The organism is Runella salmonicolor (assembly GCF_024158025.1).
In the GTDB taxonomy this organism is placed as follows: domain Bacteria; phylum Bacteroidota; class Bacteroidia; order Cytophagales; family Spirosomataceae; genus Runella; species Runella salmonicolor.
Genome location: NZ_JAMZEL010000002.1, coordinates 634,384 through 749,726, shown reverse-complemented (window position 1 = coordinate 749,726; position 115,343 = coordinate 634,384). Strand labels below are relative to the sequence as shown.

The 115,343-nt window shown below is 44.8% G+C and carries 102 protein-coding genes (2 of these 102 only partly in view); 66 read left to right on the top strand and 36 right to left on the bottom strand.

The genetic code is table 11. The features are described 5' to 3' along the window. Positions 1-723, top strand: the 3' end of a protein-coding gene (pgi, locus tag NCI00_RS09025; RefSeq protein WP_253526814.1) for a glucose-6-phosphate isomerase. The gene continues 927 nt to the left of window position 1, outside the view; only the last 723 of its 1,650 coding nucleotides appear in the window; its start codon lies beyond the left edge, outside the window; it ends in the stop codon at positions 721-723. A gap of 140 nt (positions 724-863) precedes the next feature. Further along, entirely contained in the window at positions 864-2,021 is a 1,158-nt protein-coding gene (locus tag NCI00_RS09020; protein WP_253526813.1) for a helix-turn-helix transcriptional regulator, read from the top strand. Here the strand turns inward: NCI00_RS09020 and NCI00_RS09015 are convergent. Beyond that, positions 2,018-2,752, bottom strand: a complete 735-nt coding sequence (locus NCI00_RS09015; RefSeq protein WP_253526812.1) for a GNAT family N-acetyltransferase — start codon at positions 2,750-2,752, stop codon at positions 2,018-2,020. The two genes, NCI00_RS09020 and NCI00_RS09015, sit on opposite strands and share 4 nt — an antisense overlap. A gap of 132 nt (positions 2,753-2,884) precedes the next feature. Between NCI00_RS09015 and NCI00_RS09010 the strand changes: the two genes are divergently transcribed. From NCI00_RS09010 to NCI00_RS09000, 3 genes are all read left to right on the top strand, one after another. Then, positions 2,885-4,060: an acyltransferase family protein gene (locus NCI00_RS09010; RefSeq protein ID WP_253526811.1), complete on the top strand. Its 1,176-nt coding sequence runs from the start codon at positions 2,885-2,887 to the stop codon at positions 4,058-4,060. 11 nt (positions 4,061-4,071) lie between these two features. After that, positions 4,072-4,797: a hypothetical protein gene (locus NCI00_RS09005; protein ID WP_253526810.1), complete on the top strand. Its 726-nt coding sequence runs from the start codon at positions 4,072-4,074 to the stop codon at positions 4,795-4,797. A gap of 159 nt (positions 4,798-4,956) precedes the next feature. Then, positions 4,957-5,670 carry a glucosamine-6-phosphate deaminase gene (locus NCI00_RS09000; protein WP_253526809.1) on the top strand — a complete coding sequence of 238 codons (714 nt, stop codon included), beginning with the start codon at positions 4,957-4,959 and terminating at the stop codon, positions 5,668-5,670. Here the strand turns inward: NCI00_RS09000 and NCI00_RS08995 are convergent. From NCI00_RS08995 to NCI00_RS08985, 3 genes are all read right to left on the bottom strand, one after another. Next, the gene (locus tag NCI00_RS08995; RefSeq protein ID WP_253526807.1) at positions 5,667-6,824 is read right to left on the bottom strand and encodes a lycopene cyclase family protein; all 1,158 of its coding nucleotides are present in this window, start codon (positions 6,822-6,824) and stop codon (positions 5,667-5,669) included. The genes NCI00_RS09000 and NCI00_RS08995 overlap by 4 nt on opposite strands. An 81-nt stretch (positions 6,825-6,905) precedes the next feature. Next, on the bottom strand, positions 6,906-7,784 hold the full coding sequence (gene lipA, locus NCI00_RS08990) for a lipoyl synthase (RefSeq protein ID WP_166557789.1): 879 nt from the start codon (positions 7,782-7,784) through the stop codon (positions 6,906-6,908). An 82-nt stretch (positions 7,785-7,866) separates the two neighbouring features. After that, positions 7,867-8,625: a hypothetical protein gene (locus tag NCI00_RS08985; RefSeq protein ID WP_166557788.1), complete on the bottom strand. Its 759-nt coding sequence runs from the start codon at positions 8,623-8,625 to the stop codon at positions 7,867-7,869. Between the two features lie 278 nt (positions 8,626-8,903). Here NCI00_RS08985 and NCI00_RS08980 point away from each other — a divergent pair, with 278 nt between their 5' ends. Next, positions 8,904-9,716: an N-acetylmuramoyl-L-alanine amidase-like domain-containing protein gene (locus NCI00_RS08980; RefSeq protein WP_253526806.1), complete on the top strand. Its 813-nt coding sequence runs from the start codon at positions 8,904-8,906 to the stop codon at positions 9,714-9,716. A gap of 4 nt (positions 9,717-9,720) precedes the next feature. Here the strand turns inward: NCI00_RS08980 and NCI00_RS08975 are convergent, their stop codons facing one another. Further along, positions 9,721-10,767 carry a DNA/RNA non-specific endonuclease gene (locus NCI00_RS08975; protein ID WP_253526805.1) on the bottom strand — a complete coding sequence of 349 codons (1,047 nt, stop codon included), beginning with the start codon at positions 10,765-10,767 and terminating at the stop codon, positions 9,721-9,723. 114 nt (positions 10,768-10,881) lie between these two features. Between NCI00_RS08975 and NCI00_RS08970 the strand changes: the two genes are divergently transcribed. From NCI00_RS08970 to NCI00_RS08960, 3 genes are all read left to right on the top strand, one after another. Beyond that, on the top strand, positions 10,882-12,117 hold the full coding sequence (locus NCI00_RS08970) for a BaiN/RdsA family NAD(P)/FAD-dependent oxidoreductase (protein WP_253526804.1): 1,236 nt from the start codon (positions 10,882-10,884) through the stop codon (positions 12,115-12,117). A 139-nt stretch (positions 12,118-12,256) separates the two neighbouring features. Then, positions 12,257-13,471, top strand: a complete 1,215-nt coding sequence (locus NCI00_RS08965; protein ID WP_253526803.1) for a tetratricopeptide repeat protein — start codon at positions 12,257-12,259, stop codon at positions 13,469-13,471. A 24-nt stretch (positions 13,472-13,495) separates the two neighbouring features. Next, positions 13,496-14,290, top strand: a complete 795-nt coding sequence (locus NCI00_RS08960; RefSeq protein ID WP_253526802.1) for a formylglycine-generating enzyme family protein — start codon at positions 13,496-13,498, stop codon at positions 14,288-14,290. A gap of 5 nt (positions 14,291-14,295) precedes the next feature. Here NCI00_RS08960 and NCI00_RS08955 read toward each other — a convergent pair whose 3' ends face one another. Beyond that, entirely contained in the window at positions 14,296-14,814 is a 519-nt protein-coding gene (locus tag NCI00_RS08955; RefSeq protein ID WP_253526801.1) for a C40 family peptidase, read from the bottom strand. A 277-nt stretch (positions 14,815-15,091) separates the two neighbouring features. Here NCI00_RS08955 and NCI00_RS08950 point away from each other — a divergent pair, with 277 nt between their 5' ends. From NCI00_RS08950 to NCI00_RS08920, 7 genes are all read left to right on the top strand, one after another. Next, entirely contained in the window at positions 15,092-15,589 is a 498-nt protein-coding gene (locus NCI00_RS08950) for a GNAT family N-acetyltransferase (protein WP_253526800.1), read from the top strand. Positions 15,590-15,657: 68 nt separating this feature from the next. Next, positions 15,658-15,879 carry a hypothetical protein gene (locus NCI00_RS08945; RefSeq protein ID WP_253526799.1) on the top strand — a complete coding sequence of 74 codons (222 nt, stop codon included), beginning with the start codon at positions 15,658-15,660 and terminating at the stop codon, positions 15,877-15,879. A 432-nt stretch (positions 15,880-16,311) separates the two neighbouring features. Beyond that, the gene (locus NCI00_RS08940) at positions 16,312-18,354 is read left to right on the top strand and encodes a thioredoxin domain-containing protein (protein WP_253526797.1); all 2,043 of its coding nucleotides are present in this window, start codon (positions 16,312-16,314) and stop codon (positions 18,352-18,354) included. Positions 18,355-18,379: 25 nt separating this feature from the next. Continuing rightward, positions 18,380-19,177, top strand: a complete 798-nt coding sequence (locus NCI00_RS08935; RefSeq protein WP_253526795.1) for a queuosine precursor transporter — start codon at positions 18,380-18,382, stop codon at positions 19,175-19,177. Between the two features lie 89 nt (positions 19,178-19,266). After that, entirely contained in the window at positions 19,267-20,052 is a 786-nt protein-coding gene (locus NCI00_RS08930) for a helix-turn-helix domain-containing protein (RefSeq protein ID WP_253526794.1), read from the top strand. Positions 20,053-20,129: 77 nt separating this feature from the next. Beyond that, positions 20,130-20,735 (top strand): hypothetical protein, encoded by a 606-nt coding sequence (locus tag NCI00_RS08925; protein WP_253526793.1) that lies wholly within the window; start codon positions 20,130-20,132, stop codon positions 20,733-20,735. A 38-nt stretch (positions 20,736-20,773) separates the two neighbouring features. Further along, positions 20,774-21,712: a hypothetical protein gene (locus tag NCI00_RS08920; RefSeq protein WP_253526792.1), complete on the top strand. Its 939-nt coding sequence runs from the start codon at positions 20,774-20,776 to the stop codon at positions 21,710-21,712. Between the two features lie 197 nt (positions 21,713-21,909). Here the strand turns inward: NCI00_RS08920 and rlmF are convergent, their stop codons facing one another. Both rlmF and NCI00_RS08910 read right to left on the bottom strand, forming a co-directional pair. Then, entirely contained in the window at positions 21,910-22,878 is a 969-nt protein-coding gene (gene rlmF, locus NCI00_RS08915; protein ID WP_253526791.1) for a 23S rRNA (adenine(1618)-N(6))-methyltransferase RlmF, read from the bottom strand. Between the two features lie 445 nt (positions 22,879-23,323). Continuing rightward, on the bottom strand, positions 23,324-25,696 hold the full coding sequence (locus tag NCI00_RS08910; protein ID WP_253526790.1) for a right-handed parallel beta-helix repeat-containing protein: 2,373 nt from the start codon (positions 25,694-25,696) through the stop codon (positions 23,324-23,326). Positions 25,697-25,893: 197 nt separating this feature from the next. Here NCI00_RS08910 and NCI00_RS08905 point away from each other — a divergent pair, with 197 nt between their 5' ends. The 14 genes from NCI00_RS08905 (at position 25,894) to NCI00_RS08840 (ending at position 44,004) form a co-directional block, all read left to right on the top strand. Further along, entirely contained in the window at positions 25,894-27,321 is a 1,428-nt protein-coding gene (locus NCI00_RS08905) for an alanine/glycine:cation symporter family protein (RefSeq protein ID WP_253526789.1), read from the top strand. 93 nt (positions 27,322-27,414) lie between these two features. Next, positions 27,415-27,963 carry a cupin domain-containing protein gene (locus tag NCI00_RS08900; protein WP_253526788.1) on the top strand — a complete coding sequence of 183 codons (549 nt, stop codon included), beginning with the start codon at positions 27,415-27,417 and terminating at the stop codon, positions 27,961-27,963. A 15-nt stretch (positions 27,964-27,978) separates the two neighbouring features. Beyond that, positions 27,979-28,821, top strand: coding sequence for a helix-turn-helix domain-containing protein (locus NCI00_RS08895; protein WP_253526787.1), 843 nt, complete (start codon positions 27,979-27,981; stop codon positions 28,819-28,821). 553 nt (positions 28,822-29,374) lie between these two features. Next, entirely contained in the window at positions 29,375-30,658 is a 1,284-nt protein-coding gene (locus tag NCI00_RS08890; RefSeq protein WP_253526786.1) for a Gfo/Idh/MocA family protein, read from the top strand. 114 nt (positions 30,659-30,772) lie between these two features. Continuing rightward, complete coding sequence (locus tag NCI00_RS08885) at positions 30,773-31,672, top strand: sugar phosphate isomerase/epimerase family protein (protein ID WP_253526785.1); 900 nt, start codon at positions 30,773-30,775, stop codon at positions 31,670-31,672. A 147-nt stretch (positions 31,673-31,819) separates the two neighbouring features. Beyond that, positions 31,820-32,620, top strand: coding sequence for an alpha/beta fold hydrolase (locus tag NCI00_RS08880; protein WP_253526784.1), 801 nt, complete (start codon positions 31,820-31,822; stop codon positions 32,618-32,620). 59 nt (positions 32,621-32,679) lie between these two features. Continuing rightward, positions 32,680-33,501 carry a helix-turn-helix domain-containing protein gene (locus NCI00_RS08875; RefSeq protein ID WP_253526782.1) on the top strand — a complete coding sequence of 274 codons (822 nt, stop codon included), beginning with the start codon at positions 32,680-32,682 and terminating at the stop codon, positions 33,499-33,501. A gap of 75 nt (positions 33,502-33,576) precedes the next feature. Continuing rightward, complete coding sequence (locus NCI00_RS08870) at positions 33,577-34,899, top strand: DEAD/DEAH box helicase (RefSeq protein ID WP_253526780.1); 1,323 nt, start codon at positions 33,577-33,579, stop codon at positions 34,897-34,899. A gap of 207 nt (positions 34,900-35,106) precedes the next feature. After that, positions 35,107-36,321 (top strand): serine hydrolase, encoded by a 1,215-nt coding sequence (locus NCI00_RS08865; RefSeq protein ID WP_310586769.1) that lies wholly within the window; start codon positions 35,107-35,109, stop codon positions 36,319-36,321. 84 nt (positions 36,322-36,405) lie between these two features. Further along, positions 36,406-39,495 carry a sensor histidine kinase gene (locus NCI00_RS08860; protein WP_253526776.1) on the top strand — a complete coding sequence of 1,030 codons (3,090 nt, stop codon included), beginning with the start codon at positions 36,406-36,408 and terminating at the stop codon, positions 39,493-39,495. Further along, positions 39,473-40,204 carry a LytR/AlgR family response regulator transcription factor gene (locus NCI00_RS08855; RefSeq protein ID WP_253526774.1) on the top strand — a complete coding sequence of 244 codons (732 nt, stop codon included), beginning with the start codon at positions 39,473-39,475 and terminating at the stop codon, positions 40,202-40,204. The genes NCI00_RS08860 and NCI00_RS08855 overlap by 23 nt, the downstream gene beginning before the upstream one ends. A gap of 208 nt (positions 40,205-40,412) precedes the next feature. Continuing rightward, positions 40,413-41,891, top strand: a complete 1,479-nt coding sequence (locus NCI00_RS08850) for a glycoside hydrolase family 5 protein (protein ID WP_253526772.1) — start codon at positions 40,413-40,415, stop codon at positions 41,889-41,891. A 186-nt stretch (positions 41,892-42,077) separates the two neighbouring features. Next, positions 42,078-42,470 (top strand): hypothetical protein, encoded by a 393-nt coding sequence (locus tag NCI00_RS08845; RefSeq protein WP_253526770.1) that lies wholly within the window; start codon positions 42,078-42,080, stop codon positions 42,468-42,470. Between the two features lie 325 nt (positions 42,471-42,795). Then, entirely contained in the window at positions 42,796-44,004 is a 1,209-nt protein-coding gene (locus NCI00_RS08840; protein ID WP_253526768.1) for an acyltransferase family protein, read from the top strand. 75 nt (positions 44,005-44,079) lie between these two features. Here the strand turns inward: NCI00_RS08840 and NCI00_RS08835 are convergent, their stop codons facing one another. Then, the gene (locus tag NCI00_RS08835) at positions 44,080-44,922 is read right to left on the bottom strand and encodes a ChbG/HpnK family deacetylase (RefSeq protein WP_253526767.1); all 843 of its coding nucleotides are present in this window, start codon (positions 44,920-44,922) and stop codon (positions 44,080-44,082) included. Positions 44,923-45,222: 300 nt separating this feature from the next. Between NCI00_RS08835 and NCI00_RS08830 the strand changes: the two genes are divergently transcribed. After that, positions 45,223-45,873, top strand: coding sequence for a response regulator (locus NCI00_RS08830; RefSeq protein WP_253526766.1), 651 nt, complete (start codon positions 45,223-45,225; stop codon positions 45,871-45,873). Here NCI00_RS08830 and NCI00_RS08825 read toward each other — a convergent pair. Both NCI00_RS08825 and NCI00_RS08820 read right to left on the bottom strand, forming a co-directional pair. Then, positions 45,854-47,437 carry a tetratricopeptide repeat-containing sensor histidine kinase gene (locus NCI00_RS08825; protein ID WP_253526765.1) on the bottom strand — a complete coding sequence of 528 codons (1,584 nt, stop codon included), beginning with the start codon at positions 47,435-47,437 and terminating at the stop codon, positions 45,854-45,856. The genes NCI00_RS08830 and NCI00_RS08825 overlap by 20 nt on opposite strands. Beyond that, positions 47,438-47,896 carry a hypothetical protein gene (locus NCI00_RS08820; protein WP_253526764.1) on the bottom strand — a complete coding sequence of 153 codons (459 nt, stop codon included), beginning with the start codon at positions 47,894-47,896 and terminating at the stop codon, positions 47,438-47,440. It abuts the gene before it with no gap. A gap of 172 nt (positions 47,897-48,068) precedes the next feature. On the opposite strand from NCI00_RS08820, the gene NCI00_RS08815 reads away from it, so the two are divergent. Further along, positions 48,069-48,860 carry a nuclear transport factor 2 family protein gene (locus NCI00_RS08815; RefSeq protein ID WP_253526763.1) on the top strand — a complete coding sequence of 264 codons (792 nt, stop codon included), beginning with the start codon at positions 48,069-48,071 and terminating at the stop codon, positions 48,858-48,860. Positions 48,861-48,893: 33 nt separating this feature from the next. Beyond that, positions 48,894-49,373 carry a DUF3237 domain-containing protein gene (locus NCI00_RS08810; protein ID WP_253526762.1) on the top strand — a complete coding sequence of 160 codons (480 nt, stop codon included), beginning with the start codon at positions 48,894-48,896 and terminating at the stop codon, positions 49,371-49,373. A gap of 192 nt (positions 49,374-49,565) precedes the next feature. Here NCI00_RS08810 and NCI00_RS08805 read toward each other — a convergent pair whose 3' ends face one another. Next, positions 49,566-49,889: a ChbG/HpnK family deacetylase gene (locus NCI00_RS08805; RefSeq protein ID WP_253526761.1), complete on the bottom strand. Its 324-nt coding sequence runs from the start codon at positions 49,887-49,889 to the stop codon at positions 49,566-49,568. A 597-nt stretch (positions 49,890-50,486) separates the two neighbouring features. Next, positions 50,487-51,242 carry a TrmH family RNA methyltransferase gene (locus tag NCI00_RS08800; RefSeq protein WP_253526760.1) on the bottom strand — a complete coding sequence of 252 codons (756 nt, stop codon included), beginning with the start codon at positions 51,240-51,242 and terminating at the stop codon, positions 50,487-50,489. A gap of 92 nt (positions 51,243-51,334) precedes the next feature. Between NCI00_RS08800 and tamL the strand changes: the two genes are divergently transcribed. Then, positions 51,335-54,013 (top strand): translocation and assembly module lipoprotein TamL, encoded by a 2,679-nt coding sequence (tamL, locus tag NCI00_RS08795; protein WP_253526759.1) that lies wholly within the window; start codon positions 51,335-51,337, stop codon positions 54,011-54,013. A gap of 82 nt (positions 54,014-54,095) precedes the next feature. On the opposite strand, the gene NCI00_RS08790 is transcribed toward tamL, so the two are convergent. From NCI00_RS08790 to NCI00_RS08780, 3 genes are read right to left on the bottom strand one after another with little or no spacing between them, the layout of a single operon-like run. Then, a complete protein-coding gene (locus tag NCI00_RS08790) occupies positions 54,096-55,502 on the bottom strand; it encodes a TolC family protein (protein ID WP_253526758.1) in 1,407 nt (468 codons plus the stop codon). Positions 55,503-55,535: 33 nt separating this feature from the next. Further along, on the bottom strand, positions 55,536-56,903 hold the full coding sequence (locus NCI00_RS08785; protein WP_253526757.1) for an HlyD family secretion protein: 1,368 nt from the start codon (positions 56,901-56,903) through the stop codon (positions 55,536-55,538). A 26-nt stretch (positions 56,904-56,929) separates the two neighbouring features. Then, positions 56,930-59,116: a peptidase domain-containing ABC transporter gene (locus tag NCI00_RS08780; RefSeq protein WP_253526756.1), complete on the bottom strand. Its 2,187-nt coding sequence runs from the start codon at positions 59,114-59,116 to the stop codon at positions 56,930-56,932. Between the two features lie 176 nt (positions 59,117-59,292). On the opposite strand from NCI00_RS08780, the gene NCI00_RS08775 reads away from it, so the two are divergent. The 6 genes from NCI00_RS08775 to trmD all read left to right on the top strand — a co-directional run bounded on the left by NCI00_RS08775 (position 59,293) and on the right by trmD (position 64,477). Beyond that, positions 59,293-60,036: a hypothetical protein gene (locus NCI00_RS08775; RefSeq protein WP_253526755.1), complete on the top strand. Its 744-nt coding sequence runs from the start codon at positions 59,293-59,295 to the stop codon at positions 60,034-60,036. 67 nt (positions 60,037-60,103) lie between these two features. Then, positions 60,104-61,804 (top strand): S8 family serine peptidase, encoded by a 1,701-nt coding sequence (locus NCI00_RS08770; RefSeq protein WP_253526754.1) that lies wholly within the window; start codon positions 60,104-60,106, stop codon positions 61,802-61,804. A 16-nt stretch (positions 61,805-61,820) separates the two neighbouring features. Further along, positions 61,821-62,522 (top strand): DsbA family oxidoreductase, encoded by a 702-nt coding sequence (locus NCI00_RS08765; protein WP_253526753.1) that lies wholly within the window; start codon positions 61,821-61,823, stop codon positions 62,520-62,522. 113 nt (positions 62,523-62,635) lie between these two features. Continuing rightward, entirely contained in the window at positions 62,636-63,160 is a 525-nt protein-coding gene (locus NCI00_RS08760) for a 30S ribosomal protein S16 (protein WP_114461141.1), read from the top strand. Positions 63,161-63,230: 70 nt separating this feature from the next. Beyond that, positions 63,231-63,800, top strand: a complete 570-nt coding sequence (gene rimM, locus NCI00_RS08755; RefSeq protein ID WP_253526752.1) for a ribosome maturation factor RimM — start codon at positions 63,231-63,233, stop codon at positions 63,798-63,800. 2 nt (positions 63,801-63,802) lie between these two features. Then, positions 63,803-64,477 carry a tRNA (guanosine(37)-N1)-methyltransferase TrmD gene (trmD, locus tag NCI00_RS08750; protein WP_114065334.1) on the top strand — a complete coding sequence of 225 codons (675 nt, stop codon included), beginning with the start codon at positions 63,803-63,805 and terminating at the stop codon, positions 64,475-64,477. 33 nt (positions 64,478-64,510) lie between these two features. On the opposite strand, the gene NCI00_RS08745 is transcribed toward trmD, so the two are convergent. From NCI00_RS08745 to NCI00_RS08735, 3 genes are all read right to left on the bottom strand, one after another. Next, positions 64,511-65,995: an NAD(P)H-hydrate dehydratase gene (locus tag NCI00_RS08745; protein WP_253526751.1), complete on the bottom strand. Its 1,485-nt coding sequence runs from the start codon at positions 65,993-65,995 to the stop codon at positions 64,511-64,513. A gap of 10 nt (positions 65,996-66,005) precedes the next feature. Next, positions 66,006-67,943, bottom strand: coding sequence for a polysaccharide biosynthesis protein (locus NCI00_RS08740; protein ID WP_253526749.1), 1,938 nt, complete (start codon positions 67,941-67,943; stop codon positions 66,006-66,008). Positions 67,944-68,038: 95 nt separating this feature from the next. Further along, positions 68,039-68,953 (bottom strand): TIGR01777 family oxidoreductase, encoded by a 915-nt coding sequence (locus NCI00_RS08735; protein WP_253526747.1) that lies wholly within the window; start codon positions 68,951-68,953, stop codon positions 68,039-68,041. Between the two features lie 462 nt (positions 68,954-69,415). Between NCI00_RS08735 and uvrB the strand changes: the two genes are divergently transcribed. Further along, positions 69,416-71,434, top strand: a complete 2,019-nt coding sequence (uvrB, locus tag NCI00_RS08730; RefSeq protein ID WP_253526745.1) for an excinuclease ABC subunit UvrB — start codon at positions 69,416-69,418, stop codon at positions 71,432-71,434. A gap of 23 nt (positions 71,435-71,457) precedes the next feature. Then, positions 71,458-71,859: an acyl-CoA thioesterase gene (locus NCI00_RS08725; RefSeq protein WP_253526744.1), complete on the top strand. Its 402-nt coding sequence runs from the start codon at positions 71,458-71,460 to the stop codon at positions 71,857-71,859. A 1-nt stretch (position 71,860) separates the two neighbouring features. Here the strand turns inward: NCI00_RS08725 and NCI00_RS08720 are convergent, their stop codons facing one another. Both NCI00_RS08720 and NCI00_RS08715 read right to left on the bottom strand, forming a co-directional pair. Further along, a complete protein-coding gene (locus NCI00_RS08720) occupies positions 71,861-72,115 on the bottom strand; it encodes a Txe/YoeB family addiction module toxin (RefSeq protein WP_253526743.1) in 255 nt (84 codons plus the stop codon). Between the two features lie 3 nt (positions 72,116-72,118). Continuing rightward, positions 72,119-72,373, bottom strand: coding sequence for a type II toxin-antitoxin system Phd/YefM family antitoxin (locus tag NCI00_RS08715; RefSeq protein ID WP_166557749.1), 255 nt, complete (start codon positions 72,371-72,373; stop codon positions 72,119-72,121). 126 nt (positions 72,374-72,499) lie between these two features. On the opposite strand from NCI00_RS08715, the gene arfB reads away from it, so the two are divergent. From arfB to nadC, 3 genes are all read left to right on the top strand, one after another. Next, complete coding sequence (arfB, locus tag NCI00_RS08710; RefSeq protein WP_253526742.1) at positions 72,500-72,901, top strand: alternative ribosome rescue aminoacyl-tRNA hydrolase ArfB; 402 nt, start codon at positions 72,500-72,502, stop codon at positions 72,899-72,901. Positions 72,902-72,904: 3 nt separating this feature from the next. Then, positions 72,905-73,444: a GNAT family N-acetyltransferase gene (locus tag NCI00_RS08705; RefSeq protein WP_253526741.1), complete on the top strand. Its 540-nt coding sequence runs from the start codon at positions 72,905-72,907 to the stop codon at positions 73,442-73,444. Between the two features lie 169 nt (positions 73,445-73,613). After that, on the top strand, positions 73,614-74,447 hold the full coding sequence (nadC, locus tag NCI00_RS08700; protein WP_253526740.1) for a carboxylating nicotinate-nucleotide diphosphorylase: 834 nt from the start codon (positions 73,614-73,616) through the stop codon (positions 74,445-74,447). Positions 74,448-74,607: 160 nt separating this feature from the next. On the opposite strand, the gene NCI00_RS08695 is transcribed toward nadC, so the two are convergent. After that, positions 74,608-75,357, bottom strand: coding sequence for a hypothetical protein (locus tag NCI00_RS08695; RefSeq protein ID WP_253526739.1), 750 nt, complete (start codon positions 75,355-75,357; stop codon positions 74,608-74,610). A 355-nt stretch (positions 75,358-75,712) separates the two neighbouring features. Between NCI00_RS08695 and NCI00_RS08690 the strand changes: the two genes are divergently transcribed. The 4 genes from NCI00_RS08690 to NCI00_RS08675 all read left to right on the top strand — a co-directional run bounded on the left by NCI00_RS08690 (position 75,713) and on the right by NCI00_RS08675 (position 78,492). Continuing rightward, on the top strand, positions 75,713-76,117 hold the full coding sequence (locus tag NCI00_RS08690) for a hypothetical protein (RefSeq protein WP_253526738.1): 405 nt from the start codon (positions 75,713-75,715) through the stop codon (positions 76,115-76,117). Positions 76,118-76,123: 6 nt separating this feature from the next. After that, the gene (locus tag NCI00_RS08685) at positions 76,124-76,780 is read left to right on the top strand and encodes a hypothetical protein (protein ID WP_253526737.1); all 657 of its coding nucleotides are present in this window, start codon (positions 76,124-76,126) and stop codon (positions 76,778-76,780) included. 192 nt (positions 76,781-76,972) lie between these two features. Beyond that, entirely contained in the window at positions 76,973-77,803 is an 831-nt protein-coding gene (locus NCI00_RS08680; protein ID WP_253526736.1) for a sensor histidine kinase, read from the top strand. 38 nt (positions 77,804-77,841) lie between these two features. After that, entirely contained in the window at positions 77,842-78,492 is a 651-nt protein-coding gene (locus NCI00_RS08675) for a response regulator transcription factor (RefSeq protein WP_114065349.1), read from the top strand. 14 nt (positions 78,493-78,506) lie between these two features. Here NCI00_RS08675 and NCI00_RS08670 read toward each other — a convergent pair whose 3' ends face one another. Further along, positions 78,507-79,622: a fatty acid desaturase family protein gene (locus NCI00_RS08670; protein WP_253526734.1), complete on the bottom strand. Its 1,116-nt coding sequence runs from the start codon at positions 79,620-79,622 to the stop codon at positions 78,507-78,509. Positions 79,623-79,819: 197 nt separating this feature from the next. On the opposite strand from NCI00_RS08670, the gene NCI00_RS08665 reads away from it, so the two are divergent. Then, positions 79,820-80,464: a hypothetical protein gene (locus tag NCI00_RS08665; protein ID WP_253526733.1), complete on the top strand. Its 645-nt coding sequence runs from the start codon at positions 79,820-79,822 to the stop codon at positions 80,462-80,464. A gap of 8 nt (positions 80,465-80,472) precedes the next feature. Here the strand turns inward: NCI00_RS08665 and NCI00_RS08660 are convergent, their stop codons facing one another. The 5 genes from NCI00_RS08660 to NCI00_RS08640 form a co-directional block, all read right to left on the bottom strand. Continuing rightward, a complete protein-coding gene (locus NCI00_RS08660) occupies positions 80,473-82,971 on the bottom strand; it encodes a bifunctional UDP-N-acetylmuramoyl-tripeptide:D-alanyl-D-alanine ligase/alanine racemase (protein ID WP_253526732.1) in 2,499 nt (832 codons plus the stop codon). Positions 82,972-83,069: 98 nt separating this feature from the next. Next, on the bottom strand, positions 83,070-83,462 hold the full coding sequence (locus NCI00_RS08655; protein WP_253526731.1) for a VOC family protein: 393 nt from the start codon (positions 83,460-83,462) through the stop codon (positions 83,070-83,072). Between the two features lie 105 nt (positions 83,463-83,567). Further along, complete coding sequence (gene yiaA / locus NCI00_RS08650) at positions 83,568-83,966, bottom strand: inner membrane protein YiaA (protein ID WP_166557737.1); 399 nt, start codon at positions 83,964-83,966, stop codon at positions 83,568-83,570. 187 nt (positions 83,967-84,153) lie between these two features. Beyond that, positions 84,154-84,885 carry a hypothetical protein gene (locus NCI00_RS08645; protein ID WP_253526730.1) on the bottom strand — a complete coding sequence of 244 codons (732 nt, stop codon included), beginning with the start codon at positions 84,883-84,885 and terminating at the stop codon, positions 84,154-84,156. Positions 84,886-85,054: 169 nt separating this feature from the next. Further along, on the bottom strand, positions 85,055-87,775 hold the full coding sequence (locus NCI00_RS08640) for a T9SS type B sorting domain-containing protein (protein ID WP_253526729.1): 2,721 nt from the start codon (positions 87,773-87,775) through the stop codon (positions 85,055-85,057). 408 nt (positions 87,776-88,183) lie between these two features. Here NCI00_RS08640 and NCI00_RS08635 point away from each other — a divergent pair, with 408 nt between their 5' ends. The 7 genes from NCI00_RS08635 (at position 88,184) to NCI00_RS08605 (ending at position 98,685) form a co-directional block, all read left to right on the top strand. Next, the gene (locus NCI00_RS08635; protein WP_253526728.1) at positions 88,184-90,916 is read left to right on the top strand and encodes a TonB-dependent receptor; all 2,733 of its coding nucleotides are present in this window, start codon (positions 88,184-88,186) and stop codon (positions 90,914-90,916) included. Positions 90,917-91,133: 217 nt separating this feature from the next. Further along, positions 91,134-91,928, top strand: a complete 795-nt coding sequence (locus NCI00_RS08630) for a hypothetical protein (RefSeq protein WP_253526727.1) — start codon at positions 91,134-91,136, stop codon at positions 91,926-91,928. Between the two features lie 236 nt (positions 91,929-92,164). Next, complete coding sequence (locus tag NCI00_RS08625; protein WP_253526726.1) at positions 92,165-93,826, top strand: 7TM diverse intracellular signaling domain-containing protein; 1,662 nt, start codon at positions 92,165-92,167, stop codon at positions 93,824-93,826. A 133-nt stretch (positions 93,827-93,959) separates the two neighbouring features. Further along, the gene (locus NCI00_RS08620; protein ID WP_253526724.1) at positions 93,960-94,310 is read left to right on the top strand and encodes a hypothetical protein; all 351 of its coding nucleotides are present in this window, start codon (positions 93,960-93,962) and stop codon (positions 94,308-94,310) included. A gap of 28 nt (positions 94,311-94,338) precedes the next feature. Then, the gene (locus NCI00_RS08615) at positions 94,339-95,574 is read left to right on the top strand and encodes a sterol desaturase family protein (RefSeq protein ID WP_253526722.1); all 1,236 of its coding nucleotides are present in this window, start codon (positions 94,339-94,341) and stop codon (positions 95,572-95,574) included. Between the two features lie 33 nt (positions 95,575-95,607). Beyond that, positions 95,608-96,039 carry a hypothetical protein gene (locus NCI00_RS08610; RefSeq protein ID WP_253526720.1) on the top strand — a complete coding sequence of 144 codons (432 nt, stop codon included), beginning with the start codon at positions 95,608-95,610 and terminating at the stop codon, positions 96,037-96,039. 216 nt (positions 96,040-96,255) lie between these two features. Beyond that, positions 96,256-98,685 carry a TonB-dependent receptor gene (locus NCI00_RS08605; protein ID WP_253526719.1) on the top strand — a complete coding sequence of 810 codons (2,430 nt, stop codon included), beginning with the start codon at positions 96,256-96,258 and terminating at the stop codon, positions 98,683-98,685. Between the two features lie 93 nt (positions 98,686-98,778). Here NCI00_RS08605 and NCI00_RS08600 read toward each other — a convergent pair whose 3' ends face one another. Beyond that, positions 98,779-99,606 carry a TerC family protein gene (locus tag NCI00_RS08600; protein WP_253526718.1) on the bottom strand — a complete coding sequence of 276 codons (828 nt, stop codon included), beginning with the start codon at positions 99,604-99,606 and terminating at the stop codon, positions 98,779-98,781. A 155-nt stretch (positions 99,607-99,761) separates the two neighbouring features. Between NCI00_RS08600 and NCI00_RS08595 the strand changes: the two genes are divergently transcribed. Further along, positions 99,762-100,907: a methionine aminotransferase gene (locus NCI00_RS08595; RefSeq protein WP_253526717.1), complete on the top strand. Its 1,146-nt coding sequence runs from the start codon at positions 99,762-99,764 to the stop codon at positions 100,905-100,907. 104 nt (positions 100,908-101,011) lie between these two features. Here NCI00_RS08595 and NCI00_RS08590 read toward each other — a convergent pair whose 3' ends face one another. Continuing rightward, positions 101,012-101,503, bottom strand: a complete 492-nt coding sequence (locus NCI00_RS08590; RefSeq protein ID WP_253526716.1) for a C40 family peptidase — start codon at positions 101,501-101,503, stop codon at positions 101,012-101,014. Positions 101,504-101,739: 236 nt separating this feature from the next. Here NCI00_RS08590 and NCI00_RS08585 point away from each other — a divergent pair, with 236 nt between their 5' ends. Further along, positions 101,740-102,066, top strand: a complete 327-nt coding sequence (locus NCI00_RS08585) for an ArsR/SmtB family transcription factor (RefSeq protein WP_253526715.1) — start codon at positions 101,740-101,742, stop codon at positions 102,064-102,066. Positions 102,067-102,117: 51 nt separating this feature from the next. Further along, positions 102,118-103,470 carry an arsenic resistance N-acetyltransferase ArsN2 gene (arsN2, locus tag NCI00_RS29570; RefSeq protein ID WP_374758835.1) on the top strand — a complete coding sequence of 451 codons (1,353 nt, stop codon included), beginning with the start codon at positions 102,118-102,120 and terminating at the stop codon, positions 103,468-103,470. Positions 103,471-103,571: 101 nt separating this feature from the next. Here arsN2 and NCI00_RS08570 read toward each other — a convergent pair whose 3' ends face one another. Continuing rightward, a complete protein-coding gene (locus NCI00_RS08570) occupies positions 103,572-104,447 on the bottom strand; it encodes an AraC family transcriptional regulator (RefSeq protein WP_253526714.1) in 876 nt (291 codons plus the stop codon). A gap of 171 nt (positions 104,448-104,618) precedes the next feature. Between NCI00_RS08570 and NCI00_RS08565 the strand changes: the two genes are divergently transcribed. Continuing rightward, positions 104,619-105,446 (top strand): phytanoyl-CoA dioxygenase family protein, encoded by an 828-nt coding sequence (locus NCI00_RS08565; RefSeq protein WP_253526713.1) that lies wholly within the window; start codon positions 104,619-104,621, stop codon positions 105,444-105,446. A 31-nt stretch (positions 105,447-105,477) separates the two neighbouring features. Continuing rightward, on the top strand, positions 105,478-106,185 hold the full coding sequence (locus NCI00_RS08560; RefSeq protein ID WP_253526712.1) for a ComF family protein: 708 nt from the start codon (positions 105,478-105,480) through the stop codon (positions 106,183-106,185). 74 nt (positions 106,186-106,259) lie between these two features. On the opposite strand, the gene NCI00_RS08555 is transcribed toward NCI00_RS08560, so the two are convergent. Continuing rightward, positions 106,260-107,567 (bottom strand): SUMF1/EgtB/PvdO family nonheme iron enzyme, encoded by a 1,308-nt coding sequence (locus NCI00_RS08555; protein WP_253526710.1) that lies wholly within the window; start codon positions 107,565-107,567, stop codon positions 106,260-106,262. A gap of 397 nt (positions 107,568-107,964) precedes the next feature. On the opposite strand from NCI00_RS08555, the gene NCI00_RS08550 reads away from it, so the two are divergent. Further along, positions 107,965-109,380 (top strand): hypothetical protein, encoded by a 1,416-nt coding sequence (locus NCI00_RS08550; protein ID WP_253526708.1) that lies wholly within the window; start codon positions 107,965-107,967, stop codon positions 109,378-109,380. Here NCI00_RS08550 and NCI00_RS08545 read toward each other — a convergent pair. Both NCI00_RS08545 and ruvC read right to left on the bottom strand, forming a co-directional pair. After that, positions 109,364-110,374: a WD40/YVTN/BNR-like repeat-containing protein gene (locus NCI00_RS08545; RefSeq protein WP_253526706.1), complete on the bottom strand. Its 1,011-nt coding sequence runs from the start codon at positions 110,372-110,374 to the stop codon at positions 109,364-109,366. The genes NCI00_RS08550 and NCI00_RS08545 overlap by 17 nt on opposite strands. A 156-nt stretch (positions 110,375-110,530) precedes the next feature. Continuing rightward, a complete protein-coding gene (ruvC, locus tag NCI00_RS08540; protein ID WP_114065373.1) occupies positions 110,531-111,121 on the bottom strand; it encodes a crossover junction endodeoxyribonuclease RuvC in 591 nt (196 codons plus the stop codon). Between ruvC and NCI00_RS08535 the strand changes: the two genes are divergently transcribed. From NCI00_RS08535 to NCI00_RS08525, 3 genes are read left to right on the top strand one after another with little or no spacing between them, the layout of a single operon-like run. After that, positions 111,120-112,121, top strand: a complete 1,002-nt coding sequence (locus tag NCI00_RS08535) for a lysylphosphatidylglycerol synthase domain-containing protein (protein ID WP_253526704.1) — start codon at positions 111,120-111,122, stop codon at positions 112,119-112,121. The genes ruvC and NCI00_RS08535 overlap by 2 nt on opposite strands. 47 nt (positions 112,122-112,168) lie before the next feature. Then, entirely contained in the window at positions 112,169-113,299 is a 1,131-nt protein-coding gene (locus NCI00_RS08530; RefSeq protein WP_253526702.1) for a glycosyltransferase, read from the top strand. Positions 113,300-113,338: 39 nt separating this feature from the next. Continuing rightward, positions 113,339-114,013, top strand: coding sequence for a polysaccharide deacetylase family protein (locus NCI00_RS08525; protein WP_253526700.1), 675 nt, complete (start codon positions 113,339-113,341; stop codon positions 114,011-114,013). A gap of 79 nt (positions 114,014-114,092) precedes the next feature. On the opposite strand, the gene NCI00_RS08520 is transcribed toward NCI00_RS08525, so the two are convergent. Further along, positions 114,093-114,758, bottom strand: a complete 666-nt coding sequence (locus NCI00_RS08520; RefSeq protein ID WP_253526699.1) for a DUF3267 domain-containing protein — start codon at positions 114,756-114,758, stop codon at positions 114,093-114,095. A 39-nt stretch (positions 114,759-114,797) separates the two neighbouring features. After that, positions 114,798-115,343 carry the 3' end of a GMC oxidoreductase gene (locus NCI00_RS08515; RefSeq protein ID WP_253526698.1) on the bottom strand. The gene runs 1,179 nt beyond the window's last position, so the window shows 546 of its 1,725 coding nt (coding positions 1,180-1,725); the start codon falls outside the window, past its right edge; it ends in the stop codon at positions 114,798-114,800.

Below are 115,343 nucleotides of genomic sequence, written 5' to 3'. Positions count from 1 at the left end.
TTTGAAAAAAATATCCCAGTTGTGTTGGCTTTGTTAGGGATTTGGTACAACAATTTCTTTGATGCTGATACCCAAGCGATTTTGCCTTACGACCAATATCTACATCGTTTTGCGGCCTACTTCCAACAGGGAGATATGGAGTCAAACGGTAAAAATGTGACGCGGGGCGGCGAGAAAGTGAACTATCAGACGGGGCCCATCATTTGGGGAGAACCAGGCACCAACGGCCAACATGCTTTCTATCAATTGATTCACCAAGGAACCAAGCTGATTCCTGCTGATTTTATTGCACCCGCGTTGAGCCACAATCCCATCGGTGAGCACCACAAAATGTTGCTTTCCAACTTCTTTGCCCAAACCGAAGCTCTGATGAACGGCAAGACCTACGAAGAAGCCGCTGAAGAACTCCGTAATGCAGGAAAATCGGAAGACGAAATTGCGTTTCTGGCTCCCTTCAAAGTCTTTGAAGGAAACCGTCCGACCAATTCAATCTTGGCCAAGAAAATTACACCGCGCGTATTGGGAAGCCTAATTGCGATGTATGAGCATAAGATATTTGTGCAGGGTGTCATCTGGAATATCTTTAGTTTTGACCAATGGGGGGTAGAATTGGGCAAACAACTTGCCAACCAAATTTATCCAGAACTCCAAAATGACTGGCCCATTGATGCCCACGATAGCAGTACCAATGGCTTGATAAACCAGTATAAACGCTGGAGATAGCGTTGATGAACTACTTAACAGAAAAACCGAAAAATGGTAAATGTAAAATGATAAAGTCACACTCTGTGTGTATCACTTTTTCGGTTTAATATTTTACATTTTTCTGTTTTTCTGTTTCTTTTCTTAATTCCTCTGCACCTATGCCTGTGCCTATTCGCATTGATTTTTTTGCCATTGTGATTTTATTAGGCGTTGTACAGGGCGTCTTGCTGGGAGGGCTTTTTCTGACCGGAACCCGCGCCAAGACCGTCTCAAACAGAATGATGGGCTGGACAATGTTGGCTTTTTCGGCGGCGATTCTTGAAGTATTTTTGTGCTATTCCAATTATCAATTTCAATTTCTCTGGGCGGATAATTTTGCCGAGCCAACCAACTTCCTATTGGCGCTTTTGCCTTACTTTTTCGGGTATACCCGCCTGCACGGCCACTTGCCCAAAGGCTGGCATTGGCACTTGATTCCCTTTGTGTTTTGGTGCGTTTATTCGGTGTTTTGGCAGTTTCAGTCGTTTGATTATAAATATAATTCTTACATCAGCGCGTGGCACCCCGAGTTGCCTTTCCGCACGTTTACATTTTGGCTTCCCGAAGATCCCCTTTATTTGCGCGACCACGTCAATGATTTGACATTGGTGAGTATGGCCGTTTATATGACACTGTCGTTAAAAGAAATTTACGGGGCTTTTAAAAAAAACGACATTCCTTTTTTTACCCTTCACCGAGTCGTGCCTTTGACCCAACTACGGAACTTTAACCTGCTTATTTTCTTGTTCCCGATTGTTTTTGTGGTGGTAAAACTCAACTTTAAACAAGATTTAGGGGATTATATTCTGGGGAGTTTAACCACTTTTTACATTTACCTGACGAGTTATTTATTGATCAATCATTCGGTGCTGTTCAAGGTAGAATCTGCGGGCGCTGAAATCAAAAAAAAGTACGAAAAGTCCTCTCTTTCTGATGATTATGGGGAAACAATTCTGCAAAAACTGCAAGCCTACTTAAGGGAAGAAAAACCCTACCTCGAAAATGACATCACCCTTCCTAAACTGGCCCAACGCCTCTCGGTTTCGCAGCATCATCTCTCGCAGGTGCTCAACGACCGGCTTAATCAATCCTTTTTTGATTTGATGGCTACTTACCGTGTTGAGGAGGCCAAAATGCTATTGGCCGACAAAGCACTTTCTCACCTCAAAATCGACGAGATTGCCGAGCGCGTCGGGTACAATTCTACGTCGGCGTTTCATACGGCTTTTAAGCGCATTACGGGCAAAACACCCGCGCAGTTTCGGGCAAATAATTAATTTTTGACGGTTCCTAAAAGCATAAATCCCGCTACTTTAAAACCCGCTTTAAGCAGCGCCGCTTTTGACGCCTTGTTGGCAAGGGCGCAACGAGCCGCTGGAACTCTTCCCTGTTGATAACACTCTCTTTTCAATTCTTGAATCAGATAGCTTCCCAGCCCTTTTTCTCGCTGATTTTCTGAGACTTCCATAAATACATCGGCAAAAGGAACATTATAGTGGAGCATGATTCCACCCGTAGCTACCACTTTTTGTTGAGACTCCAACACGTATGTTCCCGAACATTCTACGTGCGGGTCGTCATCCCTGCGAAGGCGAAACTGCACTTCTGGAGGTTGGATGTCGGTCACAAAATGGTCTTCAAAAAGGATGGCTTGTGCATTAATATCCCGCGCAAACTCGTATGCCATTGAGCTAAGTAGGGCATCATTGCTCTGATATTCTAGGTAAAGAGCCTTCGAAACTTTTATCAATTCTTCCAAAAATGCGGCGGCGTATTTACGATAGGCGGGGATGAGGTAAAACTCAAAAATAGTGTCTCTATCTGGAATCTCTTGGCCTTTGAGAGAGCCGTAGCCAACGGTGTGCTGCCCGAGCGTAAGTCGGTACGAATCAGTCCATCCCCGTTCGTGACAGGCGTTGTATCTGATTTGAAAATTGTTTTCTTGAAGAAATAAAGAACGAAACGGCTTAATGGTGGCAAGGGTGGTTTTTTGTACTTTTAATTTCATAATAGGCGTTGAGTAATAAAGCCTAAAGATAGCTATTTTGTGCTTGCCGATAAGCACGAACTTCGAGTTTGTCGGCAAATAGGGCTTAATTCCCAGCAAGGTTGTTGTTTTGCATCAAATAAAACAACAACCATGAACAACGCACATACAGCCTCCTCTCCAGCGTCATCTATCTCCGCCACTCGTCGCTATGACCTCGACTGGTTGCGGGTGATTTGCATCGTTATTTTGCTCTATTATCACGTCGGAATGATTTATGTGCCTTGGGATTGGCACATCAAAAGCACCGAAAAAAGTGAAGCCATGCGGTGGATTATGATTTGGCTGCATTATTGGCGTATGCCGCTTCTGTTTTTCATTTCAGGGGCAGGAACGTACTTTGCGCTCAAAAAACGAAGTTATAACGGCTATGCCCGTGAGCGTATTACGCGGTTATTTGTGCCGCTGGTGTTCGGGATGTTTGTCATCGTGCCCCCCCAGATTTATTACGAACGCCTCTTTAATGGTGTTCAATTCAACGGTTACGGTGATTTTTATCGAACGGTTTTTGATTTTATCCCTTACCCAAAAGGCAGTTTTAGTTGGCATCACTTGTGGTTTGTGGCGTATCTATTTTTGTTTTCGCTGGTTAGCATTCCCGTATTTCGCTGGCTGAAAGCAGGCCGAGGTTTAAGGTTCATGGATTGGACAGAACGCTTGGTGGCCCGCAAAGGCGGAGCACTTTGGTATGCTTTGGTGATTTGTATTAGCCAAGTGATTTTACAACATTTTTATCCCGATGAGACCCACGCGCTCATCGACGATTGGGCCTATTTTGCCTTCAATCTCCTGTTGTTTTGGGGAGGGTATATACTGGTAAGCCGTCCCGTATTTTGGCAAATGATGCTTAATCAACGCCGTATTTATGCTTGGGCTACGCTGATTACCACCGTTATTATGTACAGCTTATACATCGCGATTCGGTTTTATCGTCCAGCGTGGGACGATGTTTGGTGGTGTGATTTGCTTTGGGATATAAATTCGTTTTGCCTGACGTGGTTTTCGGTCTTGGCTTCCATTGCATACGGGCATCACTACCTCAACCGCCCGCATCCTATTCTGCCAAAACTCAATGAAGGAGTTTATCCATTTTATATTTTGCACCAGACCGTTATCGTCGCCGTGGGCTATTACTTACTCAAACTTAATTTAGGCGTTTGGGGCGGTTTTTGGGTGATTAGCACGGTGTCATTGGTGTTAAGTGTGGGCTTATATTGGTTGATTATTAAACGAGTAAAAATCCTACGTTTGGTCTTTGGGTTAAAATAACCCTATAATAAATGGCATATAAAAAGTACGAAAATTCTGAAATATTTGATGATAAAAGCACTATTGATGTGATATTTGAAGGTGAAGAAGTGCTTCTTATTAAACAAAAAAAGTGGACAACAAAAGAACTTGAGGACCAAGTAGCCAATTTGCACTATTCTGGCGAAAACCTACCCAAAGACCCTGCGGTAGAAAAAGCCCGACTACCGCCCTTTGCCCTGTCTTTTTATAAATTCGTTTTTTTTAAATCACGTCTGCCTGATGAAACGGAGTTGTGGAATTACTACCTAAAACAACATTTTCCCCCTGTCGATGGTAACTGTATTCAGGTGTACATCAGGGGTGTTGAAAAAACGTTTGCGGCTGATTCGGTAAAAGCCCGAATGTTGCGGAGTTATCCATCATTGGTGCGGGATTTTCACTTTTATGTGCTCTGTCTGACTTCAGACCGATTTGAACACGTACGTTATTCGTTGCACAAAGATTATTTTGACGGCATTGATTTGTGCGTGGTGTATGCGGGTGTGGAGTTTCAGGTGTCTATTCTTCTCAACTCTCCAAGGGCGCAAATGTACAAAACTCAAAAATATAAACGCCACGGAGAACGTCCTCAAAATGAAGTGATTATGTTGTTTGATTTGACCCGTTATTCTCACGAGAAAGGAAAAATAAAGTTGTTTTCTGAGAAGCACGTGCAAGAATTGCTCGAAGAATTGAAGTTGCGAATTGCAACCTGATTATTTATGGTTGGCCAAGAATGCTTCGTTAGGGTTTGAGAATCCGAAACGCATATAAACGCACCCGAACGCACATTAACGTACAGATTTTTAGGCAAAAATGAGTAGAAAGTGCAGATTTTCTTCTAATTATTGAAAAAGCAAACAACCAATTTTCTGATGAATTATCACGTTTTTCCTACCTACGAAGCACTTTCTACCCACGCGTCTCAATTTATCTTGGACTATGTCCGTCAAAACCCTACTGCCACTATCTGTGTTGCTTCGGGTGAGACTCCCTTATTGACCTTTCAAAAAATTGTAGCCAATGCACAGCCTGGTGATTTTGACCAAGTTACGTTTGTTGCGTTGGATGAGTGGGTAGGCATTGCCCCCGATAATGCCGGAAGCTGCCGCTCTTACATTGATGCACCGCTGATTAAACCTTTGGGAATCAGCCCCGACCGAGTTTCGTTTTTTGATGGATTAGCGCCTGATTTAGAAGCAGAATGTCAACGTGTCAATGACTTTATTGCGAGCAAAGGAGGGCTGGACATCATCATGGTCGGCATTGGTTTGAACGGGCATTTGGGTTTGAACGAACCGGGAAGTTCTTTTGATTCCTATGCACACGTGTCGGAGTTGGAAGAGGTAACGGCTTCTGTGGGGCAAAAATACTTCCAGTCAGAAACACCGCTTACCCAAGGCATAACGGTAGGTTTAAAGCATTTTTTGGAAGCCAAAACCGCCATTGTTTTGGCAAATGGCCCTCGAAAAAAAGATATTATTAAACGGGTATTGGAAGAGCCCATCAGCGAAAGCCTGCCTGCAACGGCCCTGAAACTGCATTCCAATGGGTATTTGTGGGTTGATGTGGCGGCTGATGCCAGCTAGAATCTTTTTCGTAAAGCATCAAAAACCCCTTTAGTAAAAGCCCACAGCGGTACGGTTGACATAATTTTGAGGTCTTCTAAGAGGGTGGTGTCTTCGTCCAAAAAAGCGAAGAGGCGGGGCGTGGGATTTTTTTTGTAAAGAGCCGTGAATACATCTTTTCCTGAAGCACGGTTTTTGAGCAATACATTCAGCAAAGTGCTGTCGAGCAGTTCTTTAAATCGCTGTCGAAACTTCTTGGGTTCGTGCAGCGGCTTGCCCACCGTAACTAGATTACGCACCAACTCCTGCGTAAAGCGTTGGGTACGTTGGAAAGCATACCCAGTTGACGCCTTCACGTACCCGCCTGCCGTCCCGATGAGAACCACGTGTTGACCAATGTGTTGAGGCGTTGGCTCGTCAGTCATGGGAATCACGCCGAATTCTTCGTGTTCAATGCTGAAATTTTCAATTTTGAGAAAATCCCGAATGTATTGGTGAAGCTCAAAATCGTATTCGGTGGGAGAGAGGAGGCTGTCCGAAAAAACCGTGTATTCAATCATGGCCCGCGTGGGGCTTTCTGGCAATACATACATAAATCGTACCCCGATGCCTTTTTGTTCTACCCGATAGTCCATCATCGTTGGGCATTCGGGGTCAAACACGGGCTTGTCGGTGATGATTTCCCAACCTTTGAAGTGTTGAAGCATGTTATGGCAATCGTCCAAATCCAGTCGCAGGGGTTTGATACTGTCAAAAACGTACTCGCCCAAATATTGGTCTTTGTCGGTAATGATAAAGCCACCGTCGGGTGTGTCTTTAAGGCGTTCGATGCGCTCATTAACGAACTTAATGTTTGGATTGCCAGCCAAGTCTACTTTGACAAAGTCATAGAAGTCAATTCCCCGCAGCCATTTGTAGGAGTAATCGCCTAAGTCGAGCGATGAAGAGAAATTAGTGCCGTGAAAAAACACCTTTTGCCATTTGCGGTGCACTATTTTATCAAATGGACTTTGATTACCTTTTTCCCAAAAACACCAAGTCCGATCATTTTTGGTCTTGGTGTCTTGGTCAATAATAAGAATGGATTTTTCGCGCAATACGGTTTGGTTCATGTAATAAGCCAAACTCAGTCCTGCCAATCCGCCGCCTGCAATGATGAAGTCGTATTTCTCCATGGAAAACTTATTCGTAATGACCTTCTAAGGCCAGTATACGGATGGGCGTTATCAGAAACCTTATGAGCAGTTTAAATGATATTAAATCGGCACATTTACGTGGCGCTCTGAGTGGTAGCTAGACCGGACCAATGGGCCTGATTCGACGTACTTGAGGCCGCGCTTCAGTCCTTCTTCGCGGTACATGGCAAAGGTTTCAGGATGAATCCACTCAATCACCTCGTGGTGCATTTTGGTGGGTTGTAGGTATTGGCCCAAGGTCAAAATATCAAGTCCGTGTGCCACCAAATCGTCCATGGCCTGAAACATTTCGTCTTGGGTTTCGCCCAAGCCGAGCATAATGCCGGATTTAGTACGTTTGCCAAAGTCTTTGGTCCGACGTATTTGCTCCAAACTGCGTTCGTATTTGGCTTGCGGCCGTACGGCGCGGTAAAGTCTGGCCACGGTTTCTACGTTGTGAGAAACCACTTCCTGGCCCGCAGAAATCATTCGTTCGAGGGCGGCCCAGTTGCTTTTTGTATCAGGAATCAAGGTTTCAATCGTGGTGGAGGGGCTCAATTCTTTGGTCAAAACCACCGTTTGGTGCCAAATCTCGGCCCCACGGTCTTTGAGCTCGTCTCGGTTTACGGATGTAATGACGGCGTGTTTAACCCCCATGGTTTTGATGGCTTCGGCCACGCGGCGCGGCTCATCGACGTCGTATTCGTTGGGACGGCCAGTGGCTACGGCGCAGAAACTGCAACTACGGGTGCAGACATTGCCCAATATCATAAACGTTGCGGTTCCTTCTCCCCAGCATTCGCCCATGTTTGGGCAGTTACCGCTTTCACAAATCGTGTGGAGTTTGTTGGTATCTACGATGGTCCTGACTTTTTTGTATTCAGGCCCGACGGGCAATTTTACTCTTAACCAATCTGGGCGTTTTTTGCGCTCTGAAGTTATAACGGGAAGTTCTATCATTTCTGAAGTTAATTGTTGCCAGCTAACAGTTATTTGTAAAAAAATCTTTCTGCGATTACAAATAACAAACCGTTAGCGACGGCTATTTCTTATTACCGAAAAACAAAGTTACGTAACCCGAAGTGAACAAACTACGATTTTCGGCAAAAGGTATAATCACGGGGGCTTTGCTGAACAACTCGGTCAGGAAGCCAATCTCCAAACCAGTGAGGTTGCTCCGAAAGGCACTCAACTCAAAACTGAACGCGATTTTGGCATTGACGCCTGGCACGATTTTCGATTGTCCGATACCTTGCATAATGTTTCCTGCGCCCAAAATATTGCCCAAATCGGTGTGTTTAACTGGGTCATAAGCTTCGGTACGAACCACACCGGGGCGTACTTGGTACTGTATAAAATACGGTTTCAATATCCCCAAAGAAGCGCCGACGGCCAATATCCCGTTGATTGAAATCCCTTCCTCATTGTTGCGGTTGGAAAGGATAATTTCACGGCCATATTGCGGACGCAACGCAAAGAGATAATTTTGTTTGCCGGGCGTAAATCGTGCGCCCGTGTTGCTTGATTGGGCGAGTTCTTTTGGGTGCCGCACGTTGACCAATTCAAGGGCTAAATAACGGTACTGGGCTCTTCCAAACAGGTCTTTGTCCATTCGGGTTGAATGTCGAACCACCAATCCACCCAACAGGCCAGAGTTGGTGTTGGTCGTAACTCCGTAGGTTGTTATGGTAGAATATTCTTCCTCCTCGTCTTCAAGGTTTGTTTTAGCACGACGCTGCTGACCCCATGCCACTTCGGAAAGGAGCAAAAAAGCCAGAATTACGGTTGAGATAGATTTCATCAGACTTAACAAAAATTTTACTTAAACATAACAAAAATACCTAATAAAGTCAAGTCACTATACGTTAAAAATCGCTTTATGGTTGCCGATTCTTTCACTATTTTAAACTATTTTCAAGGGTGTAAGGTTCAGGATATTTTTTCAAATCTTAAATTGATGTTTGTTAGAACGAGTGAATTTTGTACTTTTTTTATTTTAGTCAGGCATACCCTCTTGGCTATTCAAACTAGTTCGAGATGCCGCTTACTTTTAAGTTATTTGCTTGACAGAACCCGATTATGACAAAGACCCCTGCATTTATTTTTTTACTTATTAGCCTTTTTGCAAAGTCGCTTTATGCCCAAACTGAAGCGGTGTTTGCCGAAAAAATGCGCATTCCTCCAAAATCGACCCAGGCCCAAACCGCTTTGTACATCGCAGAAAGTTTCTTGGGAAAACCCTATGTGGCGCATACCCTTGAAAAAACACCTGAAGCCCTCGTGTGTGATTTGCAAACCTTTGATTGTTACACTTTTGTGGAATCAGTGCTGGCCCTGACGCTGACCCAAAAGGCGTCGGGTAGGTATGATGAGTACCAAAGTTTCCTCCAAAAATTACGCTATCGAAAGGGAAAAATTACGGGATATGGCTCACGGCTGCATTATTTTCTGGAATGGAAACATCAGGCCGTGGCCCAAGGATGGCTTGTGGACGTTACGGAGTCATTGGATGGGCAGAAAATACAGCCCACAATTCAGTTTATGACCACCCATCGAGGGTTTTATCCCGCCTTGAATGATGAAAAAACGGTGGCTGAAATTCAAAATGCCGAAAAGCAATTGTCCCAAATCCCGTGGTTTTATATTCCTAAAAACAAGGTCGCGGCAATAGAGCCAAAATTACGGGATGGGGATATTATTGGTATAACCTCTACCATTGCGGGATTGGATTTTAACCATGAAGGTTTTGTGGTACGAAAAGGAGCGCGGGCGTATCTGCTGCACGCTTCTTCTGACTTAAAAAAAGTAACTTTATCGGCCGAGCCATTGGCCGATTACCTCGCTAAAATCAAAAAACACAGCGGTTTGGTGGTGCTACGAATCAATGATTAGAGGATTAGTTGCGGGCCGAGAACCATCCTTTGGTGGTATTGGCACTTTCCAATTTCTTCTCCAGCGTGTCGGGTAGGCGTGGAAAAAAGTCAATCCCCGTCATGCGTTCAATTTCATCCACACTGACTACAAACGTTTTGAGGTTTTCGCTCGAAAACTCATTTTTGAGTATAAAACCAATCATCCGAGGTTGGTCGTCGGTGAGGCACAGGGCAATTTTATAGTACATTTCGGGCACGGCAATCTCATTTCTATTTCCAATGGTGGGCAGACCTGGTTTAAGTACGGGACCCGTTACGATGTATAATTCGCCGTCGCGCTGGGCCCATTGACGAAACTTTTGTTCCAAATCGTTCCATATACCACGGTTAAAGTCAGGCACTTGTGGGCTGATATTGCTCATATAAAAGGTTTCCTGCTTGTCAGAAGGGTTGATGTTGAAATCACCAGCAGGGGCCAAGTGGCCGCGATCATAACCCGTACGGGTATAATCTGTCGTGATGGCCGAACCCGTAGAAACAAGCGGGTCTGGAACGAATTTGTTGCCGTCGCGGGAGAGGTAGGCGCTTGCTTCGTCGTTGGTCAATTTATAAGCGACCCAGTCGGCCTGTTCGTATTGCTCCCGATAACGCAGCGTAATCTTATGATGGCGAATGATTTGGTCATTGGAGCCGATGGCAGGTAAGTTGAAATCCTTCACCTTCGCGTAGTCGGCCGTGGTGTTTGAAGAGGTACTTTCCTCTTCGGTTTCTTCCTCGTTGGTAGTGTTTGAAGATTTGTCAATCCCCTCTTTTTCCAACAACGTACGGTCGTCGGAAGCTACATCGTCGGCGGTGCGGTCATCGACGGCCACATCGCTCGATTCGGGGACCTTATACGGGTTCTTGCCGCGTTCTGGTGGATTTTTGTCGTAAACAAATACGCTCTTTACATCATTCCAAAAGGCCACGAGCGGCTTGGTCCGACCGCGATAGTGCAGTACAAGACCGATAACAATAAAAAAGAATAGTAAGAAAAGGGTATTCCCCAAGCGTAATCCTTTGCGGTGCATTCCGATGTCAGCGTTTTTGATAATTATTGCAAAGAACGGGATAAAACCTCGCGTTTAGCATCTGGATGCGCAAAGATTTTTGGACATTTGCAGCTAAATACCAAATTTTTGAACGTGCAACAACTTCAACTCATTGTCATTGGCGGCGGAGCGGCGGGTTTTATGGGCGCCATTACGGCGGCAGAAACTTTCAAAGACGCCAACGTTATTCTTCTGGAAAAAAACAGAACATTACTCAATAAGGTACGCATCTCGGGGGGCGGCCGCTGCAACGTGACCAATGCCGTAGCGACCTTGCCTGAGTTATTAAAAGGCTACCCGCGCGGGGCTAAATTTCTGCGTTCTTTGTTTGAAACCTTCAACAACCAACATACTATCAAGTGGTTTGAAGAGCGCGGTGTGCCGCTCAAAACCGAGCCAGACGGACGGATGTTTCCCGCCACCAATACCTCCGACACGATTGTGGACTGTTTGATGAAAGCGGCCCATCATGCGGGGGTAAAAATTAGGACGGGGGCGGGAGTGACTCAGCTGAAGCCTGTTCCGACGGGCATTGAGGTGGTGCTACTATCGGGCGAGGTACTCCACGCCGACCGCGTGCTGGTTACGTCGGGTGGGCACCCGCAGTTGAGTGGCTATGATTGGCTAAGTGAGTTGGGGGTTGAAATTGTGACTCCTGTGCCTTCGTTGTTTACCTTTAATGTTCCTTCTATTCCTTTCAAAGACCTGATGGGTGTTTCGGTCGGAGGTGTGGGCGTGAAATTGGCGGGTAGCAAATTGGCAGAGACGGGGCCGTTGCTTTTTACGCACTGGGGCGTGAGCGGCCCCGCCGTGCTACGGCTGTCGGCGTGGGGGGCGCGTGAGTTGTCGGACAAAAACTATCATTTTGTGTCGTTGGTCAATTTTACCAATAAAAAGCCGAACGAAATTTTGCAGCAACTAACAGATTTTCAGCGAGATTCGGGTTGGCGGGCCAAGTTTGTGTCTACGCAAGCGCCTTTTGGATTGCCCCAACGGCTTTGGAAGCAGTTGGTTGAACTGGCCAATATCCCCGATACTATGCGGTGGGCGGATTTGCCCGCCAAGAATATGAACCGATTGGTGGAACATTTAACCAATTTTCAACTGGATGTGCGCGGCAAAACTACTTTCAAAGAAGAATTTGTCACCTGCGGCGGAGTGGCGTTGTCGGACGTAAACCCCAAAACGCTCGAAAGCCGCAAGGTGCGGGGGCTGTTTTTTGCGGGAGAAATATTGGACATTGACGGTATTACGGGTGGGTATAATTTTCAGGCGGCTTGGACAACGGGGTATATTGCTGGTAAACAATTGGGGCAGTTGATAGAGTAGCCTTGTTAGGCACGTAGGTGTTTACCGTTAAGTAAATCACCGTTGTGGGTGAGGAGAATAAGCGTTAAATTGGCGTAACAATGAGCGGCAGTAACTCCCTTCGTTGTGGAAAACTCTCATTTAGCTCCTCCGAATGCCCATGAAATCACTCCTTCTGTTTCTGACGCTTTTACTGCTTTCAGGAGCGTCTTTTGCCCAAAAAGTCACCTTTGATGACTATAAAAAGCGAGGAGATGCCTGTTTTGTAAAACAGGATTATCAATGCGCAAAGGATAATTACGAGCGCGCCCTCCGGATTCGGGACAATGATGCCTACTGCAAAAGCCAACTCAAAAAGGTAAATGATGCGCTGAAAAAAGCAAGCACCCAAACGCCCCCCAAAAAAACACCACCGAAGGTAGAAAAAGAGTCAGAAAACGTTAGAATCGCTGAATTAAACAGAAAAGAGGGCGATGATTTGTTTAAAAGAGGAGACTACGAAGCGGCCCAGAAGAAATACGAGGCCTGTCTCAACGTGCCTTCTTTTGGGAGCGATGCGTACGTAAAAGAGCAAATCAAATTTAGCCGTTTGGCGGCGGCATTTTTGACCGATGCCAAAAATGCATTGGCGCGCGGCAACGACTTGGAAGGGCTGGCGTATCTGAAAAAAATTCTGGAAATAAACAGCGGTGACCCCATTACGCGGCGACTAATCACCGAGCATCTTCAGCAACGAGGCAATCAACAATTTGCTAAAAATCAATTCATTGAGGCAAAGAAAAGTTATGAAGAAGCTCTGCCTTACGCCGATATCCAAACCAAAGCAGTATTGGCAAATCTTATCAACACGACCGAAAAAGAGCTGAAAGCCGACACTGAAAAAAAAGCAGAGGCCGCAAAAGTAGCGAAGCAGGAGCCCAAAACCGCATCTAAAGAACCAGTAGCTGAAACTAAGAAAACCGCAGAAAATAAGCCAATTGAGCCTACTGCTAAGCAGGAGGTAGTTAAAAAAGAAGACGCTAAATTGCCAAAAAGCCCGTCGAAGCCCTCGGTGGTGCCCAAGATTATTACGGCGGGGGTGGGAGTAGGAGCCCTTGCTTACGCGTTTGTTCTGAACAATCAATACCAAGCTAAGCTGGATAATTTTACGGCGCTCAGTCGCTCGGCTGAGTACCGTCAATGGCGAGTGGCGTACGATGATGTCAAGGCCGCCCGGAGCAAAAACGGATTGATGAATGTCTGCCTTGGCGTGGCGGTGGGGGCGGTGATTGTTGAAAGTGTGTTGTTGTTTAAAAAGCCCAAAGAAAAACGAGCCGCTTTGAAGTTAAATTCGGCCTCTCAACAGTGGGGCTTGGCTTTACAGTATCAATTCTAAGCATCATAATTGCACATATACGCCATGAAAAAAATCAGTTTTTACCTTCTGTTGTTCACGCTGACCAGTTGTAAGTGGGAGGAGCCTTCATTCAATACCCTTTTTGATATGGTTTTAATCGACGGAGGGAGTTTTGATATGGGACGCCGGGCCAATGATAATATTTTGGATACTCAAAAGAGAGACGATGAAGTCCCCGTTCATTCCGTGACGCTGGGCAGTTTTTACCTCAGCAAATACGAAGTAACCGTGAAGCAATACCGTGATTTTTGTGCCGTAACGGGCCGAACCGCCCCTGCCAACCAAAAAGAGGAGAATCCTGTGGTAGGTGTCACATGGAACGACGCCGTGGCGTATTGTAATTGGTTAAGTCAAGAAACGGGCCAAGCGTATCGTTTGCCCACCGAAGCAGAATGGGAATTTGCCGCCCGAGGAGGTAACAAAAGTCAAGGCTTTATTTTTGCGGGGAACAATTCCCTGGCGGAGGTGGGCTGGTACGATGCTAATAGTGGTCGCTCAATTCGTCCCGGAGGGCAAAAACAAGCAAATGAACTGGGGCTTTATGATATGAGCGGAAACGTGTGGGAATGGTGCAGCGACTGGTATGGGCCGTATTCAAAAGAGCCTGCGACCAATCCCAAAGGGCCGAGTACGCCCACTCAGGGAGCGGTACATGTGCATCGTGGTGGATCGTATTTGTATGGCAGTATTTATTGTAGAATTACATTCAGAGGCGGTCCTATTTTTGGCAGTACGCCCAACGTCGAGACTTTTACCAACAACACGATTGGTTTTCGATTGGCCGCCGATGCAAAATAAACCGATTAAAAAGGTCGTATTGCCTTCACAAAGCGGTTTTTGAAGTATTTGGAATAGAGATTATCTTCCCGAACGCCCTTGGAAGACGAGGCGTGGATGAACAGGATTTCGTTTTTGCCCCTTACTTCCGTCACAATGCCCACGTGCGATACGTAGCCCGCTTTACCCGCATCTGGGACGTAAAAAATCCAGTCGCCTGCTTTGATGTCGTGTACTTCTTCGACTTCGGTGCCAAATTCGGCCTGTTGCCACGAGATACGGGGTACTTTAAGTCCTACTTCGCTATAAACACTAGCAACCAACCCTGAGCAGTCTATGCCGCGACGGTCGTTGCCGCCGCTGCGGTAGGGCGTTCCGGTGAAGGTACGGGCCGTGTTTACTACATCGCGAACGTAATTGGCATAAGCGCCTTTGGGCTTGGCCGCCAACGGACGTTTGGACGCGGGGGCTTTTGCGGCAGGCCGTGTATTGTTACTTCTCGAAGGTGCTTCCGAAGTTCTGAAAACCGCACATGAAGTCATCATTAAAGCAATAAAAAGACCACAAGCATGAAGTGTTAAATGTTGTTTGGGTAGGGACTGGAAAAATAGACGAAAGCGCATAGCGTTAGGGATAACCGGTCAAGGAAAACTATTTACTGCGTACCTCAAGGGCGGATTCTGCAAAAATAACGAACGAATAAGAAAATTAGCGTGGATATTTTTCAATTTTCGCGTTGTTTGCAAGGTAGAAAAGTCTCTCATCTTTTTGGGGAACTTTGAAAACCAAAAACTGTTTTAGAAAAAAGCCCAACCACCAAGAATGATTAAACTGATTACCGCTTCCCAAGCGCATTTGCCCGAAATCAAGCGCATTGCTTACGAAACTTGGCCTGCTACTTTTGGGGCTATTCTTTCCGAAATACAAATCGCTTATATGCTCGACTGGATGTACAGCATTCCGTCGCTGACGAGCCAGATTGAGGAGAAAGGGCACGTATTTATTTTGGCCCAAGAAGACAACGAATACCTCGGATATGTTTCTTATGAGTTGAATTATAATGGGTTACCTAAAACAAAGATTCATAAGATTTACCTATTGCCCGCTAGTCAGGGAAAAGGAGTGGGGGCGTTGCTCATTGAGCGCGTTGGAAAAATTGCCGCCCAAAACGAGAATAAAGCCCTGTTGCTTAACGTAAATCGTTACAACAAAGCCGTTGGTTTTTACGAAAAAATGGGTTTTAACATTGTGGGAAATGAAAACATTGACATCGGCGACGGCTTTCTGATGGAAGATTTTATCATGGAAAAACTGTTGTGATTTTTGAAGTTAATGTATCAAACAGCTTTACGATAAAAAAGCTAAATTTGGAAAAATAAAGCAGAATCATGGGTATTATCACTTTTCATCCTGCCAATGAAGCCGATTATCAGTTGCTGATTGAATTGGCGAAGCGCCTTAATGTAGCCTTTACGGCTACAGAAACAGAGCCGACTATTTCTCAGGAAGAGTTTCTTTCAGGGCTGGAACGCAGTGTGGAAGAAATTAAGAATCATCAAAAAGGAGTGACCAAACTGCGCAGCGCTTACGACCTTCTAAATGAACTTTGAAATAATTGTCACAAGTGATTTTGAGCGTGAATTAAAACGTTTGCGTAAAAAATACCGCTCGTTAGGCAGTGATTTTGCTGATTTTTTGGAAAGTATTCAAAGAAACCCTGCCTAGGGACGCGCCATAGGAAAAGATTGCTACAAGGTCCGAATGGCGATTACAAGCAAAAATCAAGGGAAAAGTGGTGGCGTAAGGATTTTAACTTGTGTAAAAATTATTGATGGTATTATATTCCTTTTGGGATTTACGACAAAAGCGAAATGGAAACGTTGCCCGAAAAAGAGATTAAACGCCGTGTTATGGAACTATGATTCTGGTATACTCTTCTCCGATAACATTCTAAACGCCAGTTCATCTACCCAGAAATCGACCAGAATTGTCGTTTAGAGCAAATTATTTAATTTTTTATTCATCTATTTTATAAATCAGCCATGCCAAATCGTCTCATAAACGAAACCTCGCCGTATTTGCTTCAACACGCCCACAATCCTGTAGATTGGTATCCGTGGGGAGAAGAAGCACTGACCAAGGCCCGTAACGAAAATAAGCCCATTATCGTAAGTATTGGGTATTCGGCTTGCCATTGGTGCCATGTAATGGAGCGTGAAAGCTTTGAAAAAGAGCAGGTTGCGGGTGTGATGAACGCCGATTTTGTGTGTATTAAAGTAGACCGCGAAGAGCGCCCCGATGTTGATGCCATTTACATGGACGCCATTCATGCCATGGGTGCGCGGGGTGGTTGGCCGCTTAACGTTTTTTTGCTGCCCGACGCCAAGCCCTTTTACGGGGTTACGTATTTGCCCGCCCAAAATTGGGTGCAATTGTTGGGCAGTGTTAAAAATGCGTTTGTGAATCATCACGAAGATTTGGTAAAATCGGCGGCTGGGTTCACAGACAATATGCTGGTCAAAGAATCTGAAAAATATAACCTCCACGTAGACACTCAGATAGGAGAAGGGCTCGCTTCGGAGCAACCTTTTTCCTCCGTCCAAATGCGGAACGACTTGGACGAGATGTTTGAGAAAATAAAGGGCCATTTTGATACCGAAAAAGGTGGCATGGACCGGGCACCCAAATTCCCCATGCCTTCTATTTATAAATTTTTGTTGCGATACTATGCCGTTTCCCACAATCCCGAAGCGCTAAGGCATATTGAATTGTCGCTCAACCGCATTGCGTTGGGGGGGATTTATGACCACATAGGCGGTGGTTGGGCGCGGTATTCGGTGGATGATGAGTGGTTCATTCCGCACTTTGAAAAAATGCTTTACGATAATGGCCAGTTGGTGAGCATTTTTTCGGAAGCATATACCCTGACCAAGAGTGACTTGTACAAAAGTCGCGTGTACGAAACCATTGATTGGCTGGCCCGCGAAATGACTAGTATGGAGGGTGGTTTTTATTCAGCGCTTGATGCCGACAGCGAAGGAATTGAGGGGAAATTTTACATCTGGACGCAGGCCGAACTGAAAGAAATCTTAGGAGAAGATTTTGGATGGTTTTCTAAATTGTATAACATCAGAGCTTCGGGAAACTGGGAACATGGCTACAATCATTTGCATCTAGTCACTCCTTTTCCACAGAAAGAAGCCGAAGGGGTAGCGTACCAAAACGCCCTTCAAAAACTCTTCAAAGCGCGGGAAAGCAGAATCCGCCCTGGGTTGGATGATAAAATTCTTGCTTCGTGGAATGGCTTGATGCTGAAAGGGTTGACCGATGCTTATCGGGCATTTGGCGAAGAAAAATTTAAAGAATTAGCCTTAAAAAATGCGCACTTTTTGAAAGAAATAATGACCGCGCCGAACCATCAACTGTGGCATAGCTACAAAAATGGCAAAGCGAGTATTGTCGGTTTTTTGGAAGATTATGCGGCGGTCATTGATGGCTATTTGGGTCTGTATCAAGCCACTTTTGAAGAAGAATGGCTCGACGAAGCGTTGCATTTAATGGCCTACGCGGTCGAAAATCTGTACGATCCCGAAGATGAACTTTTTTATTTTACTGATGGCAATGCCGAAGAATTGATTGCGCGGAAAAAAGAGGTTTTTGACAACGTGATGCCCGCCTCCAATTCGCTCATGGCCCATAATCTGTTTGCTTTAGGAACATTGTTTGACTACGCCGACTACGTAAAGTTAGCGGATTGGATGTTGGCAAAAATGCGGAATGCCCTCCTGACCGACGTGCAATGGGGCACCAATTGGGCGGCATTGTACGCATTAAGGGCGCAACCTACGGCCGAGATTGCCATCGTCGGGGAAGAAATGGAACGTTTTCGTCAACAATTAGAAGAGCGTTTTGTGCCAAACAAAATACTGGTCGGTACCAAAACGGCTTCTGATTTACCTCTTTTGCAGGAGCGGATTGCCAAACAGGAGCAGACAACGGTGTACGTTTGCTTTAACAAAACTTGTCAATTACCGGTTAATACGATGGAAGAAGTTTGGAAACAACTGAATTATATCAACGAATAAAACCCATATAGCATCCCGCCTACCCATGCCCAACTCTACACCTTTTGAACAGAAAAAGCAGTTTCTGTTCCTCGCTTTGTGTGGTCTTTTTTTGACCAATGCGCTGATTGCGGAGATTATCGGCGTCAAAATATTTTCCGTTGAAGCCCTACTTGGCACCTCACCTGCTCAGTTGCCTTTGTTTGGTACTAAGCTGGATTTTAACATGTCGGCGGGGGTGGTCAACTGGCCGATTGTGTTTATTACTTCCGACATTATCAACGAGTATTTTGGGAAAAAAGGCGTTCGTCGTATTTCGTACCTGACGGCCATTTTTATCGCTTACATGTACATCGTCATTTATGCTACTACATCATTGCCTCCCGCCCAGTTTTGGTTGGAGGTCAACAGTAAGGACAGCCACGGCAACGCCATGAACATCGACGGGGCTTTCAATGCGATTTTTCGGCAAGGGCTCGGTATTATGCTTGGCTCGATTGTCGCTTTTTTGATCGGGCAAGTGTTGGATGTAACCGTTTTTTCGTGGTTGCGCCGGCGTACGGGCAGCAAATACATTTGGTTGAGAGCTACGGGCTCAACGCTGTTTTCGCAATTGGTAGATAGCTTCGTCGTGATTTTTATTGCCTTTTACCTTTTCGGCAACTGGTCGGTAACGCAGATTTTACAGGTGGGTAGCATCAATTACATTTACAAAGGTTGCATTGCGTTGTTGACAACGCCTGTTTTGTACGTAGCACATTATTTAATTGATAAATATTTAGGCAAAGAAAATGCCCGTCAATTGGCCGATGAAGCCGCAGGTATGAGTTTTACGGCAGTGTAGTTTTCATTGCCGTTTAATAACTTCTTCTTGTTTTTCTTTGAATATCAGGGACTTTGGGTTTATTTTAATAAAATAGACCCTGCCTTGTTATGCTTCAAATTTTACCGCCACATCCAGCCCTGCGGCCTTTTGTTAAAGCCTATTGGTACTTGCACGTTCGGCACACCATGCCTTTAGTAAGTCTGCCGATTGCTCCCATCCCTGAAACGGCTCTTTATTTTTACCCAAAAGACAAATTATCCGTAAACTATTTGGATAACTCAACCCACAAAATTCCCGATAATATTATTATAGGGCAGAGTACTTTTCGTCATAATTTACTGATTCCCAGTAATTATATAATGTTTAAAGTTCTGCTGCAACCGTCGGGATTTTTTCGATTGTTTGGTATTCCGATGACATTATTTGCGGGTAGTTATGAAGAAATCAATCTGGTATTGGGAAACGAAATCAAGGAAATAAGAGAAAGGATTGAAAACGCGGCCACGTTTGGAGAAATGGTGAACATCACAGAAGGGTTTTTACTTCGAAAAATTGTGGATTACAAGGTAGAAAAACATGCCATTGATGCGGTGTTGGAGCAATCCAATTTTTACCATTTTTCTTTGGATCAATTGGCGCAAGATGCTTGTTTGAGCAGACGTCAATTTGAACGGAAATTTCTGGAGCGGACGGGTGTATCGCCCAAATTTTATAGCCGTATTTTGCGCTTCAATCAGGCCATGAAACTGAAGCAAAAGGCTCCTCAGTTGAGTTGGATGCACATTGCGTACGACTGTGGATACTTTGATCACAATCACTTACTGCGTGATTTTAAGCAATTTACGGGTGCAGTTCCGAGTGGGTTTGATTTTGAGAAGGCCGTGATTTATTGATAGAATGTCGTTTTTTTACTAAGTCTCATCTCAAGTGTTTAGATAGATTTGCAGAAAACCATAAACTCTAATTTTTCATGATTCCTGAAACACACATTCCCCTTCTTCGCCGAGCTGCTATTTGTTTTATTATCACCGGTATAACCTACTTGGCTTTTAGCTTTCCTTTCTGGTTTTTAGGAGCTGTTGATGAAGGCGGAAAAGGTAAGCTCATCTTGCCTTTTCTATTTTTATTGGATGACCTGATTCCGCAAAACTTACAATCTTGGGTTGGCGTTATAGGTACTGCTTCTATGCTTATAGGGATAGTTTCTCTTTGGCAAACAGGCGAGCCGACGGGTATAGGCAAACGGCGCAATTTCTTTTATGTGTCAATTGCTGGGGCTGTTTCCTATATTTTGGGGCAATGGATGCCGTTACCATTTGCTCCATTGGGTGCGTTCTTAACTGGGTTGGGAATGATATTGATAGGTGTGGCGAGCATTAAAGAAAAAGTGTGGACTGATTGGAAACGTTATGTTCCTTTGGTAGTTGGCTGTTTTCCGTTCTTATGTATGTTTCCTCTACTAATCATCACTGGCCAAAGGCCTGCTGCCATCATTGGCTTTTGGGGCATTCCCTGGATAGTGTTGGGAATAGTGGCATGGCAACGGTGTTCAGAAGTGAAACATAGCTTTAGTTAAAAGTGCCATTTTCAAATTCGAAGAAAAGCAACTTTCCCATGCCTGTCAACTACAATACCACTGCCACAAAATGGGCTTTGCTCATTTATAGCATTCTTACCCTACGCCACTTTGGCATCGCGATGATGTTACAATTCATTGTGAATCCTCAGTTTGCGAATGTGCATGAAAACTTTATGCTTTATACAAAAACCTACCACAGCTTGATGATTTGGGTTGGGTACGTACCCGCCGTTTTAATGCTGTTATCGGCGATTTCAATGATTTGGCTGGCGCCTACTATCTTTCCCAAATGGGCCATTTATGTCAGTGTTGTGTTAGGCATGATTTCCGTGGTAACTACCTTATGGGTGATGATGCCTATCTATACTCAATGGGCTATCACGGGCTATGATTCGGCGCAAAACCAATACCTGCTGTCCCAAACGCTTTATTTTCAAATTATCCCTTCTGCCCTGCAAGTAGTTATTCTTATATCATTCCTCCATACGTATCTTCAAGAAGCTAAACCCGTAGCCAAATGGATATTCCTCCTTGTCGTTGTGTTGAACTTCTACAATATGGGTACAACGAGCATCGAAGGTAGCTTGGCGTATCCTCTATGGGAAACTGTGGGGGCAAAGGATTGGCTGGCTTATCGGCAAACCCCTCCCAACTTATTGTTTGGCATTATGTTCGTTTTTGCGGCTTTCTGCCCTATTTTTCTGTTGATTGCCATGTTTTGGCGCAGACCGAAAGAAATTCCAAGATACTTGGTGACAAGCTATTTGTTATTTGTGTTTTACCTTTTTGTAATTACGTTGCTCTACTTTGTGCCTGATTTTCAAGTCCCACTAAACAGCGCTTATGCGCTGTCATTAATTAAGAAATTGGGGACAGACGATTTGATCTACAGAGCGCCTGCGGGTCTGGCCTTACAGGTCATTGTAGCTTGGATGTTTCTGAAAATAAAGCCGTCGATTTTGAATGGTGATTAGTTTGTGTTGTTTTTTTAAGCGCTGTTAAATTCAACGATTTTTTACCACCAAAACGATTACCAGCATTTAGTCAAAGATTTTAAACGTTTTGCGGGAGTCACGCCCCATATGTTGATTCAGGAAAGTAATCTTAACCCCGAACGGCGATTGAAGCTAAGTGCTGAATTTGTAGGGTTATAAAAATAGCTGCTTTTGTTTTACCGCCATCTTTCCTGCCGCCACATTTTTTGTTGGTGAGTTCCGAGGAAAGTCCACGCTACCATTCGGCTGACTTTTTGCCCTTGAGCCATTTCAATCGTCTGTATCTCAAAGGCTTTTGCCTTTTTTAGGGCTTTGTATAAAAAGGGCAATGTCGTTTTTTTAGAAACCAATGAAGTAAACCAAAAACACTGGTTGCCGATTTGGGCACTTTGCTCAATCATTTTGGTAACAAATGCTTTTTCGCCTCCTTCACACCATAATTCCGCGTTTTGTCCGCCAAAATTCAGGGTTTCTTTTTGGGAGGCACTTGTCCGTCCCAAGTTTTGCCATTTGCGCTGTGTCCCTGCGGTGGCTTCTGCCAATGAAGCATGAAAAGGAGGGTTGCACATTGTAAAATCAAATTTTTCGTTGGCTTGCATAATGCCCTTAAAAATGGCGGTGGGATTTGTTTGCAGACGACATTCAACGAAGGGTGTAAGCACAGGATTGGCCGTCACAATTCGTTTGGCATTCTGAATCGCTTTGGGGTCAATATCCGACCCCACAAAACGCCAACCGTAACTTTGGTGCCCAATAATGGGATAGACACAATTGGCTCCTATGCCGACGTCAAGCCCCGTAATTTTCTTGCCGATTGGGATAACGTTATCATTGACCGAACCCAACAAATCGGCCAAATAATGAATATAATCGGCCCGCCCGGGAATAGGAGGCCGAAGATAATTGGCGGGGATGTCCCAGTGTTGAATACCATAAAAATGAATAAGAATGGCCTTGTTGAGCATTTTGACCGCCTCGGGATTGGCAAAATCAACCGACTCATCTTGGTATTTGTTGCGCACAACAAAAGGAGCCAATGCGGGGCAACTTTTAATGAGTGCGGGAAAATCGTATCGGAAACGGTGGGGATTTCGGGGATGAAGGCTTTGTTTTTCGGTAGAATTCGAATCAGCTATTGACGTCATTGGAAGTTGTACATTTTTGGGAAAACGTAAGTTACCAAAAAATCATCCAATGAATCGTCGAATTAAAGAATGATTTTTTTGGGTTAAGTACCGCGCGCTAACCGAAAAACTAGGTTGCCAATTTTAACTTCTTGAATTTTAATCCAAATTTAATTCCATTCTGAAACAAAAAATTGGGCATTGTACTAATTTTATTTCGCCGTAAATAGTTTGATATTCTTAATCTAAACATACATATATTCCTCTGGTCTATGTCTCTGAGAAAGTGGTTCATTCATTTAACTAGACAATAAAAGGTTGTCGGGAAGTGGTCGAAGGAGGCTCCTAAAAAATGGCAGAACGTTTTCACAGATAACACCAAACGGAAGATGTTTTCCGTGAGTGACCCAAATAGATTTAGTTTGTATTGATCGAAACTGCCATCCTCACTTGTCGATGGCAGTTTTTATTTTAGAAGCAATACCAACTTCATAGGTTGCTGATTTCGAATAATTTCGATGTTTATTTTGCCGTGCCAATTGACTTCTTGGTAAATATCCAAAAACGCACGGATGTTCTTAACGGCTTTACCATCTGCGGTTCGTATTACGTCTTTTTCTAATAAACCAGACTGGGTCAAAAGACTTTTTGGTCCAGTTGAGGTTACGAGAATGCCCGTTTCGTCGGGCAATCCGTAGGCCGATCGGTCGCCTAATCCTTCAATGTTTTTGAGTGTACCTCCTAAAAATGAGATGGTTGAGGTCTTGTCGTCAAGCGATTGCGCATTGATAAGCGCTGGAATAACTGGTTGTAAAGAAATTTTCTTTAACTCAGGTTTTTGTACCCCAAAGTCAGCCATAGAAAAATTCTTAAAGCCGATGAGCAGGGCAGGAGAGGAGGCGCTTACCCGATAATCTCCCACTGAAGCGTTGATAAATTCGGGGTTGCCTGCGGTACTTTTGGCATCCGTGTTGTTTTTACGGGCCAATGCCAGCGATGCCGAATCTGGGAATAAATTTTGGTCAATGTTCATGCCCCAATCCTTCACCTGAATGGGAAAGTATTTTTTCATGACAATGTTATACCTGAACTCATCGCCGCTGTTTTTAAACCACACATGCGGATGAAAGGAGTTGTTGACCATGATATTGTTTTCTACTTTGCGGTAAAAACCCTCCCGAAGTTTGAGCCCACCGTTGAGACAAACGTTATTGTAAATGTGATAATTTGAGGAACCGTCGTCCAAATCAATGTCCCAGCCGTGGTCGCACCGAAAACGATTGTGACGGATAATGGTCTGTTTTTGAGCATCTAACAAAATCAGTTCGGGGTGCACCGCCACGAGGCTGTCCATGTACCTGCGATTGGCGTACCAGAATCGGTCACGCCCCCAAGAATTAAAAGCGCCGTGGTCGCCCGTTTCCAAGACCGTGTTAAATACGTCGTTATACTCCAAAATATGCCCGCCCCAAGCTCCGTCGCCGATGTTGATACCCGCGCGTGGGGTGTTGTAAATGCTATTATGGCTGACTGTAATGGTGGATGAAAGTTCAATTTGGACCCCTGTGGCCTGTTTTTCTAGTTGACCCATGTCATGAATCAGGTTATCCGTGACCGTACATTCCTGCGGAAAATTGTTGGTTTGTGGGCCGGGCGTTTTGTCTAATTTTTCGTACGGAATCGAAAGCTCGTACCTAAACGACGGCGAACGTGCCGCTTTTGGGTCACCCACAAAGGCCACCGCGCTCGCACCGATGTGGTGAATGTGGCAGCCGCTGATGGCGGTGTATTTGTTGTAATTGCTTACCACAATGGCATTCCCGCCCAGCCCAGAGAATGTACAATCTGTGATTTTACAGTTTTCGGTGCCGTCAAAAAGTACAGCTCCGCCCCGATAAAAAGTCCAATCGCTGCGCACCAGCGGCTCTTTGGTTTCCATAAAACTGCGCTCAGTATGCACAAAGTGCAGGTTTTTGAGCTGCACATTACGGACGGGCTTGTTGGCCATACCCCTCAGTTCGAGGAGATTTTTGAGTGTGGACACTTCCACCAAAGCGGTGCCAAGATTGACGTTTTGGGGAGGGTAGAAATAAAGAATACGGCTTGTTTTATCAAAAAACCATTCTCCGGGCGCATCCAGTTCTTCCCTGATATTTTCGACGAAACGGTACTGTTTGTGCATTGGAGCGGGGCGGTTGTTTTGCCAACCTCCCTCCAGTTTCAATTCTCCTTTTTCGTCTTTTCCCGTAATAATATAGTGAAACCCGCCCCATTCGCCCGAGTGCAGGGCGTGAACATACCCACCAGTCGGATTTTTCCAAGTTTTGACGCGTTCGGGTGAAATTGCATCGGCAGCGGTCCCGTGAAAAACCCGAGCATTGGCATCGTAGTTAGGATAACGGGCCAACTGCTGCTGCTGACCGTCGATAAAAAGTTGTTCAAATGCAATATTTGGCGCTACAACCGCCTGATAAATGCCGTTTTGGGAAGGTTTCCAAGCAAGTTGTAAGGGTTGCCCACCATCAATAAAAACGGGCTCATTTTTATAACCTGTTATCTCCAGTGATTCAAATAAGGCATCGACGGCGTTAATTACCAGTGTTTTATCTAAATAGTAAGTGCCTTTTCTCAATTGAATAATAGCTTTCTGTCCTTTTGCCCGTTGGGCCGCCAATAGTGCTTTGGTGAGCGTTTTGAACGGTTTTTGAAGCATACCGTTGTTGGCATCGCTGCCGTTGGGAGCCACATAAAAAGTGACTTGGGCGGTTGCTGATTGCGTCGAAAAGACCACAAAAAAGAGAAAAACGAAGCGTACAAACGTTGGGGTAAATACCGGCATAATCAAAAACGGGATTCTCAGAATGTGTAGTACATAAAATAGGTGAAATACAACTTTTCTACTGTAATCAATCTTTTTTTGGACAGATTACCACGCTTTTCATTTAATATCCTTTTCTTTGAATACAAGATTCACTCCATACCTTAAATTTTTCTTCTGTACAAACTAAACCTAACAACTAATCTCACAGGAATTTCATGGAAAAAATTATTACCGCTGTCAATGACATTATTTGGAGCAATGCCCTGATTTTACTTTGCCTCGGGGCGGGCATTTACTTCTCGATTGCCACCCGTTTTTTACAGGTACGTTACGTAAAAGAAATGGTGACTTTGTTGTTTGGAGGCAAAGCATCAGCCAAAGGTGTTTCGTCGTTTCAGGCGTTTGCCATTGCGATTTCGGGTAGGATTGGCACCGGAAACATCGCTGGGGTGGCTACGGCCATCGCCATGGGAGGGCCAGGGGCTGTTTTTTGGATGTGGGCCATTGCATTCTTAGGCGCATCCTCGGCTTTTATCGAGGCCACGCTCGGACAAATTTACAAGCAGGTCAAAGACGGACAATACCGTGGAGGGCCGGCATTTTACATCGAAAAAGGATTAGGGATTCAATGGTATGCTACCCTTTTTGCGGTGGCCACGATTCTGAGTACGGCTTTATTTTTGCCGGGTGTGCAGAGCAACAGCATTGCGTTGAGTGCCAAAATCGCTTTTGATGTTCCAGTAGAAATAACGGGTGGTATCATAACCATTTTGCTGGGACTCATCATTTTTGGCGGTGTGAAGCGCATCGGACAAGTGGCCGAAATCGTGGTGCCGTTTATGGCGGGAGGTTATATTTTGATGGCTTTAATCATCATTGGCCTCAATATCACCAAAGTACCCGCGATGTTCAGCCTGATTTTGCGCTCTGCTTTTGACATGGAGCCCGCCTTGGCGGGTATTTTTGGCATGGCTGTAGCGTGGGGGGTAAAAAGAGGAATTTATTCCAACGAAGCAGGGCAGGGTACGGCACCTCATGCGGCAGCAGCGGCTGAAATTAGCCATCCTGCCAAGCAGGGGTTGGTGCAGGCGTTTTCGGTTTATGTGGATACGATTTTTGTGTGTACCGCCACGGCGCTCATGATTTTGTTCACTGGCAAATACAACGTTGTAAATCCTGCGGGTGGTTTTTTAGTAGAAAATGTACCGGGCTTAGCCATTGGCTCAGAATATACGCAGGCAGCGGTCAATACCCATTTTCCAGCGTTGGGTGGGGGATTTGTGGCGATTTCGCTGTTGTTTTTTGCTTTTACGACCATCATGGCGTATTACTATATTGCCGAAACCAATTTAAGCTATTTGTCTTCCAAAGGGGATAATAAATGGTTGGTAAACGGGCTCCGAGTGATGATTATGGCCGCCACTTTTTATGGTTCTATCAAAACCGCCGCACTGGCCTGGACCTTGGGTGATATTGGCGTAGGAATGATGGCGTGGCTCAATATTATTGCCATTTTGTTGCTCAGAAAACCTGCTTTCAAAGCCTTTAAAGATTATGAACAACAGCGAAAAGCAGGTTTGGATCCTGTATTCAGCCCCAAGAAGTTGGGGATTAAAAATACGGATGAATGGGATAAAGAATAGTGAGTGTTTGTGGGAAAATGTCCATTTTTTCCCACCAATTTCTGCGTTTGATTGGGGAGTTTTGCATCATAAACAACCTAAAATCAAACAAATATGAAACGCAGAAACTTCTTGGCCGTTGCCGTGGCTGGCGTAACAACTCCTTCTCTTTTAGCCCAGAAAACGGTCAGAACGAACACACCTCCGTTTGTGGTCAAAGCAGGTGACGCCCGCTTTGGTGTTCATACACCTTACAAAGGTATTAACCCAAACGACCTTAAAATTTCGGGTAAAGATACAAATGGACAATTAGCTGTTTTTGAGTATATTGGCAACGATAAAGTGGGTCCTTCTTTGCACGTACATCACGAACAAGACGAGATTTTTTCTATTATCGAAGGAGATTTTTTGTTTCAGGTAGGCGATAAGCAGTTTACGGCGAAAGCAGGAGATACCGTTTTTGCCCCGCGCAAGGTTCCTCATACGTGGATACAACTCTCTGAAAAAAGCAAAATCATTTATTACGTTCAACCTGCGGGTAAAATGGAGGAGTTTTTTCTCACAATGAATGAGTTGAAAGCCCCACCGACGAAAGAGCAAGCAGAAGAGATTCATAAAGCACACGGAATGACTATTTTAGGCCCGGGATTAACGATAAAATAAACCCAAATTGCTCAGATGATGGTGGCCATCTACGATTACCGACTTCCAAGCCCTGCCTTGTGTGAATACGTGAGACAGTTTCAGATTGTAGGCTGTGAATTTCCGCGCTCGATGGCGGTTTTACCCGTAAAATCGTATTGGCCTCGTGCCGAAAATTGCTTGTCTTTTTTTCCGAAAGACCCCGAAAAAGTGGAGTATGGCTTTGATGGCAAATTGGTGCAGAGTACCCGGTCGCGCTTGTATGGGCAACATTCTATCGTTACAAATCGCCACGTAGGGCGGGATTTTATGGTATTTCAAGTACAATTTCAGCCTGGAGCCTTGTTTCGTCTTACGGGCATTCCTGCCAATGAATTGACCAACACGTTTTTAGATGCAGAGCAGGTGTTTTCTACCGAAATACGCTTAGTCAATGAGCGGTTGAGTTACGCGGTTCATTACACCGAAATGATTGAAATAGTAGAATGTTTCTTATTGAATTTAATCAAAAAAGTAAAAAAGAATGAACGGCCGATTGATAAAGTGAGCCGTTATATTCTACAAAACCCTTCGACTGCTTCTTTGGATTGGCTTGCCGATCAAGCCTGCTTGTGTCAGCGGCAGTTTTATCGTCAATTTGTTCAAAGTGAGGGAGTTAGTCCCAAGTTGTATGCCCGAATTGCCCGTTTTGAGAATGCCATGAAACTTAAAAACGCCCAACCTTCCAAGGATTGGTTGAGTGTTGCCATCGACTTAGGGTATTACGACTACCAGCATTTGGTGCGAGACTTTAAAGAATTTACCAATTTAACGCCCAACGCTTTTTTTCTACAGGACGGTCAATCGCCCGAACGCACCTTTGGCGTGGTGGAGACGTAGGGAGTTAGCTTTAAATATTACAACAAAATCCCAAATTCAGGTTGTATTTTTTCGGGCAAATTATCTTCACCCAGTACCCTGAGCGTAGCCCCAAACGCCCGACTTGAATTGGTAATTGCCTCCCAAATGATACGCCTTCTCAGTTGCGGCCGTGGGCTTGGTTGTTTTTGAAACCCACATAAAAAGCAGTAGCTGTACCAATCAATGACATGACAAAATTGAGATAGCGCTTTACGTACAAGAGTGTCGGGTTTTTTGACCAAAAATAAGAAGTGATTTCAGTTTTGCAATAGCCCGTTCTTGGTTTCAACGATTGATATTTAGAGATTCATTGACATTTTTCAATGAAGGCCAAAAAATCCAATTCTCAACAAAATGGAGGATTTGACGTCATTATTTAAAATAATTTACTATTTAATTACTATTTATTAAAAAAAATGTAGCATTTTTGAATCAGCGTACAAACCTTGAAATAATACGTAAGGCGGATATCGTCGGTAAATCATTGTTTTGTATATTTACTATTTTCTAAACCATTTAAACACACACTTATATGAACACCTCACGTCGCGATGTGTTAAAATTAGCAGGAGCGGCCCTTGCAAGCACCGCATTTCCATCCATTATTGTTCCAAATCGTGCTTTTGCGGGCATCAACAGTGACACCCTCAAAGTGGGTCTTATCGGTTGCGGCGGCCGTGGCTCTGGCGCAGCGATGCAAGCCCTCAAAGCAGACTCCAACGTAGTTTTACACGCCCTCGGCGATATATTCCCCGAGCGTTTTGATACGTGTTTGGAAGGATTGCGCAAAGTACACGGAGATAAAGTAAAGGTGGACAACGAGCGTAAATTCGTGGGGTTTGATGCTTACCAAAAAGTGATTGATTCGGGCGTTGACGTGGTTTTATTGGCAACTCCTCCGTTCTTCCGTCCGTTGCACCTTGAAGCGGCCATCAACGCCGGCAAACATATTTTTTGCGAAAAACCAGTAGCCGTTGACGCGCCCGGTATTCGTAAAGTTATTGAGTTGGCAAAGGTCGCCAAAGAGAAAAACCTCTCGCTTGTGTCGGGCTTCTGCTGGCGTTTCCACGAGCCAAAACGTGCCGTATTCGGCAAAATTAACGATGGTTCGATTGGCGAAGTAATGAGCATTTACAATACCTATTATACAGGTGGTGCCTGGAATTTTCCGCGCCAAACGGGTTGGTCAGACATGGAGTTTCAGTTGCGTAACTGGATGTATTATACATGGTTAGCAGGTGACCATATCGTAGAGCAGGCCGTGCACAGCATCGACATGATGTCGTGGGCCATGGGTGATGTTTTGCCCGTGAGCGCCGTCGGAACGGGTGGTCGTCAGGTGCGAGTTGACCCGCTGTTTGGTCATATTTTTGACCACTTTGCCATCACTTACGATTATCCCAACGGGGCCAAAGGTTTCCACTTCTCGCGTCAGCAAGAAAATACGGAGCGTAGCTATTTAGTGGAGACCTTCGGAACCAAAGGCCGGGCGATGGCCAATTGCTCGCGCCCGATGCACAAAATTGAGGGACAGAATCCGTGGGAATATTCGGGCGTGCAAAATGATATGTACCAAACCGAGCACAACGAATTGTTTGCGTCTATCCGTAATAGCAAGCCCATTAACAACGGTGAGTGGATGGCCAACAGTACCATGATTGCCATCATGGGCCGCATGGCAGCGTATACTGGCAAGAAAATTACGTGGGAAGATGCGATGAAATCAACCGAAAAACTCGGCCCTGATTCGGTTAGCTTCGACACAGCCGTTCCAAAAATTGAAGTGGCTCGTCCTGGCTTTACGCCTTTCATATAAATTTAAAATGACTGTCCGTTAGTTGTTATCTGTAAAAACTTATCCTTATTGGATGAAGGATTACTGCTAACAATTAACGGATATTTTATTTTCGGATAAACCAAAACCTCTCTCATGCAAAGAAGAACATTTATCAAAAATACTGCCGTTGCAGCCTCGGCGGCGGTAATAGGCGTAGATACGTTTGTGCAGGCTTCTCCCGTGGCACCACCGCTGATTAAGAAGAGCCTGAAATACGGAATGGTGACCGAAAAGCTTTCCGTGCTCGACAAATTTAAACTCCTGAAAGACCTTGGTTTTGACGGTGTTGAGCTGGATTCCCCCAACGATATTGACCCCAAAGAAATATTGGAAGCTCGCGACAAAACTGGTCTAGAACTGCCAGGAGTAGTCAACTCTGCGCACTGGAAATCGCCGTTGTCGAGTGCCGACCCTAAAGTGCGGGAGGTGTGCTCGAAGGCAATGGAAAAATCCCTTTATGATTGCAAAATGTACGGCGGTACTACGGTACTGTTGGTGCCTGGTGTGGTCAATGAAGGTACAAGCTACAAAGATGCCTACGAGCGTTCGCAGGCTGAGATTCGTAAATTGATTCCGATTGCCGAAAAAACGGGCATCAAAATTGCGCTCGAAAACGTTTGGAACAACTTCCTGATTAGTCCCCTTGAAGCGGCGCGTTACGTAGACGAAATCAATCACCCGCTAGTAGGCTGGTACTTTGACGTGGGCAATATCCTTCGTTACGGCTGGCCTGAGCATTGGATTGAAGCACTCGGCAAACGCATCATGAAGATTGACATCAAGGAGTTTAGCCGTAAAAAACAACAGGACGAAGGCCTCTGGAAAGGTTTTAACGTGGAGTTGTTGGAAGGAGATTGCAATTGGCCCGTGGTCAACCAAGCCCTCGCCAAAATTGGTTATTCAGGCTGGGCTTCGGCAGAAGTGCCCGGCGGCGACCGAAAGCGACTGGAAGTCATCAGTCAAAAAATGGACGGCATCTTTAAAGCAGTATAAATCAAAAAAGGCAAGTCGGAAGGCTTGCTTTTTTTTTGTTCATTGGCCAGATGATGTGAGGGGATATTGGTAAAAGATGTCGTTTTTTTACTTGTCGCTTTTTGAGTCGGGAGGGTACTTTTGCCTAAAACATCCCCCTCCGAAACGATGAAAAAGCTTTTGTTTTTATTGGTACTTGCCTGTCTAAACCCTTTTTGTTTCGCGCAAAAACAGCCTTCTCAAACGTATTTGTTGGTACATGGCGCATGGCACGGCGCTTGGTGCTGGAACAAAGTAGTTCCGTTACTGACCACCCAAGGGCACAAAGTGGTCGCCATTGACCTACCGGGTCATGGCACCGATACCACGCCTCCCGACGATATTACGCTCGACCGCTACGTGTCTAAAGTGATAGATGTAGCCAATCAAGCGGGAGGAAAGGTGGTTTTGGTGGGTCATTCGATGGGAGGAGTGGTGATTGCGCAAGCTGCCGAACAATTGGGGTTACAAAAAGTAAGTAAACTGGTATTTTTGGATGCTTTTTTACCCAAAAACGGTGATTCAGTAAGCTCATTGGCCCAGCTGATTGAAGCAACGCTTCCCAAAGATACGAGCCGTATAACCGTCGGAAAAGCGTTAATTGTGGCTCCAAATCGCAAAACAAGTACTTTCAAGCCTGAGCTTGCTGATATTCTTTTTTACCATGATTGCACCGATGAAGACCGTCAGTTTGCCCATCAAAACCTATCCAGGCAATCTTTTGCCCCGTTGGGTACGCCCGTTAGGCTAACGGATGCGGTGTATGGGGACATTCCAAAATATTACATTCTGTGTACTGAAAGTAAAGATTTGGATAAAACACTGCTACCAACCCGGGTCAAGTGTGAGCGTGTGTATAGATTGAAGTCGAGTCATTCGCCCTTTTTCTCCATGCCCGTCGAGTTGGCGGCCCTACTGCTACAAATCTGAGAACGATTGTGGGGTATTCGCTGGAATGTGATTAATTTTGTCTTATATCGACTAAGTTTATGATATTCAGGGAGATACTGCCCAGCATCGCACTGCGGCCTTTTGTCCAAAATTATCTATTGGTCAATCTCAATTCGACCATAGGTTATCATATTAAACCTTATCCGACAAGAATTGAGCAAGCCTTGGCGTTTTTTGGGCGCGGTGGAATTTATTCACATGATTTAACGGCGGGCAACAGTTATAAAGTAGCCCGAAGTGCTGTTTTTGGGCAACAGGTAAGCCGGCTCAATTTTCAAAATTACTATGGCCCTGATTTTTTGATGCTGATGGTTATCTTTCAGCCAGGGGCCATGTATCGTTTGTTGGGCATTCCGAATTACGAATTGACCGCAACTTACCATGATGCTTCGGCCCTGATTCACCCCGAATTGCTGAAGGTCAGCGACCAAATTGCCGACGCCGATAGCTACGACGAAATGATTGAGCGAGCGGAAGAGTTTCTGATTGGCAAAATTAGAAACGTCAAAAAGGAAAGTTCTCCGATTGACAAAATTGGGCTGCTGCTGCAGAGAAACCCCACACAGTTTTCGTTGGATTGGTTGGCAAGTCAAGCCTGCTTGAGCCCGCGACAGTTTGAACGTAAATTCAATGAGCGTATGGGGATTGGTCCTAAGCTGTATAGCCGCATCAGCCGTTTTTATCAGGCTTTTCAGTACAAAGTAATGCATCCTCATTTGGATTGGCTAAGCGTAGCGGTTCATTTTGGGTATAGCGACTACGACCATTTAGCCAAAGACTTCAAGCAATTTGCCAACGTTACACCTAATCTCCTCTTAAAAGAGAATGCCCAACGGCCCGAAATCATCGTGGATTTGTAAGTTGAATGAGAAGAGAATCCTCGACAAGCCCGATTCATATTCTCAAATCCCGTCAGAAGGCCGTACCTTTGCGGCATGAACAACAATCAATCCATTTCAACGATACTTTCTAATGTAGGTGTTGAAGCATTAAATCCGATGCAACAGGCGGCTCAAAAAGCCATTTTGACCAATAATAACACGTTATTGATATCTCCAACTGGCTCTGGCAAAACCTTAGCTTTTCTATTGCCACTGGTACAATTATTACAACCCGAAAAACAGACGGTACAGTGTTTGATTCTTACTCCCTCGCGTGAGTTGGCGATGCAAATTGAGCAGGTCTGGAAAAAAATGGCCACGGGTTTTAAAGTAAATGTGTGTTATGGAGGGCACGCGATGGCGACCGAAATACAGAATTTCAGTGAGCCTCCAGCGGTCTTGATTGGTACCCCTGGCCGCATTGCCGACCACCTGACCCGCAACTCGTTTTCACTGGACGATATTCAGACGCTGATTTTGGATGAGTTTGATAAGTCTCTGGAAATGGGGTTTCAGGAGCAAATGGCTTTTATCATGGATGGATTACGCAATCTCACCAAACGGGTGCTGGTATCGGCCACGGCGGGTATCAAAATCCCTGGCTTTGTGGGATTGGTTACGCCCAACATTGTCAATTTTACCCCCGAAGAAGAAGGCCCGCAAGCTTTGGTGATGAAGGCCGTGATTTCGGAAGATAAAGACAAAGCCGATACGTTGTTTCGGCTGATTTGTTCGCTACATTCCGAGTCGGCGTTGATTTTCTGCAATCACCGCGATGCCGTGGAGCGAACCTGCGAATTGTTGAAGGAACGGGGCGTTCAGGCGGCTTTTTATCACGGTGGTATGGATCAAGATGCCCGCGAACGCGCCTTGATTCAATTCAGAAACGGTAGCGTTAATTATTTAGTAACCACCGATTTGGCGGCGCGTGGGCTGGATATTCCCGAAATGAAGCACGTCATCCATTATCATTTGCCCATCCATGAGCACGAGTTCATTCACCGCAATGGCCGAACGGCCCGAATGCACGCCACGGGCAATTCTTACTTGATTTTCCAAAAGGATGAAGTGCGCCCACAATACGTGGAAAACAATATGATTGAAATTCAGCTTTTAGACACTTACCCGTTGCCCAATCCCCCCGAATTTGTGACGATTTATGTCAGCGGCGGCAAGAAAAACAAGCTAAACAAAGTGGATATTGTGGGCTTTTTCTCCCAAAAAGGCGAACTCGAAAAAGGAGATTTGGGGCTAATTGAAGTGAAAGATTATATCTCCTTCGCCGCCGTAAAACGTACGAAATACAAAGCGCTGTTGGAGAAAATCAAGGAAGAGAAAATGAAAGGCAAAAAGTATAAGATTGAAGTAGCGCGGTAGTTTTTTGTGTCGTGGCGTGTGTCTTTTAGCCGTAACTAACTGCTCGTCGGTGTGAAATTATTCCTGCAATTTTGGAATTTAATTCCAAAATTGCAGGAATAATTTTTCTTGATAGTTATGCGCAAATTCTCTCTTAACAGCATCGTATCATTATTCATTTTTTTGTCAATTTCAGTTGCTCATTCGCAGCCCAAAACCCACGTTTTGATGGCGCAACTGATGACCGAAAACCCACATGCTGTTTTTCAAGAGGTGGTCAGGCATCCCGAAAAATACCGCCTTCAGATTATCTATACGCAGATTGACCGCGACAAAAACAACAAACCATCTTTTAAAAATTTCTATTTTAACCTCGACAGTACGTTTTACTTCAATCCTGCTTCCATCGTCAAATTGCCATTGGCGTTGTTGTCGTTGGAAAAGATTAACAAATTGGAAGTCAATGGATTGGATAAGTTTACGTCGATGCAGTTTGATTCGGCGTTTAGCGGGCAAACCAAGGAGTGGAAAGATGAAACATCGCCTAACGGGTTTCCGTCGATTGGCCATTTTATCAAAAAAGCCTTTTTAGTCAGCGATAACGACGCCTACAATCGGATGTATGAGTTTGTGGGACAGCAGGCCATCAACCGCGCATTGCACGCCAAAGGGTACCCAGATACGCGCATCACACACCGCTTTGTGCGCATGACTCCCGAAGAAAATCGTCATACCAATCCTGTGAGGTTTATCCGCGAAGATGGCTCGCTTTTGTACGCCCAACCTGCGACGTATAATCCCGACCCGTTTGATTTTAGCCGAATCGCAAAAGTAGGGGAGGGTTACATGAACGCAAAAGATAGTCTCATCAACGAGCCGATTGATTTCACAATGAGAAATAAATTACCGCTTGAGGCTTTTCAACAAATGCTACAATCGGTGATGTTTCCGCTTTCGGTGCCTGCCAAACAGCGTTTTGATTTGACCCAAGAGGATTACAAGTTTCTGTATCAATACCTTTCTCAGTTTCCGGGCGAGACCAATTATCCCAAATATGACGGAACTCAATACTACGATAGTTACGTCAAATTCTTCTTTCAGGATAGCACCCATCACCAATTGCCGGAGGGTGTGCGGGTGTTTAACAAAGTGGGCTGGGCGTATGGCTTTCTGACGGACGCCTCGTACGTGGCAGATTTTAAAAACAAGGTGGAATACATGCTTTCGGCCACGGTGTACGTGAATAGTGATGGAATTTTGAACGACAATAAATATGAGTACGAAAGCATGGGACATCCGTTTCTGTACCAGTTAGGACAAACGATTTATCAGTATGAATTGGCGCGTAAAAGAGCTTATCGGCCAAATCTGAGTAAGTTCAACATCAGGTACGAGAAACGCATGAACGACAATCGGCCCGTCGTCAAAGACGTGGACAATTAAAATCTCCGTTAGCGCATACCGTTTACTAAATTGATTGCTTAAAGTGCGGTTTTTTGGTTTATTTTGGGATAAACCTCTACTTCCATGCCCAAGTATTTACTTTTCCTTTTGGTTGGTAATATGGGTGTTTTTGGACAAGCCCCCCTCCAATTGTCGTTTCATCACCTGACGCGTGAAGAAGGACTTTCCAACAACAATGTTTTTTTTATGCACCGCGATTCGCGCGGGTTTTTATGGCTTGGTACGCACAACGGCCTCAATCGATTTGACGGTACGAAGTGCAGAGTATATAAGCCCTCCAATTCAAATCTGAGGGGAGTTGATATTAATAATATCGTTGAGGATTCCAAGGGTAATTTATGGGTAGGCTCAAACGAAGGACTGAATTTCTATCACCGCCAAACCGACCAGTTTAAATTTATTGAATTGCCTTTTGGTAAGGGCACAACAATGGCTTTTCCTTACCATATCGACCATCTGGGGAGGGTTTGGATGGGCCTGTCGGGAATTAAAAACACAGGGTTGTATGTGTATGAGCCTGACTCCGAAAAGTTTACGTTTGTTACCAATGAAGTCAGTATCACGCTTCCCCGCTCGTATACCCCCCCATTCGAGGAGTTGAAGACCTTTTATAGTGGCGGTAAAAACAACGTTGGGATTACAAAAGTCTCTTTAAAAAATACGAAAGTTACCAAAGTTGAATATTTTTTTGACGGCACAAAACAGCCTGCCAAAACCAATGTTGGGGAATACATCATTGTCGAGAATGACTCAATTCTTTGGCAAACGGGTGATTACAACGCACTGACCCGCCTAAATATCCAAAGTGGTACAACTGAAAATTTCAAAACCTATGAACGGCAGCCCGTGTCGTACCTGACGCGAGGAGTACGTTACAAAAATCGTTTGCTGTTTGGGTCGAATGTCGGTTTGTATGTGTTTGACCTAGCTCAAAAAAAGTTTGTACAACGACTTCAGCATTCGGCTTCCAAACCCGACGGCTTGGCGGCTAACATGGCCGAAAGCATCTATCTGGATAATGAAGGTAATCTTTTTGTGGCGCAGGCGGGGTTTGGTGTGGATTATACAAACCTCAACCGTATTCAGTCGGCGCACTGGCTTACAGCCGACCAAATTACGACCTTGGGTTTGCCCGACAATCATGTGGCGAGTCTAGTGCGTTGGCGCGACCATTCGTACCTCAACCTGCAAAGCGGCGGGGCCGTTGAATTGGACGCGCAAGGACGGTTTATAAATTACTACAAAGGAAAATTTACGTTGCTGGCCGATACAAAAGAACGGATTTGGTTTTTAAATGGGAACGGAGTAGAAGTTTTTGACCCAGCTGGCAAAAAATCACTTCAATTGCCTTTCAATGATCATAAGGCTATGATTGGGGGCGCAGGCTTCATGGTAGAAACGTTGCCCGGGCATTATCTGTTTTCAGGCAATGGTTTGTGGGAAATTGTTGAAACAAAAGGGGCATTTTCCATCAATTCTGTCGCTGCTATTGCCAATGAGAAATTTGTCGGTTGCCATCCGATGTACTATGATGCATCTACGAAGCAAGTGTTTTTGTCGGTCAATTGGTGGTCGGGGATAGTAGTATTGTCCAGACAGTCAGATACTTGGAAGGTTGTTCATCGACGTTTAGATTTTCCCTTTAGGGTTCATTGGTTTGCGGCGGCTATGCCGTCTGACAGTTTGTGGTTTTGCACCAATCGAGGGTTAGCACTGGTCAATAAACGCACCTTAGGTTATCAATTGTTGACCGAAAAAGACGGCCTGCCCGACAATGCCGTCACCAATCTAGTTCCTGAGCCCAACGGGAATCATTGGTTGGTTACCAATCGGGGAATTGCCCACTTTGACCGTATCAAAAATGAGTATTTGAACTTTACCTCTCGCGAAGGGGCCAATTCTAAAGAGTACGACTGGTACGGCAACTTTCTGTTGCCTGACGGGCGGGCCGTGTTTGGCGGCAACAACGGTGTGACGGTCATTGACCCACAGGCCAATGATACCTACAATGTGAGGCCGAAGGTGCAAATTACGGGACTGTACGCCCACGAAAAACCGCTGGTTACCCATACCTACATTGGTGAAACACCCGAAATAGAGTTACAACCAGACCAAAATTCATTTGCCCTTGATTTGTCGGGAATCGAATATGGATTTCCGCAAAAAGTAAAACTGCGCTATCAGTTGGAAGGAGTGGATGGGGAATGGATTACAACCCCCAATCCAACAACGGTACGGTATGCCGACCTGCGTGAGGGCAAGTATCGGTTTGCAGTCAGGGCTACCGATGAGGCTGGGAAAATAAGCTCGGAGATGCGCACGTTGAATGTGGTGATTCACGCCCCTTTTTGGCGTTCCCCTTGGTTCAGGGCTTTGCTGGTATTTACACTTATGGGGGTGGGGTATGTGTTCTATCGCCTTAGAATCAGTCAAATACGGGCAGAGGTGAAGTACAAAGAAGAAATCAAACGCGTGAAAGCCGAAGCCGAAATCATGGCGTTGCGGTCGCAGATGAATCCCCACTTTATATTTAACTGCATGAATACGATTGACTCCTACATCATGCTCAATAAAACGAGTCAAGCCAGTGATTTTTTGCAAAAATTTTCACGACTGATTAGGATGATTTTAGAAAATTCAAGGCAAGAGTTCATCCCTATCGCGCAGGAATTGGAAGCATTAGAGTTGTATATTCAATTGGAGCAGGAGCGGAGTAATGGTAAATTTAACTATGAAATTTCCCTCGACCCTCGGCTCAATCAGCGGCAATACCTTATTCCATCTACGCTGTTTCAGCCCTTGGTCGAAAATGCCATTCTGCACGGACTGCGCCACAAAAAGGGAGAATCAGCGGAATTGTACATCCATCTGAAAATGGGGGATGAGCAACTTATTAGTAACATCATTGATAACGGCATTGGCCGCAAGGCATCGTCCAAAGTTAACGCTTTCAAAAAATACCAGACTCAGTCGTTGGGAACGGCGCTTACGGAAGAGCGTATTCGAAAGCTGAATGACCTCTACCCCGACAAAACATCGTTGAAAATCAAAGATATTCAGTTTGAGAATGATACTGGCACCATCGTAGAATTGCGTTTACCCTTACTTACCCTTCAAACTTTGAAACAACATGATAACGGCAGTCTTGATTGATGATGAAATTGTCAGCCTTGAAGCACTTCAACTCAAAATTCAGAGGGCGTCTGATGAGATAAAAGTGATTCATACCTTTGATTCGGCCCCAGAAGCGGCCAAGCACATAGAAAAGCTGGCCCCTGATGTGATTTTTTTGGACGTCGAAATGCCCGAAATGGATGGTTTTGACTTCTTGTCGGCTTTTCCTGACCGCTCCTTTGAGGTCGTCATTACTACGGCTCACAGCGAATACGCCATTCAGGCGGTTCGACAAAGTGCGGTGGATTTTTTGCTGAAACCTTTTGGAGTCAAGGAGTTAATGGAGACTGTTGAGCGTTTGGTACAGAAAATAAAAAGCAAACAAAAAACGGAACGCTCGGCCTTTTCAAAACTCAATGCCCAATTTGACAAGATTCCTGTTCCTTCTCTACGGGGTATTTCTTTTTTGCCCATTAAAGAGATTCTGTACTTGGTGTCTGAGGGTAACTACACCACGATTTACCTCGACAACAAACAGAAAATTGTCTCGTCGCGCAATTTGGGCGATTATGAGGCTTTGTTGGAAAATCTGCAATTTTTTAGGATTCACCACTCCACACTGATCAATTTGGCGCACATTCGGGAGTATTTACGGGGCGAAGGCGGCAGTGTATTGCTCACCGACGGCACCGAGCTGGACGTGTCGAAGCGCAAAAAGAAAGAATTCTTGGAAGTGATTGGTTTTTAACCCAGTTATACAATCAAGTGCCCCAGTTATACAGTTATGCCTAAGTCAGGGCAGAAAATTAGCAACATTAGGATTGTCAAAACGCTGATTATTAAGAAACAACCTCTCTTGCCCAATCGCCGAGAACGGTTCCATAGTTGGTTACTTTTTGTGTTGATGGCCCTTGCAGGGGCGGACTGATTTTGTTAATAACCCTAAACTTACTCCAATGAAACTTGGCAAAGGAATCAATTATTCGCGCTATTGCTGGCAATGGCGCGGTACATTTGACAACCCCGTTATCAATCATAACGGCACCGACTATATGGATGCGGGTGTGCCTGGGCGTGACCAAATTTCAGCATCCCGGATTGCTGAAGCAACCGCTCATGTGGCCCTTATTAAAAAATTGGGCTTTGACACCGTCCGCTTGCCCATTACGTTTCATTGCTGGGCAGAACTCAATAACCATCTTATTGACCCCAATCACCGCTACTGGATTGTATTGGAAAATATGATTGCGGCTTGTCAACAGCATAACCTGAAGCTGGTCATCTGTTATCACCATGCCCCTACCATTAATGTAGTACGGGTTTTGTCGATGTGGCAACAAATTGCCCAACGCCCTGCGGTACTCGGGGCCTCTGATGAGGTGCTTTTTGAAATCTTCAATGAACCAAATGACACCATTGACAACACAACTTTACATCAACATTATCTTACCATTATCAACGCCATTCGGACCATCCCGCAGCACGCTAATCGCTGGATAGTGGTGGGTGGAAATGAATGGAATGACATTGGATATGACGATAAAGGCCTGACGGGATTTGAGCCCTTGGGCTTACCCAATATACTATATACGTTTCACTCGTATGAGCCGAAAGCTTTTACAAATCAGGGTTTGGTGAGTGAGCCGTGCTTTCAGACGACAGGACTCTCTTTCCCTTTCCAACACCCTATGCCTACTTTTGTGGCCTCCGTCAACTGCCCAACCAGCCCCAGTGGTTTCAATGAAGGTAGATTTAAATATGATAACTACGACCAAGACGAGGGCAATGGTACTCATTTTGGTATGGCCACGGTAGAGTTTATTGAGCGACGAATCCAAGACGCCAAAGGCTGGTCGATACGCAACGGCGATTTGCCGATTTGGTGCGGAGAGTGGGGTTTACACCGCCATATTCCGACCATTCCCGACGATGGTAGCATAGAAAGATTTATGAGCGCCATGTTAGACTCGTTTAAAACCCAAGCCATTGACTGGTGTTGGTGGGATTTTGAAGGACCGTTTACCATTTTTGACCCTGTGCCTGACATTGTGCATTTGCCAGATTCATTTGGGGTAGTGGTCAGTACCGAAGCTAATGTATCTCCGTTGGTTAAAACGTTAATGGTGCTGAATGAACGGATAGATTTTCAGGTCACTCATACTGGGACTGGGGGGCCGTGGACCAACACCTCCAAAATTACATTTAAGTGTATTGACAGTGAGATGAATATTAAAGAATATATCCTGACGGTTACGGGCAGAGTAAGGTTAGGGCAGCCGCTTTTCTTTAAGCAAACGATAAAGAAGTTTAAGCCAATCTATCCGAAAAAGTTGTTCAATTTCAAAGGGTATGTTTCGAATGAGACTGCAATGCAAAGCGCCGTGTTAACGGTTGTTCATAATGACGGGTCCTCGTTTAGCGTAGCTATCCAATGATAAGCGAGTGACAATCACAAATGGATTTTATCTTTTGTATATCCTCATTTATTGGCAATTAGGCCACATATACACTCGCGCCGCCCGGTTGTACATGGCCTTTAAAAGGGAGCAAATTGAGAGGTAATTTTAGCCACTGTTAGAGACAAAAACAATTTTTCAACAGAATGCTAAAACAAAAAAAACATGAAAACCTCGCTTTTGCTTTTGCTGCTCTTGTCGGGCAGAGTAGTTGGAGAGAATCTCCTAGTCCAGTCTAATGTTGAAACAGCAACATTTATGGCGGCCTTGTTCCCTGTGTCTAATGCCATGAAAATCAGGGTATTGGTGAGTAAAAAAACGGAGGGTAAATTTTTCATTCGTTTAAAAGATGAAAAGGGAAGTCTTATTTATGCCGATAAGTTGCCCAAACATATCTATCAGCACCGTTACGATTTTGATTTAACGCAATTGGAGTGCGGAAAATATATCATTGAAATGGTCGGCAATGATGGGTCGTATGTGGTCAAACATATTCAGAAAGAACAGGCAATTCTGGCGATTCCCGTGGTGTCTAACAAGATTATTTGTCTGGATTGACCGCAAAGTTTATTCTATTTTTTTAGGGAACGGCATCTTTTAAAAAATCATCTGAGGCATAAAAAGATGTCGTTTTTTTACCATTAACTCCCTTGTGATATTAACTAATTTTCGGCATCGATGGCCGAATCATGGTTTGTGATTATTGATGTTAGTATCACTTTTTCTGTTGCTATTGGTGGAGTTACATCTTGTTTGGAACTATCAGATGTTGGGTTGGTGGCAGGCTCTTCGGGGGTGGTTTGCAAGTGCTTTTTTTAGAAAAAAATTAATTCTCCCGCTCATAAAACGTTGAATTGTTATCAAAAAAACCAGATTTTACTCAATGAAAACCACTACGCCCTACCTCTCCAATCTTACACCCTTGCGCGGTATTGCCGCATTGCTAACGGTCATGTTTCACGTTGATTTAATGCTTGGTAACGGAGGGAATCTGCTCGTGAAATTTGAAGATTCGCTGTTATTTACCCGCCTGTATCTGATGGTGGACTTCTTTTTTGTACTGAGCGGATTTGTCATGTATCATGTTTATGGAAAATGGTTCAATGAGTCGGTTCAAAAAGTTGATTTTAAGTGGTTTACCATTGCTCGTTTTGCACGAGTATACCCTCTGCATTTTTTTACGCTTTTGTATTGCATCGGGCTTAAGCTGATTTTTTTTGCAGCGGGGGGGATTGATACCAATCCCATGGATGCCGTCAGCAACAATTGGGCGGCAATACCTAGCCATTTACTACTGTTGCACAGCATGAACGTCAACGAATGGTTTACTTGGAACAATGCCTCATGGTCTATCAGCACCGAATGGTGGATGTATATGCTGTTTCCGTTTTTGGTCAAGCCTTTTAGGGGCCTCAACTCCGTGGGGAGGATTTTAGTGGTGGTTGCCTGCTTTGTGGGGTATTTGGCCATTACATTTTTGATAGTACCAATTGTCACCGTTCCCGCTTCTATTCCATTCGTGGCCGTCAATCCCGCTGATTTAAGCATCAATGTATCCTATCAATATGGATTTTTGCGGTGTTTGTTTGGGTTTGTATTAGGGATGATGGTTTATCAATTTTATACTGAGGGAGCTGCTAAGCGGTTGATGGCCAATGGTTATACCTTAATTTCGCTGACATTGGGATTGGGGGTATGTATGCATTTTGCCGTGCCGGATGTGTTTTCGGTGGCCTTTTTTCCACTCATTTTACTTTCGGCGGCTTACGGTAGTCAAAACATGGATGCATTTTTTGGGACAAAACCCATGCAACGAATCGGAGATTGGTCGTTTTCAATTTATCTGGTGCATCAGCCTTTGATGTACACGATTGGCAGCGTAATGACGTATTTGAACCCGCCAAGCCCAAACGCACCTGCTGGGCCGCCGCCCCAAATGGATATGCTAACGGGCTGGATAATATGCGTGATATTTATTGCCTTTACGTTGCTGGTTTCGTACCTCACGTACCGCTTCGTGGAAGTACCCGCTCGGAATTGGATCAACGGAAGATATGGTAAAAACGCAGTGCCAGCGGTCAACCGGGTATAATTCAAATTTAAAATAAGCTTGTATTTAGTTCTGCCCCAGACAAATGAGTTTTGTTTGAGGCAGAACTAAATATGCTTATTCCAATGCTTCTTTGATACTTATGAGTTTGATGTTGCGCTCCGCAATTACCTTTTTGACGGCAGTGCTGGTGAACGCCCGCGTAACGCCCTCGCGGTCGTATGCTACGTTTTCGTAGCCCGTATGGCCCACGCCTTTCATGTCGCCGTTGTCGTAGCCTGGATGCTCAACCAAAAAATGAGTGCCTGGTGTAAGTGCTTTCAAAATGGCCACTAAATCTTGCTCTTTTTGCTCCGGCGATTTGGCCGCTCCGCCGAATCCTTTGATGGGTAGCGTACCCTGTGGCATCTGAATCGGTAATTTATACTCGGCCGAAAGCCGTTCGGTGAGTGCTTTCACCTCGGCGGTGGCGTTTGTGCAACCCATGTGGGCGGAGAGGTGACTGACCCACGGGAGGTATTTTTTGACCAGCTCAATTTGCGCCCGAAATTCACGCTCTACTTCATTGATGTTGATGGGTTTTTGGAGTAGGTAAGCGCTGTTTTTCAGGGTTTTGTTTTCCCAAATAAACTGGGGGAAATAACCGTCGGCGTCGGTGAGGCTTGGGGCATGGGTGAGGGGCCGCCATTTGAGGTTTTCCCATTCACTGGTGAGGCAAAGGTGTACGCCTACGTCGTAGCTGGGTTGGGTTTTGAGCATTTTGACGGCTTCCATAAACCACGGAGCCGTAGCCAGAATTTCTACCGAACGGCTGATACCGTCGGTGTACACTTTCATGCAGGCTTCGTTGGCCGTGTGGCAAAAGCCAATATCGTCAGAACGGATAATGAGCCGAATTTCGTGGGAGGTTTGAGCCATCGAAATCTGAATAAAAAGGCTGAAAAAGAGGAAGTATTTCATGGGTTTACGAAGTAAATGAGGAAAACAGGATTGATTTTGGTAAAACAAAACGGATTACTCTGAAAAGAAGAATTGGTCGGAAATATAAGCCTTCACGTTTGCAAACTGCGACCGCGTTTTTGTAAAACCATGGTTTCCCATAAGGCAATATCATGGGAAACCATGAGGGATTCTTTGCAGGAAGTTGCTGACCTTTGCAATACAGTGCTGTACCCATTGGGTATTATTCCTTTGGAAAATAGCAATGGGCCTCATAATACTGTAAATTTATAAAAAGAGAGACACCCTTTGGGCCACTAAATGAACAAACAATCCATTAAACTCATTTTGGTTGATGACCATCAAATTATTTTGGATGGACTGCGTTTTTTGTTTTCATCCATTGAAAAAGTCGAAGTGGTGGCTACGTTTACCGATAGCCGTCAAGTGATGCCTTTTTTACAAACCAATGAGGTGGATATTCTGGTAGCGGATTTGCACATGCCGTATTTGACCGGCATTGATTTGACCCTACAAGCACGTCAGTTGTTTCCCGAGTTGAAAGTATTGCTGCTCACCATGGCCGAAGATGCGGGGCATATTCGCGAGGCAGTCAAAGCGGGAGTTCATGGGTACGTATTGAAAAAAACCAACAAGAGTGATTTGGAAAAAGCCATTAAACACCTGATAATGGGAAAACGCTATTACAGTGAAGATGTGATTGATGAATTGGCCCATGCTCCTACCGACGACCTTAACAATACTGCTCCTGCCACCATTCAACACCTGACGGGAAGGGAAGTGGAAATTTTAAAACTTATTGCGGACGAATATTCAACCGCCGAAATTGCCAACCAACTTTGTATCAGTGTGCCTACGGTTGAAACGCACCGGCGGAGCCTGATGATAAAACTCAATGCCAAAAACGTGGCAGGATTGGTCAAATACGCAGTTAAGCATGGGTTGGTTTAGTTGACTTTTCCAACGGTAGGATAATGACGTTTTTTGTACCGGGCAGTTCGTCGGATATTTTCTCCCATTTGCCTTTTAAAGATTCCACCCGTTCGGCGATGTTTCGGAGTCCTTTGCCCGCTGTGGTATTCTCCGAAATTCCTTTGCCATTGTCCGTTACGGTCAATTGTAAATTTTCATTTTTCACTTCCACCTTTACGTTTGCTTCGGTGGCTTGGGCGTGTTTGAGAATATTAGTGATGAGTTCAAGACAGATACTGTACAGTTCAAATTCCGTTTTAGCGTTTAATCGGGGTTGATTTTCAGGGATTTGAAGGGTAAATGTGACGGGCGTATTTCGGTTGAGTTTACGCACGAGTCCTTCAAGCGTTTTCCAAAGTCCCTGCTTTCCCAGTTCTTCGGGCAGCAGATTGTGAGAAAGCAATCGCACTTGGTCATACGCCTGTTCCAGGCTGTTTTGGACGTGCTGATAGACCTCCTGTTCCTGCGCATTGAGTTTGTTTTTGTCAATGGCACCCATACTCCAGCGAAGCGACGAAAGCGTACTGCCGAGGGCGTCGTGGAGGTCGGCGGCTACGCGTTTTCGCTCGGTAGTTTGGCCTTCGAGCAGGGCGGTTTGGAGCGCAGCGTTTTGTTGGGTCAGCATTCGGTTGCGGTAAAAAATGAACGATAAAATCACGAACAGCGCAATGATGGCCGAAATACTTATCAGTTTTCTTTGTTGCTGCGCCTTCTCTTCAGCTTCTTCTTTGGCTCTTTCCTGCCGACGCTGTTCCACTTCCAGTATCTCAATGCGTTGGGCTTTGTCTTGTTTGAACAGACTATCCTTGGTAGTAATCATGAGTTCCTGGTACTTCAACGCACTGTCCAATTGATGGTGCATCTTATAGACTTTAGCCAGTGTTCCCCCAGCTTCCCCAAGTCCTTTCAAGTAACCGGACTCGCGGGCGTAATAAATAGCCTGCCGGGCGAAGTGTCCTGCAGAATCAACGTTGCCCAATTGATGGTAGAGCTTGGCAATTTCAGAATAGGCAAAGCTCAACGTTTTTCTGTTGTTTTGTTTCAGACAGGTAGCAATTCCGTATCGATACCAGTTTAAAGCCTGAGGGTAATTGTTCAATCGCTCCAACGCTTTAGCGTAGGTAACAAAGATATAACCCAATTCATGGGTTATTTGATAATGAAGGGCTTCGTGTATAGCGGCTTTGGCATAATACAGTGCCGAATCCAGTTGACTGAGCCCTTCGTAGGCATTGCTCAAATGGGCCAGTTCATAATAGGTGCCTCGATGAATGGCTTCTTTGAATTTTTTTGCTTGAAAAAGGTAGGGTTTTGCTTTTTGAAAGTCTCCCAGTGTAACGTACAAATAGCCAATGGCCCGGTGGCAGTCTTCGTCAAGGAGGTCTTTGAGTTGGTATTTGTTTTTAAGTTCCAATGATTTGAAATAGTAATCCAGCGCTTTGGCATAGTCGCCCGCATTGAGGTAACTGTTTCCGATATCCAGCGTGATTTTTGCTTCAAGACGATGCGTTTTAAACCAGGAGGTTAATGGCAATAATTTCATTCAATAATAAAGACTACTGTCAACTTGAAATCCGTCGTATAGGCCGGCCAGCCCTTGGAGAATTTTTAGCTGTAAGTTGGATTGAGTGTAAGGTTCTTTTCCGAAATACCCAAGCTGTTCACAAATCTTTTGCGCCTTTTGGTAATTGGCGACGGAGAGGTAATGATTGTTCTGAATTTTATACCCTTGCCCCAATACATACAGGGCTTCTGCTTCTCCCGTCTTTGATCGGTATTTCTTAGCCAATTTCAACGCTTGTTCCGCAAATAAAAAACAGGAGTCTGCCTGCTTCTTTTGAGCAAATTTCTCTGCTAAAAGACTCATTAAAAGTATTTTTTGGTCTTCTCGGTTGGTGAAAGTCAGCACTTTTTTGAGACTGTCAATGTAGAATTGTTGACTCACACACACGATAACGGAAACAAAAAAAAGCAGGGTAGAGAGAAAGCAGGTTCGGGGCATGGTTCAGACCGACTTAGAGTTGTTTAAATTTCTTTTGTTTTTGTCGGATTTCAAAGGCGTACCCGAAAAATCATGGTTTACCATGAGGCGAAACCATGGTTTACCCTGAATTTTTTTTCCATCCCTACCTCTGACCTTTGCATTAGTCATTCACTAAACTTTTCTACCTCCGATGAAACCACTTTTGATTACTGCCGTTCTCCTGTTAATTAACCTTACCGTTTTTGCTCAAAGTTTGGAGCAATCTTTTGCCAAACTGATGGACGAATACAAGAAAAGCCCCAACGAGTATTCGCAAAATTATTACTCCAATGATTACCGTTTTTTGGGTTATCGCGGTGGAAAAATTGTGGGTAAAAAAGAGATGAATTTGGCCTTAGCCAGCTTGAAAGTAACAGAGCTAAACTATTCGGATCTTAAATTTTATGAGTCGGGGAATTTGGGTATAGTAAACGGTATTATCACCATCAAATACGGCGTCAATACCTACAAAGATGCTTTTACCTACACGTTTCAGAAGCAGAAAGACCAATGGAAAAACGTAGCGGGGCATCATACGCAGGTGGAATATGACCAACCCAACAAAAACGCGGACAATCTTGCCAAATTCAAAACTTATTTTGAAGAATCCAGACTACGGTTTATTGAGAATCCCGTTAAATTTTTTAATGATGAATGTACGGCCGATTTTCAATACGTTACTTCCAAAGGCGGTGTAACAGGATTAAAGCCTTTAAAGGAAATATTTGCTCCTAAAAAAGTGCTGCAACGCGAGATGACTGACTTGGTTTTTCGTCCGTATGGTGATGAAATAATGGTGGTAACGGGCAAAATGACGCACAAATACCAAAATATAGATACCAAAGCGCTGATAGATTATGGCACGGAGACCATTACCTATACGTACGCCAAAGATAAAACTGGCTGGAAACTGGCATCGGCGCACCACAGCAAGGCAAACTAAAAAAAACTGTAACTTCTAAACCAACTTTTTCGCATGGAAACCGCTCCAATTACGCCTGTTCGTGCTCTTTCTACCGAATTTTTGATGGAAATGCGATGCGAACTTACGATGCAAATCATCGGCGATACCCCCAACGGGCATCGTCGTATTTACCACATCACGGGCGGAACCGTGAAAGGCCCCAGAATAGTAGGAGAAGTGCTTGCTGGTGGAAGTGACTCTTTTCTTGTCCGTCCCGATGGAACGGGGTTATTGGATGTTCGAGTGACGGTTAAAACCGACGATGATTCCCTGATTTACGTGGCCTATCGGGGTGTTTTACATCATACACCCACCTTGGAAGGACGCTTGATGGCGGGAGAAACCGTGCGGTGGGATGAATACTATTTTCGTACTGTCTCTTTCTTTGAAACCGCCACCGAAAAATACGATTATCTCAATCACACCATGGCAATCGGTGTAGGCGAAGCTGATTTTGCCGGTGTTTCATATAGTGTTTATCGTGTATTATGATTGAGCGGATTTTATCAACTCAAAATAATTTGATTCACTGTTCCTTTTCCATTGGTTGATGTTACTTTCCAACTCCCTTTCAGGGATTTGACGCGCTCGTCAATATTGCGCATTCCTTGTCCTGAAACGGAAGGGTCTGAAATCCCTTTTCAATTGTCCATCACTGTCAATTGTAACTTTTGGTTTTCCACGTTAAACTTTATACTCGCCTCGGTTGCTAGGGGCATGGGTGAGGGGCCGCCATTTGAGGTTTTCCCATTCACTGGTGAGGCAAAGGTGTACGCCTACGTCGTAGTTGGGTTGGGTTTTGAGCATTTTGACGGCTTCCATAAACCACGGTGCCGTAGCCAGAATTTCTACCGAACGGCTGATACCGTCGGTGTACACTTTCATGCAGGCTTCGTTGGCCGTGTGGCAAAAGCCAATATCGTCAGAACGGATAATGAGCCGAATTTCGTGGGAGGTTTGAGCCATCGAAATCTGAATAAAAAGGCTGAAAAAAAGGATGTATTTCATGCGGTTGGCGGGCAATATTTGTTCAATATGTTGAAGGATTTCAACATTGAAATATACTGACTCTTCAAGGCGAGACGCTCAATAGGGGAGCTTATTTTCCCCTTTCTTAAATAATTGAAAGTGCTTTTTAAATGAAAAATATCGGTGCACGGCTAAGAAGGAATTACAACTTACGTGTTTCGAGGTTTTCCTTCTTTTGTTGTTGAGAAAGCTTGTAGGTAAGGTATGTTTTTTTTGCGAAGTGGTATCCTTTAATTAAAAAATAAGGTATAAATAGCGGGGATATAACCAGCAAGCAAAGACCCAGAATGATCCCGAGAAGAACCCTGACTATTTTTTCAATAAGCTTCATTGTAGGGGTATAATAGTAACAAAACGTAATTGTTACGCAATATACGCTAAGATTACACTTCCTGAAAAATAACTTTTGGGTATATTTATTTTTAAGTGTTAAAAATTTGAGAACGAAGGAATACTACTCTAAAGATGAGGTTAAGTTAAAGCGAAATTGTTATCAAAAGGTATATTTATTTGCGGCTTTAAAATGGTAAATTTTGAGCCAATATCAGGATGTAGCTTTTGCCCCTAAACAATGGCTTAAACTCTTCGTAAATTATCCAGCACTACCGCTGCGGCAATGCCGACATTCAACGATTCTGCGCCGCCAAAGCGCGGAATCGTAATTTTGTGGGTAACGAATTGTTCGACCGTCGGCCCGATGCCATTAGACTCATTGCCCATCACGATGTAGCCTGTATTGCCGAACGAGGTTTGGTGGATGTTTTTCCCTTCCAAAAATGTACCGTAAATCCCTATTCCGTGTTCCATATTCCCTACCTTCTCCAAATACGCAGTTAACTCCGCATAATACCCTCGCACACGAGTGAATGAACCTTTGCTTGCGGCAATGACTTTGGGATTGTACCAGTCGGTGGTGGTTTGTGAACAGATAATTTTGGTGATGCCGTACCAATCGGCAATGCGGATGATGGTGCCCAGGTTGCCGGGGTCCCGGATGTCGTCGAGGACCAATACGTATTCTCCTTTTTCGGCATACAAAAAATCATTGTCTTTCGTTTTTACAACGGCCAAGGCCGCATCGTTGGTTTGCAGCGTACCCGCCCGGGCGAGTTCGTCGGCGGTGGCGATTTCGAGGCGAAAAGGTTGTTTCTCTAATTTTTGCGTATTTTCTTTGTAAAATTGCTCCGTAGCCACAACCAATTCGGTCTGAAAATCAGCGGTTAAGAGTTCCAATACACTTTTGGCGCCTTCTACCAAAAAAGCGTTGTGTTCCAGTCGGAATTTCTTTAATTGCAGTGAGTGAAGGTATTTTGTGAGATTTTTGGATAACATTTGCGTGATATATCAATTTTCAAAAGGGATTCTGAATGCGTCATAAAGCCATTTTTACAGTTCTGAAAAGATTTTACCCTTCTGCGGGACGTATGGCCGAATTTTCAAGCTGCAAAGATACGATTCAGTATCACAAACCGAGGCGAGTTGTTGGTTCGTTCCCTGTATTTAACGGAGTTTTTTTGGTCGGTTTATGTTTCTTTTTGGCGGCTTGCTCCAACAAAAGTACCCCTAAAAAAGACGAATATCTCTTGGGTAATCAACTTTTTAAAGGCAACTCGGTGGTGAAAACAGAAGCCTTGGAGCCACTTTTGCCGCAACGTCCCAACAAAAGATTTCTCGGAATTCCGGGTGCGACAGTCTCCCTTTGGATTTATCAGGCGTTGGACAAACGATACGACCGCGATACGCAACGTATTAAATTTGATACCCTGAGTCGCTACTATGAACGGCAGTTTACCCGCTACGCCGACGACTCCCGCAAACTGTCATCGCTGCGTCGAAAATACAATCGCGTAGTGAATAAATACCGCCTTCGGATTGAAGAGGGGAACTGGGCAATGCGCACCTTTGGGGAGGCCCCTGTTTATTTTTCCGAAAAAAATGCCCGCAACAATACCGTTAAAATTAAAGGATATTTGGTCAATGAAGGCTACCGTGATGCCAACGTTGAGTTTATAACCGACACCCTTTTCGGTCGGATTCGTACTACTTACAACATTTTCGAAGGAGTGCCTCATGTGTTGAGAGATGTAGATATTTTGACGCACAAAGATGCTGAAATTGACAGTTTATTGTCGGCTACCAAAACGGCCTCTTACCTTAAATCTGGTAATAATTTTAGGTATAGCGACGTGGTAAGTGAAATCACTCGGGTGGAGCAATTGATGCGGAACAACGGTTATTTTGGATTTGACCGTAACTACCTGCGGCCCGTACAAAGTGCCACTGGCAAACGCAATGGTGGTTTTTTGGTGGATACGACGGGCCATAATCCCGCCACCGACTCGCTTTTTCACATCGTAGACGTGAAGGGATTGCAGATAAATTATCCTCGTAATCACGACAAACATACGCGCTACACTTTCAATCCCGTGGGGTTTAGGGTGGAGAGCCTACCCGGAGAGCCGCCTTTTGTGAGGCGCGACACAGCGGTTTATCGGGGTATTCAGTATTCGTTTACGCCCAAACATTACTATTCTCCCCGGGTACTCAACGAAAAGATACTGATTCGGCCGGGCAATATTTACCGACAAAACGATTGGGATGAAACCTCGCGCCAATTGAGTGTTTTGGATCAGTTTCTGTTTATAAATATTGACACAGATACCACCAACGGCAATATAAAAACGCTGATTCGGGTGATTCCGCACGATAAATACCAGGTAACTGGGGAAGGGGGGGTGAATGTAGTGCAGAATTTGCCGGGGCCGTTTTTGAACGGAACGTTTCGCGTACGTAACATTTTTGGACGGCTCGAAAACTTTGAAGTGTCGTTGCGGGGAGCATTGGATGCCAATTTTGGCTTAAAAAATGCCAATTTGGTACGTACGCTAGAAATGGGGGTCAATACGGCGCTGATTTTTCCCCGATTTTTATTCCCTGGCAAAATAGCCGCAGGCTTTAACCGCAAAACTCCGCGTACCATCGTCAGTCTGGGATATAATTATACAAACCGCGATTTTCTTGGGTCTGATCCTGATTTTATCCGGAGCGGTTTTCAGGCGAGTTTGCGGTATAACTGGAAAAAAAGCGAATTTGAATACCTGAGCCTGACGGCAGTGGATTTGAGTATTTTGCAGAGTAAGCAAAGTCAAAAATTTGGAGAACTACTTGATTCACTGTACCAATACGGCGGCAACCCGCTCAAATTTAGTTTTCAGTCGGCCGTGATTTCGAGTATCAATTTATCGTATGTTTTTAACAATAACATCATTGGGCAAAACCGCCGAGCGCATTATTTGAGGTTGTTTGCCGAGTCGGGAGGTACTGCTTTAAGTCTCTTAGAGCCGCAAAAAGTATCGTTGGGATTGGATGGATTTGAATTGTACAAGTTCTTGAAAACCAACGTAGAATACCGAAGGTATAAGCCACTAGGCCCCAAAAGTACGTTGGTGTACCGCGTCAATACAGGGCTGATTTTCAACTATAATGACCGTCGGGTGGCTCCTTACGAAAAATCGCTGACGGGCGGTGGGAGCAACAGCCTGCGCGCGTGGCCTCCCCGGCGCTTGGGGCTGGGTTCGGCCTATCCAAATGTTGACTTACAAACGGGTAGCCCTATTTTTCGGAATGGAGAAACGACCACGCTTCAGCCCGGCGTGACGCAGTACAGTGGCTATGAGTACCGCTTTGAACAACTCGGGGACGTACTCATGGAGGCAAATGTAGAACTGCGGGGTCACTTATTTCGGTTTGTGGGCGATGTAAACTATGCGCTGTTTTTGGATGCGGGAAATGTGTGGCGTATGCGGCTCGATAAGGGCACAAGCCCCAACCAAAATACCCTGAACGGGGTGTTTCAATTCAATCGTTTTTACAAAGAGTTTGCCGTCGGAACGGGCATTGGGCTGCGGTACGACCTTTCGTATTTTATCTTTCGTCTCGACATGGGTATCAAGGTCTATGACCCCAGTCGGCGGTTTGTGGTGACCAATGCCCTTGGGCAAACCACCACTATCGATGAGCGCTACCTGCTTCCCAAGTTTTCGTTTCGTCGTTCCAGCCCCAACTATCCCGTATTTAACATCGGAATTGGGTACCCTTTTTAAGGGACGGATAACCGAAAAATGGATAGAAGTCCAAATATTAAAAATAAAAACCCCTTTTACCCTTACACTTTTCTCTTATTTCTTATTCAAATGTCCCTGCGGCAAACAACAGCGTGGCTTTGGCTTTTTCGTACTTTGCTTTCATAGATTCAAGTTTGACTTTCAGTTCGTTAAGCTTGGATTCGCGTTGGTTCACCAAAAACAACTGGCTTTCGCCAATGCTGAAGCGTTGTTCTTCGGCCCGCAGCACTTGCGCTTGGCGTTGCACCGCAATTTGTTGCTGGATAATTTGCCCTTCCAAATTCTTTACGTCATTGTAAGCAGCCTGAACTTCGTTGTTGATTTCTCGACGCAACTGCTGGATTTCCAGCGTGTTCTGGAACTGTTTTACGCGGATAATTTCAAGTTTTCCTCGCTCTTTCCGAAATAGCAAAGGCAATGAAAAATCGACATTTATTTTATAGAAAGAAGGGAAGGCCCCCGCATCGGGAATTTTGGAACCTGTAATAAAACGGTGGGCGTAATTGAGAGAAGATAAGCCGATGTCAAAGCGGGGTTTGAGCATTTCGCGGCCGAGGCGTTCGTCAACGTTGAGTTGCTGTGCCTTTAAATCTAGTTTTTGAATTTCAGGGTGGCGAAGGCGGGCGGTTTCGAGTAGATTGGCGAGGTTTGTGGCATCAATCACTTGGCCTGCGCTTAACTGCGGTACGGCTGTTTCGGGCAATTCTAGGGGGGAGCCGTTTGTGTCCCAAAGGTGGTTTGAAAGCTTGAGACGGGCATTTTGAAGTTCAACCGTGGCTTGTTCAAACATCACACGTCGGTCGAGTAGAGTTACTTGGGCATCAGCGGTATCAATGGCTGGCAGGTCGCCTTGCATCACACGTTTGCTTACGAGCTGGTAGCGTTGAGCTGCCAGCTCATAAAACTCTTTGATTAGTAACTGGTTACGATAAGTAAAATACCATTCCCAATATTCCTTTGCCGCGGTAAGGATTAATTTGTTAATCATTTTGACACGCTCCGCTTCGGCGATATTCTGAAAAATACGCGCATTTTGGAGCGTTGCGCGGCGTTCGTCAATGACAAACCGTTGCAAGATGGGTACGTTTATCCCCACGTAACTGACCCCGTCGAGCGGGGTACGGATGTCGGTTCCGAGCACATCCCCCACGTTTCGTTCAAAACCCGCCTTGACATCCATGCCGCCCCAGTAGAGGGGCACTTTTAGCTGGTTGTCCCAAAAGTTGAAATAGGCTTTGTTTTCAAAATATTTACGGTCAAAATTAATGTCCAATTTAGGGTCAAACCCTCCTTTTGCCATCAACAACTCGGCCTTGGCCTGCCCCGAGAGGGAGTTAGCTTGGCGCAACACAGGGTGGTTTTTTAGGACTAAATCGTAAAAATCGCGGTACGAAAATACCTTGGCCGTGTCGGTTTGCGCCCACACAGCGGTATTCATTACGATTAGCAGAATGATTGTTTTTTTCATAAACCTCTGTTTGTTTGTTCACTTAAGAACTAACTATTTTTTCGCTTCTTTTTCGCCCTCTTCGGGTAATATATCGGCCAGATAATCAGGCGGGAAGCCGTTAAGCTGACGCCAGATTTCCCACCAAATAGGCACATCTTGAAGCATGACAAAACCGTTTACACCCGAACCGATACGGAGTTGTTCGGGCCATTTTTCGTTTTCGTTTCCTCGCTGATTGGTTTTGATTAATAAACGGTATTGGCCGTTTTTGCTGTTTACCCGGTCAACAACCGCCACAGACCCACCAAAAGTGCCGACTGATGTGCCAGGCCAACCCGAAAATTGCAACGCGGGCCAACCGTCAAACTCTAGGCGTACGTGGCGGCCGGGGGCAATCAATGATAAATCCATGGCTTTGACGTACAGTTCCACCGCCAATTCGGGTTGCCGAGGTTGCAGGGTTACAATCGACTCGCCTTCTTTGATGGTTTCGCCGATTCCCGCTTTGAGGGTCTTGATGACGTAGCCGTCTTGGGGTGAACGAACCACGTATTGGTCGCGCCGGATGCGGATATTTTCGTATTTATTTTGAAGTTTTGAAAGCTCCGACTCTCCCTCAGCCACGCTCGAAAGAGCCGTACTGCGGTCAGAAAATGCCTTAGCAATGTCTTTGCGGTAATCGGCTTCTACCGAGCTCAACTCAATACGGGCGTTGATTAACTCATTGCGGGAAATACTAAGTTTTTGGGTTTGCGCCACCACTTTGGCTTGGTCTTCTTGTAGCTTGAGGCGTCGGGTTTCGAGGTCAACCAACGAAATGGTACCTTCCTTGTACATTACCTCTGCCCGGTCGAGGCGCTCTTTGGCAATTTGAAAATTGCGATTAACGGCCACCATGTCGGCGCTGTCGCTGCGAACCTTCATTTGAGATTGGATGACTTTATTGCGGGCCTTTTCTAAGCTAAACTGCAATCCTTGACGCAGGGCAGCAATTTGATTGTCAGTGGCTTCTATTTTGGCTTTATACGCGGCAATGCCGTCGGTTTTTGCCTGAATTTGTTCTTTGGTACGTACCAGAACCTGCGGGTCAAAATAGTCATCTTTTACTTCTGTGATGACCAAAATAGTGTCTCCTTTCTTGACGTAATCGCCCTCCCGAACATTCCAGCGGGCTATTTGTCCAGCTACCGCATTTTGTACATTTTGAGGTCGGTCCTGAGGTGTGAGGGCCGTTACGTAGCCTTTTCCGTTGATGTTTTGTTGCCACGGCAAAAACATTACCAACAGCAAGGCAATGACAATGCCCAAAATCCATCGGTAAACGATTCGGGCCGTTTTGGGCGAATGCAGGGTATTAAGCGAATTTACTTCTTTTTCTATGGCGGGTATATTCACCCGTTGCTTTGATAAGTTCAGCATCGTGTTCTGTTTATAAATCAAACCACTTATTTTTCCGGTAAAGAGAGGTGTTTGAGTACACTCTTGTAAGGGCCTTCGGCAATAATTTCTCCTTCGTTCATGACGATGACCCGGTCGCAAGCACCCATAAACTCAGGCTCGTTTGACAATACCAACAATGTCCAATTATTGGAGGAATCGGTCAGTAAATCAATGATACGTAGGCGTTCATTGCGCTCAATTTCCCGGAGAGCGTCGGTATAAAGCATTAGTTTTGGTTGAGTTAGCAAACAACGCGCCAAGGCAATTTTGGTGACAAAACTAAGGGAAAAGCGCCGCCCCCCCGAAATAATGGGAGTACTGAGTCCTTCTGGAAGGGATGAAATTTCATCGGTCAAATTCAATTTGTCGAGCACTTCCTGCAATTGTTCAAGCGTGATTCCTCCCCGACCCATGGTGAGGTTTTCGAGGATGGTTCCGTCAAAAATTTCCTGATTAGGAAAGTTCATACTTACGTGGGTTCGGAGCAGATTCATATCCAAATCACGCAAGGAGATGCCATTGTACATCACACTGCCTTCGTAGCTGCTTAGGATTCCAGAAAGTACTTTGAGCAGAGTATGCTTGCCAGAACCATTTTGTCCAGTGATGCAAATTCGCTCCCCGGCTTTGACATCCAGATTGATATTTTTTAGCGCTGCTTTGGCCGCACCAGCGTAGGTGTAACTCAAATTGTGGGCTTTCAGTGCCATTTCTTCCTTGGGAGTTTTGAAGGTAAGGCCGCCGTCTTTTTCGAGAGGGAGGTCGCTTACGTAGCCGAGTTTATCCACCGCTGTCAACAAATCAAAGACCACGTCAATGCTTAAAAAGAGCTTTTCGACCGCTCCCGTCAATAACACTATCACGATTTCAGAGGCTACAAACTGTCCAAGTGAAATTTGACGGTTAACCAACAGGTAGGTTCCTAACACCAACAAACCTCCTATGACCAATACTTTGAAAATCAGTGCGTAATAATAAAACCCTTGAAGGATTTTGAAGTGTTTGGTCCGGTAAGTGAGGTAGTTGGTTACCAACCCGTCCATTCGTTGAATGGGTAGATTGGTGGCGCCTGCTGTTTTGAACGAGAACAGTGTCCCAGCCATTCCTTCCAGCCAAGCCACTACGCGGTATTTATATTTGGATTCTTTGATGCTGGTTTCCAGTCCTTTACGGCCATTGAGGCGAACAATGGTAAAGAAGACAAAAATAACAAAGAAGCTGAAAGCGATAAAGAAAGGGTGATAAAATGACAGCAACAACAGTCCGAAAACAATTTGAAGAACTGCACCCGTGAGGTCAATCAAAAATTTGGGCAGGGCCTTCTGAACCGTCAGTACGTCGAAAAAACGGTTCATTAATTCCGTCGGGTTATCCTGTGAGAGCCCTTCGGAATTGAGGCGAGGAACACGGTAGGTAAATTCAAAAGCCGCTTTGGCAAAGATGCGCATTTGGAGGGTTTCTACCAGCGTTACCTGAATGATTTGCATTATACCGCTGCCTATTAATCCCAAAACCACCAAACCCATCAGTACATATACCGAACTAAAGATAGAGCCACTAGAAACCAAACTAAAAATGGCCTGCACGCCCAACGGCAGAATCAGGCTGATAAGCCCCACTACAACTGCGTAGAAATAAATATAGCCAATGTCTTTTCGTTCGTTTCGAAGCAGGCGCGTGAGGCGCTGGAGTGGTGATAAATCTTCCTTTTCTGCTTGTCGCAGTGAGCTGTCGTCACTGACCAAGGGCTGCATCGGAAAGGTTGTAATGTAGACTACTTGTCCGTTTTTGCTGGGGTCGGGGTGATTCCTAAACAGGAGCGGGTCTTTACAGCTTATTTGTTCGGAAGGCTCGTAGGTAATCACTGGCGACCAGGCTATTTTTTGGCCTTGGAAATCGCTCCCGCCAATGATTGGGGTGAGTCCTATGTTTAGTTGTTCAAAATAGAGAACTGGATACGCCGAGCTGTTGATTAATTCGTCAAATTGGTCAACGGGGCAACTGTTGACGATGATGGTTAAATCACTTAAACGCGCCGAGTTGCTTAGTGCTTCAATAAAACGGTCAATGTCTTTGGCGGTATAGGTATTGGACTGTTCCACTAAGTCTACTTTGGCTTTTTGAGCCACCACGGGTTGGCCAGTTGCCAAAACCAATTGCTCAACTATTTGCTTAATGTATTGTGAATTCATGGTACGAGTGGGTAGTGAAAAAAATAGGCATTCGCAATAATTGATTTTAACATTTATCGATTATCCAGTATGCTGTTGAACTAAAAAGCATAAAGAGGTTATATTTGTTCCGATTTTTTTCAATTCTAATTTAATTCTAATTTTAGGCTTTTAGTAAGGCAATAATAACCCATTTTATGTATTTTTTGTCATATTTTACATTTTATAAGTCCAATAATGTGCTACTGAAATACGCAGGTCGCTATTTTATGTTATTTATGGTTCTGGGAGGATGTACGCAGCAGAAATGTGATGACTGCCTGAATCAGCCTGCGGGTTCGGCGTTTTTTCCAACTGAAGTGGGCCGTTTTGTGGAATACGACGTCAGAGAAGAAGCGTATACACTCGACGGCAGCGTGGCCGTTCGGCAGTACCAATTGAAAGAAGTCGTGGCCGAACGTTATACCGACCCAACAGGGAAGCCCGCTTATCGAATCGCCCGTTTTCGTCGCGGTGCCGAGGGGCAACGCTGGCAAGCTGATTCTACGATTACGTTGCGGTTGTTGACTGACCATGCCGTGCGCAACGAAAACGGCAAAGACTACGTAAAGATGTTGTTTCCCCCCGCGGAAATGAACGTGTGGAACGGCAATCTTTATAATAATGTAGGGGAAGATAATTACGAACTGAAAAACGTCAATAAACCTTACACATCAGGAACAACAACGTTTGACCGGACGGCTACGGTTATCCAGCAAAATGATTCGACGCTGGTAAATCAGGACAAACGCGTGGAAGTATACGCGGCCGAGGTTGGATTGGTATATCGTGAACGAATCCAATTGCAATTTTGCTCGTCTTCGTCGGCCTGTGTGGGAAAAGCAAAAATCGACTTTGGCACCCGGCAATATTTTCGGTTTAAAACCGCAGGCAAAGAATAAAACAAAAGAACGGTTTTGTACGTATTGATATAAAGATTTTTCATCCAAATGGTAATCAGGAACAGCTATGAATTTCAGTTTACATCGCAGAAAGGGTGGATTGGGTGAGTTTGCGCCACCAAGGGCCCTTTTTTATGGGTTATTAATGGCGGCTTACCTGCTGATGTCGGGGGCGCAGGCGCAGCAGGCCAAGTACCTTGTATTATTGAAAGACAAAGCAGGCACAACGTTTACGGTTACCAAACCTGAAGCGTTTTTGAGTCAACGCTCCATTGAACGGCGTCAACGTCAGAATATACCCGTTAGCACCCGCGATTTGCCCGTAAGTGCTTCTTACTTAGCTCAAATTCGGCAAACAGGTGCCAAAATTTGGTATACCTCGCGTTGGTTGAATGCCGTACTGGTCGAGGCCACTGCCGCGCAGCTTACGGCCATTCGTGCCTTGCCTTTTGTGAGTGGCTTGGAGTTTGGGAGAGCGCTGAAAAATGCCCGGCTGTCGGCTGAAAATCAAACCGCAACCACCCTTCAAAAATTTGGACAAGAAAGCCTTGATTATGGTTCTTCCCAAAATCAAATAGAAATGTTGGGCGCCCACAACATGCACGACCAAGGGTACAGTGGTGCTGGAATGTTGGTGGCAATTCTGGATGGTGGCTTTAGAAATTCAAATACAAACCCTGCCCTGAAGCCAATTTTTGATGACAAAAGGGTAGTGGCTACTTACGACTTTGTTGCCAAAGAAACGAGTGTATACGAGGATGATTCGCACGGTAACAATGTATTTAGTATCATGGCGAGCTATTTGCCCGGGTCATTGATTGGGCCTGCTTACAGTGCGTCGTATGTGTTGCTACGCTCAGAAGATGCGGGCTCAGAATCGCATCTTGAAGAAGCTAATTGGCTTTTTGCGGCCGAATACGCCGATAGCCTGGGCGTGGATGTGATTAATACGTCGTTGGGTTATACCGAATTTGATAACCCCGCCGACAATTACACCTATGCCGATATGAATGGTCGTAATGCGCTCGTAACGAGAGCCGCCGATTGGGCCGCTGGCGTTGGCATGGTGGTAGTGGCATCGGCTGGCAATGAGGGCAGCAGCCCTTGGAAATACATAGGCGCTCCCTCCGACGGTGATTCTGTGTTGGCGATTGGGGCCGTTAACAGCTTAAAAGGATTGGCGGCTTTCAGTTCGTTGGGGCCATCGGCCGATGGCCGCGTTAAGCCCGATGTCAGCGCCCGTGGACAAGCCACGACGCTCTCAAACCAGAACGGAACCGTTACCACGGGCAACGGTACTTCGTATTCTGCACCGCTGATTGCGGGGTTAGTAACGGCTTTTTGGCAATCGCAACCGTATCTAACGGCCATGCAAGTGATAGACTGTATTCGCCGGGCGGGAGATCGTTTCGGTGCTCCGACACCCCAATTTGGATACGGCATACCTACTTTTGAAAGCGCAGTTCGGGTGGCCAAGGAAAGATACCCTGTCACGGCTATTGCGGATTGGATAAAGCCCGTTGATGCTCATATTTATCCCAATCCGTTGGGTGCTTCCTCGGAAGTAAACATTTATTGGGGCGCGCTTTATGCGGGAAAAAACGTGTCGGTTCAACTGCTAGATGCAGCGGGACGGGTGGTGTATCAACAGTCGGTTCTGGCAAATGAGGCCACGTCCAAAATGACTTTTCCGCCCTTGGCCAATGGCGTCTATTTCTTAAAAATGAACGATAATCAACGTGAGAGGGTTTTGAAGGTAATTAAATAAACACAAAAATTGCCTAATGAAACCGCATCTTAAAATAGACATTGTATCTGATGTAGTATGTCCTTGGTGCTATATTGGAAAGCGTCGCCTCGAAAAAGCCATTGAGCAACTAAAAGACGACTATACTTTTGAACTTCGTTATTTACCCTTTCAACTTTCGCCCGATACCCCTGCCGAAGGCGAAAATACCAAAGAGCGTTTGGTTGCTAAGTTTGGTAGCGAAGACCGTTACAATCAAATTATTCAACAGGTTTCGGGCGTGGCAGCGGCTGAAGGCTTGCGTTTTGATTTAGAAAACCAAACGGTATCTCCCAATACCCATACGTTGCACCGTTTGATTGGCTACGCCCAACAACAAGGCAAACAATTGGAAATGGTCGAGACACTTTTTAAGGCTTACTTTGAAGATACCGTGGATTTGACCCAAACCGAAACCGTCGTACAACTTGCCACGAGTATTGGCTTGGATGCCGAAAAAGTGCGTGAGGTATTGGTAGGCAACGTTGGGGCCGAAGAACTCGATAAGCAATTGTATCAAAATCGATTGATGGGGGTAAGTGGAGTGCCGTATTACATCATTAACGATAAATATGCCGTTTCGGGGGCGCAGCCTACCGAACTGTTTTTGGAAGCCTTGCCCGAAATCGCCCTAAAAGCGCCGATTCAAGCCCCCGTTGCTGCTGGCGAAGCCTGTGATATTGAGACAGGTGTGTGCTGATTTTTCTGATTTTATGGGAAGTGCCTATTTTATTTTTTATAAAAAAACCGTACTTTTGCGCCACGTTTCATCCGAAGGACGTGATCCTTCATAAGTAAACCAATGCAAATACCATGGTAAGAATTCGTTTAGCGCGTCGTGGACGCAAAAAAGCAGCTATGTATGATATCGTTGTAGCTGATGCTAAAGCACCACGTGATGGTCGCTTTATTGAGAAATTGGGTACATACAATCCAATCTCGAATCCAACTAAGATTGTTTTGAACGTGGACAAAGCGGTAAAATGGCTCCTTAACGGTGCTCAGCCTACTGACACAACCCGTTCTATTCTGAGCCACGAAGGTGTATTGATGCGTAAACACTTGCAAGTAGGTGTAATCAAAGGCGCCATTACCCAGGAAGTAGCTGACGAACGTTTCGAAGCTTGGAAACAAGAGAAGCTTGGAAGAGTTGAAGCCAAAAAAGATGGCTTAGACAAAAAACAAGCAGTTACAAAATCAGCTCAATTGGAAGCTGAACGTAAAGTAAATGAAGCTCGCGCTGCTGCTATTGCTAAGAAAAACGTAGTGGAAGAAGCTCCTGCTGCAGAACCTGCCGCTGAAGAAGCTGCTGCCCCTGCCGAAGAAGCTGCTGAATAATTGTGAAAGCTTTCATAAATGGTATGAGCCTCTTTTGATAGGTTCATACCATTTTTTTTAATACGAAATTATGCAGTACAACGATTGTTTTCAATTAGGACACATCACCCGTACCCACGGCACGCGCGGTGAGGTCGTCATTTTTCTGGATGTTGATTTTCCAGAAGATTATGAGGAACTGGATTCGGTGTTTGTAGAAATAAAAGGGCAGCTTGTTCCTTATTTTATCAAAAATATCAACGTTCAGAAGGGCAGTAAGGCCATTGTGAAATTTGAGGATATTAACTCCATCGAAGCCGCTACGCCGCTGATTAACTGCGCGTTGTTTCTGCCCGAAGAAAACTTGGATGAGTTGGACGGAAGCCAATTCTATTACCACGAAATCATTGGATTTAAAGTGGTGGATGAAAAATTGGGCGCGCTTGGCACCGTTACGACGGTTTATACGATGTCAACGCAAGATTTGATTGCGATGAGTTATAACGGACATGAAGTACTGATCCCCGTCAATGATGACATTGTTTTGAAAGTGGATCGTGAACAAAAAATCCTGCATGTGGTGTTGCCCGAAGGATTGTTGGAAGTATACACCGAAGAAACCACCACGCCCGAAGACGGACAGGAAGACGAACAAGAATAATTATGCGCATTGATATCATCACTTGTTTGCCGCGTTTGTTGGATAGCTTTTTTGCTCATTCTATCCTAAAACGCGCCCAAGACGCCAACCACGCACAGGTACACGTACACGACCTGCGCGATTATTCCACCAACAAACAGCGTCAGGTGGATGATTATGCCTTTGGTGGGGGGGCAGGCATGGTGTTGATGATTGAACCGATTGCTAAATGTATCCGTCAATTACAGGCAGAGCGCACGTACGACGAAGTAATTTATATGACTCCCGACGGGGAACGTTATGAGCAAAAAATGGCCAATCGGCTGTCGATGACCGAGAATCTTATCATTTTGTGTGGGCATTACAAAGGCGTTGATGAGCGCCTTCGTGAACACTTCATTACCAAAGAAATCAGCATTGGAGATTATGTACTGTCGGGCGGAGAGCTTGCCGCTTGCGTCGTTGCTGATTCCATCATTAGGCTTATTCCGGGGGTATTAAATGACGAAACTTCGGCCTTAACGGATTCATTTCAGGATAATTTACTGGCCCCACCAGTATATACCCGCCCTGCCGAATTTGAGGGTTGGAAAGTCCCCGACATTCTGCTTTCGGGCCATGAGGCCAAAATTTCAGATTGGCGTTTTCAGCAATCTCTCGAACGCACCCGTACTCGTCGGCCCGATTTACTAGATTGAACTTTTAGCAGGGGGTAAATCTCATTTTCTTCGTTACCATCCCATCTCATTAATAATATCAGACGCAATAAGCGCGGGTTGCGTGCATTTTTGGGCGGCGCGGTCGCCAGCATTACCGTGCTGAAATACGCCGAAAATAGCCGCATCGGTGGGAGGCATTCCTTGAGCGAGTAAGCCCGTAATAATTCCCGTCAAAACATCCCCACTGCCACCCGTTGCCATGCCCGGATTACCTGTTGAATTAAAATGAATGCTTCCATCGGGCAATGCTATCGCGGTGTGAGCGCCTTTCAGACAGACGATGAGCTGATGTTTTTGGGCAAATGCGCGCAACAAGGCTAGTTTTTCAAAATCATCTTTCCATTGATTATTCAGCAACCTTTGAAACTCCTTAGGATGTGGGGTTAAAATGGAATTTTTGGGTACAAAATGCAGTAAATCAGGATGTTTGCTGAGAAGATTGAGGGCATCAGCGTCCAAAACAATGGGTGAAGAAAGCGAACTTAAAAGCCCCTGTAACATCAGGAGGGTTTGTGGGTCTTGCCCCAACCCTGGGCCAATTCCGATGGCGGAATAAGGTTCAATGTCGGGAACGGTTGTATTGACCATCCAATGCCAGTCGGGAAGCACCATGGCTTCGGGGAGGCTTGTTTGAAGAATGTCGTAGCCACAACGCGGCGCCTGTACCGTCAGGAGTCCAGCCCCTGAGCGGAGACAGGCCTTGGCTGACAGCACTATTGAGCCCATTTTGCCGTAACTGCCGCCAATCAACAAAGCGTGTCCAAAAGAACCTTTGTGCGAATACTTTTTACGGGTTTTAATAAGGGGCGATAGGGTAGCTGCCGTGGTATAAAAATAAGGGGTTGGCGTTTGGGCCTCGTAACTTTCCGAAAGGCCAATCGAAACAAGATGCCATTCACCAACGTACTCGGCGCATTGAGGCTGAAAAAAAGCCAATTTTGGGCACTGAAAAGCAATTGTGTAGGCAGGCTTGATGATGGCTTCTGAGGAATCATTGGGAGCATCGGCAAAAAGACCACTGGCGATGTCGACCGAAATAGTCATTGCTTCCGAATCATTGACTTGCTGAATGACTTTGGCGATGAGCCCCGTGGCGGGTCGGGACAGGCCCGAACCTAGCAGCGCATCAATGACAAAAGAGTTGGGGGAAAATATTGGAATTTCTGCCTCTTGTTCAATCCATTGAATGGAGGTTTGTGGATGCAGTCGTTGCAGATTTTGGGCAAAATCGGGTGTACCCTTTTCGGTATGTTTTACAACGTAGACCTTAACAGGGTAACATTTTTGAATCAATATTCGGGCGATGGCCAAGCCGTCTCCTCCATTATTGCCCATTCCGCAGATGATATTGACTGGGCGTTGATCATCAAAGTGGGCACAAAACCATTTTACAAACGCAACGGAGGCGCGCTCCATTAAATCAATGGAATGAATGGGCTCGTGAGCAATGGTAAATGCATCCCATGCACGTATTTCATTTACGGAAAAGACTTTCATTGGTTGTTGATTAACTGAGTTCTAATCCATCCAATTCTTCGTACATCGAGTTGTTGCTGATGAATTCTGGCACAATCGTTTTTAAGTGCGTAACCATCAGGGCTTTGTCGCCTTCTCTGAGCGCTTTTCGTAGGTCTTGAAGCGAGGCCGTAATTTCGGTAAAAGGGGAAGAATATACCTTTGCAATCTGAATTTTGGGGTGGTAGGTGGCAACGGTGCGCTCTTTGTCGCTCAGTAGCTCTTCGTAAAGTTTCTCTCCAGGCCGTAGGCCAGTATACGTGATTTGGATGTCTTTCTCCAGACGTAAACCAGAGAGTTTAATCATTTTTTGGGCTAAATCGGCAATTCTAACGGGTTCGCCCATGTCAAATACGAAAATTTCGCCGCCTTTGCCCATGCTTCCAGCTTCCAACACCAATTGACAGGCTTCGGGGATGGTCATAAAATAGCGGATAACGTCAGGGTGGGTGACGGTAATCGGCCCGCCTGCCTGAATTTGTTTCTGAAACAGCGGGACCACCGAACCATTGGAACCGAGTACATTTCCAAAACGGGTGGTGATAAAACGGGTACTATTGGGGAAACGATTGTTGAGACTTTGAACGTACAATTCGGCCAAACGCTTGGTTGCGCCCATCACATTGGTGGGGTTGACCGCCTTGTCGGTCGAAATCATAACAAATTTATTGACACCCGTTTCGACGGCCAAATCTGCCAGAATTTTTGTCCCGAAAACGTTTACTTTAATCGCCTCGTAGGGGTGGTCTTCCATCAGCGGAACGTGCTTGTAAGCGGCCGCGTGAAAAACAAAATGAGGATGGTACTGACTGAAAATATGCCGCATCCGGATTTCATCCGTTGCATCGGCTACTTGTAAAATAACCCTTGTTCCGTCGCCTAAATATTTTCTGAATTGTTGCTTTAATTCATTATCCAAATCATAAAGCCCCGATTCGGATTGGTCGAGTAAAATGAGAGTTTTGGGCTGAAAACGAATCAGTTGACGAATGATTTCACTACCGATAGAACCCGCCGCGCCCGTCACCAACGCCACTCTGCCAGCCAGTTGGCGGCTTATGTTTTGGTTATCAATTTGAATGGGGTCGCGTTCGAGCAAATCTTCGATACGGATATTACGGATTTCTTCCGTTTTTAGTTGATAGTCACCCAGTTTGTCATAAATAGAGGGGGCTACTTTGACGATGATGTCCTGCTTTAAAAAACGCTCAATGATTTGGTTTTTACGCTGTGGTTTAATGTCGTTGATGGCCAAAATTACTTCAATATCTTCTGGATTATGGCCTTCGATGAACTGATGGACGGCGTCTGATTCGGAATAAACCACGACTCCTTCAAGTGATTTAAAACTTAATGACGGATTATCATCAATGAATCCAAGGATGTTGTATTTTTTGTGGCGGTTGCGGAGCAGGGTGTTTTTGATTAAAATTCCCAGTTCTCCCGCACCATAAATCAGAACGTTTACTTTTTCTCCAGGAGCGTTGACAATCAGCGTTTTGTAAATATTTTTCACCAATAAACGACTCGCAATCATCAAAAACAAAGAGATGAAATACTCAATGCTAAGGATGGAAATTGGAATGTAAAAAAGGTTGTTGTCGGTAGTGCGAGACAAAGCCACCGAGATAATCATGGTCAGCAGACTACTCGTTGTAATGGCCTTAAAAATCAGGGAGGTATCGGCAATGCTGGTGTGGCGAACAATGCCCGTATACGACCGAAAATAGAAGAAAAAAATGATTCTGTTGGCCAGCAGAACCAACAAATAGTATTTATAGAGCGACCAGTTTACGGCCGAGATTTCGAGGTTGAATCGGAGGGTACAGGCAATAAAAAAAGCGACAATAACGACTGCTATATCAATGGCTAATATCAAATGTCGTGATACGAAGCGGGTAGAATATTTAGTCAGTAAATGCTCAATCATTGGATGTAAAACTGCAATTTTACTTGAAATAGGGTAAAATTTAATTGTCAAAGTTAAAAAAACATTTCAAAACTGTACTATGGTTCTTTGCCTTTTTAGGATTTAAGCAAGTCTTGGAGGGCCGCTGATACGGATTCAAATGAGTAGGTAAAATCGGTTGTTTTTGTAATCCTATCGTTAACTACATAATTGCTTCCGAGTACTACATCTGCCATTTGGCCAAACAAAATTTTTAAAGCGAAAGAAGGAACATTTGGAAGCCATAGGGGGCGTTTCAACACATTAGCTATTTGACTTGTTAAGTCTTCATTCGTCACAGGTGCAGGGGCGACTGCATTGTAAATACCACTCCATTTTTCATTCTCTAGGGCTTCAATGTACATTTTACATAAATCCTCAATGTGAATCCATGAAACCCATTGCTTGCCGCTACCAAGCGGAGAGCCAACTCCCCAGCGAATGGGGGCGGCGATTTTAGGCAATGCGCCTCCTTCTGTACTCAACACCACACCCACCCGCAATTTAGTGGTTCTGACCCCTACATTATGGATGAGCTCTGAGGCGTTTTCCCAGGACCGAGTTACGTGAGATAAAAAATCTGTGCCAGAGCGGGTTTCTTCCGTTAAACGAATGTCGCCAGTATTTGCCCCGTAAAAACCCGTTGCCGAAGAAGATACAAAGGCTTTTAACTTATAGGGACGTCCTTGTAAGTGACGGGCAATGAGCTCAATGCTTTGGGTACGACTCGTGATGATTTCTTGTTGCCGCGCGCGCGTCCAACGTTGGTCGGCAATTCCTGCTCCCGCCAAGTGAATCAAATAGTCAGCTTTGGCCAAGGCCTCTTCTTCGATGATTCCTTTGGCAACGTCCCATTTATACACCTTCACATGGGGGACTGGTTCTTTTTTTCGACTAAGGTAAGAGACTTCATAGCCCTTTTCCAATAAAAGTGTGGTAAGGCGGCTTCCAATCATTCCGGTGCCTCCCGTAATTAAAACAGTTTTTGACATCTTGTGCCTTTTTTACATGAGTTGAAAAGAGTACTAACCTATAAACTAAATATACGCCCAAAAAGTGGTACAGACCCGAAAAAAATACCGTGAAATAAGCGCGGGCCTTGTATTGAAGGCCTTATCCTTAGGTAATTGATGAAGTAAAAAGCATGTGTATTTTTGAGGTTTATGGTATTGATAGTGTGTTTTTTGCTGTAATTGATTAATAAAGAGCGGTTTGTGTGCGATTCTGTTGCTATTGTGTACTTGTAAAGCAAATTATAGGATATATTTTTTTGTTATTTATATAGTTTGGCATTATCCTTGTTCACTTCACTGCGTATATAATAGAGTAGGGTAATTTGGCATTAGCCTCACTTCTTTGAAGTGAGGCCATGTTTTTTTATGGGGATGAAGTAATTAGAGCGAACTTTTAAAATAAGTTAGTTTGTTACCAATTATGGACTTAACAGCCTTCTTATGTCATTTAGACTCATTTCTGATTATCAACCCACTGGAGACCAACCGCAGGCCATTGCCAAATTAGTAGAAGGAATACGCGAAGGAGAGCGGGCCCAAACCCTTCTGGGGGTGACTGGTTCGGGAAAAACCTTTACCGTGGCCAATGTGGTAGCGCAACTGGACCGACCGACCTTGGTGTTGAGCCACAATAAGACCCTTGCTGCTCAGCTGTACGGAGAGTTCAAACAGTTTTTTCCCGATAATGCCGTCGAATACTTTATCAGTTACTACGACTACTACCAGCCAGAAGCGTACATTTCAACCACCAACACCTACATTGAGAAAGACATGGCTATCAATCAGGAGATTGATAAGTTGCGTCTTTCAACGGTTTCGTCTTTGATGTCGGGGCGGCGTGATGTGCTCGTGGTGGCGTCGGTGTCGTGTATTTATGGCGCGGGCAATCCCGAAGAATACCGAAAAAGTATATTGCGCGTTGGGGTGGGCGAAATCATGAGTCGAAACCAGTTTTTGTTTCGATTGGTTGAAATTCTTTACAGTCGCACCGAGGCGGAGTTTGCTAGAGGGAATTTTAGGGTCAAAGGAGATACCGTCGATATTTATCCCAGCTACGCTGATTTTGCGTATCGTGTTATATTCTTTGGCGATGAAATTGAGGAAATTCAACGTATAAATCCCACCAACGGCAAGAAAATCTCGTCCGAAAAAATGGTAGCTATTTTCCCCGCCAATTTATTTGTGACAGGGCGAGAGGTGCTGTTGAACGCCATTCACGAAATTCAGGATGATTTGGTGGCTCAAGTGCGCTATTTTGAGTTGGAAGGCCGACACATGGAGGCCCAGCGCATCAGGGAGCGTACGGAGTTTGATATGGAGATGATGCGCGAACTTGGGTATTGCTCTGGTATCGAAAACTACTCGCGCTACTTTGACCGCCGTAAGCCTGGCGAACGCCCGTTTTGTCTGATTGATTATTTCCCGGAGGATTTTCTGCTTGTGGTGGACGAAAGCCACGTGACCATGCCCCAAATCAGGGCCATGTGGGGAGGCGACCGCTCGCGTAAAGAATCTTTGGTAGACTTCGGATTTCGATTGCCAAGCGCGTTGGACAACCGTCCGCTTACTTTTCAGGAATTTGAAGAATTGGCTGGACAGTCGGTGTTTGTGAGTGCTACCCCCGCTGACTACGAATTGCGCCGAACGGACGGCGTAGTGGTAGAGCAGATTATTCGACCAACGGGTCTGCTTGACCCCGAGATTGAAGTGCGGCCGAGCATCAACCAAATTGATGATTTGTTGGAAGAAATTGATAAGCGAGTCAAACGAAACGAACGTGTATTGGTGACAACGCTCACCAAACGGATGGCGGAAGAATTGAGCAAATATTTGGAACGCGTGGGAGTGAAGGGGCGCTATATTCACTCCGAGGTAAAAACCCTCGAACGGGTTGAAATCCTGCGCGATTTGCGCCTGGGGGCGTTTGATGTGTTGGTCGGCGTTAACCTTCTGCGTGAGGGGCTAGACCTGCCTGAAGTATCTTTGGTGGCCATTATGGATGCCGACAAAGAAGGTTTTCTCCGTGATATTCGTTCGTTGATTCAGACCATTGGCCGCGCGGCGCGTAACGAAAACGGTAAAGTGCTGATGTATGCCGACCGAATGACGGGCTCAATGCAAAAAGCGATTGACGAAACCAACCGTCGTCGAGCCATTCAGTTGGCTTATAATGAAGAAAATGGCATTACGCCCAAAACTATTTTCAAAAGCCGCGAAGCCATCATGGAGCAGACTTCGGTGGCAGATTCCAGAGGGCCTGGAAAACGGTTTTATGTGGAGCCAGACGAGATTCGGATTGCGGCCGACCCCGTTATTCAATATTTGGGCAAGCCCGAAATTGAAAAACTGATTGCCGAGACCCAGCGTAAGATGGAAATTGCGGCCAAAGAACTCAACTTTTTGGAGGCGGCCCGTTATCGTGATGAGATGTTGCAGCTAAGAGAAAAATTGAAGAACTAAACTTTCGAACTTACGATTCCCCGATGTCGCCTAACGCTGCTTTCGCACTAACGATGGTTGTTTCAGCCGCAGATATTGACGAACTTAATCACGTCAATAACGCTGTTTATCTGCAATACGTGCAAGAAGCAGCCATGAGCCATTGGCAGAGTGTAGCCTCAAAATCCCTTCAGGATGAGGTAGTTTGGATGGTAAGACGTCATGAAATAGATTATTTGCGACAGGCCGTACTGGGAGATACGCTCCTCATCAAAACGTGGGTAGGCCAATACACCGCCGCCACTTGGGACCGGCATTATGAGATTTATCGGGTCAGTGATAATCGGTTATTGGTCAAAGCTATGAGCGTTTGGGTGCCGCTCGACCGCCAAACCCATAGCATCAAACGCCTTGAAGGGGCGTTGTTAGAGTGCTTTTTGGGGTGAGTCAATAATGAAATCTGCATTGAAGAATATGGATTCGGTCATTGAGCACTTGGTAAACTAGACGATGTTCCTCGGTTATTCGTCGAGACCAATATCCACTTAGGTTTGCTTTCAATGATTCAGGCTTTCCTTTTCCTTCAAATGGTGTCCGAAGACACTCTTTTATAAGTTCATTGATACGTTTGAGAACATTTTTATCAGTGCGTTGCCAATAGAGGTAATCCTCCCAGGCATCGCTGTCCCATGATAGATTCATTACTTAATCTCCAATTAAATCGTGGGATTCATACAGATTTTTTTTGCTTCTCTCAACTGCTTTCAGTAGTCTGTCGCGGTTATTTTCGGTACTGAGTAAATGCAGTGTCTCCAGAATGGAATTATATTCGTTAAGAGAGAGTAAAACGACATTTTTGTTCTCACTCCGGTTAATAATCACCAATTCACCGTCTTCTGTTACTTGGTCAAGGGCGGATTTGAGGTTTTTGCGGAAAGAAGAATACGTAACAACTTGCATATTTGTACATGATTTTGTACAAAATTACGTACTTTTGACGAAAACCCCCAAAAAATAACGATTATAAATGAAGCTCCTCATTGAAAGGGTGTAACGCTTCAAAATATGTAATAAAATTCGAATCAAATGAATCCTGAAATTCTTCACCCCGAACTCCTGTTTCAAACCGCACGCAGCGGTGGAAAAGGCGGGCAGAATGTAAATAAAGTCGAGACAAAAGTTGAGTTGCGCTTCGACGTCGCCAATTCATTGCTTTTGTCGGAAGAGGAAAAAGCCGTTTTATTGGAAAAACTCGCCAACAAATTGACCAATGAAGGTGTATTGGTGCTGTATCACCAAACCGAACGTTCGCAGTTGGGCAATAAAGAAAAAGTAGTCAAGAAGTTTGACGCCCTGATTCGCAAGAGTTTTGAAAAGCCCAAGCCGCGCAAAGCCTCAAAACCCACCGCAGCCTCCAAAGAAAAAAGATTACAGACCAAACAGCGCGACGCGGAAGTAAAAGCCATGCGTCGGAAAATATCGGAATAAGGAATGAGTGATTTTAATTTTGAAGTACAGCCGTTAACGGATATTTTACGAATAAAACACCTTGGTTATCAGACGTATTTGCCGCATTATGCGCATTTGTGGTACAACACTGAGGGCATAGATTGGTACTTGCATAAATGTTTTAATGAAACACAACTCGCCCTTGACTTAGCCAATCCTGACGTTTCTTATTATTGTATTCGGGTAAACGGTGAAGATACCGGTCTGCTCAAACTCGTCAAGAATAAAGCGCCGCTTGACCAAAACCCGCAGCAGTGCCTTTATCTCGAAAAAATCTATTTCCTGAAATCGTATACGGGTTTGGGGTTGGGCCAGAAAACCATGCATTGGGTATTTGAAAAAGCCCGTCAATCCCACTTTAAACAAGTTTGGTTGATGGCGATGGACTCTTCGCAAAAAGCCATTGAAAGTTATAAAAAAGCAGGCTTTTCGCTGCTTGCGCCTTCCCGTCTCGACGACATTGAGTTCAGTCGTTTGAAATCAGAGCTTCGGGGAATGGTGATTCTTGCCAAAAAAATATAACCCCCTTTTTTTTAGTAGATTTTTGTGGAATTTATTTCTCAACTCATAGGGGAATATTTTACCCCTTTTTACTCGAAGGGAGACCGATAGCGGCTCGCTACGGTGCTTAGACATTCATCAGATGACCGCGTGGGTTTGGGGTATACTAAACAAAAACTTATCTTGCGGCATGGATATTCGTGATTACATTCGTTTAGCAATTTCAGAGGATGTGGGCGACGGCGACCACACTTCCCTTTCTACCATCCCCCGCGACGCTGAGCGCCGCGCCCGACTGTTGGTCAAAGAAGACGGCATTGTGGCGGGAGTCGAGGTGGCCAAAATCATTTTTGAAGAAGTTGACCCGTTGTTGCAGGTGGAGCTTTTGATGCACGATGGGCAGGCCATTCAAAAAGGTGATATTGTTTTGACCGTTAGCGGCGATGCACAGGCTATTTTAAAGGCGGAGCGCTTGGTACTCAATACGATGCAACGCATGAGTGGTATTGCTACTTATACGCGTTCGTTGGTAAATATGTTGGATGGATTGCCAACCAAGCTCCTTGATACCCGTAAAACCACCCCTAATTTTCGGATTTTTGAGAAAATGGCCGTGAAAATCGGCGGAGCGGTCAATCACCGGTACGCGCTTTATGACATGATTTTAATCAAAGACAATCATGTGGATTATGCGGGGGGGATTGAAGCAGCCATTACGCAAGCCAATGATTATCTGGCTCGTACGGGACGAAAACTGCAAATCGAAATTGAAGTACGAAGCCTCACCGAACTGGAAGAAGCCCTGCGAGTAGGACGAATTCAGCGCATTATGCTCGATAATTTTAGCCTCGAAAACCTCCGCACTGCCGTAGAGCGAGTAGGCGGGAAGTACCCCACTGAAGCCTCGGGCGGTATCCGGGAAGATACAATTCGCGCCGTTGCCGAAACGGGCGTAGATTACATTTCATGCGGAGCACTTACCCATCAAATCAAAAGCCTTGACTTGAGCCTGAAAGCGTATTGATTTGCATTTGTATAATCTAAAAAAGGCGGATTTTTATCAAAACTTATTGATAAAAATCCGCCCTTTTTGACTTTATGTTGGAGGAAATATATTCCCCTTGAACCGAAGTAAAAAGAATGTAATATGCTAAAAATCAGGAAAATATCTTGTGTTTTTGTGGCTACTGGTTGATTGGAAAGCTAAGCCCGACGTAGAGCATTTGGGAGCGTAATCGAAAACGTCTATTGTCGTCTACGAGAATATTGTTTGTTTTATATTCACTCACTGCTAGTAGATAACTTACCTTGACCGCAACTCGTTCTGTAATACGCAAACGGGCAAATAATTCACTGTTTAGCGTGCCTTTTACATGGTCTTGGGGGAGTTGGAGTGCGAAGCCAGAGGGGCCAGCTTCTTGGTAGGTTCGGTGCAGGTTCAAAGAATCAACTTTGTTGAAACCCGAGGAGCCCAAATAAAAGCCAGAACGGCGTGTTCCTAAGGCAAAACCTAAAATATCGGCGTTGGCACCAAGGTCCAATCGGTTGAATAACGATAGCTGAAAACCTAGATTGAAATTAAAGGAAGTGATGGCTGTTTTGAGTTGAAGCGTATCAATATTCTGCATGACTAAGGGCGCATTGATGGCCAATCCCGACTTTCCACGGGTTAGTTCTGATGGGGCAGTTGTGTAGTCTAACGTATTGGTTCTCAGATGAGAACCTCTCACTCCCCAACCTACTTGGAAAATGCCTTTTCTATCCAGTTTGAGGTATTGATTGTAAAGAAAACCGATATTTAATGACTTATCTTTCCAAGCCACACCTACATCCATTCTGGTTTGGATGGGATTAAACAACTGGGCGTATGACGTTTTAGAAAAAAATGACAAATAGGTATATACTAATAAGGATAAAAATGCTTTAAATCTCATTTTTGGGCTAATTTTGGTTAGTTTGCTAATAACTTTACGTGCAAAAGAATATGTTTATTATTGAATCACAAAAGTTCGAGTGGTTATTTTTCTAAAAAACTAAAAAAGCCGGAGGCAACTGCCTCCGGCTTTTTTTCCTAACCTAACCTATGAGAAAAAATCTTGCATCATTGAGATGCTGATTCAACCAAACCCGTTACAAATGTCGTGCCTGAGGCCGAAATATTTTAGCGTAGAAATACCTGTTTTTCACAAAACGCAAATTTAGTTTCTTCAATTATCCAACGGTTTGCATATCTATAACCCCTTCCTTAGCTTGCGGCATTGTTTCACTTTTTTAATCCCTTTTACCAACATGCCAAAAATTGCAGGGCGCTTTTTTTCAAAAGCAGAAATCGACAAGTACCGTGGCGAATTTAAAAAAGCCCATCAGCCCCTAGCCGACGAGCCCAAAAATCCAGATGAAAACCGACAGGCAGAATACTTTAGCCGTGAGATATTGCAACAACTCCTCGACACTGGTTGCGACGGCTTGCGTATTTACTACGGCGTAGCGCCCGAAACCAACGGAGAAATTGACCCCGCAGGCACAGCCATGATGCGCCGCCTGTTTCTGGTGCCCGTAAAGATTGACGAAAAAGGCAACGGAAGAGATTTTCAGTTTAAAGCTATCAAAAGTGCTTCGGGTGAGAAGGATGGAACCCCAGGAGATGGCGGTGCCGGAGGGGGATTGCCTTGTCCCGGATTTTGTAATCCATAAAATTTTATGATTACTTTATTTCTTGCATATTTTGCTGATTTAAGTATTGTTATACCGACAATTATTGCAATAATTAGGAGGGGCTATTTTAATACTGACATTTACAAACTAATAGGTATCTATGGTTTTTTAACACTATTAAGAAATGCGGTGACCCTTATAATGAATCAGTTAGGAGTGTATAATATTTACATCTATAACTGGCATAATTTGTTGGAGTTTATTCTTATTGCAATCATTTACAAGATTGCTGTAAAAAATCACTATTTCAAATATTTAGCAATTGGGGGTATTCTTATTGTAATATGTACCGCATTTTTGGATTACAATACACTACTTAATTCCAAAACAAAAGACTTTAATCAATTTTCCTACAATGTATCAGGCTTTATTGCAATCGTTTTTATTCTTTTTTACTTTTATCAACTTTTGAAAAGCCTCCACGTTCCTAATTTGACAAGATACCCTTTGTTTTGGTTTAGTGCAGGTGCTTTACTTTATTATGCAGGTACCATATTTTCTTATATTTTTATTGAAACTACCTTTAACAGTACTATTGAATTGAGGCAACAATATTGGATGATTGATGCAGTCCTGTCAATAGTTTTCAGCGTTTTTCTTTGTTTTTCTATCTGGTACATGAAGCCAGAGAAAACCGTTTGATAATTTTAGCTGAAACGAGTATTCATCGTCGGCGAGGTTTTGTTAATTATAATGTAACCTCGCCGACGTTTAATCTCACACCATACCGAGTCATTCGCTCGGTTTTTTTGTGCCGTTAACTAAAAAAATAAAGCGTCCCGAGTTTTTCTACGTATTTTTGAGCGGCTCATATTACAGTCATCTAGCCCGGATATGGAATCTCCCTATGTCATCATTATCGGGACGGGCATCATGCTGATTATGGCAATGTTCATTGTGCTGTTTGTGATGTATTATCAACGCAAGCAGATTGAACAACAGATGCGCGTCAAAGACATGGAAGCCGAATTTCAACGTAAGCTTCTGGAGGTTTCTATGGCCTCGACCGAAGCCGAGCGCCGGCGCATTGCTCAGGATTTGCACGATGACATTGGGGCGTTGTTGTCGGTTACAAAATTGACATTCAATGCTTTATATGGCCAGCTAGGCTCCAAAGACCAAGCCGAGCGGCTTGCCAAGCAGGTACGAGAAGCCCTCGACGAAACCATCAGCCACGTGCGGCGCATCAGTCGCGAACTCGTGCCTACTACGCTGGAGCGCTTTGGGCTGCCGGCAGCGTTGCAGGAATTTGCGGCCAAAAGCATCGGCAGCCATACAGTTCGGATTACGTTTGGCTACTCGGGAGACGAAAATATACGTCTGGAGCCGAAGGTGGAACTGATGCTGTACCGGGTGGCGCAAGAACTTATCAACAATGCGCTCAAACATTCAGGCGGAACCAACGTTCACGTTCAGCTGTCGTTGCCGCCCGAAACTTTTGGCTTGGTTGTGGAAGACAACGGCCACGGGTTTAATTTGGAAGAGGCCCATACGCGCCCTTCGCCGGGGTTGGGGCTAGACAGCATTGAAGGGCGATTGCGGGTTATCAACGGAAAGATTAATTACGAAACGGGTCACCAAAAAGGTTGTCGTGCGGTGGTAGAACTCAGGCAGCTGGTGCTGTTTGAGAAAGCAAAAAAACGAGACGTAGAAAAAGCACAATAAGACGACGGGAGTAGACAAATACAAAGTGTAAAAATCGGATGGAAAAGATTAAACTCGTAATAGCAGATGATCATAACCTTTTCAGAAAAGGGATGACGGCTATGTTGAATCAAATCGGTGATTTTGAGTTAATTGGGGAGGCTGCCAACGGCAAAGAATTGTTGGATTTGCTGGCCCGCGTCACGCCCGACATTGCCCTGCTGGACCTTCAGATGCCCGTGATGGATGGGGTCGAAACGACCGAGCACATTCAGTCGCAGTTTCCGCACGTCAAGGTGATTATCGTTTCCATGCACGAAGAAGACCGTTTCATCATTCACCTGCTTGAAAAGGGCGTCAACGGCTATCTGCTGAAAGACTCCGAGCCGGGAGAAGTCGAAAACGCCATTCGCCGCGTCATGTCTGATGGTTTTTATTACAGTGATTTTGTATCCAAAGCCCTGCACCGCAAAGTAATCACGCGGGCTACGCCTCCAGCGCCGCTGTTTAACAGCAAAGTGCAAATCTCTCCGCGAGAAATGGAAGTATTACAACTGCTCTGCGAGGGCCTTTCAACGCTAGAAATCAGCGAAAAGCTGTTTGTGAGCCCCCGCACGGTGGAGGGCCACCGGTTGCGGTTGTTGGAAAAAACGGGCACTAAAAATACGGCGGGGCTAGTGGCATACGCGTTCAAAAACGATTTGCTTTAGCCCCGGCCAAGACGCTACCCGATGGCTTCGTTGAGGTCGGGAAGGCGTCCGAGTTGGTGCAGATTGGCAATGTGTGAGCGCAAAGCCACCCCAAACGACGGATTTTCTAAATAGGGAATCCCAAACTCTTCGGCGGTTTCTTTAACAATCGGAGCCAATTCTGGGTAGTGAACGTGTGCAATTTTTGGGAAAAGATGGTGCTCTACCTGAAAATTCAACCCGCCTACGTACCACGAAAGCCATTTGTTATGGCGCGAGAAATTGACGGTCGTATTCAACTGGTGAATGGCCCAATCGTTTTCGATGATGCCTTTTTCGTTAGGAAGCGGATGACTCGTTCCTTCTACCGCGTGGGCAAGTTGAAACACGGTGGTCAGAATCACGCCGCCTACAAAGTGCATCACCAAAAATCCAAGGATTACTTCGCCCAACGGCAAATGAAAGACCAACGTGGGTACGCCGATAATAATGGCAAAATAGATAACTTTTACCAGTGTGATTCTGAGCAGCGTCATGGCATTTTCTGCTTTGGTTCCCTTATTTACGCCGCTTCTGGTGAAGCCAATAAACTGAATGTAGTCTTTGGCCAATACCCAATACAGCGTCAAAATGCCGTAGAAAAAAAAGGCGTAAATCCACTGAAGTTGATGAAAGGATTTGACGGGCGTGTGGGGCGAAAACTTTAGCACCAACTTATCATTGATGTCCTCGTCGACGTGCACCACGTTGGTGTACATGTGGTGTAGCACATTGTGTTGCAGGTTCCAATTGAAGGTGGAGCCACCCAGCATATTGAGGTAAATATTACCAATCCAGTAGTTTGTTTTGGGGTTTTCTGAATACGCGCCGTGGTTGGCATCGTGCATTACGCTCATTCCCAGCCCCGCTAATCCCAGTCCCATCATAAACCACAGCGCAAGGCTGATGCCGAGGGGAGGTTGCAACCACAACAAAACGATAAAAGGAAGTAGATACATTGCCGTCAGAACTGCGGTTTTTATAATCAGCGTGCTGTTGGCGTTTTTTGAGAGTTGGCGGTCTTGAAAATAGGCATCGACTCTTTTCTTTAACGTAGGGAAGAATTGGTTTTTGTCTTTGTTTACGAATCTAATTTGTGTTTTTTGTTTCACTTTTCATAAGGTTAGGTGAACTGACTGGCATTAGTGGTGTAAAAATAAAGACGGTAGGCTAAAATTTCTAACGATTAATAAAATAGACCTTTACAATTCGGTGAAATGTCATTGTTATTTGTAACATTGCGGACTAAATTGTGTTCGTAATGTCAAATGATAACATTGTAAGATTGGTAATTTTAACTGGTAAAAAAATGAAAAAGATTCTGTTGATTGCTGCTTTAAGCGTTTTTTGGGGGTATACTTGCGAAGCACAGACCGTTTTGCCTGATAAGCGTGAAATTGATAAATCAAGTTTTGAAGGCTTATATGTAACGACAAAAATCGAAGAAAAGTATCTTGGTAAATATTGGGAAGATTACCTCAAACAGTACGGTAAGGTAAGCAGCTCACGGGGTGGAGTGTACCGGGCACCGAGTGCGAGTATACCTAGTATTTCATCCTCGCCCATCAATTTGGCGAGTCAGGTGAGCTCAAAAAAGGGGCTTTCTCAGGTGTTTATTTACCTCGATTTGGGCAATGGCTCGTACGTGACGCAGGGCACCAAAGGATACGCCGAAGCTGAAACATTTCTGAAAAAATTTGCGGAAGACGCCATCCTCTACGACGACGCCCGGGTAGCCGAAGAAGCCATGAAAGAATCGGAAAAGAACTTTAGCAAACTAACACGCAAAGGTGAAAGTCTTAGAAAAGACATTGAAAAAACCGAAAAAGAACTTGCTAATTTGCGTAAAGACCTAGAAGTGAACGTAAAAGACGTAGCAACTTCTCAGACGGATTTGGAAACCAAGAAAAAGACGTTTGAAGACGCAAAAGCCAAAGTCCCTACCAAACAATAAATCTTGGGTTATTCTTTGTAAAAAACGCGTTTGACTCGCTCACTGATGCCCGTCAAAAGTTCGTAAGAAATGGTCCCGATTTGATCTGCCAATTGTACGATTGGCAGGTCATTTCCAAAAATAATGACTTCGTCACCTTCCTGAACCGTAACGCCCGTTGCGTCTACCATGGTCATGTCCATGCACACATTGCCCACTACCGGGCACAAAGCACCGTTGATAAGTACTTTGCCGACTCCCTTGCTAAAACGGCGGTCAAAGCCGTCGGCGTAGCCAATGGCAATGGTCGCGATGGAGGAGGCTTTCTCTAATATTCCGTTGCGGCTATAGCCGATTGTCTCGCCAGCGGGGAGGTGTTTTACTTGAGAAACCACCGTTTTGAACGTGCCGATTTGCTGCAAGGCTCGTTGTTCTAGCCGATTTACTTCTACGCCATAGAGGCCGATTCCCAACCGCACCATATCCAGTTTATAATCGGGAAACCGCACGATGCCCGCCGAATTGAGAATATGGCGAAGCGGTCGATACCCCAACGCCTGTTCAAGCAGCGCGGCCCCCGAAACAAAACGCTCGTATTGTAAACGGGTAAATTCATTATGAATGGCTTCATCTGCTCCCGCCAAATGGCTGAAAACTGAAGCCACTTTTAAGGTCGGAGATTGTTGTAATTTATGAATGAGCAACGGCAAATCAACTTCCGTAAAACCCAACCGGTGCATACCCGTATCAAGCTTAATATGAATCAGCACCTCCTGCGTTTCTTCTTTAATCTCCTCTTCCGTGGTTGGGTCTGAATGCTGAAAACTGAGCCATTCGTCCAGGATTTTGTGGCTGTAAATCTCAGGTTCGAGTTGATATTCAATGAGTTTTTCAAAAGTAGATGGCGATGGATTCATGACCATAATGGGCAATTCAATGCCATTTTGGCGTAGCTGAACCCCTTCATCGGTGTAGGCCACGGCCAAATAGTCAACCCGGTGAAACTGCAATAATTGCGCTACCTCGGCGCTGCCGCTACCGTACGCAAACGCCTTGACCATGACCATAATGCGCGTATCGTTACCTACGCGGTTTCGGTAAAAGTTAAGGTTGTGCGTGAGGGCATCCAAGTTGATTTCCAACACGGTACCATGTACTTTTTGCTGTAAACGATGCACAATTCGCTCAAACTGAAAGGGCCGGGCTCCTTTAATAAGTACCAGCGAATCTCGGAAGGAGTGGGTAGATAATTTGGCAAGAAAGTCATTGGTAGTCGTAAAATATTGGGCTTCCACTTCAATGAATTGAGCATTTCGTTCAAAGGCTTCACCGATAGCAATGAGTTTTTGAACGCCCTTTTCGTGCAGTAAAGTGTTGATTTGCGTGTACAGTTCGTCCTCTTTTTGGCCTGTTTGCAGCAAATCAGACAAAATCGCCACTTTTTGGGTACGCTGTTCTTGTTGGCTCAAAAAATTGAGCGCAATCGTCAACCCTACAAGGTCGTTGTTGTAGGTATCATCAATTAAATAGCAATTGTTAATCCCTTCCTTCAGCTCAAGGCGCATGGAAATAGGCCGCAAACGCCCTATTCGTTGCCTGATTTCAGCCGATGGAATGCACAGCGTAAGCAGTAGAATCAGGCAATGTATGGCGTTTTCGACCGATGCTTCGTCGGTAAAAGGAACGGCAAAAAGTTGGTTGTCGTAGGTTTCAACGGCCGATTTAAGCACTACGTAAGTTTGTTCGGTATCTTGGTGCCACTCAGCCTGAATCAAGCAGTTTTTGCCTGAACCCCAGCTGATTAACTCGCATTTTGGATTGACTGACTTTAAAATAAGGTTAATTTCTTCGTCAATGTCGGTGTAATCGGCGCGATAAATGAGTTGTTGACATTGGGTAAAAAGACGCAGCTTTTCGGTTACTTTTTGTTTCCGACTTCTAAAGCCTTCGTCGTGAGCGGAGCCGATGTTGGTGAAAATGCCGATGCTGGGTTGAATGATTTCCTGAAGCGCTTTCATTTCGTGAATCTGCGAAATCCCCGCTTCAAAAATCCCCAAGGTATGGGTATCGTTCATTTGCCATACCGAGAGCGGCACACCGATTTGTGAGTTATAACTTTTGGGACTTTTTACGGTTCGATAATCGGCACTGAGGAGTTGCCCGAGCCACTCTTTGACGATGGTTTTACCGTTGCTGCCCGTGATACCGATGACGGGGATGTCGAATTGAGCGCGGTGGCGTTTTGCCACGTCTTGCAACGCTTTTAAACTGCTTTCGACGCTCCAAATTCGGGCGTTTTCAAAAGACTCAATGGTGGCTAGGAGCTTGTTATCAAGGCTTTTTTGTTCAATCACAAATTGGCGAACGCCTTTTTTGTACAGTTCGGCTACGAATTGATGACCGTCGTGGCGGGCGCCGTTGATGGCAAAAAAAATCGTTTGTTGCGGGAAAACCAACTGACGGCTGTCGGTGAGCAAATAAGCGGCGTTGGTATCAATCGGGGTATTTTGAAAAATCGTGGCGGTCATTTTAATTCTAAAATTTCCGCCAAAAATAATGTTTCTGGTTGAAGTTATTCGCTTTATTCTCAGAATGTCATGAAGAGCAACTTTGATAAATAGGCTTATTAAGCATTGCTTTTACATTCCAAGAGGTCCCATTTATTGCCGTACAAATCCTGAAATACCACCACCCATCCGTATGGCTCCGAGCGTGGTTCTTCCAAAAACACTACCCCTTGTGCCTTCATATTTTCGTAGGTTTGCCAAAAGTCATCGGTGTATAAAAAGAGAAACACCCGCCCACCGGTTTGGTTTCCAATGTGTTGTTTTTGTTCGGCCGTAGCGGCTTTGGCCAAGAGTAAACCAGCGCCTTGGGCATCAGAAGGGGCAACGATTACCCAGCGTTTTTCGGGGGTGAGCTGAATGTCTTCAATTAGGGTAAACCCTAATTTTTGGGTATAAAAGAAGATGGCTTCGTCGTAGTCGTTGACCAACAATGTAAGATGTCCGATTCTCATGGGTGCAGTGATGGAGTTTGTTGTTTTATTACCGCAATCGTCCATGAAAAGGTTCATCGGTAAGACTGTGCGAGGCTAAAAAAACTTCGCACAGTGCTCCATTTTCTAACCTTGTTTTTTAAAATCCTGACTGTCGCGGGTGTTTTTCTGGACGGCGATGGCGCCAAACATACTCAGCAAAAAAGCGAAGGCATAGAAGCCCTTTTCGCTGGGCAGCATGGTGGCATTCCAAAGCCCGACGGCCAAAAGCGTAATGGCCAAAATGGTGGAAAACCAACTGATACCGTAGTAAATATCGGTGACGGGAACGCCCTCCAAACGGTCGCGGACGCATTTTTGCACCGACACGGCGGAGAATAATCCGTACATAAGAATCGTAAAATAATACCCTTTTTCGTTAAGTAGCATCTCGGCTCTCCAAAGTCCGATAAGATACCCTAACATTCCTGCGCCCAATGCCACCCAAGAGGCACCGATAAAAGCACTTGACGGTTTTTGATACATGGCTGTTGTCATTTTGTTTTTTCTTTACGTAAAATTCGTGGGACGAAGTTTGAAGAAAAACCTAAAATGACCAACTAAACGCCTGATTTTCTGACGTTCTACTTATTTTAAGGTCTATTCTGAAAATATACCTTAAAATACAATTGCCCCAAACAGTAGGATTGAGAAGATGAGAAGGAGGGCGGGGCTACGGATTTATTTTTTTTAGCACCACCGAAAGTTCGTAACTATCTTTAATAGACTGCTTTTCTTCGGCGGTCAGAACGATGTCGCGGTTGAATTTTCGGCCTTCAAAACGCACTTTTACGGGTTTGGAAGTGGAGTCGGCAATGGCTTGAATAATGCCGTTGTCGCCCGTTTCGCGGTAGTATACATTTTCCCAAAAGGTATCGCCTGCGTATTGCTGCTTATTGTTCTTGTTGTAGGATTCAATTTTTGGACTGCTTAAATACAGACTCCCCACTTTTACTTTAATATGGTTGTGAAAAATCCAATCGTTCCCGTAAAATTGCGACTCTAAGTAGATAAATCCGTCTTCGCGTACGTGGGCTTTCAGGGTTTTGCGTCCGGCGGCTTTTTTGCCAAAATTTTTGTGTGTATACCAGCCTTTGTCCTGAAAGTCATCTTTGGCAAAAGTGAAATTTTCGGCCATTTTGGCAAATTTTTTCTTATAAAAAGCTCTCTCAGCGGCGCGCTCGGCGGTGATATTGGGCGCTTTGATGGAAGCATTGGTGTCTATTAGGACGGCATCATTGTTGGCTGATTCTACCCTTGAAATTTCGGTAGCAGAATCAGTGGGTGAAGAAGGTGCGTAAATACTCCTAACAATCAACAGAATACATACGGCAAGCGAAATAACAATAACAGTTATGACCGACGAACTTATTAGGTTTTTAGGGCGAGGTTTTGAGTTTTTCATGTTGATTCCCTGCATATCTATGGAACGAAAACAGACGAGCTGTCGTCACTCAATAGCCAAACTGTTTTGTGTTTGTTTCGTTACAAAAGTAAAGAAACTAAAAACACAACGTGGAGAAAGTTATCAAAATGAGAGAGAGGGGTTTTTATGCGCTACATATTGGCTTTATTTATCGTTGAAGAATGACCACCCCTCGGTATTCATGAATCAGATTGTCGTTGCGAATCTTGTACCGAAATACATAAGGGTAGGTGCCTTCTGGCGAAAGCGTTCCATCTACTTGCCCATCCCAGCCTGGGCTTTCGTTTTCATTTCTTTTGATAAGTTGGCCCCATCGGTTATAGATGTCCAAACAAACGGGTTGACCGCTGGCAACAAACAGGGTGAAAAAATCATTGATGCCGTCGCCGTTGGGAGTGAAGGCATCGGGTGCATACACATGCGGAGGACAATAGGTGTTGACGCTGATGGTTCGGGTAGCGGTGCAGCCGAGCGAATTGGTTATTTTAACGTTGTAAACCCCCAACGCTGAAATCGTAATCACAGGCGTAGTTTCTGCTGAGTGTTGCCAATGATAGGTTAAATCTTTGTCGAGTCCACCCGCTTCAATTTCTTTGTCTAAACATACGGTTTCATTTGCTTTTATTTTGGGTAATGGATGGATAATAACCTTGATAGAATCAACGGTTTCGCATACCGATTGTCTTGTAGTTAAGGTGTATGTGCCTGACTTAGTGGGCTTAATCGTTCGGGCATTTTCCCCCGAGGACCAACGGTAGGAGACGGGGTTTGGGGCATGGGTTATGGTTGGTGATAATTCGACGGGGTCGCCTTCGCAGAGGGTGATGTTGCTGCCCAACGTTACTTTTTGCATCTCGACAACTTCGATAGCGCGCGACGAGCTGCAGCCTTGGGGAGTGGTGACCCTAACGTGGTAGCTACCCGCTTTATCAACGACCAATGATGCATTTTTGGAGGGATTTGGAGCCCAATCATACATCAGGCTTTCACCGTTTGCTCCTGCATGGAGTTCTAATGTAGAAGCCGATAGGCAAAAACTTTCATTGTTTTTTAGACTGGGTGATTGGTGAATAACCACATTGACGGTGTCTTTGGCCACACATTTCGTTTGCTTGTTTTCTACGAAAACAATGTATTGTCCGCTTTGGCGTACGGTTACTTTGTTGGTACTGACGGTTGAATGGTCGAGTAGTTTCCACCGGTACGTATCCCAATTTGGGCTAAGGGGGGCATTAAGTGTAACGGTATCGCAGGAGACAAGCGATTTTTTTTCAAGTTTGTAGGCCTGGGTAGGCGGAAATACGACACTAAGCTCTTTCTGAACAAAACAAGAAGTGTTATCTGAATAAAACATTTTCAGTCTATACTTTTGAACACCATAGCCTGCAACGGTCAATGTATCTTGCGATTCTTGTTCCCTTGGAATATCATTGCCTACCCATTGAAATGGTGCATTAGCGTTGGCTTTCAGCAATACGTTGTTGCAATTGGCGATGGTAAATTCAGGATTTGCATTTAAAAATTCAACATCAATTTCCTCGGAGTTGATGGTGTCGTTGTGGCAACCGCTTATTTCATTTACAATGACCTGATAACTACCAGATTGGGCTGGAGCGATGCTGGTTTGGGTAGCTTTATTGATGGGTTTTCCATTCAAGTACCACTGATAATGCCAATTGCCGACGTTGGGAGCAATGTCGGCCTTCAAAGTTATATCCTTGCAAGTGTTTCCTACACTTCGGGAAATAAAAACCCTTGGTTGAACATTGAAAGGCGCAGAAATAAAATTAGGAAGGCCGATGCCGCTTTTCTTACCCCCTAAACTTACCCCGTCCCTGACAAATCCGCACTCTGTGCCTTTGAGGGTTGGATTGTTAATAACAGCCAGATGATTGTGTCCATTGATGGCTACATAAATTTTATTGTCTGGCCCTAGTTGTAATGCACCAAAGTAGGATTCGGTGATTTTTCCGATTAATGTTTTTGATTGTAGTACAGCCGAAGCAGAACCAGCCGTGAGGTCAAACTGATAGATTTGTTTTCCATCCAGAAGGGTTCCCGCCAGGTAGAGATAGCGGTTGTCGGCCGAAAACTCCAACCCATACGTAGGGTGAAATTCAGGATGACGTATCAGCATTGGATTTGATAAGACGCCCGTATTTGGGTTAAAATCAAAGAGTTCAAACGAATCACTAAACAGTGCAACTGCGATTTTTTGACCGTTTGGAGAAGCTTTCAGATGGCCCGCTGGGCCTTTTCGGGCACCAATTTTACTTTCAACGAATTTACGATTCAGGCCTTCATTTGTCAATTTAAAAGCTTTGAATGAATTGGTGCCCAGTTCATTTGCTAAAATCCAATAATCTATAGAATTACAATGTTTAATAACTGTCAAACTTTCCGATGAGTTGGTTAAGAGGACATTATTTTTAGAAACGAGGCCTCCTAATCCCTCATTTAATCGCATATCTACAATAGAGTATTGCAATACTTTCTCGCCTCCCGAAAAATCAATCGAAAAAACGTAGTAAATATTGTCCTCTTCGGGCAGCGGGACGATAGTTGCCGATTGGGTCGTAGAACTATGCCCCCCTAAATCTACGGCTCCCGGCATGACCAGGTGTTTTTTGTTCCGTATTGTACTTCCATCGGTATAAAACAACAAATTTCCATTGTTGTCGCTGATACTTGCGCAACCTTCCCACGTGCTTATTACTCCCCCTGACAATGGCTTGGGAGTGCCATCAATAAAGCTGATTCCAGCATTGTACCCAAAATACCAGTTAGCTGCCCACTTTTTGGGTTGGGCAATTAAGAAAGAGGTATTCAGAAGAAAAAAGTAGGGGATAAAAAATATCCCTTTCAGCATATTGTGAAAGGTCTATTAGTGTAAAATGACGTTTTTATTCTTCGAAAATGCACAGAAATTGTGCTTAACGGAAGCGAGTTCGTTAGGTTTTTCATGATAATAAATTTTTTCAAATAGGGTAAAGTGATATATAAATATACCAAAAGGTTTTGCAAAAGTTTATATAAATAATCAGATATGCAATACTTTAGCTATAAAATATCGTAAGAGTATATAATTATTTTAATAGCGGATATGCTTTCAGGTAAAATAGGATGAAAGTGCTCTTATTGGGAGGGTTTAAGAGGTTTAATGGTATATGTAAAATTATATACTTTTTGGTTAAATATTGCTTAGGCAATCGGGATGTTTATTGAAAGTAATTCTTTATATCTAAGTTTGCAGCCAAACAAACCCATTCAAAAGGAGATGATAAATCGTTATTTTAGTCCCATTTTACTTATTTTAACAATTACTGAATTTTCATTTTCACAAATTTCTTCACCCAAAAAATCGCTAGAATTAGACACATTGTACCTTAATGAAGTCATTGTTTCGGCTTCTCGTACGGCCGAACCCATCATGGAAACGCCCGTCACGGTTGAGCGTATTTTAGGCACGCAGCTGCAAAAACAACCTTCTTCTGAGTTTATTTCATCCTTATCGCGGCTCAAAGGTGTGGATGTGAGTCAATCAAGTTGGTTGATTACCAGCTTCAGTACGCGGGGCTTTAACAGTTCCAAGGCCGAACGCGTGATTCAGCTGGCCGATTACGTTGATGTGACCTCTCCCACGGCGTCGTTGTATTACGGAAACTGGGTAGGAATTGGGGAGCTAGACCTAGAAAGTGTAGATATTGTGTTTGGAGCCAATTCGGCGCTTTATGGCTCCAATGCCTTCAACGGTGTGTTGCTGATGCATTCCAAAGACCCTTTTAAATATCAAGGACTTTCGGCCTCCTTGCGCGGTGGGAACCGTTCGATGATTGACGGACAAATTCGCTACGCTAAAGTGTTAGGGAATAAAGTGGCCCTAAAATTCAACGCCAATTATTTTGAGGCCGACGAATTTTTATCATCCAATGATGCCGCCATCAAGCGCGTTACTTCGGGGGGCTTAGCCGGCTCAGACCCAGTCAATAATGCGACTGGAAACCCCGCCGGATGGAATGCCGTGAATCGGTACGGTGATGTAGGGACCACGGTCAGTAATCCTGCTTTGACTGCGCTCAACAACAATGCCGCCTACCGCATTTATACCCAAGGCTACTCCGAAGCAGCAATGGCCAATTGGCCTGAATCGTCAGGAAACCCGTTTAAATTATTCAATAATGGCAACTACAAAGCGGGAAACTATCGGATTAATCCCTCGCTCCATTGGCAAATCAACGCCAAAGTTCGGGCGGTGTATGAATATAAATTGGCGGTCAGCAACGGCATTTTTCAGAGTACAAGTCGATACGCTCAGCGCGGAATGAAGTATGATGTACATCGGATAGAGTTAAAATCCGATAAATGGTTCATAAGGGCGTATACCGTTTTTGATTACGGCGGCAAAGCCTACGATTTAAACTCCCTCGCGGGAGGTCTTCTCAACGCTCCCATGGCCTCAGGAACCCAAGCCAACGGAAGCCGCTACCCTACCTTTGCGTCTAACTACTATGCGCTTTGGAATCAGGTATTTACGGCAGCTCGTACCAACGGTCTTTCGGCGGGGGCGGTGGTTCCAAACGTATTTGCTGCCAATCCAAACGGCGGTATTCCATCGGCTTATACATTGCCGCAGGCCATCGCTGGTGGACAGAGCATCGAAGCCGCGCAGGCATTGGCGTCGCAGTTAGCGGCGGGGGTACAATTGCCAGTAGGAAGTCCTCATTTTAGTCAGCTTCGGGAGCAGATTGTCAATGGTGTAGGCTTGATTGACGTAAACGGGACCAAAACAGTACGGGGGGCGGCTTTTGCCAATACGGCCCGTTTTTGGGATATAAGCGCCCAACGCGAATGGACTATAAACAAGCTCAATGTCATAGCGGGGGCCTCGTACCGAACGCATTTGCTGCAATCGGCAGGAACGCTGTTTTCTGATGGTCCTAATTCGCCCATTTCTGCCAATACCAACGATATTCAACGTCGCGAGCGCATTGTCAATTGGGATGGAGGGGCGTATGGGCAACTTCGGTATGCCGTATGGCAAAACCGCTTAAAACTGGCGGCGGCAGGCCGTTTTGACCGTTTTCGCAATTTTGGCAGTCGGTTTTCTCCCCGTATCTCAGCAGTGGTTTCGTTGGGGGAAAATCGCCAACATAATTTTCGGGTAAACTACGCGCAAGCTTACCGTCAGCCCGCGCAGTTGGATCAATTTATCTACCTTGATTTTGGGACGCTGTTGGTGGCGGGAAATGTGGAAAATGGCTACCAAGGCTTAAACGCCGTTTCGGCATTGCCAAATGGACAGGCCAATCCTGATTTCTTAAAACCTGTTACCATCAAAAAAATTACTCCTGAGCAGGTCAATACGTGGGAAATTGGCTACAAAGCGCAGCTTATTAAAGGGTTATACGTTGATTTGAGTTATTATCGGTCGTGGTACAATGACTTTATCGGTACACTTCGGTTTTATGGTCGTGAAGACGGCTTGGTGCCCACGGGCGCACCGCTGCCAAGCGCCAGCGGCGATTTTGCCAAACCTACCACCGACCGTACCCGAGGCCGCTTGATTCAAACCTGGGCCAATGCCGACCGCCAAGTGCGCACGCAGGGGCTAATAGGAAGTGTTGAGTATTTTTGGAATAAAAAACTCAATCTGAATGCCAATTATACATGGTCGCATATCAATGAAAACGATGTGCCTGGTTTGATTTTGGGCTTTAATACCCCAGCGCATAAAGTAAATGTAGGACTTAATGGAGAGCCATTCAAAAATGTAACTTACGCCGTCAACTATCGCCACATAAGCGGTTACACGTATTTTATGCCCATCGATGAAGGTTACATTGATGCCTTCGGAACGGTAGATGCGCAGGTAAATTATCGTTTGCCAAAACTAAAAAGCAATTTAAAAATTGGAGGTACTAATTTGTTGAACGCCAATGCCGTACAAGTATACGGAGCGGCTTCTATTGGACGAATTGTGTATCTTGGTTGGACGTTTGAAGGACTATAAGTTGGACCTAACAGTTAAAAAAAATATGTTGGATTAGGGCAAGGATATTGGTTTTCTAAACGCTTACCAACCGCACAGCATAGAGAAACGATGTCCTTGTCAAATTCACCGTGTTTTTATCCTAAAACGATGGTGTTTATGATTCAACGGTTTGGGGAAATGGAGGGTAGTTTTGTACTTTTGGTAAATTAGCATCTCCCATAACCTCACTTTCAGAATGAAATTGACCAATCTGCTTTCGTTTTGGGCCTCGCGCCACCCGCATCAAGCAATCCCTCTGATTATCGTAATTGAAATTACCAATATCCTTATTGGTATCATGGTGGGTAGCGCCCTACTAAAAGGAGTATCGTCTGCGGTTTTTATGGGGATGATAGTGGGATTAATTCTACTTAAAGTCATCATTCGCCGTTATGCGGCACTACGTTTGGTTGATATTAGTTCGCGAGCGCGGTTTATCTTTCAGAAACAAACCTTTTTTTACCTTTTTTGCCTTAATCTCTTTACTTATACCATAGCTGGTGGCATCTTGGGGCGCATGACGGCCCATCCTGAAGGAACCACTGCATTGTACAGTAGTCTCTCGTCTACCTCTGAAACCGTAAATAGCCGTACTTCAGGTGAGACCAAACTGTCTTTTCGGGAGAAAATGTTCCAAAAAATGGCACGTCGTTCTGCTAGTGCGGCTGATGGTAACGCGGGTCATCGTGTGGGTTACTTCCTATTGTTTTTATTGGGGGTAGGCTTGGCGATGCTTGGAGCGGTATTATCTTGTAATATCGCCTGTTCGGGTTACGGAGTGGCGGCGGTACTGGTTTTTTTGCTCGCAATCGGGGTGCTTGCGGGCGGGTTTTACTTTTTTGGCCGAGGCATTGACCAAAATATGAAACTTTACAAAGACATGACACGCGACGAGCGAAAACGTGAAGGGCGCCGCTATTTAAGAACCTTGGCGGGTACTGTTGGTGCAATGGGATTATTGATACTTATCCAAGCATTGACGAATCAATGAAAATCCAAATGAATTTACACGTTAGAATGCTTAATCTATGAATGAAAAACCGCCGTTAATAAACCGAAGTGGGCCGTAGGTAAAATGGAGGTTGTGTTAAATTGAGCAGGCAGTTATTTTCGGTACAGAGTTGTGAAGAAGCTTACAAATTGTTAATGAATAGCAATTCCTTGGGGCTGATTTTAGCTCTGATAAATATAGTAGTCTGATGCTCACTTTCTTACCTTACTCCTCGCTTGAAAAACAAACGCTATTTCCTCGCCATTATTTGGTTCGTCTGCAACCATTGTTGTAAAGCACAATCTGCTGGGGTGGTCTACACTGACATTCATCAATTGATAGAAATTGGTGGTCATGCAAGGTACTTTGTTGATAGTACCAACAAACTTTCTCATCTTGATATTGAGAAAATCCCCGACAGTCGGTATGCGAAGGTGCCCGATAAAATCATCAATATGGGTTTTTCTCCTTTTCGAATCTGGTTCAAGTTTGATTTGAAAAACCGTACCGATGAAAATCTCTACGCCATTATGTTGGCGCAGGATATTGATTACGTAGATGTGTATGCGGTGAGCGAAGATACCACCTTTTTTTTGGAAACGGGTGCTTTACGACCTTTTGAAAACCGTTATTTTGCGCTGAACAGTATCGTCTTGAATCTAGGCCGTAAGCCCCAAAAACTCTACATAGGCCTCAAAGACATGAATGGATTGATTTCACAAATTGAAGTCGGAACCATCAGGCCACTGATGAAAAGAGTGTATCGAGAAACATCAATCAATTTCTTCGTATTAGGTATTTTAGCCTTGTCGGCGCTGTTCAGTTTTTTTATGTACCTTTTTTTGAAGGAACGAACCTATTTTCTCTTCACCCTGCACGTTGTTTTTTCTGCTTTGACGTTGCTTTCTTTGGAAGGGTATCTGTTTGATTTTCTTTGGCGCGATATGCCCTTTATGAACAATGGCGTCAATTCTAGCCTGATACGGTTATGTACGCTTTTGACGAGTATCGGATTTTCGGTTGAATTCCTGAATCTTCGGGAAGTGTTGCCTAGACTACATCGTGTTTTTCAGGGGCTTGGGGTTTTGGCTACCACGGCTGTTTTGACCAAGCTAATCGGTATTCAACAGGCCGAAGTGGTTTTTAACTTCATGATTTTGATCATTTTTGGGTCTTATCTAGCAACGGGAATGTGGCTTTACAGGCATGGATTCGGCCCTGCCCGATTTTATTTATTAGGTTGGGGCATTTACATTTTTGAAATATTGCTCATTGTTTGTACTCTCTTCAATGTCCTTACCTTCGAGCATTTTTATACTTATTATGGCTACCACATTGGCGTAATATTCCAAACGGCGCTGCTCACTTTTGCGTTGATGGATCGTATCAATACGCTCCGCCGTGAAAACCTAGAAGCCCGGGAGTTGGCAATGCAACGGTTGACTGAAAATGAACGCTTAATGGCCGAACAGGCGGTATTGCTGGAAAAGGAACTGGAACAGCAGCCCGTTGCCAATAATGACCTCCAAAAACTCCTCAAACTAATGCGCGATGAGCGAGAAAAAATAAAAAAGATACCTATCGCCACTCTCGAAGGCGTTTTGCTTTTTCCAGTGGCAGACATTGTACGTATAGAGGCGATGGGCAGTTATGCCAATGTCCATTTTTTCAATCATCAAAAAATGGTCGCGTCGCGCTCTTTGGCGGAGTTTGAACAACAACTGGGCGAGTATGATAATTTCTTCAAAGTTCACAAGTCGCACATCATTAATCTCAACTTCGTTACTAAATACGTAAGGGGCGACGGGGGCATCGTATTCATGCAGGATGGCAGTGAAGTAGACGTAGCGCGTCGGGTGAAACCTGATTTTTTGCGTGCGATGGGGCTCGAAAACTAGTTATTTTCTGCCGAAGATAAACCGATACCCGCCGTTGAGAAATTGGTTAGGAAAGTGTATTCATTCAACCAACATCTTTGTCTTAACAAAGTGCAGTCGCTATTCTAATCCATTCACCCTCAACCTTACTTGTATGTCTTTACAACGACTTTTTCGATTTTCACTGGGGCTATATACCCTTGATGTTACGACAAAATCTGAGAATAATTTTGCTGGAATTTCATTCGGATTGGGAGCTTTCAGTTTGCTTTTAATCATCATCGGCTTACTGACCAACATTCCGTTTTTATTTCCTGCGGCCATGGCTGGAGGCTTATTTTCAATTGGATTAGGCATGGGAGGAATAAGGAAACGAACCCAATTGTTAACCTCAAAATACCGCGATTTTGCCGAAAAAGAACTGCTTCGACTTGGTCAAAAACGGTCTTGGCTAGGCATTGTTTTAGGCGCAGTTAGTCTTTGCCTCGGTCTATATTTCTATTGATGTTTCATCATTTCAACCCTTCAAAGCAATGGAAGATTTACCCGTTTCTACGCAGAATATTTATACGCTGCTCACCCCCCTTGCGTTATTTTTTATCGTAGTGGAGGTTGGTTTATGTTTCTACTACAAAAAAACACTTATCACTTTCGCCGAGGCGATTTCCAACTTCGGGACCGCATTGGGCAACCAGACCGTCAATGTATTGGTGGCGGCGGGCGTGTACGTTTTGTACGGTTACTTGTGGGAAAACTTTCGGTTGATTGACAATATCCCGATGAACGTACCCAATTTTCTACTTTTGCTGTTGGGCATTGATTTTATTTTTTACTGGGTGCACCGCTGGGGGCACGAAATCAATATCCTCTGGGCGGCCCACTCGCCGCACCACAGTGCGCAGGAAATGAATTTTTTTGTGGCACTGCGGGCGAGTGTGACCCAACGACTGTTTTCTTTCTTTTTCTTTTGGCCCCTCACCATCATCGGATTTCGACCCTTTGATATTTATATGATGACGGGAATCCATCTTTTTATCTCTTTCCTGCATCATACCGAACTGATTCCCAAGCTGTGGCGTTGGGTAGAGTTTATCTTCACCACACCTTCGCATCATCGTGTGCATCACGGCGTCAATTTTAAATATCTGGACAAAAACTACGGGGAATTTCTCATCATTTGGGACCGCTTGTTTGGGTCTTTTGAGGAAGAAACCGACAAGGTGATTTATGGTATGTATGGGCAAGCGCAAACTTGGAATCCGATTGTAATCAATTTTCATTATTACAGTATTCTTTGGAAAGACGCCGTAGCAGCCTCCAATTGGTGGGATAAAATCAAGATTTGGTTTATGCCTTTGGGATGGAGGCCTGCCAATTTGCCTCCCAAGCCGCCTTTACAGGAGATTACGTTACAAAACCAACACCGCATTAGTACGGTGGCCTTCCCTCATGCCAAAGTGTACCTGATTCTGAGTGCAATATTTGGCATTGTTTTGATGATGCTCATCATTAATCCTGCGTCTGATTGGACAACCCTCCAAAAGATGATCGGAAGCGGCTTGCTGTGGCATTTAATCATCAACTGGAGCGGAATTTTGGAATCAAAACGTTGGTTGTTGATGTCCGAAATTACCCGAATTCTGCTTACCGTGCCCGTTTTGATTTTGTTTACAAATCTCATGGATAAGCCGGTCTGGATGGCTATCAGCATTGTCTATCATTTTTATTGTATGATTTGGACGGCAAGGTTTTTCAGAAGTAAATCATAAAAATCAACCCTAAGCATTTCTAAACTACCTAAAATGATGAAATATTTATCCTTTTTGCTGCTGTGCTTACTTGGGCTGACGACAACCAAGACGCAATCGGCGAGTAGCACATCCAGGCCTATTCCGATACCCAAAGCGGTTGTTCATGCCTCTGATTCCTTGGTTGTGAAAAATCCAAAAAAACAAAAACAAGCCAGAGTTATCTCGGTGCTATCAGCGATTGCTGGTACTGTTCTAACGATTGGTGGATTGGTTTCTGGGAACATACCGATAGTTATTGTGGGAGGAGCATTGGTCATATTAGCGATACTCACTGCCCAGAAAAAGCCTAAAAAAATACCTGAATCTAAGCCCTCAGGTTCTCCTAAAAAAGGTATGAAAACGTTGGGGTGTGTGTTACTAAGTGTAGTAGCAGCAGGGGCTGGGATATTATTGTATTTGGTGCTAAACTATGGTCAGTCTTAAAAATGAATCATGGAAACGCATTCTTCCTTTGTTAGCTTTCGGGATGTTGAACTTCAGCTCCTTAGCAGTCAAGTCAATACATCCAGTCTTCTAATAATTAAAACATGTTGAACAAATAAATATTCAGCCATGCGGAGCCGTTTAGAAATTCTTTGCTTCTTTTGCGGCTTCGCGTGGTTTAAAAAATCTACTTGCGATACCTCTAAACCATTGTTTATGAAAAATCTTCTTTTACTCTTTACCTGCTCAATCATTTCACTTGTTGGTTTTGCCCAGCCTACCCAAACCATTCGTGGAAAAATTGTAGACAAAGAATCAAAGTTTCCGTTGGTAGGTGTAACGGCGCTTTTGATGAACAACGCCGCGCAACCTGTGGGAACTGTTACCGATTTAGATGGCACTTTTCGGGTGGCCAATGTGGCCGTTGGGCGGCAAACGTTGCGCTTCACGCTGGTTGGCTACAAAGAAATTTTGCTTAACAATATCGTGGTGGAAGCGGGCCGCGAAACGGTGCTTAATCTGGAAATGGAGGAGGCGATTACTGAACTCAATACCGTGGTGGTGAGAGTCAAACGAAGTGGCGAAGCGGCCAACGAAATGGCAATGGTCAGTGCGCGGCAGTTTTCGGTGGAGGAAACCGAGCGCTACGCAGGCAGCAGGGGAGAACCCGCGCGGATGGCGTCCAATTTTGCGGGGGTTCAGGGAGCTGATGATTCGCGCAATGACATTGTGATTCGTGGAAATTCACCTTCTGGCGTGCTGTGGCGACTCGAAGGTGTCAGCATTCCCAATCCCAACCACTTTGCCATTTCGGGTACTTCGGGTGGGCCGGTGAGTATTATCAACAATAAGTACTTGGCCAATTCAGACTTTTTTACGGGCGCGTTCCCTGCCGAATTTGGCAACACCACTGCGGGGGTTTTTGACCTAAAATTACGAAACGGAAACAATGAAAAACACGAATTTGGTGCTCAGTTTGGTTTTTTGGGAACCGAAGCCACCGCCGAAGGGCCGCTTTCCAAAAATTCAAAAGCTTCGTATTTGGTCACGGGGCGCTACGCCAACCTTTGGCTGTTCAACAAAGCAGGCATCGACATCGGTACGCAGGCGGTGCCGTCGTACGCTGACGGTTTTGCCCGATTCAATTTTCCGCTCAAAAACGGCGGGAATGTGGCCTTGTGGGGGATTGGCGGCACGAGTACCATTGATATTTTGGTGAGCGAGCAAGAAGTAAGCGACCGCAATATTTTTGGACAAAACGACCGCGACCAGTATTTTACATCCAAGATGGCGCTGGGTGGAATTACGTATAACCAACCGCTGAATAAAAGCACGTTTTTTAAGGCAACGCTGGCGGTTTCCAACAATATTCAGGATGCCAACCACGATTTTTTGTTCCTCCGAAAAGATGCCGCTGGCAACCCGCTCGTGCAGAACCAAAAATACGTCATTGATTCGCTGCGACCGATTCTGGACTATAAATTTTCGGATACTAAGTATTCATTGGCCACGGCCCTGAACAAGAAATGGGGGGCAAAGAGCACGTTGAAAGTGGGTGTTAATGCCGATATGATACGTTTTACGGCCTTTGATGATGTTAGAAATTTGAATGAAACCACCAATCAGCTGACCCCCTGGCGCCGACGTTGGAACGCCGATGCTGAAGGTTTTATTCAGTTGCAACCTTACATTCAGTTCAAACATTACCTGACCCAGAATGTGGCGCTGAACGTTGGATTGAGCAGTTTTTACAGTTCTATCAATAAAAACAGTTATTCTCCGATTGAACCACGGGCGGGACTCTCGTGGGAGTTGCCTAATCGTCAGAAGATTACGTTTGCAACGGGCCTTCACAGTCAAGGCTTACCCACCTATTTGTATTTTTATAATCCCGCAAATACGGGTACGGCCAATGCTTTTCCCGCCAAAAACGTGGGTTTGATGAAAAGCTGGCATTTTGTGGCAGGATACAGTAAAATGTTGGCCGAAAACCTGCGGTTGTTGGCTGAAGTCTATTATCAGCGTTTGTATGATGTGCCCGTAGAAATTCAAAAATCGTCATTTTCAATCCTAAACAGTGGCGCGGGATTCTCACGGTTTTTTCCGAATCCTCTTCAAAACGCAGGCAAAGGGCGCAACTACGGCGCAGAGTTGACGCTGGAGAAGTTTTTCAGCAACAACTATTATTTTCTGGTTACGGCTTCCATTTTTGACGCCAAATACCAAGGGTCAGATGGCATCTGGCGCAATACAGATTTCAACGGAAAATACGCCTTCAATGCGTTGTTTTCTAAAGAATTTACCTTCAAAAAACGTAAATCGTTGAACATCGGTGCCAAATATACCGCCACGGGTGGGCGTTGGTACGGTCCGGCAGACATTACGGCTTCGCGCCAAAGTCAGGAAGTGATTTATGCCGATGCGACCCGCAATTCGCTGCAATTCAGTCCTTACAATCGCTTCGACATCAAGACGGAATATAAAATAAATCGTAACCGCCTTACGCATACCATCGCCGTTGATTTGGTCAACGTGCTCGGGATTCAGAATCTGCTGAGTCTGAGCTATGTACCGCAGGCTCCGTACGTAAAGCAGGAGTACCAACTGGGCTTTTTACCCGTGTTCTTTTACCGGATTAATTTTTGAGAAAACCGTAATCGGGTGGGAGGAACAAAAAACCAAAAAAGGCTAATCATCGGATTAGCCTTTTTTGATTGAATTGCAGGAAAGTGGATTGAATTATTCCTCCTGTTTACCCAATATACCTTCGCGCTCGGCTTGCGACTTGTAATCGTGCAATTTGACGGGCTGGGCGCTTTTACGCATATTGATGTTGAGCACTTCGACCAAAAGCGAGAATGCAATGGCAAAATAAAGGTAGCCTTTAGGGACAGAACCCACTTCTGAGTCAAAAATGGACACTTCGGCCAAGTGAGCGCCCTCGGCAATGAGCATAAATCCGATGGCAATCAAAAAAGCCAGCCCGAGCATTTGAACGGATGGGTGACGGTTGACAAAATCGCCGACGGGACCTGAGAAAAGCATCATGATAATGACCGATAAGACCACGGCCACAATCATAACGGGAATATTGTTGGTGAGTCCGATAGCCGTCAAAATGGAGTCAATCGAAAACACAACGTTGATGAGGGCGATTTGCAACACTACATTGGCAAGTTTACTGCTAGCACTTCCTTTCGGTTTTTGTACTTCCTCATCGGCTCCTTCTAGTTTGTGGTGAATCTCTGACGTACTTTTATAAAGCAGGAAGAGCCCTCCAATGACCAAAATAATACTTTGCCCCGAAAAAGCTGCCTTGAACCATCCAGCATCTACGTGGGTGAAAGGTTCAGAAAGTGAAATAATAAACGAAATTCCAAAAAGTAAACTCACCCGAAAAATCATGGCCAGAAGCAAACCTATATTGCGGGCTTTGGGTTGGTCTTTGCGGGAAAGTTTGTTGGCCGCAATAGAAATAAAGATAATGTTGTCGATGCCTAAAACGATTTCTAAAAACGTCAGGGTTAATAAACTGATGAGTGCTTCAGCCGTAAATAATGATTCCATCGTTGAATGAATAGATAAGCGAAAAATGAAAAGGTTGCTAATAAAGGCAATACGATTAACAAATAAAGTAATAGAAATGCAAAAATGGGCGATTTTTAAACATGAATACAATATTTTTACACGAAATTACCTAACACTACATAGAAGGTCTAAAAATGGAGTCAAAACTTCCCAACGTCGGTACGACGATTTTTACGGTCATGTCGGCGTTGGCCACTGAGCATAAAGCCATCAATCTTTCGCAGGGTTTTCCTGATTTTGACATGCCCGAAGCACTCGTGCGCCTCACAAGCGAGGCCATGCAGAAAGGGTTCAACCAGTATTCGCCCATGGCGGGCTGGATGCCGCTGCGGGAAAGTATCGCCGCCAAAATCCATGATTTGCACGGAGTTTCGGTTAATCCCGACACCGAAATCACCATTACCCCTGGCGGTACTTATGCGATTTATACCGCCTTTACGGCCGTATTACGCCCTGGCGATGAGGTCATTGTGTTTGAACCCGCTTACGATAGTTATATCCCAAATATTGAAGTAAACGGAGCCGTTGCCGTTCGAATTTCCCTTGATTTTCCGACTTACCGTATCAATTGGGACGAAGTGCGGGCGCGCATCACGCCCCGCACGCGTATGATTGCGCTCAATACGCCCCATAATCCTACGGGGAGCATTCTGCGCGACGATGATATAGCGCAATTACGACAGATTGTTCAGGAATACGATTTGCTGATTATGTCGGATGAAGTCTACGAGCACTTGATTTATGACGGCGAGCCGCATCGGAGTATGTTGCGCCACGAAGATTTACGCCAACGCGCATTTGTGTGTTTTTCGTTTGGGAAAGCGTACCATTGCACGGGTTGGAAAATGGGTTATTGTGTAGCGCCGCCCGCTTTTACCGTCGAATTTCGTAAAATTCACCAATTCAATTGTTTTTCGTGTTTTACGCCCGCTCAGGTAGGATTGGCGGAGCACCTAAAAGATTCGGCAGAATACCGAAGCATTGCGGGTTTTTATGAGGGCAAGCGCAATTATTTCGCCAAACTCATGGAACAAACCCGTTTTAAACCCTTGCCAAGCTACGGCAGTTATTTTCAGCTTTATTATTTTAATCATCTGTCGGAAAAATCAGACAAAGATTTTTCCATTTGGTTGACCAAAGAGCACAAAGTGGCTTGTATTCCAGTATCGGCTTTTTATCAAGAAGCGACCGACAACGGCGTTGTGCGCTTTTGTTTTGCCAAAAAAGAAGAAACGCTGGAGCGAGCCGTGGAGCGATTAGTGAAGGTATTTCCCGCCTAGTAGTTGGTTTTAACGTTGATTATTAAGAAGTTGAAAGTTAGATTACTACGTGGCTATTCTTATAAATAGGTCCGGAGCTCTGGCCTGATTTCTTGCTTCTTGATTTAATTGGATTCGTTGATGATGCGACGGATACCCACGTAACGTTTGCGATAATAATCGGCATTCAGAAAGTCGTAGCGTACGCCGCCTTTCCAGGCCGAATGAATGAATTTGACGTAGTTGGTGCCCACTTCCACAATCATGCCGACGTGTCCTACGCGTTGGCTGCTTGAATTATGGCCTTTGAAAAAAATTAAATCTCCTGCTTTGGCTTGCTCAATGTCAACCTCGGTGCCGTGAGAAATCTGGGCGGCGCTAGAATGCGGCAAAGTAAAACCGAATTGAGAAAAACAGTAGCGGACAAACCCTGAGCAATCAAACCCTTTTTTGGAAGTACCTCCTGAGCGGTAGCGCAATGACAAGTGCTTTTTGGCAAAACTAAGCAACTCAGCCGACATCGAAGCTTTTTGCGTGGTGTCCTTTTTGGCCGTTTGGGCAACAATAGTTTGGCCAAAACTGGAGAGTACCAGTAACAAAATTAATTTTTTTATCATAAGTTCTGAGGAACGGGTTGGCTTTGTTTAAAACAAAGACTATGCCAAGTAAAGTAAAAAATTTGGCAAAAACCAATTTTGTTGATATAAATCTCCAATTAATGCCAAGTTATCCAATTTTTATTTGTTTCCAATTCTTGGCTTAACTCCTTGAAGGTGAGTGAAAAATGAGCTTAATATTTGTTTTATAAAATATATCATCGTAATATTGCGATACAAAACGTGTGACAACTATTATGGGACTTTCCAAAAGTGAAGTATTCAGTGATGCAGACAATCGGATGGCCGATTTAGCCAAAGCCTTTGCGCATCCCGCGCGGGTTGCTATTTTGCGGCTGTTAGCCCAAAGAAAGGCCTGCGTATGTGGAGACTTAGTAGATGAGCTTCCCCTTTCACAAGCCACTGTATCGCAGCATTTGAAAGAGCTCAAACGCATTGGTATCATTCAGGGAAGCATTGACCCGCCGCGGGTTTGTTACTGTATCAACGAACAAGTGTGGGAAGAGGCCGAAGAAGCATTTGGTGGCGTATTTGCCCTTTTTTCGAAAGTAGGTTGTTGTTAAAATTTTTTTACCCTTATATATCGTAATATTACAATAGAAAATCAAATACTTATGAACACAGAACAGTCACTCAAAGAAATTGTCCGTGAAAAATACACGGAAGTCGCCAACCAATCCAAAGACCAAAATGCTGCTTCTTGCTGCGGTTGCGGCCCTACCTGCGGTACTGACGAAGATTTTATCGGAATCATGGCCGAAGATTATTCTAAGCTGGGTGGGTACGTAGCCGATGCCGACTTGGGATTAGGCTGCGGTTTGCCCACAAAATTTGCGCAAATCAAACCTGGCGATACTGTTATTGACTTAGGCAGCGGAGCTGGAAATGACGCCTTTGTAGCGCGTGCCGAAACGGGTCCCGAAGGAAAAGTCATCGGCATTGATTTTACGGAAGCCATGCTCGCCAAGGCCCGTGCCAATGCCGAAAAATTGGGATTCAATAACGTGGAATTTCGTCAAGGAGATATTGAGCAAATGCCTGTTAATGATGCAGTTGCGGATGTGATTGTGAGCAATTGCGTACTGAATTTGGTGCCCAATAAAGCCAATGTGTTCAACGAAATTTACCGGGTTTTAAAACCCAATGGACATTTTAGTATTTCGGATATTGTATTGGTAGGTCAACTGCCTTCGGGCTTGCAGCAGGCCGCCGAAATGTACGCGGGCTGTGTCTCGGGGGCCATACAGAAGGAGTCTTATCTTGGCCTGATTGAGCAAGCGGGTTTTACAAACATCACGTTGCAAAAAGACCGCGAGATTTTTTTGCCAGATTCAATTCTGAGTACCTTTTTGTCGGCCGAAGAAATCGCATCTTTCCGAACAAGTGGCACTGGAATTTACAGTATTACAGTTTATGCCGAAAAACCAACTGCGTCCGACGGTTCTAAACCGTCAGACGCAGTTGAAATCGAAATTCGACTGGCACAGCCCGCTGATTATGAGTCGGTTGTCGCGCTTCTGAAATCAGTTGAATTACCTACTGAAGACCTAAATGCGAAATTGCCCGATTTTTTATTGGCTTTTGTCAACGAAAAATTGGTAGGCTCAGCTGGTGTGGAAGTCAACGGTACTGTCGGATTGCTGCGCTCAGTTGCGGTACAGGAAGACTTTCGCAACTATAAAATTGCGGGCCGTTTGGTGAATGATTTAAGCAAACAAGTAAGGCTGAAAGGAGTGAAAGAATTGTATCTTATCACCACCACAGCGGATGGTTATTTTGAAAAACAAGGCTATGAGCGCGTAGAACGTGCGGCTGTTCCCACTGAAATTGCTCAATCACAGCAGTTCAGTAGTTTATGTCCGAGTTCGGCTGTTATCATGAAAAAAAGCATTGAAAAGCCTAAAATCAAGTTGTCTGACTTGGAGCAAGTTTCTGCTTGTTGCACACCCAATTCGGGTTGCTGCTAGTCTAAGGTAGAGTGGTTTTGAAATTGCCTTAATAATACAAATCAGCGCCAATCGCGTTCTTATTTTCACCGAATAGAATGCAATTGACGCTGATTTGCCTGTTAGCGGATTCGTTTTTTTTGTTCAGTTTTATACTGGAGCGGAGAGAGGCCCGTGTGACGTTTAAAAATTTGATGAAAGTTAGATAAATTGCGAAAGCCGCATTCCAACCCAACCTGCGCTACACTAAGATCAGAATTACTGAGAAGCTTTCGGGCTTGACTGATGCGAAAACTATTTAGAAATTCAACATACGTTTTCTGCGTCCTTTTTTTAAAATAACGACAAAATGCAGGAACGGTCATGTGCGCCGTTTCGGCCACGATTTCCAGCCGAATTTCTTCCTGAAAATGTCTCAATGTAAACTCAATGATGCGTTTCATCCGCTCGGTATCGGCGTCGTCGGGTGCGATTTGGTAGGCGGTACTGGCCAATGCCTCGGCAGATTTATCCTTAGCCAAAGCTAAAAGAATGCCTAAAAATGAAATAAAGCGGACACCTTCGGGCAAATACGGCAATTGGAGAATGTCTTTTTCTATTTTCTGGGTAGTTTCATTACTAAACCTAATACCCCGCGCCGACCGTTTCATTAATTCCTGAATTGAAGTGAATTCGGGCACTTTTTCGATGAAATCATAAACCAGACTTTGCGGAAACTGTATCACTACCGATTCGGCCCACAGCGCGGGATTGGATTGATAAAAGGCGTCATCATTTCGCCAAAAATGGGGGAGGTTTGACCCCAACAAGACCAAATCACCTTCGTAAAATGGCCCAATATGGTCACCCACAAACCGCTGTCCGTGGCTTTTTACAATGTAAGTAAGTTCATATTCTGGATGATAATGCCATGGTGCGTCGAAAAACGCCATGTTGAAACCACGGGCCAAGTAAGACAAAGAACCTTCGATGCTTAATTTTTCAAGTTGTGGTTTCATGGCTTCAAGTTGTTAGGACTGTAATTTGAAAAATATCAAATATTTGCTTTGTTTGTTATTATATAATCTATTATAAGTTAATATGCCATATATTATAATCAAAAAATCGTATTTTCTCATTTTGAAAATTCTGTTATTTTGTATCAACAGTTAAGCTAATCATCTATACTTATGCTCGCAACAATTGATACCACGGTGTTGAAGGAAGAACTAAATACTCCTTATTCGGTTTCGCCCGAAGCCATTGCATTTTACCGTGAATTTGGCTACGTCAAACTCAAAAATGTGTTGAGTCCCGAAGTACTTTCGTATTACGGTGACATCATTACTGATTTGGTCTTTAAACTTAATAAATTGACCAAACCGATGGAAGAGCGCACCACGTATGAACGCGCCTTTTTGCAAATTATGAACCTTTGGCGGGAAGACGAAACGGCCAAGGAATTTGTGTTTTCGAAGCGCCTCGCCCAAATTGCCGCCGACTTGATGGAGGTGGACGGGGTTCGTTTATACCATGATCAAGCCCTCTACAAAGAGCCAACGGGAGGCATTACGCCGTGGCACGCCGACCAGTTTTATTGGCCGTTGGCTTCGCCCAAGACCGTAACCGTCTGGATTCCGTTGCAGGCTACACCGATGGAAATGGGCCCGTTGGCTTTTGCCGAAAAAAGCCAAGCCGTTGAGATTGGGCGTGACCTTGAAATTAGTGACGAAAGCGAGGCTTTGATGTCTCAAAGTCTGACACAATTTAATCTCAACGAAGGTCCGTTTGAGTTGGGAGAAGTGAGTTACCATGCGGGTTGGTTGTTTCACCGAGCGGGCCCCAATGTCTCAAAAACTGCCCGTAAAGTAATGACGATGATATACATGGACAAAGACCAACGCGTGATGCAACCCCGAAACAGCTATCAAATCGCCGATTGGGAAACGTGGCTGGCGTCGGCACCCGTGGGCAGTGTCCCCGATAGTCCGTTGAATCCGATTTTATTCAGTCGTTAAAAAGTATAATTGACAAAAAATAACCCCAAAAATGCCTCCAAAACTGCAATTTGCCCTTTTCTGGCGCGACGTACTTGATTTGTTTTATCCAAATCTGTGTAGCTCTTGCAAGGCGCAATTGGTGGGTAACGAGGAGTGTATCTGTACTAAATGTCGGGCAAATCTACCCCGCACGCAGTCGCATTTAATGAAAAATCCCGCCCTAGGGGAAAAATTTGCTGGAAAAGTACCCGTCGAAAATGTTTATTCCTTTTTAAAGTTTGAAAAAGGAGGTGGAGTACAGCGTATGCTTCATCAACTCAAGTACGGCAAACGACCCGAAGTAGGAAAGGTGCTGGGGCAAATCTACGGCTATGAACTTTTGCAGGCGGGGGTGAATCACTCTTTTGATTGGGTGATTCCTATCCCGCTGCATCCCCGAAAATTAACCCAGCGAGGCTATAACCAAAGCGACCAATTTGCGGCGGGCCTTTCAGAAAGTTTAGGAATTCCGTGGTCGGATGAAATTCTGAAACGGGGCAGATTCACGGAGACTCAAACGCATAAAACCCGCATCGAACGATTTGAGAATGTATCGGGTATTTTTGAAGTCACGCAGCCCGAAAAGATCCAGAACCGACGCATAGCCTTGGTAGATGATATTGTAACAACGGGGTCAACGTTGGAGTCGGCCATCATTGAATTACGGCAAAACGGGGCAAAGGAAGTCTCGGTCATAACGATAGCGGCGGCGTATTAGGAGGAAATAACCCAATAAAAGAGGGGCGACTGCATCTGCAATCGCCCCTCTTTCTATTTCAAAAAACGGAATGTTTATTTGTTTCTTCCCGTTGAAATCATTGCACAACGGAATCCGATGGTTGCGGTAGATGAATCTTGCGACAAGAAACGACGCGTACCTGGTGAAAGCCAATAGGCTACGTCATTCCAAGAACCGCCTTTATAAACCCGCAACTTATCATTTACGACTGAGTTGCTGTTTTTGGCATCGTAGCGTTTTTCGTCATCCAAAAAACCATCCCGACGTAGTGGGTTCAAATCTTTGAAGTCCATGTACGAAAGTGGACGATATACGTCATATACCCACTCGTTTACGTTTCCAGCCATGTTGTACAAACCGAAATCATTTGGCGGATACTTGTAAATTTCTTCGGTAATGATGGCACCATCGTTTGATTTACCAGCAATACCCGCGTAGTCACCGCGCGCCCGTTTGAAGTTGGCCAACATTTGACCTTTGTTTTTGCCGCGAGGATTACGCATCGATGAACCATCCCAAGGATAAATCCGCTGATTGGATTGGTTTTCGTCGGCATACTGCGTACCAATCATGGCTTTGGAGGCATATTCCCATTCGGCTTCTGTTGGTAGGCGATAATCAGGTAATACATAACCGCTTTCTACCGCAGGGCGTGCCGAAGGCGAACTGGCCATCAAAGCCTCTGACTCGGCCGCAGCTTGTCCTTTTTTCTTGCTACGCTTCATAGGAGAGCCTTTCTTGCCTTTGCCGTTGGCTTGTTTAGCCAAGTTGCTGTTTACAAAATTGGTCCGCCATGTAGAATAATCGTTGGCTTGAACCCACGAAATACCTACAACAGGGTACATACGGAAGCCTGGGTGACGGAAATAATAGGTTACGTATGAATCATTGAAAGACAATGGATCGTACCACACTGTGGTATCAGGCAACGCTTTTGCATATACTTCTGCCGACGAGTCGCGTTGGGTATAGTGCAAATACTCCAAATAGTGCAAATTGGCAATTTCTGTTTCGTCCATGTAAAATGACTGCACACTCACAGTACGCTCGCGGTTGTCGTGCGTACTCATCACATCTTCTTCCAACGCCCCCATCGTAAAACGACCGCCTTCAATAAAAACAAGGTTGGGTCCTACAACTTGTGACTTGTAAGGTAATACCACAAAACCGTCTGATTCCTGCGAATCTGCCGCACCTTTCTTCTTTTTACTTTTCTTTCCATTCTTAGAGGCAAAGTCGGAGTTTGTAGCCGTACTTTTTTTGCCTGGATTAAGGCTGGAAGGGTGTTTTGACTTACAAGCACTAAACAGCACCGTGGCTGCCAGTACCCAAATCGCCGCTTTCATACTGAATTTGACCATTTAGATTAAATAGTTAATCGTTATTTGATATTCGTTGCTCGTTATTGTGCTACAAGTGATACTCTTTCTTGGTAAAGAATCGGGCAAAAATACGATTATTGCCTAAAATACAACTAAAATTCTATTGATTTGTTCTGTATCAATAACTTTGCCAAACTTAAATAACCCCCAATTTTTGATTATACCTAAGGATTAATCCGTTTAATTTACCGGTCTAATAACGAACATAAAATTGGGTCTATTGTCCGTTCTGATGAGATTTTCAATAAATATTATCAAAGGGTGTTTTGAACAGTTACACAAATTGGAGCGCCTGAACCTAAGCTCTTTTCTCCTTACGCAATGGGTTAGGAGATGGGTTTGCTTGTTTTGGCTACTTTTTGCGTCATTACAAACAATGGCTCAGTCGAAAATTTCATTTGATACGCTTCAAAATGATTTGAAAGGTGCGCTTCAATTTTTAGCGGATTCACAGTGTAAGGAAACCATTGAGGGAAAAACGTACGCTGGAGAATGGCCTGCTTACATGCAAATGCATAAGCGTTTTGTCATGCTCGGTACGCGACAAAAATACCGTGATTCCAATAGCTTTACAACGTCGGGTATTTATAACTTATTGTCGGAGATGTACTTAACCGATACTTCTTTGACGCAAGTCCTGCCGATGTTGCGTGCTTCGTTTCCTGAGATTCAAAGCTATGCCACGGAGCAACGGTACAATTTTTGGAAACTGCTGCCGCCTAATCGGGATTTGCAGAAAGGCCGCCAACCTAGCGCTGTGCCGTGGGTGCGTCGGCCTACGCATTACAAACTTAGGTCGCGCTACATAAACAATGCCGCCAATGTCGAAAATGATGCCGACGATACTGCATCGGGCAATTTGGCGGAGTGGTATCATCGTCAAATTTTTGGAAAAGAAACAGGCCTGCGAGTTGTTAGTGATTCGTCGTCAAATTTTAGGAAGAGTTCAGATGACCGATTGGCCCCGTTTCAATTATTTGATACCTATCTTGACACGCTCCGAGAAAATCGGCATTGGTATAATTATTTATTTAACGGTTGTGCACATTCGGGAGCGTACATGACTTGGCTGGGGCATGAGGCCGCTTTTAAAAAATGGAGCATTGTCAAAACCTTCGGCCACAATCAGATATTTTATTTGAAACAAAGTATTTGTTATCCCAAGCCGTATCGCCCTTATATCCCCTACGGAACCAATGACGTTGATGCCGTCGTAAATGCTAATGTGCTGACTTATTTGGCCCAAAAAGGTGAGTTGACTTTGAGCAAAGGCACAAGCGGAGCTCATCGTTTTATTTATCATCAGGCCGTTAGAAAACGCTGGAGCCGGGCGGGGCATTATTATCCAAATCGGTATCATTTTCATTATGCCGTTTCGCGGGCTTTGGCGGCGGGAGATACCGCCTTGCTGCCCACTGCGCGCTTGATGCTTCAGCATTTGATGGAGTCGCAACGGCAGGCAGGAAGTTATCGGAGTCGCCGTCGGGTAAATCATGGTGACGAGTTACAGTCGACGACTTATGCGTTGTTGGCCTTGCTGAATTTTAAAAAAATAGGGCTAAACGTCCCCCATTCTTCATTGAATCGGGCCGTAAATTTTTTACGTAGCCAACGTCAATGTGTTGACAATAAGGTGTTTTGGAAAGGAGGGGTTTACTTCTCAGGTGGGACAGTGGTGCGCAATGTGCTCTATTTTACATCAGATGCTTACACAACGGCGCTGGTGGCGCAGGCATTGCAAAAATACATCATGCAGGAAAATCTCAGTCAATCAATCACTGGGCGTGACTAGCCGTCAAATCAGAATTAACTACGGTGATGTGTAGAAGCGTTTGCGCACTTCCGATGGCCAAAGCTGTGTGGTCAGAGGTGAAAATGGCTTCATATATACTAAATTGGTCGTTGAGCTTTACGCCAAATCGCTTATAATTCCCCGTTTTATTGTCCAACACGATTTGACCGTCGCAGGCGGTATAGAGGTCGTATTTGTGGTTAGAAACCCGTCCCCAAATCAAGCCCGCATCGTTAATTATCTTTTTTTGAGCGTTACGATAAATGCGTCCCTTCTTGCCAATCCAGCCTCCCGTGGCTACAAAATCAGTGGCGTTTTCAAACTGTATTTCGTGAAATATACTGTTCCCTACTTTTTGTTTTCGTTGCCAGCGGTCATTTTCGAGTGCGTACAGGTGGGTGCGGTTGGGGGTGTACATGAGCGCATAAACCTGCTGATTATGAGGGTTATACTTGACGCACCAAACCATTTTGAATGCATTGCTATACACTTTTCGCCACGTGCGACCACGGTCGGTAGACTTTAGAATAAAACCCAAGGGGATGGTTTTTTGAGAATGGGCAATGGCGGTATTGCCCCCACACACAAACGCCGTGGAGTCATTTACCACAGCCATGTTGTAAAAACAGGCTTTTTCGTACCCTTTTACCTTGATAACCTCCCAGGTCTTGGCCAAAAGATTGTGCTTATAAATAACGCCTTGGTCGGCACAGGCAATCAAATTTTGAGCATCAAAACGATCAATTTTATAAATATCAACGTGAAGGTTTGGGTAGGAAACATCCGTTAGATTTCCGAGAGAATCACTAGACTTTAATGTGCCATACTTGCCCCCAATCCAGAAGCGATTGCCTACGGGGACTATATCATAAAAAGAAGAGTCTTTAAACGTTTTGCCTTGTTGTAACACCTGAATACGTACTTCCTGCGCTTGGGCGCTGCAAAAAGCGATAAAAAGGGCATAGACGAGCGTTATTTTGGCGGTAAAGTTCAACAATGACGAGATTTTCTAAGGGTTCGAGTTTATAGACTTATTTGCAAAAATAGTCAAGAGACCTTTCTTTACAAACTTACAGGAAGACAACTTAGCGGGGTTTTACCACTATTTATTAAAAGGAAATGAGGTTTTTTACTTCATTTCCTGATTCTATTATTTGATTCGGTTGGGATTTTCGCTGACAAATGCCGACCAGCCCCCTTTTTTTGCTCCTTTCTTTTTGGAGGCTGCCGAGGGAAGCGCGTTGGCGTGGTAGTGGTGACAGATGGCAATGGCCACGGCGTCGGTAGCATCTAGGTATTGGGCTTCCAATTTTTGTTTGAGAATGCTTTCCAACATATAAGCGACCTGCTCTTTGGAGGCACTTCCGCTACCCGTGACCGACATTTTTACGGTTTTGGGCGAATATTCCACAATCGGAATGCTGCGATTGAGGGCGGCGGCCATCGCCACGCCCTGCGCGCGACCGAGTTTAAGCATGGATTGGGGGTTTTTTCCGTAAAAAGGGTCTTCAATGGCCATTTCATCGGGCAAAAACTCTTCGATTAACTGCGTGATGCGTTCAAAGATTTTCTTCAGTTTCAGTTCGTGGCTGTTATATTTGTCAAGTTTTAACACGCCGTATTGTAACAATTCAATGCGATGTTCGATGATACGGATGATTGCGTAGCCCGCAATGCGGGTGCCGGGGTCGACGCCTAAAATGATTTTTTCAGTTGGCTGATTTGATAGGTTTTGTTGCATGATGCAAAGTAACACCCCTTCGTGGTTTTCTCGGCGGTATTCTCTCAAAAAAATCGGATGGGTTTTCAAATGGCTGCTATTGGTCGCCATGCTTTCTTACCTGTACGTAACAATTCAGGAAAAAGGCCAAAGCTTACACGATGTCCTTCAATTGCTGCGGGAACGGCTCACCACCAATCACTTTGCAGAATTGGCATTAGTGATTTTGTTAACCCCGCTCAATTGGGCCTGCGAAAGCAGAAAGTGGCAATTGTTGGCCCAAAAGATTGAGAACATCAGTTTTCTGCAATCGCTGAAAGGGGTTCTGTCAGGATTGGCGCTAGGGTTTATTATGCCCAACAACGTAGGTGATGCCGCAGGCCGGGTGTTGTCGCTTCAAAGTCATCAGCGCCTGACGGGGGTAGGCGCGGCGCTGCTTTCCAACGGTTTGCAATTTTATGCATCTTTATTTTTTGGTACACTTGGCTGGGGATTTTTCATTGGCCAGCATCCTACGCTGCAGAGCTGGCCTCAGCTAACGCTGCTAGGGACATTAACGGCTACCTTGGTTTTTGGTATTTGGTTGATTATCACGCGTAAAAGTGCGGAGCGTTACTTGGAGCGTTTTAAATGGTTTCGGTGGATTGAACCCTACGTAGACGTGATTGCTCAATACGATTTGGTTGAAATTCGTCGGGCTTTTCGTTGGGCGGTACTGCGTTACGGTGTATTTACGCTTCAGTTTGGCCTGTTGCTTTCGATTTTTGACGTTTCATTGCCCATTTTGACGGCCTTTGCCTGTATTTTTCTGGTATTTTTTGCCAAAACCCTCATTCCTGCCCTCAATTTTTTGGGCGATTTGGGCATTCGTGAAGCTTCCTCATTGTACTTTTTTAGCTTTTACGACATTGCGCCCGCCCGCGTAGTGGCCGTAACCCTGACCCTGTGGTGCATCAATATTTTGCTACCAGTGTTGGTGGGGGCATTTTGGATGTTGAAGATGAAGTGGTGGCGGGAGTGATTAAGAAGTTAAGACTTGGAATGACCAGTTTTTTGTAATTTCGCCGCATGATGTATGGCGTCTTTTTTATTTTTTTTCTGTATGCGGGGGCTTGCCTGTGGCTCTGTGTACAGTGGATACGTATTCCTCAACGACATTCTGAAACAATTTCCGTCCCAAACGATTTTAAATTGTCGGTGATTATTCCTGTTCGCAACGAAGAACGGAACATTGGCGTATTGTTGAATGACTTGCAGCAACAGACGTTGGATAAGCGGCATATTGAAGTAATCGTTGTGAATGATGCTTCCACCGACGCCACTGAAGCGATTGTTCGGGCGTTTGTAGAAGACCATTTTTTGGATTTAAAGCTTATTTCTTTAAATGATGTTGCGGTCAAGTCACCCAAAAAACGGGCGATAACTGCGGCATTGAAAGTAGCCTCTGGCCAATTGATTGTCACTACCGACGGCGACTGTCGGGTGGGAGCTAAGTGGTTGGAGACGATTGTTCAGACTTATCTCCAAACCAACGCCAAGTTTATCAGTGGCCCTGTAACGTTTTTGGATGAAAAAAATAGTTTTGATATTTTCCAGACCATTGAATTTGCCAGCTTGATAGGTACGGGTGGCTGTTTGCTAGAAGCGGGGCACCCCACGATGTGTAACGGCGCTAATCTTGCGTACCAACGGGCGGCATTTGACGATGTAGGCGGATACGAAGGAGTAGACCAGATAGCGTCGGGAGATGATGAGTTTTTACTCCAAAAAATCCATCAACGGTATCCAGGAAGTACGTATTTTTTGAAAAATGAAGCGGCCATTGTTCGTACTCAACCGCAGGAAAATTGGCGGGCGTTTTATCGGCAACGGATTCGCTGGGCGGGAAAATGGGCCGTAAATCGCAGGCCCGCCACGATGATTGTGGCCGTTTTTGTGTTTATTGTCAATGCTTTGACGATTGTATTAGTGGCCAAAGCATTGGGAGAAGAAATGAGGAATTTTGGAATGAATACAATTTTAATTCTTAAATTTCTTCCTGAATTTCTATTTTTGGGTTTGATTATCAGTTTCTTGAAGAAACGTATCTTGGTTTGGCATATTCCTTTAGTGCAACTTTTTTATCCTTTTTATGTGTTGTTTTTTGGACTGGCGGCCCAACAGAAAGAGTATGAGTGGAAGGGGAGGAGATTGCGTTAAAAAGTACAGTTGACGGACAAAACTCACTATTTACAGCGAATGATTCCATTGTTTGTTCACAAATCACCCCGCCTGCTCAAGGCTTTCTACACACCTTTCGTGTGGAATATTTCGACCGACGAAAATATCATTTACCTTACCTTCGATGACGGCCCCATTCCTGATGTGACAGAGTGGGTATTGGAACAATTGGACCACTTTGATGCCAAAGCTACCTTTTTTTGTATTGGCGATAATGTGTTGAAATATCCCGATATTTTTTCGCAATTGGTTGTCAATGGACATAGCATTGGCAATCATACGCACAATCACCTCAACGGTTGGAAAACCGACGACTCAACCTATTGGCAAAACGTGGCCCAATGTCAAGAGATTTTGCCCGTAAAAACAAACCTGTTTCGACCGCCCTATGGCCGCATTAAATTGAGTCAGGCCAAGCCGCTCCTCAATGATTACCACATTGTGATGTGGGAAGTACTAACGGGCGACTTCGAAAAATACCTTTCTCCTGAGCATTGCCTCGAAAAAACGCTGAAACATACGCAGGCGGGTTCTATCGTGGTCATGCACGACAGCCTCAAAGCATGGCGTAACATGAGTTATGTACTGCCCCGGTTTCTTGAACATTTTTCAGCTTTGGGCTACCGTTTTGAAGCATTACCCCAACAGGTTTCGGTAGAATTCAAACTGGGCGAGGCCATAAAAGTCTATTGAGATAGCCGTCAGACGGTTATGTTTGAGGTGTACTAACCGTCAGACGGTTTGGTTTAGGACTATGATGACCGTCAGACGGTTATCTTGATTTTTCACGAAAAAAGTACGAGTAATTCTTCTCCTCTATATCGTCGTAAGTGTACATCCGTGAGGTACGGTTTTTGTAAAAATAACGAATCAGAATAAAATCGCCCATGCAAGCGAAAGTATGCAGGAATAGGGCGCTTCCCCAAAAAAACTGCCATTGCGGAAAAATAAACCATAAAACAGTGAGCGAAATTGTAATGACCACAAAAGGCATGGCGGCCACCAATGCATTTTCGCGGAGGGTCATGACAAATTTTTGAGCGTAGGCGTACACAATCAGGCTTTTCATTGACCACCCAAAACCTACTTTTTGAGCACCAATCAGCTTAAAGAATAACCCGTGAATGGCTTCGTGGATGGGGAGTAAAACAATAAAAAAACATAGGAACGCGAGACCGAATTGGGTGGCAAAGGTATTTAATCCACCTTCTGATTTTGGAATGAATTTTCCGATTGACCAGCCCACAACGCCCCCAATGCCAGCAAACACTGCGAAAAAAAGCAGCGATTTGGCGTTTAATTTGGGCTTTGTGGGTTGATTATCAGGTTGTTTTATTCCTAATTCCTGCATCAGAAATTTTCCCATTTCATCCACGTGGAAAGAGTCAATCAATTCATAAGAGTTAGCGTCGTGCAGTTGTTCTACGGTGGGTTTCATACGTTGTTTTTCATAAAAACCACGAAGGAAATAAAAAGTTTATAGATTCATTTTTTTCATTTCTTTGACGGCATAGTCAGCGGCCCGTGCCGTGAGAGCCATGTAAGTCAGCGATGGATTTTGGCAGGCCGATGAAGCCATGCTTGCCCCATCAGTGACAAACACATTCTTGCAGGCGTGTACTTGATTGAAGCCATTAAGAACCGATATTTTTGGGTCACGGCCCATGCGGGCGGTGCCCATTTCGTGGATGGCAAGGCCCGGGGCTTGGTGGTTATCAAACGCCGCCGTAACCTTAATGCCCGCATGGTGCATCATTTCTTGCGCTTGATTGAGCGCATCCAACACCATTTTATCTTCATTTTCGTGCCATTGGCAATCAATTTTCAGCGTTGGCATTCCCCATTTATCCTTTTTGTCAGGGTCAAGTTCGATTTTGTTGTCCACGTGCGGGAGCATTTCTCCCATGCCCGTCATGCTAAATGTCCATGGGCCGGGTTTGGTCATGCTCTCTTTAAAATCCGCCCCAAAACTGTCGGTTCCGTTGCCGCGTTCCCAACCCTGTCGCCCAGCTCCGCAGGCATA

Excerpts from the sequence above, each read along its gene's own strand:
- NCI00_RS08785 (WP_253526757.1), bottom strand. The coding sequence starts at position 56,903 with ATGCTGAACTTATCAAAGCAACGGGTGAATATACCCGCCATAGAAAAA.
- NCI00_RS09010 (WP_253526811.1), top strand. The coding sequence starts at position 2,885 with ATGAACAACGCACATACAGCCTCCTCTCCAGCGTCATCTATCTCCGCC.
- yiaA (WP_166557737.1), bottom strand. The coding sequence starts at position 83,966 with ATGTATCAAAAACCGTCAAGTGCTTTTATCGGTGCCTCTTGGGTGGCA.
- NCI00_RS08565 (WP_253526713.1), top strand. The coding sequence starts at position 104,619 with ATGCTCGCAACAATTGATACCACGGTGTTGAAGGAAGAACTAAATACT.
- NCI00_RS08745 (WP_253526751.1), bottom strand. The coding sequence starts at position 65,995 with ATGAAAGTCTTTTCCGTAAATGAAATACGTGCATGGGATGCATTTACC.
- NCI00_RS08715 (WP_166557749.1), bottom strand. The coding sequence starts at position 72,373 with ATGCAAGTTGTTACGTATTCTTCTTTCCGCAAAAACCTCAAATCCGCC.
- NCI00_RS08960 (WP_253526802.1), top strand. The coding sequence starts at position 13,496 with ATGAAAAAAATCAGTTTTTACCTTCTGTTGTTCACGCTGACCAGTTGT.
- NCI00_RS08760 (WP_114461141.1), top strand. The coding sequence starts at position 62,636 with ATGGTAAGAATTCGTTTAGCGCGTCGTGGACGCAAAAAAGCAGCTATG.
- NCI00_RS08550 (WP_253526708.1), top strand. The coding sequence starts at position 107,965 with ATGGCTCAGTCGAAAATTTCATTTGATACGCTTCAAAATGATTTGAAA.
- NCI00_RS08805 (WP_253526761.1), bottom strand. The coding sequence starts at position 49,889 with ATGAAATACATCCTTTTTTTCAGCCTTTTTATTCAGATTTCGATGGCT.
- NCI00_RS08870 (WP_253526780.1), top strand. The coding sequence starts at position 33,577 with ATGAACAACAATCAATCCATTTCAACGATACTTTCTAATGTAGGTGTT.
- NCI00_RS08690 (WP_253526738.1), top strand. The coding sequence starts at position 75,713 with ATGCCAAAAATTGCAGGGCGCTTTTTTTCAAAAGCAGAAATCGACAAG.
- NCI00_RS08685 (WP_253526737.1), top strand. The coding sequence starts at position 76,124 with ATGATTACTTTATTTCTTGCATATTTTGCTGATTTAAGTATTGTTATA.
- NCI00_RS08705 (WP_253526741.1), top strand. The coding sequence starts at position 72,905 with ATGAGTGATTTTAATTTTGAAGTACAGCCGTTAACGGATATTTTACGA.
- NCI00_RS08525 (WP_253526700.1), top strand. The coding sequence starts at position 113,339 with ATGATTCCATTGTTTGTTCACAAATCACCCCGCCTGCTCAAGGCTTTC.
- NCI00_RS08570 (WP_253526714.1), bottom strand. The coding sequence starts at position 104,447 with ATGAAACCACAACTTGAAAAATTAAGCATCGAAGGTTCTTTGTCTTAC.
- NCI00_RS08810 (WP_253526762.1), top strand. The coding sequence starts at position 48,894 with ATGGAAACCGCTCCAATTACGCCTGTTCGTGCTCTTTCTACCGAATTT.
- NCI00_RS08945 (WP_253526799.1), top strand. The coding sequence starts at position 15,658 with ATGGGTATTATCACTTTTCATCCTGCCAATGAAGCCGATTATCAGTTG.
- NCI00_RS08645 (WP_253526730.1), bottom strand. The coding sequence starts at position 84,885 with ATGAAAAACTCAAAACCTCGCCCTAAAAACCTAATAAGTTCGTCGGTC.
- NCI00_RS08595 (WP_253526717.1), top strand. The coding sequence starts at position 99,762 with ATGGAGTCAAAACTTCCCAACGTCGGTACGACGATTTTTACGGTCATG.
- NCI00_RS08665 (WP_253526733.1), top strand. The coding sequence starts at position 79,820 with ATGAAAAAGATTCTGTTGATTGCTGCTTTAAGCGTTTTTTGGGGGTAT.
- NCI00_RS08925 (WP_253526793.1), top strand. The coding sequence starts at position 20,130 with ATGATTCCTGAAACACACATTCCCCTTCTTCGCCGAGCTGCTATTTGT.
- NCI00_RS08985 (WP_166557788.1), bottom strand. The coding sequence starts at position 8,625 with ATGAAATCTATCTCAACCGTAATTCTGGCTTTTTTGCTCCTTTCCGAA.
- NCI00_RS08955 (WP_253526801.1), bottom strand. The coding sequence starts at position 14,814 with ATGATGACTTCATGTGCGGTTTTCAGAACTTCGGAAGCACCTTCGAGA.
- NCI00_RS08680 (WP_253526736.1), top strand. The coding sequence starts at position 76,973 with ATGGAATCTCCCTATGTCATCATTATCGGGACGGGCATCATGCTGATT.
- NCI00_RS08905 (WP_253526789.1), top strand. The coding sequence starts at position 25,894 with ATGGAAAAAATTATTACCGCTGTCAATGACATTATTTGGAGCAATGCC.
- NCI00_RS08640 (WP_253526729.1), bottom strand. The coding sequence starts at position 87,775 with ATGCTGAAAGGGATATTTTTTATCCCCTACTTTTTTCTTCTGAATACC.
- rimM (WP_253526752.1), top strand. The coding sequence starts at position 63,231 with ATGCAGTACAACGATTGTTTTCAATTAGGACACATCACCCGTACCCAC.
- NCI00_RS08935 (WP_253526795.1), top strand. The coding sequence starts at position 18,380 with ATGCCCAACTCTACACCTTTTGAACAGAAAAAGCAGTTTCTGTTCCTC.
- NCI00_RS09015 (WP_253526812.1), bottom strand. The coding sequence starts at position 2,752 with ATGAAATTAAAAGTACAAAAAACCACCCTTGCCACCATTAAGCCGTTT.
- tamL (WP_253526759.1), top strand. The coding sequence starts at position 51,335 with ATGGCCGAATTTTCAAGCTGCAAAGATACGATTCAGTATCACAAACCG.
- NCI00_RS08765 (WP_253526753.1), top strand. The coding sequence starts at position 61,821 with ATGAAACCGCATCTTAAAATAGACATTGTATCTGATGTAGTATGTCCT.
- NCI00_RS08780 (WP_253526756.1), bottom strand. The coding sequence starts at position 59,116 with ATGAATTCACAATACATTAAGCAAATAGTTGAGCAATTGGTTTTGGCA.
- NCI00_RS08965 (WP_253526803.1), top strand. The coding sequence starts at position 12,257 with ATGAAATCACTCCTTCTGTTTCTGACGCTTTTACTGCTTTCAGGAGCG.
- NCI00_RS08635 (WP_253526728.1), top strand. The coding sequence starts at position 88,184 with ATGATAAATCGTTATTTTAGTCCCATTTTACTTATTTTAACAATTACT.
- NCI00_RS08615 (WP_253526722.1), top strand. The coding sequence starts at position 94,339 with ATGGAAGATTTACCCGTTTCTACGCAGAATATTTATACGCTGCTCACC.
- uvrB (WP_253526745.1), top strand. The coding sequence starts at position 69,416 with ATGTCATTTAGACTCATTTCTGATTATCAACCCACTGGAGACCAACCG.
- NCI00_RS08520 (WP_253526699.1), bottom strand. The coding sequence starts at position 114,758 with ATGAAACCCACCGTAGAACAACTGCACGACGCTAACTCTTATGAATTG.
- NCI00_RS08895 (WP_253526787.1), top strand. The coding sequence starts at position 27,979 with ATGATGGTGGCCATCTACGATTACCGACTTCCAAGCCCTGCCTTGTGT.
- NCI00_RS08900 (WP_253526788.1), top strand. The coding sequence starts at position 27,415 with ATGAAACGCAGAAACTTCTTGGCCGTTGCCGTGGCTGGCGTAACAACT.
- NCI00_RS08850 (WP_253526772.1), top strand. The coding sequence starts at position 40,413 with ATGAAACTTGGCAAAGGAATCAATTATTCGCGCTATTGCTGGCAATGG.
- NCI00_RS08880 (WP_253526784.1), top strand. The coding sequence starts at position 31,820 with ATGAAAAAGCTTTTGTTTTTATTGGTACTTGCCTGTCTAAACCCTTTT.
- NCI00_RS08620 (WP_253526724.1), top strand. The coding sequence starts at position 93,960 with ATGTCTTTACAACGACTTTTTCGATTTTCACTGGGGCTATATACCCTT.
- arsN2 (WP_374758835.1), top strand. The coding sequence starts at position 102,118 with ATGAACACAGAACAGTCACTCAAAGAAATTGTCCGTGAAAAATACACG.
- NCI00_RS08555 (WP_253526710.1), bottom strand. The coding sequence starts at position 107,567 with ATGGTCAAATTCAGTATGAAAGCGGCGATTTGGGTACTGGCAGCCACG.
- NCI00_RS08890 (WP_253526786.1), top strand. The coding sequence starts at position 29,375 with ATGAACACCTCACGTCGCGATGTGTTAAAATTAGCAGGAGCGGCCCTT.
- NCI00_RS08855 (WP_253526774.1), top strand. The coding sequence starts at position 39,473 with ATGATAACGGCAGTCTTGATTGATGATGAAATTGTCAGCCTTGAAGCA.
- NCI00_RS08865 (WP_310586769.1), top strand. The coding sequence starts at position 35,107 with ATGGCGCAACTGATGACCGAAAACCCACATGCTGTTTTTCAAGAGGTG.
- NCI00_RS08930 (WP_253526794.1), top strand. The coding sequence starts at position 19,267 with ATGCTTCAAATTTTACCGCCACATCCAGCCCTGCGGCCTTTTGTTAAA.
- NCI00_RS08840 (WP_253526768.1), top strand. The coding sequence starts at position 42,796 with ATGAAAACCACTACGCCCTACCTCTCCAATCTTACACCCTTGCGCGGT.
- NCI00_RS08770 (WP_253526754.1), top strand. The coding sequence starts at position 60,104 with ATGAATTTCAGTTTACATCGCAGAAAGGGTGGATTGGGTGAGTTTGCG.
- NCI00_RS08585 (WP_253526715.1), top strand. The coding sequence starts at position 101,740 with ATGGGACTTTCCAAAAGTGAAGTATTCAGTGATGCAGACAATCGGATG.
- NCI00_RS08995 (WP_253526807.1), bottom strand. The coding sequence starts at position 6,824 with ATGGAGAAATACGACTTCATCATTGCAGGCGGCGGATTGGCAGGACTG.
- NCI00_RS08830 (WP_253526766.1), top strand. The coding sequence starts at position 45,223 with ATGAACAAACAATCCATTAAACTCATTTTGGTTGATGACCATCAAATT.
- NCI00_RS08560 (WP_253526712.1), top strand. The coding sequence starts at position 105,478 with ATGCCTCCAAAACTGCAATTTGCCCTTTTCTGGCGCGACGTACTTGAT.
- NCI00_RS08875 (WP_253526782.1), top strand. The coding sequence starts at position 32,680 with ATGATATTCAGGGAGATACTGCCCAGCATCGCACTGCGGCCTTTTGTC.
- NCI00_RS08885 (WP_253526785.1), top strand. The coding sequence starts at position 30,773 with ATGCAAAGAAGAACATTTATCAAAAATACTGCCGTTGCAGCCTCGGCG.
- NCI00_RS08530 (WP_253526702.1), top strand. The coding sequence starts at position 112,169 with ATGATGTATGGCGTCTTTTTTATTTTTTTTCTGTATGCGGGGGCTTGC.
- NCI00_RS08740 (WP_253526749.1), bottom strand. The coding sequence starts at position 67,943 with ATGATTGAGCATTTACTGACTAAATATTCTACCCGCTTCGTATCACGA.
- arfB (WP_253526742.1), top strand. The coding sequence starts at position 72,500 with ATGAATCCTGAAATTCTTCACCCCGAACTCCTGTTTCAAACCGCACGC.
- NCI00_RS08910 (WP_253526790.1), bottom strand. The coding sequence starts at position 25,696 with ATGCCGGTATTTACCCCAACGTTTGTACGCTTCGTTTTTCTCTTTTTT.
- NCI00_RS08950 (WP_253526800.1), top strand. The coding sequence starts at position 15,092 with ATGATTAAACTGATTACCGCTTCCCAAGCGCATTTGCCCGAAATCAAG.
- NCI00_RS09000 (WP_253526809.1), top strand. The coding sequence starts at position 4,957 with ATGAATTATCACGTTTTTCCTACCTACGAAGCACTTTCTACCCACGCG.
- ruvC (WP_114065373.1), bottom strand. The coding sequence starts at position 111,121 with ATGCAACAAAACCTATCAAATCAGCCAACTGAAAAAATCATTTTAGGC.
- rlmF (WP_253526791.1), bottom strand. The coding sequence starts at position 22,878 with ATGACGTCAATAGCTGATTCGAATTCTACCGAAAAACAAAGCCTTCAT.
- NCI00_RS08675 (WP_114065349.1), top strand. The coding sequence starts at position 77,842 with ATGGAAAAGATTAAACTCGTAATAGCAGATGATCATAACCTTTTCAGA.
- lipA (WP_166557789.1), bottom strand. The coding sequence starts at position 7,784 with ATGATAGAACTTCCCGTTATAACTTCAGAGCGCAAAAAACGCCCAGAT.
- NCI00_RS08610 (WP_253526720.1), top strand. The coding sequence starts at position 95,608 with ATGATGAAATATTTATCCTTTTTGCTGCTGTGCTTACTTGGGCTGACG.
- NCI00_RS08940 (WP_253526797.1), top strand. The coding sequence starts at position 16,312 with ATGCCAAATCGTCTCATAAACGAAACCTCGCCGTATTTGCTTCAACAC.
- NCI00_RS08860 (WP_253526776.1), top strand. The coding sequence starts at position 36,406 with ATGCCCAAGTATTTACTTTTCCTTTTGGTTGGTAATATGGGTGTTTTT.
- nadC (WP_253526740.1), top strand. The coding sequence starts at position 73,614 with ATGGATATTCGTGATTACATTCGTTTAGCAATTTCAGAGGATGTGGGC.
- NCI00_RS08790 (WP_253526758.1), bottom strand. The coding sequence starts at position 55,502 with ATGAAAAAAACAATCATTCTGCTAATCGTAATGAATACCGCTGTGTGG.
- NCI00_RS08630 (WP_253526727.1), top strand. The coding sequence starts at position 91,134 with ATGAAATTGACCAATCTGCTTTCGTTTTGGGCCTCGCGCCACCCGCAT.
- NCI00_RS09005 (WP_253526810.1), top strand. The coding sequence starts at position 4,072 with ATGGCATATAAAAAGTACGAAAATTCTGAAATATTTGATGATAAAAGC.
- NCI00_RS08725 (WP_253526744.1), top strand. The coding sequence starts at position 71,458 with ATGTCGCCTAACGCTGCTTTCGCACTAACGATGGTTGTTTCAGCCGCA.
- NCI00_RS08535 (WP_253526704.1), top strand. The coding sequence starts at position 111,120 with ATGATGCAAAGTAACACCCCTTCGTGGTTTTCTCGGCGGTATTCTCTC.
- NCI00_RS08775 (WP_253526755.1), top strand. The coding sequence starts at position 59,293 with ATGTATTTTTTGTCATATTTTACATTTTATAAGTCCAATAATGTGCTA.
- trmD (WP_114065334.1), top strand. The coding sequence starts at position 63,803 with ATGCGCATTGATATCATCACTTGTTTGCCGCGTTTGTTGGATAGCTTT.
- NCI00_RS09020 (WP_253526813.1), top strand. The coding sequence starts at position 864 with ATGCCTGTGCCTATTCGCATTGATTTTTTTGCCATTGTGATTTTATTA.
- NCI00_RS08815 (WP_253526763.1), top strand. The coding sequence starts at position 48,069 with ATGAAACCACTTTTGATTACTGCCGTTCTCCTGTTAATTAACCTTACC.
- NCI00_RS08975 (WP_253526805.1), bottom strand. The coding sequence starts at position 10,767 with ATGCACCGCAAAGGATTACGCTTGGGGAATACCCTTTTCTTACTATTC.
- NCI00_RS08835 (WP_253526767.1), bottom strand. The coding sequence starts at position 44,922 with ATGAAATACTTCCTCTTTTTCAGCCTTTTTATTCAGATTTCGATGGCT.
- NCI00_RS08660 (WP_253526732.1), bottom strand. The coding sequence starts at position 82,971 with ATGACCGCCACGATTTTTCAAAATACCCCGATTGATACCAACGCCGCT.
- NCI00_RS08920 (WP_253526792.1), top strand. The coding sequence starts at position 20,774 with ATGCCTGTCAACTACAATACCACTGCCACAAAATGGGCTTTGCTCATT.
- NCI00_RS08820 (WP_253526764.1), bottom strand. The coding sequence starts at position 47,896 with ATGCCCCGAACCTGCTTTCTCTCTACCCTGCTTTTTTTTGTTTCCGTT.
- NCI00_RS08655 (WP_253526731.1), bottom strand. The coding sequence starts at position 83,462 with ATGAGAATCGGACATCTTACATTGTTGGTCAACGACTACGACGAAGCC.
- NCI00_RS08845 (WP_253526770.1), top strand. The coding sequence starts at position 42,078 with ATGAAAACCTCGCTTTTGCTTTTGCTGCTCTTGTCGGGCAGAGTAGTT.
- NCI00_RS08605 (WP_253526719.1), top strand. The coding sequence starts at position 96,256 with ATGAAAAATCTTCTTTTACTCTTTACCTGCTCAATCATTTCACTTGTT.
- NCI00_RS08980 (WP_253526806.1), top strand. The coding sequence starts at position 8,904 with ATGACAAAGACCCCTGCATTTATTTTTTTACTTATTAGCCTTTTTGCA.
- NCI00_RS08695 (WP_253526739.1), bottom strand. The coding sequence starts at position 75,357 with ATGAGATTTAAAGCATTTTTATCCTTATTAGTATATACCTATTTGTCA.
- NCI00_RS08720 (WP_253526743.1), bottom strand. The coding sequence starts at position 72,115 with ATGAATCTATCATGGGACAGCGATGCCTGGGAGGATTACCTCTATTGG.
- NCI00_RS08590 (WP_253526716.1), bottom strand. The coding sequence starts at position 101,503 with ATGATAAAAAAATTAATTTTGTTACTGGTACTCTCCAGTTTTGGCCAA.
- NCI00_RS08825 (WP_253526765.1), bottom strand. The coding sequence starts at position 47,437 with ATGAAATTATTGCCATTAACCTCCTGGTTTAAAACGCATCGTCTTGAA.
- NCI00_RS08600 (WP_253526718.1), bottom strand. The coding sequence starts at position 99,606 with ATGGAATCATTATTTACGGCTGAAGCACTCATCAGTTTATTAACCCTG.
- NCI00_RS08735 (WP_253526747.1), bottom strand. The coding sequence starts at position 68,953 with ATGTCAAAAACTGTTTTAATTACGGGAGGCACCGGAATGATTGGAAGC.
- NCI00_RS08800 (WP_253526760.1), bottom strand. The coding sequence starts at position 51,242 with ATGTTATCCAAAAATCTCACAAAATACCTTCACTCACTGCAATTAAAG.